Annotated in this window: 76 protein-coding genes; 37 read left to right on the forward strand and 39 right to left on the reverse strand. The window is 61.2% G+C overall.

All coding sequences use genetic code 11. The annotated features are described in order from the left end of the window. Positions 1–179: 179 nt before the first annotated feature. The 3 genes from IEX27_RS18640 to IEX27_RS18650 form a co-directional block, all read right to left on the reverse strand. Positions 180–1,679, reverse strand: coding sequence for a tripartite tricarboxylate transporter permease (locus IEX27_RS18640; protein WP_188722612.1), 1,500 nt, complete (start codon positions 1,677–1,679; stop codon positions 180–182). 3 nt (positions 1,680–1,682) lie between these two features. Further along, positions 1,683–2,144 carry a tripartite tricarboxylate transporter TctB family protein gene (locus IEX27_RS18645; protein ID WP_188722613.1) on the reverse strand — a complete coding sequence of 154 codons (462 nt, stop codon included), beginning with the start codon at positions 2,142–2,144 and terminating at the stop codon, positions 1,683–1,685. A 132-nt stretch (positions 2,145–2,276) separates the two neighbouring features. After that, the gene (locus IEX27_RS18650) at positions 2,277–3,416 is read right to left on the reverse strand and encodes a mandelate racemase/muconate lactonizing enzyme family protein (RefSeq protein WP_188722614.1); all 1,140 of its coding nucleotides are present in this window, start codon (positions 3,414–3,416) and stop codon (positions 2,277–2,279) included. 221 nt (positions 3,417–3,637) lie between these two features. Here IEX27_RS18650 and IEX27_RS18655 point away from each other — a divergent pair, with 221 nt between their 5' ends. From IEX27_RS18655 to IEX27_RS18690, 8 genes are all read left to right on the forward strand, one after another. Next, entirely contained in the window at positions 3,638–4,063 is a 426-nt protein-coding gene (locus IEX27_RS18655; protein WP_188722615.1) for a tripartite tricarboxylate transporter TctB family protein, read from the forward strand. Between the two features lie 4 nt (positions 4,064–4,067). Continuing rightward, on the forward strand, positions 4,068–5,573 hold the full coding sequence (locus IEX27_RS18660; protein ID WP_188722616.1) for a tripartite tricarboxylate transporter permease: 1,506 nt from the start codon (positions 4,068–4,070) through the stop codon (positions 5,571–5,573). A gap of 1 nt (position 5,574) precedes the next feature. After that, entirely contained in the window at positions 5,575–6,777 is a 1,203-nt protein-coding gene (locus IEX27_RS18665) for a CaiB/BaiF CoA transferase family protein (protein ID WP_244630451.1), read from the forward strand. Between the two features lie 22 nt (positions 6,778–6,799). Next, complete coding sequence (locus IEX27_RS18670) at positions 6,800–7,768, forward strand: Bug family tripartite tricarboxylate transporter substrate binding protein (RefSeq protein WP_188722617.1); 969 nt, start codon at positions 6,800–6,802, stop codon at positions 7,766–7,768. Positions 7,769–7,813: 45 nt separating this feature from the next. Next, entirely contained in the window at positions 7,814–8,872 is a 1,059-nt protein-coding gene (locus IEX27_RS18675) for an Ldh family oxidoreductase (protein ID WP_188722618.1), read from the forward strand. A 5-nt stretch (positions 8,873–8,877) separates the two neighbouring features. Further along, positions 8,878–9,747 carry a fumarate hydratase gene (locus IEX27_RS18680; protein ID WP_188722619.1) on the forward strand — a complete coding sequence of 290 codons (870 nt, stop codon included), beginning with the start codon at positions 8,878–8,880 and terminating at the stop codon, positions 9,745–9,747. Next, entirely contained in the window at positions 9,740–10,360 is a 621-nt protein-coding gene (locus IEX27_RS18685; RefSeq protein ID WP_188722620.1) for a fumarate hydratase C-terminal domain-containing protein, read from the forward strand. Before IEX27_RS18680 ends, IEX27_RS18685 begins: the two co-directional genes overlap by 8 nt. A 128-nt stretch (positions 10,361–10,488) precedes the next feature. Then, positions 10,489–11,112: a zinc metalloprotease gene (locus IEX27_RS18690; protein WP_188722621.1), complete on the forward strand. Its 624-nt coding sequence runs from the start codon at positions 10,489–10,491 to the stop codon at positions 11,110–11,112. Here the strand turns inward: IEX27_RS18690 and IEX27_RS18695 are convergent. From IEX27_RS18695 to IEX27_RS18715, 5 genes are all read right to left on the reverse strand, one after another. Next, positions 11,098–11,874 (reverse strand): substrate-binding periplasmic protein, encoded by a 777-nt coding sequence (locus IEX27_RS18695; RefSeq protein WP_188722622.1) that lies wholly within the window; start codon positions 11,872–11,874, stop codon positions 11,098–11,100. The genes IEX27_RS18690 and IEX27_RS18695 overlap by 15 nt on opposite strands. 3 nt (positions 11,875–11,877) lie before the next feature. Beyond that, positions 11,878–12,720: an ABC transporter permease gene (locus IEX27_RS18700; protein WP_244630452.1), complete on the reverse strand. Its 843-nt coding sequence runs from the start codon at positions 12,718–12,720 to the stop codon at positions 11,878–11,880. After that, complete coding sequence (locus IEX27_RS18705; protein ID WP_244630453.1) at positions 12,717–13,679, reverse strand: ABC transporter ATP-binding protein; 963 nt, start codon at positions 13,677–13,679, stop codon at positions 12,717–12,719. The genes IEX27_RS18700 and IEX27_RS18705 overlap by 4 nt, the downstream gene beginning before the upstream one ends. Further along, on the reverse strand, positions 13,676–14,500 hold the full coding sequence (locus IEX27_RS18710) for a substrate-binding periplasmic protein (RefSeq protein ID WP_188722623.1): 825 nt from the start codon (positions 14,498–14,500) through the stop codon (positions 13,676–13,678). The genes IEX27_RS18705 and IEX27_RS18710 overlap by 4 nt, the downstream gene beginning before the upstream one ends. Before the next feature lie 184 nt (positions 14,501–14,684). Beyond that, the gene (locus IEX27_RS18715) at positions 14,685–16,319 is read right to left on the reverse strand and encodes a pyrroloquinoline quinone-dependent dehydrogenase (protein ID WP_188722624.1); all 1,635 of its coding nucleotides are present in this window, start codon (positions 16,317–16,319) and stop codon (positions 14,685–14,687) included. 334 nt (positions 16,320–16,653) lie between these two features. On the opposite strand from IEX27_RS18715, the gene IEX27_RS18720 reads away from it, so the two are divergent. Next, positions 16,654–17,094, forward strand: a complete 441-nt coding sequence (locus IEX27_RS18720; RefSeq protein WP_188722625.1) for a c-type cytochrome — start codon at positions 16,654–16,656, stop codon at positions 17,092–17,094. Positions 17,095–17,185: 91 nt separating this feature from the next. Here IEX27_RS18720 and IEX27_RS18725 read toward each other — a convergent pair whose 3' ends face one another. The 6 genes from IEX27_RS18725 to IEX27_RS18750 form a co-directional block, all read right to left on the reverse strand. Further along, positions 17,186–17,527: a RidA family protein gene (locus IEX27_RS18725; RefSeq protein WP_188722626.1), complete on the reverse strand. Its 342-nt coding sequence runs from the start codon at positions 17,525–17,527 to the stop codon at positions 17,186–17,188. 23 nt (positions 17,528–17,550) lie between these two features. After that, the gene (locus IEX27_RS18730) at positions 17,551–19,149 is read right to left on the reverse strand and encodes a gamma-glutamyltransferase family protein (protein WP_188722627.1); all 1,599 of its coding nucleotides are present in this window, start codon (positions 19,147–19,149) and stop codon (positions 17,551–17,553) included. A gap of 104 nt (positions 19,150–19,253) precedes the next feature. Beyond that, on the reverse strand, positions 19,254–20,999 hold the full coding sequence (locus IEX27_RS18735) for a gamma-glutamyltransferase family protein (protein WP_210315569.1): 1,746 nt from the start codon (positions 20,997–20,999) through the stop codon (positions 19,254–19,256). A 72-nt stretch (positions 21,000–21,071) separates the two neighbouring features. Continuing rightward, a complete protein-coding gene (locus IEX27_RS18740) occupies positions 21,072–22,592 on the reverse strand; it encodes a tripartite tricarboxylate transporter permease (protein WP_188722628.1) in 1,521 nt (506 codons plus the stop codon). A 1-nt stretch (position 22,593) separates the two neighbouring features. Further along, positions 22,594–23,079, reverse strand: coding sequence for a tripartite tricarboxylate transporter TctB family protein (locus tag IEX27_RS18745; RefSeq protein ID WP_188722629.1), 486 nt, complete (start codon positions 23,077–23,079; stop codon positions 22,594–22,596). Continuing rightward, positions 23,069–24,052 (reverse strand): Bug family tripartite tricarboxylate transporter substrate binding protein, encoded by a 984-nt coding sequence (locus IEX27_RS18750; protein WP_188722630.1) that lies wholly within the window; start codon positions 24,050–24,052, stop codon positions 23,069–23,071. The genes IEX27_RS18745 and IEX27_RS18750 overlap by 11 nt, the downstream gene beginning before the upstream one ends. A gap of 481 nt (positions 24,053–24,533) precedes the next feature. On the opposite strand from IEX27_RS18750, the gene IEX27_RS18755 reads away from it, so the two are divergent. From IEX27_RS18755 to IEX27_RS18765, 3 genes are all read left to right on the forward strand, one after another. After that, the gene (locus IEX27_RS18755; protein ID WP_188722631.1) at positions 24,534–25,694 is read left to right on the forward strand and encodes an NAD(P)/FAD-dependent oxidoreductase; all 1,161 of its coding nucleotides are present in this window, start codon (positions 24,534–24,536) and stop codon (positions 25,692–25,694) included. 106 nt (positions 25,695–25,800) lie between these two features. Then, a complete protein-coding gene (locus tag IEX27_RS18760) occupies positions 25,801–26,460 on the forward strand; it encodes a GntR family transcriptional regulator (RefSeq protein ID WP_188722632.1) in 660 nt (219 codons plus the stop codon). A gap of 189 nt (positions 26,461–26,649) precedes the next feature. After that, on the forward strand, positions 26,650–27,651 hold the full coding sequence (locus tag IEX27_RS18765; protein ID WP_188722633.1) for a bile acid:sodium symporter family protein: 1,002 nt from the start codon (positions 26,650–26,652) through the stop codon (positions 27,649–27,651). Positions 27,652–27,678: 27 nt separating this feature from the next. Here the strand turns inward: IEX27_RS18765 and IEX27_RS21440 are convergent, their stop codons facing one another. Further along, positions 27,679–28,128: a hypothetical protein gene (locus IEX27_RS21440; RefSeq protein WP_373869898.1), complete on the reverse strand. Its 450-nt coding sequence runs from the start codon at positions 28,126–28,128 to the stop codon at positions 27,679–27,681. Next, positions 28,098–28,376: a thioredoxin domain-containing protein gene (locus IEX27_RS21445; RefSeq protein WP_244630455.1), complete on the reverse strand. Its 279-nt coding sequence runs from the start codon at positions 28,374–28,376 to the stop codon at positions 28,098–28,100. The genes IEX27_RS21440 and IEX27_RS21445 overlap by 31 nt, the downstream gene beginning before the upstream one ends. 237 nt (positions 28,377–28,613) lie before the next feature. Here IEX27_RS21445 and IEX27_RS18775 point away from each other — a divergent pair, with 237 nt between their 5' ends. The 10 genes from IEX27_RS18775 (at position 28,614) to IEX27_RS18820 (ending at position 38,633) form a co-directional block, all read left to right on the forward strand. Continuing rightward, a complete protein-coding gene (locus IEX27_RS18775) occupies positions 28,614–29,063 on the forward strand; it encodes a tripartite tricarboxylate transporter TctB family protein (protein ID WP_188722634.1) in 450 nt (149 codons plus the stop codon). Further along, positions 29,063–30,592, forward strand: coding sequence for a tripartite tricarboxylate transporter permease (locus IEX27_RS18780; protein ID WP_188722635.1), 1,530 nt, complete (start codon positions 29,063–29,065; stop codon positions 30,590–30,592). The genes IEX27_RS18775 and IEX27_RS18780 overlap by 1 nt, the downstream gene beginning before the upstream one ends. A 73-nt stretch (positions 30,593–30,665) precedes the next feature. After that, a complete protein-coding gene (locus IEX27_RS18785; protein ID WP_188722636.1) occupies positions 30,666–32,144 on the forward strand; it encodes an MmgE/PrpD family protein in 1,479 nt (492 codons plus the stop codon). 68 nt (positions 32,145–32,212) lie between these two features. Next, complete coding sequence (locus IEX27_RS18790) at positions 32,213–33,280, forward strand: AbrB family transcriptional regulator (protein WP_188722637.1); 1,068 nt, start codon at positions 32,213–32,215, stop codon at positions 33,278–33,280. Between the two features lie 149 nt (positions 33,281–33,429). Continuing rightward, positions 33,430–34,077: a cysteine hydrolase family protein gene (locus IEX27_RS18795; protein ID WP_188722638.1), complete on the forward strand. Its 648-nt coding sequence runs from the start codon at positions 33,430–33,432 to the stop codon at positions 34,075–34,077. Between the two features lie 14 nt (positions 34,078–34,091). After that, positions 34,092–34,880 carry an SDR family NAD(P)-dependent oxidoreductase gene (locus IEX27_RS18800; RefSeq protein ID WP_188722639.1) on the forward strand — a complete coding sequence of 263 codons (789 nt, stop codon included), beginning with the start codon at positions 34,092–34,094 and terminating at the stop codon, positions 34,878–34,880. A 103-nt stretch (positions 34,881–34,983) separates the two neighbouring features. Then, complete coding sequence (locus tag IEX27_RS18805) at positions 34,984–35,898, forward strand: polysaccharide deacetylase family protein (protein ID WP_188722640.1); 915 nt, start codon at positions 34,984–34,986, stop codon at positions 35,896–35,898. 13 nt (positions 35,899–35,911) lie between these two features. After that, the gene (locus IEX27_RS18810) at positions 35,912–36,652 is read left to right on the forward strand and encodes a maleate cis-trans isomerase family protein (protein ID WP_188722641.1); all 741 of its coding nucleotides are present in this window, start codon (positions 35,912–35,914) and stop codon (positions 36,650–36,652) included. Between the two features lie 3 nt (positions 36,653–36,655). Beyond that, entirely contained in the window at positions 36,656–37,846 is a 1,191-nt protein-coding gene (locus tag IEX27_RS18815) for an FAD-dependent monooxygenase (RefSeq protein WP_188722642.1), read from the forward strand. Between the two features lie 22 nt (positions 37,847–37,868). Further along, positions 37,869–38,633, forward strand: coding sequence for an isochorismatase family protein (locus IEX27_RS18820; protein WP_188722643.1), 765 nt, complete (start codon positions 37,869–37,871; stop codon positions 38,631–38,633). 83 nt (positions 38,634–38,716) lie between these two features. Here the strand turns inward: IEX27_RS18820 and IEX27_RS18825 are convergent, their stop codons facing one another. From IEX27_RS18825 to IEX27_RS18840, 4 genes are all read right to left on the reverse strand, one after another. Further along, entirely contained in the window at positions 38,717–39,742 is a 1,026-nt protein-coding gene (locus IEX27_RS18825; protein WP_188722644.1) for a Bug family tripartite tricarboxylate transporter substrate binding protein, read from the reverse strand. A 55-nt stretch (positions 39,743–39,797) separates the two neighbouring features. Beyond that, positions 39,798–41,600, reverse strand: coding sequence for a thiamine pyrophosphate-dependent enzyme (locus IEX27_RS18830; RefSeq protein ID WP_188722645.1), 1,803 nt, complete (start codon positions 41,598–41,600; stop codon positions 39,798–39,800). Further along, entirely contained in the window at positions 41,597–43,048 is a 1,452-nt protein-coding gene (locus tag IEX27_RS18835) for an aldehyde dehydrogenase family protein (RefSeq protein ID WP_188722646.1), read from the reverse strand. The genes IEX27_RS18830 and IEX27_RS18835 overlap by 4 nt, the downstream gene beginning before the upstream one ends. Positions 43,049–43,225: 177 nt before the next feature. Further along, on the reverse strand, positions 43,226–44,173 hold the full coding sequence (locus IEX27_RS18840; protein WP_188722647.1) for a LysR family transcriptional regulator: 948 nt from the start codon (positions 44,171–44,173) through the stop codon (positions 43,226–43,228). Between the two features lie 248 nt (positions 44,174–44,421). Between IEX27_RS18840 and IEX27_RS18845 the strand changes: the two genes are divergently transcribed. Further along, positions 44,422–45,156 (forward strand): dienelactone hydrolase family protein, encoded by a 735-nt coding sequence (locus tag IEX27_RS18845; RefSeq protein WP_188722648.1) that lies wholly within the window; start codon positions 44,422–44,424, stop codon positions 45,154–45,156. A gap of 69 nt (positions 45,157–45,225) precedes the next feature. Here the strand turns inward: IEX27_RS18845 and groL are convergent, their stop codons facing one another. Together groL and groES are read right to left on the reverse strand one after the other, a co-directional pair. Continuing rightward, on the reverse strand, positions 45,226–46,851 hold the full coding sequence (gene groL, locus IEX27_RS18850; protein ID WP_188722649.1) for a chaperonin GroEL: 1,626 nt from the start codon (positions 46,849–46,851) through the stop codon (positions 45,226–45,228). Between the two features lie 52 nt (positions 46,852–46,903). Beyond that, positions 46,904–47,218, reverse strand: coding sequence for a co-chaperone GroES (groES, locus tag IEX27_RS18855; RefSeq protein WP_188722650.1), 315 nt, complete (start codon positions 47,216–47,218; stop codon positions 46,904–46,906). Positions 47,219–47,604: 386 nt separating this feature from the next. Here groES and IEX27_RS18860 point away from each other — a divergent pair, with 386 nt between their 5' ends. The 5 genes from IEX27_RS18860 (at position 47,605) to IEX27_RS18880 (ending at position 54,006) form a co-directional block, all read left to right on the forward strand. After that, positions 47,605–48,747, forward strand: coding sequence for a hypothetical protein (locus tag IEX27_RS18860; protein WP_188722651.1), 1,143 nt, complete (start codon positions 47,605–47,607; stop codon positions 48,745–48,747). A gap of 234 nt (positions 48,748–48,981) precedes the next feature. Beyond that, the gene (locus IEX27_RS18865; RefSeq protein ID WP_188722652.1) at positions 48,982–49,797 is read left to right on the forward strand and encodes a polysaccharide pyruvyl transferase family protein; all 816 of its coding nucleotides are present in this window, start codon (positions 48,982–48,984) and stop codon (positions 49,795–49,797) included. Further along, positions 49,794–51,107: a Mur ligase family protein gene (locus IEX27_RS18870; protein WP_188722653.1), complete on the forward strand. Its 1,314-nt coding sequence runs from the start codon at positions 49,794–49,796 to the stop codon at positions 51,105–51,107. Before IEX27_RS18865 ends, IEX27_RS18870 begins: the two co-directional genes overlap by 4 nt. Before the next feature lie 147 nt (positions 51,108–51,254). After that, positions 51,255–52,379: an RHE_PE00001 family protein gene (locus IEX27_RS18875; RefSeq protein WP_188722654.1), complete on the forward strand. Its 1,125-nt coding sequence runs from the start codon at positions 51,255–51,257 to the stop codon at positions 52,377–52,379. A 61-nt stretch (positions 52,380–52,440) separates the two neighbouring features. Further along, positions 52,441–54,006, forward strand: coding sequence for an acyl-CoA dehydrogenase family protein (locus IEX27_RS18880; RefSeq protein ID WP_188722655.1), 1,566 nt, complete (start codon positions 52,441–52,443; stop codon positions 54,004–54,006). Here the strand turns inward: IEX27_RS18880 and IEX27_RS18885 are convergent, their stop codons facing one another. Then, on the reverse strand, positions 54,007–54,699 hold the full coding sequence (locus tag IEX27_RS18885) for a winged helix-turn-helix transcriptional regulator (RefSeq protein WP_188722656.1): 693 nt from the start codon (positions 54,697–54,699) through the stop codon (positions 54,007–54,009). A 142-nt stretch (positions 54,700–54,841) separates the two neighbouring features. Between IEX27_RS18885 and IEX27_RS18890 the strand changes: the two genes are divergently transcribed. Further along, complete coding sequence (locus tag IEX27_RS18890; RefSeq protein ID WP_188722657.1) at positions 54,842–55,999, forward strand: acyl-CoA dehydrogenase family protein; 1,158 nt, start codon at positions 54,842–54,844, stop codon at positions 55,997–55,999. 93 nt (positions 56,000–56,092) lie between these two features. Here the strand turns inward: IEX27_RS18890 and IEX27_RS18895 are convergent, their stop codons facing one another. From IEX27_RS18895 to IEX27_RS18940, 10 genes are all read right to left on the reverse strand, one after another. After that, positions 56,093–57,781, reverse strand: coding sequence for an ABC transporter permease subunit (locus IEX27_RS18895; protein ID WP_188722658.1), 1,689 nt, complete (start codon positions 57,779–57,781; stop codon positions 56,093–56,095). Continuing rightward, on the reverse strand, positions 57,778–58,830 hold the full coding sequence (locus IEX27_RS18900) for an ABC transporter substrate-binding protein (protein ID WP_188722659.1): 1,053 nt from the start codon (positions 58,828–58,830) through the stop codon (positions 57,778–57,780). Before IEX27_RS18900 ends, IEX27_RS18895 begins: the two co-directional genes overlap by 4 nt. A gap of 29 nt (positions 58,831–58,859) precedes the next feature. Continuing rightward, positions 58,860–59,891 (reverse strand): ABC transporter ATP-binding protein, encoded by a 1,032-nt coding sequence (locus tag IEX27_RS18905; RefSeq protein WP_188722660.1) that lies wholly within the window; start codon positions 59,889–59,891, stop codon positions 58,860–58,862. Continuing rightward, positions 59,878–61,500 carry a CocE/NonD family hydrolase gene (locus IEX27_RS18910; protein ID WP_188722661.1) on the reverse strand — a complete coding sequence of 541 codons (1,623 nt, stop codon included), beginning with the start codon at positions 61,498–61,500 and terminating at the stop codon, positions 59,878–59,880. Before IEX27_RS18910 ends, IEX27_RS18905 begins: the two co-directional genes overlap by 14 nt. Positions 61,501–61,504: 4 nt before the next feature. After that, entirely contained in the window at positions 61,505–62,323 is an 819-nt protein-coding gene (locus IEX27_RS18915) for a creatininase family protein (protein ID WP_188722662.1), read from the reverse strand. 14 nt (positions 62,324–62,337) lie between these two features. After that, positions 62,338–63,852 carry a class I adenylate-forming enzyme family protein gene (locus tag IEX27_RS18920; RefSeq protein WP_188722663.1) on the reverse strand — a complete coding sequence of 505 codons (1,515 nt, stop codon included), beginning with the start codon at positions 63,850–63,852 and terminating at the stop codon, positions 62,338–62,340. Positions 63,853–64,108: 256 nt separating this feature from the next. After that, positions 64,109–65,068, reverse strand: a complete 960-nt coding sequence (locus IEX27_RS18925; RefSeq protein ID WP_188722664.1) for a LysR family transcriptional regulator — start codon at positions 65,066–65,068, stop codon at positions 64,109–64,111. 183 nt (positions 65,069–65,251) lie between these two features. Beyond that, the gene (locus tag IEX27_RS18930) at positions 65,252–66,202 is read right to left on the reverse strand and encodes an isoaspartyl peptidase/L-asparaginase family protein (protein WP_188722665.1); all 951 of its coding nucleotides are present in this window, start codon (positions 66,200–66,202) and stop codon (positions 65,252–65,254) included. A 73-nt stretch (positions 66,203–66,275) separates the two neighbouring features. Continuing rightward, a complete protein-coding gene (locus IEX27_RS18935; RefSeq protein ID WP_188722666.1) occupies positions 66,276–67,853 on the reverse strand; it encodes an ABC transporter substrate-binding protein in 1,578 nt (525 codons plus the stop codon). A gap of 57 nt (positions 67,854–67,910) precedes the next feature. Continuing rightward, positions 67,911–68,486, reverse strand: coding sequence for a MarR family winged helix-turn-helix transcriptional regulator (locus tag IEX27_RS18940; RefSeq protein ID WP_188722667.1), 576 nt, complete (start codon positions 68,484–68,486; stop codon positions 67,911–67,913). 190 nt (positions 68,487–68,676) lie between these two features. On the opposite strand from IEX27_RS18940, the gene IEX27_RS18945 reads away from it, so the two are divergent. From IEX27_RS18945 to IEX27_RS18965, 5 genes are all read left to right on the forward strand, one after another. Then, the gene (locus IEX27_RS18945) at positions 68,677–69,378 is read left to right on the forward strand and encodes a creatininase family protein (RefSeq protein WP_188722668.1); all 702 of its coding nucleotides are present in this window, start codon (positions 68,677–68,679) and stop codon (positions 69,376–69,378) included. A gap of 58 nt (positions 69,379–69,436) precedes the next feature. Further along, positions 69,437–70,408 carry an ABC transporter permease gene (locus tag IEX27_RS18950; protein WP_188722669.1) on the forward strand — a complete coding sequence of 324 codons (972 nt, stop codon included), beginning with the start codon at positions 69,437–69,439 and terminating at the stop codon, positions 70,406–70,408. A 1-nt stretch (position 70,409) separates the two neighbouring features. Further along, positions 70,410–71,312, forward strand: a complete 903-nt coding sequence (locus IEX27_RS18955; RefSeq protein WP_188722670.1) for an ABC transporter permease — start codon at positions 70,410–70,412, stop codon at positions 71,310–71,312. After that, on the forward strand, positions 71,309–72,994 hold the full coding sequence (locus IEX27_RS18960; RefSeq protein WP_188722671.1) for a dipeptide ABC transporter ATP-binding protein: 1,686 nt from the start codon (positions 71,309–71,311) through the stop codon (positions 72,992–72,994). The genes IEX27_RS18955 and IEX27_RS18960 overlap by 4 nt, the downstream gene beginning before the upstream one ends. A 117-nt stretch (positions 72,995–73,111) precedes the next feature. Then, positions 73,112–74,245, forward strand: a complete 1,134-nt coding sequence (locus IEX27_RS18965; protein WP_188722672.1) for a DJ-1/PfpI family protein — start codon at positions 73,112–73,114, stop codon at positions 74,243–74,245. A 59-nt stretch (positions 74,246–74,304) separates the two neighbouring features. Here the strand turns inward: IEX27_RS18965 and IEX27_RS18970 are convergent, their stop codons facing one another. Beyond that, a complete protein-coding gene (locus IEX27_RS18970) occupies positions 74,305–74,586 on the reverse strand; it encodes a hypothetical protein (RefSeq protein ID WP_188722673.1) in 282 nt (93 codons plus the stop codon). Next, positions 74,583–75,797, reverse strand: coding sequence for a YeeE/YedE family protein (locus tag IEX27_RS18975; protein ID WP_188722674.1), 1,215 nt, complete (start codon positions 75,795–75,797; stop codon positions 74,583–74,585). Before IEX27_RS18975 ends, IEX27_RS18970 begins: the two co-directional genes overlap by 4 nt. Positions 75,798–75,989: 192 nt before the next feature. On the opposite strand from IEX27_RS18975, the gene IEX27_RS18980 reads away from it, so the two are divergent. From IEX27_RS18980 to IEX27_RS18990, 3 genes are all read left to right on the forward strand, one after another. Then, entirely contained in the window at positions 75,990–76,415 is a 426-nt protein-coding gene (locus tag IEX27_RS18980; RefSeq protein WP_188722675.1) for a thioredoxin family protein, read from the forward strand. Further along, positions 76,416–77,135 carry a cytochrome c biogenesis CcdA family protein gene (locus IEX27_RS18985; protein ID WP_188722676.1) on the forward strand — a complete coding sequence of 240 codons (720 nt, stop codon included), beginning with the start codon at positions 76,416–76,418 and terminating at the stop codon, positions 77,133–77,135. 129 nt (positions 77,136–77,264) lie between these two features. Continuing rightward, on the forward strand, positions 77,265–78,569 hold the full coding sequence (locus IEX27_RS18990; protein ID WP_188722677.1) for a rhodanese-like domain-containing protein: 1,305 nt from the start codon (positions 77,265–77,267) through the stop codon (positions 78,567–78,569). Positions 78,570–78,623: 54 nt separating this feature from the next. Here IEX27_RS18990 and IEX27_RS18995 read toward each other — a convergent pair whose 3' ends face one another. The 4 genes from IEX27_RS18995 to IEX27_RS21235 form a co-directional block, all read right to left on the reverse strand. Next, positions 78,624–79,472: an MBL fold metallo-hydrolase gene (locus IEX27_RS18995; protein ID WP_210315570.1), complete on the reverse strand. Its 849-nt coding sequence runs from the start codon at positions 79,470–79,472 to the stop codon at positions 78,624–78,626. 25 nt (positions 79,473–79,497) lie between these two features. Then, positions 79,498–80,583, reverse strand: a complete 1,086-nt coding sequence (locus tag IEX27_RS19000) for a YkvI family membrane protein (protein ID WP_210315571.1) — start codon at positions 80,581–80,583, stop codon at positions 79,498–79,500. Positions 80,584–80,762: 179 nt separating this feature from the next. Next, positions 80,763–81,767, reverse strand: coding sequence for a glycosyltransferase family 2 protein (locus tag IEX27_RS19005; RefSeq protein ID WP_188722678.1), 1,005 nt, complete (start codon positions 81,765–81,767; stop codon positions 80,763–80,765). A 46-nt stretch (positions 81,768–81,813) separates the two neighbouring features. Next, positions 81,814–82,046: hypothetical protein (locus IEX27_RS21235; RefSeq protein WP_210315572.1), on the reverse strand; the 233-nt coding region annotated here is incomplete at its 5' end.

Consider the following 82,046-nt stretch of genomic DNA (forward strand, 5'->3'; position numbering starts at 1 on the left):
TGAAGGGCGAAAATCAGTTGCCAATGGTCGTCGAAGGCATCAAATTCGCCGACGGCGTTGCCGTCACGACGACGCCAGATCAACACGCCGCCTGATCGGCCCCGTCACCCAGTTCCGACCATAGCTCAGTCCCAGGAGGTCGGTTCTGACGTTCCTGGAACTGCCTTGAAGTGGCTGCTTTAAGCTTCCTCAGCCTCTGCGCGACCACGGCGGACGAAGGATGTCGTCGCAAGCAGCACCACGGCAACGCCGAGCAGCACGAAGGTAAGGCTGATTGGCCGCTCAACGAAGATCCAGATATTGCCGCGTGAGATCGACATGGCCCTGCGGAAGTTTTCCTCAAACATCGGGCCAAGGATGAAGCCGAGGATGAAGAGCGCTGGGCTGAGCCCGGCGGCCTTCAACAGGTAACCGAGAATGCCGAAGAACACGAGCGTGTAGACCTGGAATGGTGACGATCCCATCGTGAAGACGCCGACACAGGCGAAGGCCAGCACGAACACGAAGAGCCAGTGGTAGGGCACCTTGAGCAGCTTCACCCAGAGGCCGATCAGCGGCAGGTTGAGGATGACGAGGAAGAAGTTGCCGATCCACATGGAGACGATCAGGCCCCAGAAGAGCGGCGCGTGTTCCGTCATCATGCGCGGGCCGGGCTGTACGCCATGGATCATGAACGCACCCAGCATCAGCGCCATCACCGGGCTGCCGGGAATGCCGAGCAGCAGGGTCGGGATGAAGCCCGTCTGCGACGCGGCGTTGTTGGCGGCTTCCGGCGATGCAACGCCTTCGATCGCACCCTGGCCAAACTGTTCAGGTGTCCGCGAAACGTTCTTCTCCAGCATGTAGGCTGTGAAGGAGCTCATTGCGACGCCGGCGCCTGGCAACACGCCGAGAAGAGAACCGATGGCGGAACCACGCAGCACAGCGGGCCAGGAGCGACGGAAATCGTTGCCCGTTGGCCAAAGTCTGCCGATCTTGCTGGTGGTGACGACGCTCTGCGAGCTCGAGGCAATGTTGCCAACGATTTCGGCAATGGCGAAGAGACCCACAGCGAGCACGGAAAAGTCGATGCCGTCGCGGAGTTCCCGAATGCCAAAGGTAAAGCGGAAGGTGCCCGTCATGACGTCGGAGCCCGCGAGGCCGAAGATGATGCCAAGGAGGGCGACGCCGATGCCCTTGATCACGCCGCCGCGCGTCATGGCGGCCACCATCAGCAGGGCAGCGAAGACGAGCGCTGCGTATTCTGCAGCGCCGAACCTCATGGCGATGCTGGCAAGCGGCGGACCGGCAAGAGCGATCAGCAATGTGCCGACGGTGCCGGCAAAGAACGAGCCCAGTGCCGCGACGGCAAGGGCGGCGCCAGCTCTGCCTTGTTTGGCCATCTGGTGGCCGTCGATGCAGGTGACGGCCGACGAGGCTTCGCCGGGCAGGTTGATCAGGATCGAGGTGGTGGAGCCGCCATAGGAGGCGCCATAGTAGATGCCGGCGAGCATGATGATCGACGCTTCTGCAGGCAGGCCGAAGCTCAGCGGCAAAAGCAGCGCGATGGTGATCACCGGGCCAACGCCAGGCAAAACGCCAATGGCAGTGCCGAGTGTGACGCCGATCAGGCAGTAGACGAGGTTGACGGGGTTGAAGGCGACCTGGAAGCCGAGGTCGAGAAGAGGCATCAGATCCATGGCTTAGAACCCCGCACCAAAGAGCCGGAGCGGCAGCCCGAGCCCGTATTTGAAGATCGCCACCATGAGGACGATCGTTGTGACCATCGCTCCGGCGATTTCCCAGCGGCGTCCGCCTTTCTGTGCAAACCACGCGATGAAGGTAAGCGCCGCAAGCGCTGGAACGAGCCCGAGGGGTACGACCATGACCGCGAAAGCAAATATGGCCAGGAGGATCAGCAGCAGCGGGCGGAATTCCCCGGAAGCAAAGGCTGCGGGAAGGATCTCTCCGCCACGGGCAGCCCTGATGGCATTCAGGAACTGCGCAATGCCTAGTAGAAATAGCGCCACACCGGCAAGCACGGGCACCGCTCCAGCCCCGGGTTGCGATAGACTGTCAAAGCCATAGGCCGAGCCAAGAAAGACAGCGACGATTCCGAAGACTATGAATAGTACTGCGGCAAGCATTTCAGAATTAATAGTCATCCTGAATGCCCGCCTTTGATGTAAAGAAGCATGAGCTTTCCTCCTGATGGCTGGTGTATCGCCGAGAAAGGGCTCAAGGACAATCGCCCACCGGTCAGGTTCCGTATGGCGGAACGCAGATTCCGAGGGGCCTCAGTTGACGTTTTTATAGAGCGGCTGGCGCTCAATGGGCTGGCCCACGGGCAGTTCGTGCGGCGCCATCGCGTCCAGATCAAGGACTACGCCATGGCCTGGCTCTGTGCCAGGAGTGTAGCGCCCGTCCTTGATTTCCAGGGGCGAGGCGGTCGCGCCGAAATCAAACAGATTGAGGCCGAAGATGTTCTCCACATGCAGCGCGTTGGGGAGAGCGGCGGCGAGATGCACGGAAATCTCGGTTGCGCCGTGGGGGGAAACGGGGATGCCGGCCGCCGCACCAAGCGCTGCGATCTTGAGGAACTCGGTAATTCCGCCGACCTTCCAGACGTCCGGCTGAAGGAAGTCGATCGCGCCGGCGCTGACATAGTTCCAGAACTCGTAACGGTTGCAGAGCTGCTCGCCCGCCGCGACTGCCACTCCGGTCGTATCCCGGAGCTTCGCATGGCCTGCGATGGTGTCGGAAAGCAGCGGCTCCTCGATGAAGAGCGGGTCGGCATCGCGCAGCTTGCGCGTGCGCAGGATTGCGTCGCCCAACGTCCATTTCTGATTGGCGTCGAGCATCAGGATGCACTCCGGACCGATAACTTCGCGCACGGCGAGGCAACGGTCCCGATCTTCATCGAGCCCCTGTCGCCCGACCTTGAGTTTGAATGACTTGTAGCCTTCCGCCCGCTGCTGGCGAACCTGGTCGACGAGCTCATCCTGGGAAAGATGGAGGTTGATCGCGCTGGCATAGACTTCCACGCTCTGCCTTGCCCCGCCCAGCATCCGGTGCAGCGGTTCACCGGCAAGCTTCGCCTTCAGGTCCCAGAGCGCGATGTCGATCGCCGAGACGGCGAGCGTCGTAATGCCCGCCGGGCCTGCCGCGTGGCACTCCATCCAGAGCCTTTGCCAGAGCTGTTCGGTATTGCGGGGGTCTGCTCCGGTCAGCATGGGAGCCAGATAGCCGACGATCAGCGCCTGCACGGATGCGGCTCCCACGCCCGCCGTTGTACACCAGCCGGTGCCGCGTTCGCCGCTCTCCGTCTCGATTTCGACGAGCACCATTTCGCGATGCGTCATCGTTACCCGCGCGGAAGAGAAAGCCTGCTTCAACGGCATTCGAAAGGCGCGGCAGGTCGTGCGGCTGATCTTCATTCGGTCCTCCCCATTACAAAGTCATGGATGATCTTCTCATGACATCACGAAGAAAGGGGCAGTGCCACCGCCTCATTCCGTCAAGCGAAATAGGGTGCAAAGCTGCGTTTCTCGCAGAAGGCCAACCTCTATGGTGACGCCATGGCAATGCTGCCTCAACGAAGACGTGGCTTCACTCTCTAATGCATCAAATAAAACTAAACGGCGACATCGCAGCCGGAATGCTGTTCATTCTCTTTGGCGGCTGGTTTTGCGGCTCCGCTATTCTTGGGCTGCCCTTTGGCAGCGCTTTCCGCATGGGTTCGGGCTTTTTCCCGACCGTGGTTGGAGGAATGCTGCTGGCGCTCGGTGCTGTTATCGTCATCAATGGTCTGGTATCACAGGCTGAGGAGATCGATCTTTCCGCAGTGCCGTGGCGTGCGGTCATCCTGTTCCCCGTCGGCCTGATCCTGTTTGGCGCGGCCATGCGGCCGCTGGGTCTGCTGATCGCGCTGCTCGCCCTCTGCTTCTGTTCCGCTATGGCGGTCAAGGGCATGACGCTTTTCCGCGCCGTCCTGCTTTCTGCAGTGATCACCGCCGTCTGCGTCGCCGTGTTCAGCTTCGCGCTCGGCCTCAACCTGCCCCTCATCGGCGATTGGCTAAGGTAGCGCCATGGATATCCTATCGAATCTCGCCCTTGGTTTCTCCGTCGCCCTTGCCTGGCAGAACCTGTTCTTCTGCTTCGTTGGCGTGCTTGCCGGAACGCTCGTTGGCGTTCTGCCGGGTGTGGGACCGCTGGCGACCATCGCCATTCTTCTGCCGATCACCTTTTCGATGCAGCCGGATGCGGCTCTGATCATGCTCGCGGGCATCTATTACGGTGCGCAATATGGCGGCTCGACGACCGCAATCCTGCTTAACCTGCCGGGCGAAGCATCATCGGCCATCACCACGCTCGACGGCTACCAGATGGCGAGGCGAGGCCGCGCCGGTCCAGCTCTCGCCGCGGCGGCGCTCTCATCCTTCTTCGCCGGTACGATTGCCACGATCATCATCGCGCTCTTTGCGGCTCCTCTCGCGCAGGTGGCGATGGCTTTCCGCCCGCCCTCCTATTTCTCGATGATGGTGCTGGGACTGATAGCTTCCGTCGTGCTGGCGCACGGCTCGATCCTCAAGGCGATCGCCATGGTGCTGCTCGGGCTGCTGCTCGGCATCATTGGCACCGACATCTACACAGGCTCGGCGCGACTCAACATGGGTACGCTGGAACTTGCGGACGGCGTGGACTTCGTGGCGCTCGCAATCGGCCTCTTTGGCATCGCGGAGATCCTGCGCAACCTCGAAACATCGGAAACACGGGAAGTGCTCACCACGAAGGTGAAGGGCCTTTGGCTTTCAGTGGCCGATCTGAAGCGTATTCTCATGCCGTCGGTTCGCGGCACGGCAATCGGCTCGGCGCTCGGCATTCTGCCCGGCGGCGGTGCGATGCTTGCTTCCTTTGCGGCCTATATCATCGAGAAGAAGATGTCGAAGAACCGCAGCGAGATGGGGCAGGGCGCGATCGAAGGTGTTGCCGCGCCTGAAAGCGCCAACAATGCCGGCTCGCAGACAGCCTTCATCCCGATGCTGACGCTAGGGCTTCCGTCCAATGCCGTGATGGCGCTGATGATCGGCGCGATGATCCTGCAGGGCATTCAGCCGGGTCCCGATATCATCGTCAAGCAGCCGGGCATGTTCTGGGGCCTGATCGTCTCCATGTGGATCGGCAACCTGATGCTGGTGCTGCTCAACCTGCCGCTGATCGGACTCTGGGTTCGGTTCCTGACGGTGCCCTATCCTATCCTCGTCGTCGCCGTCATGGCGTTCAGTGCGGTCGGCATCTATTCCGCCTCGGGCACGGTCTTCTCGATGTATGAACTAAGCTTCTTCGGGATCCTCGGCTATGTCTTCATGCGGCTGGGTTGCGAGCCTGCGCCACTGACACTGGGCTTCATTCTTGGGCCAATGATGGAGGAACAGCTCCGCCGCAGCATGCTGATGTCGCGTGGCGACCCGACCGTATTCCTCACCGAACCGATCAGCCTCGGCTTCCTTATCGTCGCGGCAGCCGCCCTTCTGCTCATCACCGCTCCTTCCATTGCCCGCAAGCGCGAAGAAGCCTTCAGCGAGGAGTCCTGATATGAGCGATCCCAACACCATGCGACCGTTCGAAGGCATCCGGGTGCTCGACATAACCCATGTTCTCGCGGCCCCTTTTGCCACCTACCAGTTGGCAGTGTTCGGCGCGGATGTGATCAAGATCGAGCATCCGACCGAGCCCGACCAGACGCGTATCGACGGCAGTGACCCGGCTCTCTCGGAAGAGAGGATCGGCACCCACTTCATCATTCAGAACGGCGGCAAGCGCTCGCTGACGCTGGATCTCAAGACCGAAGCCGGGCGCGAGGTTCTGCGCAAGCTCGTCCCGACGGCGGATGTGCTCGTCGAAAACTACCGGCCGGGAGCTATGAAGGCGCTCGGTCTCGGCTATGAGGACCTGAAGCCGCTCAACCCGCGCCTCGTCTATGCGTCCATGTCGGCCTTCGGGCAGGATGGTCCGCGTGGCGGACAGACCGGCTATGATCAGGTGATCCAGGCCGTCTCCGGCCTGATGATGGTGAACGGAACAGCCGACATGGTGCCGATGAAGGTCGGCACACCTGCCGTTGATTATTCCACCGGCGCGATGGGTGCGTTTGCGCTGGCGACGGCACTTTTCCAGCGGGAGAAGACGGGTCTCGGCCAGTACATCGATCTGTCTATGCTCGACACGACCCTGATGCTGCTTGGCGCACATCTTACCAACTACAGCCGGTCCGGCCGCGAGCCCAAGGCAGGCGGAAACCGCCACGAGTTTGCGACCGTCGGTCTCTACGACACAGCGGACGGCAAGCTGCAGCTTGCGGCCATCAACATGCGCCAGCAGAAGCGGCTCTGGACGCTGCTCGGTCACCCCGAGCTGATCAAGACGAGCAACGAGGAACGACGCGCCGACGCGACGCGCGAGCGGGAGATCCTGCTGCCGATCCTGCAAACGAAGTCTGCGAGCGAATGGGAGGAGTGGTTTCAGGCAAACCACATTCCAGCGGCCCGGGTGTGGACACTGCCCGAAACTCTGGCGCATCCGCAGCTCGAAAGCCGGGACATCCTGCACCGGTTCGTGGACGAGCCCGGCATTCCCGGATCGATCACGGTGCCGAAGGCGGCCTTCAAGCTCGCCCACGGCGGCGCACGCATAGACCGGCCGCCGCCGCACATGGGTGAGCATACGGAAACACTGCTTCAGGAACTCGGCTATTCGGCCGAGGAAATAACGGCCCTGCGCGACGCAGGCGCAATCTGATTTTTGGATGGGAGGAAAACCTATGAAACTGACGACCTTGATTGCATCCGCCTCATTAGCGTTGGGCGCTTTGGTGACAAGCGCCAGCGCACAGAGCGACTACCCGAAGGATCTTGTCCGCATCGTTGTTGGATCGTCGCCGGGCGGCACGGCAGACACCGTGTCCCGCCTGGTGGCCGAAGCGCTGACCAAGAAGTTCGGCCAGTCCTTCGTCGTGGACAATATTGCTGGCGCGGGTGGAGCTCTGGCAGCAACAACGGTCAAGGCGGCCAAGCCGGACGGCTATACGATCCAGTTCATCTTCTCGTCCTTCTCCATTCTTCCGTCGCTGAACACCGGCGTTGGCTATGATCCGGTTGCTGACTTCGAGCCAATTACGGAAGTCTCGTCCGCGCCCAATTTGCTGCTTGCCCATCCCTCGTTCGAGGTGAAGACGCTTGCCGAATGGATCGAGAAGGTGAAGGCCAACCCCGGCAAGTTCGACTATGGCAGCGGCGGCATCGGCTACAGCCAGCATCTATCCATGGAGATGCTGCTCCAGCAGATTGATGGTGACGCCGTGCACATTCCCTATGCAGGCAGCGGCGCGCTTCTGGGCGCTCTGGTCTCGGGTGAAGTTCCCTTTGCCTTTGACACGTTGACCACGGCCATCCCGCACATTCAGTCGGGCGCGGTGATCCCGCTCGCCATCACAAGCGCGGAACGGTCCGACGTGCTGCCGGAAGTGCCAGCGGTTGCCGAAGAGGTTCCGGGCTATGAGCTGACGGCGTGGAACGGCTTCGTGGCGCCAAAGGGCACGTCGCCGGAAATCATCAAGGCGCTCAATGAGGCGATCGTTGAATACCTCGGGACCGATCAGGCGAAGGAGTTCTTTGCCAAGCTCGGCACGACGGTCAGCGGCAGCTCGCCTGAAGAATTCGGTGCGCTGATCAAGGGCGACTACGAGAAGTTCGCCAAGGTGATTGAGCAGGCAGGCATCAAGCCTGAATAATAAGCTGCACATTTCCAATCTTGCTTGAGCAACATGGGGGTTGCCGTGACGGACAAGAAACTGGTTCCTGCTGATCAATTGGGTCCATTCGTTGCAGACCTGTTCATCGCCGGTGGGTTTTCGGCAAACGCCGGCCGGCGCATCGCGGATGCGCTGATCGAGGCGGATCTTTCCGGGCGGGGCTCCCATGGGGTGCTGCAGGCGGAAAACTATCTCGCCCGCCTGGTGGCGGGCGCGATGTCCACGGCTGAAAAGCCGACGATTGTCAGCCAGTCGAGAGGCGCGATTGTGCTCGATGCCGGGAGCATGGAAGGCCATCTGGCGGCGGACGAGGCGATCGCACTCGGCATCGAAGCGGCGCGCGAGCAAGGCATCGTGGCTGTCGCTGTGCGTAACAGCCAGCATACCGGCGTGACCGGACGATATGTGCGCACGGCCGCCGAGCAGGGATGCGTTGCGATTGCCATGGGCAACGCCAAGCCGGTCATGCCTGCACCTGGCGGGGCCCAGCGGCTGGTGGGCACCAATCCGCTCGCCGTCGGCATTCCGGCAACCGAAGGGCCGATCGTGCTCGACATGGCGACCACCGCGGGAACCGTCGGACGTATCCGGCAAGCCCGCGCTCAGGGGCAACAGCTTCCGGACGGCTGGGCAACCGACGCCGAAGGCAATCCCACGACCGATCCGGCGGAAGCCATGGCGGGCATGCTTCTGCCCATGGGTGGCGCCAAGGGTTTTGCCCTGTCCTTCGTCATCGACCTGCTGGTAGGCCTGCTCTCAAGCGGCGCCTGGGGCGACAAGCTCGGCCAGCTTGACGATGACAACAGCAAACCGCAGGTCACGTCCTTCCTCTTCATTGTCCTCAATGTCAGTCATTTCAGGCCCTTGCCGGAATTTCTTGCAGAGGCCGATGAAGCGGTCGCAAGGGTCCGCAACGCGCGACGCGCTCCGGGAACGGACCGCCTCTATACGCCGGGAGAGCGAAGCGCGGAGACGCTGGCAAAGAGTGGTGGTATGGTGAACCTGGCGCCCGCTGTCGCCGCATCGCTTGCCAAGCGGGCGCGGGATCTTGGCGTTGCCATCCCCGCTTTTCTAGAAGGCTGAGCCCGATGGCAGTCACCTATGAACTGATGAAGGATACTGCCCGGCGGCTCTATGAGCGGTCGCTCAAGGGTATTCCGGAAAACTCCAAGTTGGCGCTGGCGGATGCCCTGCAGACGGAGACTTCTGAGGCAGCGCAGAAAACGCTCCGCTTCATGCTGGCTAGTGCTGCCCGGGCAGAGGAACGCGACACCTATGTCTGCTCGGACGCAGGTTTTCCGGTCTATTTCGTCAAGATCGGGACAAGGGTGCAATTCAGTGGCGACCTGAAGAAGGCGATTGTCGATTCATTCGACGAATTGGTGGCGACCATCCAGCCGCCGATCCTGAAATTCGTCACCAACCCGCTGACTGGCGAACGCAGCTATCGCGGCAAGGATATGCCGCATGTAACCTGGGACCTGATCTCTGACGCGGATTACGTCGACATCACCTGCTCGCCCAAGGCGCTTGGCTCGGGTCGTTGGGCGGCGCTGGAAGTGTTCAGCTACCCGACACTCGAAGAGATCGAGCGCTACATCCTCGAGGTGTCGATCAAGGCCGGATCGCAGCATTGCCCGCCGGTGGTGATCGGTGTCGGCATCGGCGGTTCGTTTGACCATGCGGCCAAGCTCGCCAAGCTGCAGACGCTAAGGCCCTTCGGCACCAAAAATCCGGAACCGATCCTCGCGGGCATGGAAGCGCGGTTGACGGAAGCCATCAATGCAACCGGCTTCGGCCCCATGGGCACGGGCGGTGACACCACCGCGCTTGGCGTGCACATCGACTATGCTTCCGGACATGGGTTCACGCCAGTCGCCGTCTGCTTCAACTGCTGGATCAACCGACGCACGCGCGCACGGATCTACAACTCGGGGGAGGTCGAAGTCGTTGAGTGAACGTGTCCTTGATCTTCCGATCACGCCCGAAGTCGCCCGCTCGCTACAACTGGGTGACATGGTTTATCTGCGTGGCGAAGCCGTCGTGACGGCCGGCTTTCCGACGCACCAAAGGCTCGCCGCCTGCATTGACAACGGCGAGCCTCCGCCTGTCGAATTCGCGGGCAAGGCCTTCCTGCATCTTGGCGTCATGAGCGAAGAACGTGATGGCGCGCTGCAAGCGCTCTACGTCAATCCCACCACGAGCACGCGCTTCAATGCCTTCATGCCCAAGATCATTTCGCAGCTGGGGCTCACCGTCGCAGCGGGGAAGGGCGGGCTCGATGAAGCCAGTGTCGCGACGATGCGCGCGGAAGGCTGCGTCTACCTATCCATGCTGGGCGGTGGCGCCCCGCTTCTGACCGATGGCATTGCCGAAGTCGTCGAAGCCGGATGGCCGGATCTGATCGCGCAGTTCAGGCTGACGCGCCTCCGCCTCGACATGTTCGGACCGTTGAAGGTCGCGATCGATGCGCATGGCAACTCGCGCTATGCGGAACTGACCGAAAGCGCCCGCGCAAAACTTCCTGAAATCATGGAGATGCTCGCCAGACGGCGTAACGAACAGGCTTAGGAGCAATTTGGGTTTCGGTGAGTTGAGCCGGCTCACAAACTTTTCTTGAAAAGCCCGGTGCGGGATGTAGTCTGCCAGTCGTAGACGGATTGGCAGCACCATCGCACGCATCTGGATTTCAGGAGACCATGTTCGACCTCACTCTGTCCATGCTTGTGATGAGGGTGCTTGCCGCGCTGATCATCATTGGCGTCCATGGCTTCGCCTTGGCTGCCGCCGCCAAACTCCTCGGCGATGGACAGGCTGGCGATCGTCTTTCCGTCAGCCCTTTCGGTCATGTGGATCTCCTCGGGCTGCTGGCGTTTTTGCTGTTCGGGTTCGGCTGGATCCTGCCGGTCCCCATGAACTTCAAGCGCATTCGGGGCGGTGTTTGGGCGGTGCCGCTGGTTCTGGTGGCCGGACTGGCGCCCGTTCTGCTCATCGCCGCACTTGCCGTTTACCTGCTGCCCTGGGCCTCGGTTTCATTCTCCTATTCAACCGCCCCGATGGTGGTGGCGTTCTTGGGCATTCTTGCCCGTCTCAGCATCGGATTTGTGCTGTTGAACCTCCTGCCTGTGCCTCCCTTCAGTCTCGGGCAACTGCTCGTTGCCTGCCGGGAGGATTGGCGTGAAAGCGCAAAGCGCTTCCACTTCGCCTTTGCCATCATCGCTCTGCTCCTTGGTTACGCAGTGCAACCGTGGATCGCGGGGGCAGTCGACGCCGTGGCGCATACGTTCTTTGGTGACATCAGCCTGTTGTCACGAGCCCGCTGAGGCGAGCTTTTCCCGGATTTCCCCGATAGAGCCGTCGGCCTTGAGGGATTGAAGCGCATCGGCAAAGGCGCGCTTGAAGGTGAGATCCCCCTTCCAGAGGCCAAACACCAGAGGATTGGCGTCGAGCGGCGGGGGGAGCGATATGGCTGTCCAGCCGCTTTCGCTTGTCGCCGCCTCCTGCGAGGGAACGATTGCGGCATCCACGTCACCGGAACGCAGGAGCGACAGTGCCGCGTCTGCACTGTTGGCAAGGCGCACGGCGGCTTTTTCCTGGCGAAGGAAGCGGGAGAGGGCCAGACGATCTACGTCCTGCAGGTTGGCTGGTACGGAAACCTTCAGGCCCGTGATAGTCTCTTGCTCTCCCCCGGTCAGCGCCACGAGGCCACTTTCTCCGTAGGGCGGAGAGACATCGATGAAGGCTCGCGTCCATGGCGTGTCGGTCAGGCCGGCTGCCAGCACCACACACTGCGCGCGGTTGACGCCCCAGTTGCGCAGGTCAAAGTTGGTCGCCATGGCCGGCACTTCGTAGACGGCAAAGCGCAGCCCCATTCTCTCGGAGATAGCCGCAAGGAGTGCGCGTTCGAACGTGGTCTCGGTTCCACGGGCTGGCGGTACGCAGGCCGTCAGCACACCGCGCTGTTTCACCTGCTGCAGGGAGGTGTCGGGCGGCAGAAGCGTGACGCCAATAAAGAGCGCGAGCAGCAGCAACACGACACCATAGTCCCGAACCACGCGCAGCATCCGGGGCAGCAGGCTCTTCATCGACTAGCGCTTCCTGAATTCGAGCAGGGCCAGGAGGAAGAAGCCGACCGCCACGGAAGTCAGCACGATGATGCCCAGATGAGGCGCGAACTGGTGGAACCCGATGAAGTTGCCGCGCAGGGCATCGACCGCATAGGTGATCGGGTTGAACTCGATCAGCATCACCAGCCACTCGGGATAGACCACCAGCGTCTGCGCGCGCGAAAGTGCGGGGTCGAGCGGGAAGATTGAACTTGACAGGAAATAGAGCGGCAGGATCACGGCATTGGAAAAGACGCCGAAGCCCTCGAAGCTGCGGACACGGCTTGCGATGATGATGCCGAGCGACGTCAGACCGAACGCGAGCAGGAACATCAGGAAGAGGCCGTAGGCGATGCTGGAGGGCGCGATCGCGACATCGGCGAAGCGGGCGAGCACGAGGACCAGGCAGCCATGGACCATGGCAACTGTCGCGCCGCCAAGAACCTTTCCAAGCAGTACGAAGGGCCGCGGCATAGGCGAGACCAGCACCTCCCGCAGGAAGCCGAATTCCCGATCCCAGATCAGCGAGACCGCCGATTGCACGGACGTGTACATGATGTTGAGCACGATCACGGCGGGAAAGATGAACTGCAGGTAGGTGTAGGGAATGACAAAGCGGACCTGCCCGTAGACCTCGCCCCTGAAATAGGGATTGAGGCCGATACCGAGCACGATTACCCAGAGAAGCGGTCGGCTGAGGCCACCGATCAGCTGCCCCCGGTCGCGGACAGCACGTTTCACCTCGCGCAGCCAGATCGCATAGACGCCGCCGAAAAGTGCGGTGAGCGGGAGCTTTCCTTTCGGCATTGTGCGTGCCGTGGTCATCGCCGCCCTCCTTTCCCGTTCGGCGCCGGGGGGCGTCCGAGGTGCCTGCCGGTCAGGGCGAGAAAGACGGATTCAAGGCTCTGGCGGTCGAAGACAAGTTCGCTCACGGCATCGCCATATTCCGCAAGGAACGTCTTGGTGAAAGCGGGATCCGGTATGCGCAGCATCAGGCCGCGGGGCAGGGGGCTGATCAGCTCGGGGTAAGCGGCCTTGAGGGCTGCTTCCACCGACGCGTCGTTCGGCACCAGACGGATGTATTCCGAACCGTACTGGGCGCGCAGACGTTGCGGGTCATCGAGGGCGATGATCTTTCCACCGTCGAGGATGCAGACCGTATCGCAGTTTTCGACCTCCTCCACATAGTGGGTCGTGGTAACAACCGTCAGTCCGAACTCGCGGCGCAGATCCCCGATATAGTGCCAGATGGCCTGTCGGGATTCCGTGTCGAGCCCAACCGTCGGCTCATCCATTACGAGGATGCCCGCGTCATGCACCAGCGCCCGCGCAATCTCCAGCCGCCGCGCCAGACCGGCGGACAAGGTCTCGACCAGATCATTCCTGCGCGCGGTGAGATCAACCGCCTCGAGCAGTTCCTCGATCCGCTGCCGGCGCAACCTGCGCGGCACACCATGCACGAGGCCGTGGAACTCCAGATTTTCGATCACGGTGAGACGCCGGTCGAGGCTGTTCTGCTGAAAGACCACGCCGAGATTGCGCCGCGCTCGTGCGGATTCCTTTGCGGCATCCACACCAAAAATGAGGGTCTTGCCTTTGTCGGCTTCCAGAATTGTGCAGATGATGTGTAGCAGCGTAGTCTTGCCGGCGCCGTTCGGTCCAAGCAGCGCGAACATCTGGCCTGGCGCAATGTCCAGCGAGATATCATCGAGCGCCTGCGTTTCGCCGTATCGTTTGCTGACGCCCTGAAGTGAAATTGCGGGTACCACGACGTCTGTCTTCACGGCTTCGTCTGTCCTTCGAGGCCATGCTTCTTGAGGATCTCGTCGATCGTGCCGTCGGCGACCAGTTCGCCAATGGCACGGTCAATGTTGACCCGCAGATAGGTGTCTTCGGCCAGCAACACGGCACCCACCGGCACCCCGGGCAAGACGAGTGGTTGCGGGTCGATTACCTTGAGCGCTGCAAAATCGGCGTTGGCTTTCTGCAGTTGGGAGAAGGTCGGAGCCCAGACAAGAGCCGTCTCAGCCTCGCCGGAAAGCACGGCCCTGATGGCTGCTTCGTCTGTGGAGTAGGGGAAGCGTCTCCACTGTTCAGCCGAAGGGTGGCTGTTGTTGAACTGGATCAGCCGCAGGTCAGCGGTTGTGCCGAGCGTCGAGGCAACGCCCTTGCCGGCAGCTATGTCCGCCAGCTTGTCGATGGATTTGTCCTCAACCAAAAATATGTAGCCGCTTTCGTAGATCGGTCGGGTGACGGTCAGCCAGTCGGGTATCCCCTGTGCAAGCAGCTTGAAGCCGAAGTGAATGCGGCAGTCCTTCAGCAGGTAGCGGTAGAGCTGGGCGTCGTCCGTATCGATGGCCGTGCTTTCGATGACGAATGGCTTCGGCTCGAGAAGGAGAGCCCGGGCGATTGCCTCGCCGATCTCCTTGTCCACTTCCCAGGAAGGGTCTCTCGGATCGACGCAGAAGCTCAGGGAAAAGTCGTCAGCGGGGCGTCCGAACTGATTTTCGTCCCGCAGGTACGGCCGCTCACCCTCCTGGGCAAGGGCGGACGACGTCAGGCCAAATAGAACCAGGAGTAACGCGAATATCTTCCCCGCGCCCATGATTTACCTTTATCTGTTCCTGCCATAGCTTTGATCATGAGGATAGCGGTTGAACTGGCAGCATGTATAGACGCGTAGACCCCATTGGGTCGAAGCACATTTTGCTCGGGCCTTTTGGCAGAGCCCCAAGCTGGAAGAAGAGCAGGCGCCGGAGCGCCCGCTCGTTTTCGTTGAGTGCGTTGCCTCAGTTCGTATCAGGCAGAGCGAACACCCAAAGCGCCGAGCCTGCGGCCGGTACCCTGATTTCAGGCGTCAGTGTTGCCAGCGAACGTGCCTGGCTCGAGCCATTGCCGACGGCCACGGCCACATATTGCTTGCCGTCTACCTCGTAGCTGATCGGGAACGAGTTCACGACGTTGTTGGTGCGGGTCTTCCACAGCACCTCGCCGGTCTCGTCATCGAAGGCATAGAAGTAGCGGTTGAGGTCGCCACCGAACACAACGCCGCCACCGGTGGGCAGCACGGCGCTGGTGATTGGCGCGCGCTGCCTGTGGCTCCAGGCGGTCGACTGATCCGTCAGCTTGATCGCGTCGACGCGGCCGATGTTGCCATCGCTGCCTTCAACCGGAATACGGGCGAAGGTCGCGCGGCCACCACCGGTGTAGATCTGACCGGGGCTGAGCGGCTGTGGCGTGGTGTTCGAGCAGTATTCGGCCAGCGGCAGATAGAGGGTCTGCGTGCGCGGGCTGTAAGCCGTTGCAGGCCAGCCGCGGCCACCGGGATCGGCCGGGCAGTTGACGGTGGTCTCGCCGATGCGTGGAATTGCATCCTGGTTGATGGTCTTGGCGCCGGTCTCAGGGTCGATGGAGGCCACCACGTTCTGGGGCACAGTCTCCTTGGCCCACAGCCACTCGCCGCTTTCGCGATCGATGGCCTCGATGATGCCGAGCTTGCCGGTCGTCACCACCTGCTTGCGGTCAGTCCCGTCGAACGGCAGGTCGACCAGAATACGCTCGTAAACGTAGTCAAGATCCCAGGTGTCGTTCTCAAGGTACTGGTGGTACCACTTCAGCTCACCAGTCTTTGGATCGATGGCGAGCGTCGAGTCGCTGTAGAGCGCATTGTTCTTCTTGCCTTCCTGGGCCGGAAGAAGGCCGCTCATTTCGGCGATCCATGGATAGGGCTGGCCGACACCGGTAAAGACGGTCTTTGTGTCCGGATCGTAGGTACCGGCGATCCAGACAGAGGCGCCGAAGCGGCTCTCGACCGGAAGTCCGTTCCAGCTATCACCCTCTTCGCCATCGCGGGCGATGGAGTAGAGACGCCAGAGTTCTTCACCCGTCTCAGGATTATGTCCGGTGATGAAGCAACCACCCGGCTGGGCGTTACCGCAACCCGTCATGCCCTGGATGATGACGCCATCGGCAACCAGCGGGCCTGCGGAATAGCGCCAGCCCTTGGACCAGTCGGCCGGCTGCACATCCCACACCACCTGACCGCTCTTGGCATCCAGTGCGATGATATGCGTGTCTGATGTCGAGACGATCAGCTTGTCCTGATAGATCGCCATGTTGCGCTTGGTGGCGGTGTTGCCGCCTGCATCGATCACCGCCTGCGGAAGATCGCGAATGTACTCCCAGAGGAGATCGCCGGTAGCGCCATCCAGCGCCTGAACCTTGTCCAGGTTGTTGTGGATGTACAGCACTCCGTCGTGCACGATCGGGGTGGTTTCTGTCGCACCCGGCGTCAGCGACCATGTCCAGGCCACACCCAGGTTCTTGACGTTTTCCTTGTTGATCTGCTCGAGCGGGCTGTAACCCCACCCCGTATACGTCCGGCGCCAATGCAGCCAGTCACCGTCGGACGGGTTGAGCAGCATGTCGTCAGTTACAGGGGAAATTGAATTAAGGCGGGTATTTTCTTGTGAAAACGCGTTACCACTCAACAGCAATAGCGAAGCTACTGCCGTTGTTACGGCTAGCCTATACTTCCTCACGATGACCTCCCAATGAAGTAACGAACGTACGGCCAAACAAGCTTCAGCGCGAAGCAAATTTGGCCAATCCTCTCTCCTACGTGTAGATGATGAACCCAACTCCTCACCCTCGTCAATCACGTATTTACTAAATTGGTACTAGCCGTAAGACTAACTAGTAGACACGTTGATCGTTTGGGCTACAAATGATCCCATGTTCTCAGGAAGGGAGGAAGGTTTGGCCTTTGCATACTTTGATCGTAAGGGAGCGTTGAGAAGCGTTCTCGCCATCGCCTTAGGCTCAATGACTTTGATGTCGGGGACCGCAATCACGGTTGCGCAGGATGCTCCGGCCGTCTTCACCAGCGCCCAGGCGAGTCGCGGCGCAGGGCTCTATCGCCAGAACTGCCTGGATTGCCATGGCGAAAACCTTGACGACGGCGAGTTTGGCGGTGCGCCGCTGAGGGGCGTGGCATTCAAGGAAAAATGGTTTGAAAACAGCGTCGGCGCGCTCGTCGACTTCATGCATGGGACGATGCCACCAGACCGACCGGGCCGACTCAGCGACCAGAACTATGTTGATCTGGCCGCCTACATCCTGAGCCGTAACGGTATTCAGCCCGGTGCTGCGGAGCTTCCAACCGATCCCGACGCCTTGGCTAACATGATAATCAAGTAACGGGCCACAACGTCTTCGTTCCAGCTGGATCAAAGCTAACACGACAGATGATCGTCCGGAGACGATCATCTGAAGCGATATCACAAGTTGTTTACTGCGCAGCCGTAACGACGACTTCGATCAGGATGCGCGGGTCGCCGAGATCGGAAACGCCAACGGTGCAGCGGCAGGGCAGGTCATCGCCCAGCCAGTTCAGCCAGACCGCATCCATCTCCGGCTTCTTGGAAATGTCCGTCACAAAGATCTGGACGCGGATGAGCTTCGACTTGTCTGATCCTGCCTCTGCCAGCATGGCATCGATCTTGTCGCACAGCTGCTGCGTCTGGCCAGCCATGTCGGCGTCCAGATTGTCCGCGATGAGACCCGCCGTGTAGACGATGCCGTTGTGAATGGTGATCTGGTGCAGGATCCTGCCCCTTCTCATGCGTTCCATATCGAGAGATTTCCTTTTTCTGGTTAGAAACCGACGGCCATGCCGTCCTTGCGGTGATCGGAGCCAGCGACGTAACCTTCGTCGAGGCGATGAATGAGCTGAGCACCGCCGAAGCCGAAGCTAGTGTCCGGCTCTTCGCGGGTGATCTGGTGACCGCGCTCTTCCAGGCCGGAGATCGCTTCCGGAGCCATGGTGGTCTCGATCGCCACGTTGAGGCCCGACACATAGCGCCAGCGCGGCGCGTCGCTCGCAGCCTGCGGATTCTGACCATAGAGCTGGGTGCGCACCACCATCTGCAGATGGCCCTGTGCCTGCATTGGTCCGCCCATCACGCCGAAGCTCATGAGCGGCTCGTTGCCCTTCATCAGGAAGCCTGGGATGATGGTGTGGAACGGACGCTTGCGCGGGCCGACCTGATTGGGGTGGCCGGGTTCAAGCGTGAAGCCGAGGCCGCGGTTCTGGAGATGGATGCCGGTTCCCGGAACCGCCACGCCCGAGCCAAAGCCCGAGTAGTTGGACTGGATGTAGGACACCATCATGCCGCTTGCGTCGGCCACTGTCAGATAGACCGTTCCGCCAGCCGTCGGCGCACCGGCGCCGAATTCCTGCGCCCGCACCGGATCGATGAGCCTGGCGCGTGACTTCAGGTAGTCCCGGTCAAGCAGCTGCTCGACGCTGACCTTCATGTAGTCGGGGTCGGAAACGTAGCGTTCCGTATCCGCCATGGCGAGCTTGATCGCCTCGATCTGGTAGTGCAGGGACTGCGCATCGTCGGGTCCGAAGTCGCCCACCGGCAACTCGCCAAGAATGCCGAGCGCCATCAGCGCGACGATGCCCTGGCCGTTTGGAGGGATCTCGTGCAGGCTCACGTCGCCGAAGCCCATGGAGATGGTGCCGCACCAGTCATTCGTGTGAGCGGCGAGATCTTCCGCCGTCAGTGCCGCGCCATGTGCTGCGGCAAAGGCAGCGACCTTCTGTGCGATCTCACCGCGATAGAAGGCTTCACCCTTCGTCGCTGCAATAGCTTTCAAGGTTGCGGCGAGCGGCGCGTTGCGGAAAACCTCACCGGCGCGCGGCGTGCGGCCATCCCGCATGAAGGTCTCTGCAAAGCCTGGCTGCTCCTTGAGCAGCGCTGCACCCTTGGCCCAAAGCTCGGAAATGACCGGAGAAACGATGAATCCATCTTCGGCGTAGCCGATTGCCGGCTGAATGAGCGTCTCGAAATCCAGCTTGCCGAACTTGTTGGAGAGCTCAACCCAGGCCGACACCGCTCCCGGTACCGTGACGCTTTCCCAGCCCCGCGCCGGCATCTTGTCCTGACCGGCGAAGCGTTCCGGTGTCCAACCGGCGGGCGAACGGCCTGACGCGTTGAGGCCGTGAAGCTCGTTTCCGTCCCAGATGATCGCAAAGGCGTCGCTGCCAAGGCCGTTGCCGGTTGGCTCAACGACGGTCAGAACCGCTGCGGCAGCAATGGCGGCGTCGATGGCATTGCCGCCGCGCGCGAGGACGGAAAGACCTGCCTGAGCAGCGAGCGGCTGCGAGGTCGATACGACGTTGCGGGCCATGACAGGCTTGCGCGCGGCCGGGTAGGGCAACGCATAGGAAAATTGGCTGTCAGCCATAAGAGACTCCTTGAAACAGTTCCGGGGAAAGAAGGTACCGGTTTTCCGTCCGGAACTGCGAAAAAACAAACACTTGGTGAGGCGCGCTCAACGCGCGCCTGAAATCAGCATGCAAGCGCTGCTGTCGGACGACGCGGATCGCTTGCACCCTCGAGAACACCCTTGCTCTTGTCGGCAAGGATCGTACAGACGGCACCCGCAGTCCACTCCCATTCCGGCCAATCCCGAACGTCATGGCCCAGTTCCTTCAGGCGGGACGCGACGGAAGGATCGATCCGAGCCTCCAGCTTCATCATGCCGGGATCGTAGGAATGCGGTGCGGAAGAACGCGGATAGCTGAACGTCGCGAAGCGCGGTGCTTCGACAGCTTCCTGAGGCGTCATGCCGAATACATGGATGTTGAGCAGGACCTGGAGCATTGCCTGCGGCTGCACGTCGTTGCCCGGCGAGCCGATCGGCTGCACGAAGTGATCCGGATGGTGGACGATCACCGGATTTGGCGTCAGGCGCGGACGCCGTCCTGGACCCACAACAGCCGGAGCATCGGCCTCCGTCCACGACTGGACGCCGCGGCTGGACGCGACAAAGCCAAGGCCCGGAATGATCGGCGAAGTTGACGACCCATCGCTGGGCGTTGCCGAGAACGCGTTGCCGTAGCGATCGACCGCGCAGATGTAGGACGTATCGATGTGCTCGATGTCGTCTTCCGGCTTTGCCGGATCAGGCATCGGCGGAACGAAGCCACGCGGATCACCCGGCAGCGGCATGCCCGGCGCGGCACGTTCCATGGAGATGTTGCGGATGCGATCCTTGAAATACGCCGGGTCGAGCATCTGCTTGTAAGGAACGTCCACGAACTTGGGATCGCCCACATAGGCCTGGCGGTCGGCGTAGGAGAGCTTCAGCGCCTCGGTAATGAGATGGATGTATTCCGGCGAGTTGTGCCCGAGCGCCCCAAGGTCAAAATTGTCCAGCATACCCATGGTTTGGGCGAGGATTGGCCCCTGGCACCATGGACCGCAGGTGTAGACGTCCATTTCGCCGAATTTAACGGGCGAAACCTGCTCGCAATCGACGTCGTAATCTTCGAGATCCGACATGGCGAGCCAGCCGCCGTTCTCCTTGTGGTACTGGACCATCTTCGCGGCGATATCGCCACGATAGAACGCGTCGCGCGCAGCCTTCAGGCCGGCAAGGCGGTCGCCACGAGCCAGCGCCTTCTTCTCTTCGTCGATCATGTACTGGATCGAGTTGGCGAGATCGGATTGGACAAAGCGCTCGCCAACGGGCGGTACCCGGCCGCCCGGAAGGTAGATCGCGGCGTTTGTCTCATAGTTGCGATATTCATCAGCCGCATCATTGATGATGTGATGCATCAGCCCCGGCATGGGGAAGCCGTCGCGGGCAAAGCGCAGCGCCGCGCTTGCCACTTCGCCGTAGGTCATCGTGCCGAAGCGGGCGAGAGCCGCGATCCACGATGCAGGCGCTGCCGGAATGACGGTGCGCAGGATGCCACGCGGAATGCGACCCTCGTATTTGGTGCGGAACAACTCGACATCGGTTGCAGCGGGCCAATGGCCGACGCCGGCAAAGGTCCATGTCTGGCCGGTCTCGGCGATGCGCACCATGATCGGGGCGACGCCGCCGAAGCCGACATATTCGCTCTGCACCACGCCGAGCGCGATGCCGCCCGCAACGCCCGCATCGATGGCGTTGCCGCCTGCTTCCAGAACCTGGAATGCGGCCTGCGCCGCCAGATAGTGTCCAGCTGCCACCGCATGGGTGTGCCCCATGACCCTGGCGCGGAAGGGCGCGGTTGAAGGGCGATACGAACCGGTTTTCTGTTCCACCTGTTACCTCCGACGACTCGGCAGCTGTTTCTAGGGATTTGTGGGCCGGCGCGCCGGAGCGCGCCAGTCTTGTCAGTCTTCGATCTCGAAGGATGCCATCTTGCGCGACATGTCCTTCTTCACGAAGCGCATGACGAGCACGATGATCAGGACGGTGATGGTTACGCCCCAAATCGCACCGGCAATCGGGCGCTCGATGAAGTAGGTGAGATGCCCGCGAGAGAGGTAAAGTCCCTGCCGCATGTGCTTCTCGATCTCAGGTCCAAGGATCAATCCGAGGATCAGGGGCGAGAGGCTGAACCCGAGCTTGTGGAAGAAGTATCCAAAGCCCGAAGCCGCTGCCAGCACGTAGACATCCATCATGTTGCCGCGGACGCTATAGGTGCCGAGCGTCGCGATCACCAGCACGAAGGCTCCGAGCAACCATGACGGCACGCGCAGCATGGAAACCCAAACGCCGATCATCGGGATGTTCAGCACCAAGAGCATGATGTTGCCGACGAACATCGATGCAATCACGCCCCAGAAGATGTCGGGATGCTTGGTCGGGAGCAGGGGACCAGGCTGGATGCCATGGATCATCAGGGCTGCCAGGATGAGCGCCAGCGTGGCCGAGAACGGAAGTCCCAGCGCCAGGACAGGGATCATGCCGGAGGTAGCAGCGGCGTTGTTCGCCGCTTCGGGACCGGCGACGCCCTCGATGGCGCCTTTGCCCATTTCCGCGCGACCCTTCGCAACCTTCTTCTCAAGCTGGTAGGAGGTGAAGGACGAGAGAGCGGCAGACGGGCCGGGCAGTAGGCCAAACACGAAACCGACCAGCGAGCCGCGTCCCCACGGACCCCAGGAGCGTCGCCATTCGTCGCGGCTCGGCAGCATGTCACGCACGCGGATGCGCATGACCTTGGGCAGCGACTCTTTCGCTTCGATCGTCCGTAGGATTTCGGCAATGCCGAAGAGGCCGATGGCAATGGCGGTCAGCTCAAGGCCAGCGATCAGCGGAAAATAGCCGAAGGTGAAGCGCGGGACGGAGCTTACCGCTTCCTGGCCTACCGTACCGGCTATGATGCCGATCATCAGTGGAAACAGGTTGCTCACCAGATTGCCGCCGGAAACGCGCGACAGCAGGATCAGGCCGCAGGTCATGACCGCGAAAAATTCGGCCGGTCCGAACTTGAGGCCGAAGCGGGCAAGCCATGGCGAGAAGAAGATCAGGAGCACCAGCGAAATGAACGCGGCTATGGCCGAGCCTATCGCCATGATGAACAGCGTTGGAGCTGCTCTGCCTTTCTGGGCCAGCGGATAGCCGTCCAGCGTCGTGACCACGGAAGCGGTCTCTCCGGGCACATTGAGGAGGACGGACGTCGTCGATCCTCCATACATGCCGCCGTAATAGATGCCTGCGATCATGATGATCGCTGCCGTTGGTTCCATGGAGTAGGTGAAGGGGAGGATGAGCGCAGCGCCACCCAACGGCCCGAGGCCGGGAAGAACACCCACGGCGGTGCCGAGTGCGGCTCCGATCAGAGCTGCCAGGAGGTTCTGCGGAAGCAGGGCGACTTCAAATCCCTGTAGCAGGTTCCACAATAGGTCCATTTCAGCTCCATATTCCCATCGGCAGGCGGACGTTCAGGAGAACGACAAAGGCCACCCACATCAGGCACGTCGTACCCAGGCCGCACAGGATCGCCTTCAGCCACGAGATTTCACCGACGATGCGCGTGAACAGGGTCACCAGTGCGAAGGTCGCGAGCGGAAAGCCGATCACATTGAACAGGACCGCATAGAGAACGAAGCAGCCATAGATGGTGACGAGCCGCTTACGATCTTCGCCCTGCGGGAAGCTAGCCTTGCCGGCATCCTTGGTCAGGAGAGCGTCGGCGATTACGCCAGCACTCACCAGCGCAAAGATCACGCCGACGACAAGGGGGAAGATCCCCGGTCCGGGCGCGTTGAGGCGCCCGATATCCAGGTTTCTTCCCTCGATGAGGTAAAGTATCGCGAAGAGTAGCCCGAGGGCACCGGCCACTGCTCGGCCGATGCGCCACGTGCGAATGCTCTCAGAGGAAGCATTACTTCCCATAAATCTCACCGAAGTTCGCGTAATCCTTCAGAAGCTGCTGGTGGTAAGCTTCTGCGCCGGTCGGCTCGATGATGTAGCTGTCGGAAATCAGCATGTTCTTGAAGTCTTCGTCTTCCAGGATCTGGAAGTGAGCCTTCTCGAGAACGACAACGATTTCAGCAGGCATGCCCTTCGGGCCGACGATGCCTGAGGAGTCCGGCAGGAACTTCATGCCCGGGTAGCTCTGCGGATTGACGACCTCGAAGCCGTCGATCTCCTTCTCGGAAGATTCTGCGATGACAGCGAGCGGGCGCAGGTCGCCGGACTCAATCTGGCCGCGAACGCTTGATGCGTTGACGGCAACAGCGTCGGTGATGCCGCCCATGACGGATACGACAGCCTCGGCGCCACCACCGGAGAAGGGAACGATGTTGAAGTCAACGTCGGCAGCCTTCTCGAGCTGCTGGAGCTGCATGTCCTTGACGTTGCCGGCACCGCCAACCGCGATGGAGAGTTCGCCGGGCTTGGCCTTGGCATCCTCGAAGAACTCGGCAAAGTTCTGCCACTTGGCATCAGCCTTGACCGTAACCGTGGTTGCCTGGTGGCCGAAGCCGCCGATGGCGGTGAAATCTTCAACGTTCTTGAAGGGAAGCTGGGCGTTCTTGTGGGGAGCGATCGCGAGCGGCGAATTGTGGCCATAGCCGATCGTGTAGCCGTCGGGTGCCGCGCCAAAGATCTCGACCGTACCGATCGTGCCGGAGCCGCCCGGAACGTTCGAGACGACCACGGTAACGTTCAGGATCTTGCTCAGAAGGCCGACGTACTTTCTGGCCAGGAGATCGCCTGAAGCACCGGGGGCGTAAGGAACGATGAAGGTGATGTCACGGCTCGGATACTTGTCCTGTGCCGAAGCACTGCCGAACATGAGAGCTGTTGCGACCGTTGCAGAGCCGAGCGCAATGGCTGCACGCCGCGTGATGGACGAAAGGGTCATCTTTATTTCTCCCGCTTGGCCTTCGTTTCGAAGGCGTTCCCGTCTTGTGGTTGAAAAACTGAATAGCGTGAGGTCCGCCCTTTTCCGGGTTCTTGCTCCTCACAGAGAAGATTCTTGTGATCTCGTGGGCGCAACCGCGCCGATCGATACTCCTCATTAACGCTGCCATCCGGATGAACGCGCCCGCGACGCGTTTGCCGACTCGTGTTCTTCAAGCAAGAACCCTGCCATGCTCGGGCCATTGCCGCGCCTTCAGGTACTCGCTCCACGATCCCCCATCGGATGCCGTATGCTTGTCTGACAAAAAAAGAAACACAGTTTGTCGCAGCTGGCAACTACGCCTCGGTGAAAAACCGTTGGTACCGGAAAGATTTTTGATCCAGAACAAATCACAGCCTTGCAATTCCATTGTAAGACAGTCAGACTGTGGCCACGGTATAATGACACAAGCCGTTGGGAACCAAGGAATACGGAGGTTTGGATGAAAGTTGCGGTAGTGGGCGCTGGCGTCGTTGGCGCGACGATAGCAGCAAGGCTCGCCCGTCGTGGCGTGAGCGTCACCTTGATCGAACAGGGCAATCCGGGGTCGGGCACGACCAGCACGTCCTATGCCTGGATCAATTCGAACGGGAAGGAGCCGCCGGCATATTTCCGCCTGAACCTCTCCGGTCTGCGCGCGCATACGCAGCTCTCCCCTCGGGATGATAGCGGCTGGATCGGTCTTGGCGGCCATGTCGAGTTCGCCGTGGACGATCACCATTTCGAAAATCTGACTGCCCGGGTGAAACGCCTCCGTTCCTGGGGATATGGGGTTAACGAACTCACCCCTGCACAGGCGAAGGAACTGCTGCCGGACGTCAAGCTGCCGGAGAACGTTCGGCTGATCGCCCACTATACGGATGAGGGCTACGTCTATCCGGAGAAATATCTGGGCTACGTGCTGGGCGAGGCACGCGCGGCTGGCGCCGAAATTCTGACGAACACCGCTGTGGTTGGCATTCAGCAGAAGGGCGAGGGCGCTGAGCTTACGCTCTCCAACGGTGAGACGCTTGCGGTCGACAAGGTTGTTTCCGCTGCAGGCCGCTGGACGCGGTCGCTGGCGGCGCTCGCCGGCGCGAATGTGCCGGTGCTCGAATTCACCTCGCCGGGCGACATCGTTGTGGGCTACCTGGCCGTCACCAATCCGCTTCCTGTGCGTCTGTCGCGACTCATCACCAGCCCCTGGCTCAATGTTCGCCCGGCTGGCGGCGGTCGCCTGATGCTGCAGGCGCTCGATCTCGACTCGACGGCTGACCCGCGCGATGTGCCGGCTGCCGATTCCGAGCTTGGCGCTACGTTCCTGAAGCGTCTCAGCGAGGTCATGGATGGCACGGAAGGTGCTGTCATCGAGAAGATCATGGTGGGTCAGCGCGTAATGCCGGAAGACGGCCGCACGATCGCAGGTCCGGTTCCGGAAATGCCGTGGATGTATGTCGTCGCGACTCACTCCGGTGTGACTCTGGCGCCTTATCTCGGCGAAGCGGTTGCTGCCGAGATCCTCGGCGAGCAGCAGGAGGCCCTCGACGAGTTCCGGCTTGAGCGGTTCCTGGTCAACCACACCTATGGAACGCCTTACGCGCCCAGAAAGCCTGGGGAGCAATAAGCCCAGAAGCTGGATCTGTGGCGTTGGGCGTGGCAACACTGATATCGGTTAAGTCTTGCATGATTTCTGGTGTTGCCCCGTCCCATCGAAGCCGAATGGAGACCCGATGCGCGTAAAGCGTGAAACCGTCAGCGAACAGTGCACCAAGCTGCTGCGCGACGACATCTTTAACCGCAAGCTCCTGCCGGGCACCGCAGTCACCGAGGAAGCGCTGGCCCGCGACATGGGTGTGTCGCGCGCCACGGTCCGGGAGGTTCTGAGCACGCTTACGGCGGAAGGCCTCCTCACGCGCAACCCGACCACGCGCAGCCTGCACGTCACGCGGCTTGGACCGGAGAACATCCAGGAAATCTACTGCGCACGCCGTTTCCTGGAGACGGGCGGCATCACCGCCTATGCCGACAGGGACGACTCAGCACTCCAGCCATTGATCGAGGCTACAAACCGGCTGGTTGACGCCGTGCGGGCACGCGACCATCGCGACATCGTGCAGGCCGACATCGCCTGCCATATCGAAATCGTCGGGCTCATCGGATCCGCCGAGCTGGTCGACTTCTACAAGGGATTGCTGGCCAGGCTGCAGCTCGCCATGGCGGCAGTCGCCACCTCGCGGCAGTACAATCTTGAAGCCTTGCTCGAGGATCATGTGGAGTTGATTCGGCTGCTCGATCAGCGCAAGATCGATGAGGCGCGGGAACACGTCATCGACCGCATGAACCGCGCTGAAATGCATCTGCTTGCGGCCACAAAGATGCCGCAACGTTGAGCATAGAGGTTCATGACTAGGCAGAGGCTGCATCGGGAACGCCTCGTCGGGCAAAATGCGCTCGCTTGCGATGCGCTTAACGTGGATAGTTTCATTCATTTGCTCCCGCCTCATTGACAGTTATGGGAACGGCGACGATGAGGGCGCCGTTGGTCCTGTTGACCCGAGAATAAAAAGGCATTCGCGCAAATGCATAACGCACTGAAGCGTATTGGTATTGATTGGTACATGTTGGCCCTCATCGGGTGCGTCCTGCTCGCATCCTTCGTGCCGGCACGCGGTGATTTCGCGAGTGTGCTTTCCAGCGTAACCTATTGGGCGGTTGCACTTCTCTTCTTCCTCTATGGTGCGAAGCTCTCCACCGCCACCATCACGCAGGGCCTGACCAACTGGCGCCTGCAGGCGCTTTGCCTGCTTTGCACCTTTGCCCTGTTCCCGCTGCTGACGATCGTGGGAAGCCCGATCACGTCAAGCCTGGTGCCGGGCGCCGTTGCCGTGGGCTTCCTCTACATCGGTTGCCTGCCATCGACGGTTCAGAGCTCGATTGCCTTCACGTCCGTCTCGAACGGCAACGTTGCCGGCGCGATCTGCGCGGCCTCGCTTTCGAACCTGCTTGGCGTGGTGCTTTCGCCGCTGCTGCTTTCGTTGCTGATCGTCACGCATTCCGATGTTTCCATCGACCCTTCGGCCATCTGGAAGATCTGCCAGCAGATCCTGCTACCCTTCGTGGTAGGTCAGCTCTGCCGTCCGCTTCTTTCCGGCTTCCTGAACCGCCACAAGCTGCCCACGATGATCGTCGACCGTGGTTCGATCCTGCTCATCGTCTATGCCGCCTTCTCGGCCGGCGTGGTGAACGGTATCTGGCAGGTGATTTCGGTTGAGGGCCTCGCGATCATCATTGGTCTCTGTGCTGTGCTGCTGGCGATCGTCATGGGCATCTCGCTTGCCGCTGGCAAGGGAACCGGCATGCCGCGCGAAGACCGCCTGGCGCTGCTCTACGTCGGTTCGACCAAGAGCCTCGCAACCGGTCTTCCGATGGCGGGCATTCTCTTCCACGGCGAGGATATCTCGCTCATCGTTCTGCCGCTAATGGTGTTCCATCTGATGCAGCTGATGGTTTGCGCTGTGATTTCACAGCGCGCCTCGGCCGCTCAGCTGAAGGCCAAGGCTCAACCCGCTCCGGGCGAGTAACCCGGCTTGGCTCGCTGGTGAGGTGGCTCAGCTGGCCACCTTGCGCAGCGCGCGTTCGATCTGTCCGCCGCAATAGTCATCGCCGTATTCTTCGTGCGCCTTCTCGGCCAGATCGCGAAGAGAGGGAAGCGCGGCGACGCGTCTGCTGAGAGCTGCCGTGGTCGGCGCGGCTTCCTCGAGGATTGCGGCGATCTTTTCGAACCGCTCCGTCATCGTTGACCAGAGCGTTGCAGTGATCACGTCGGCGATGCCCGGCTCATCACCGCCAAGAAGGAAACCTTCTTCTGGCCCAAGCCCGTTCCGGCGGCCGATTTCTTCCCAGAACGACATCCATTTCTTCAGCCGTGGCACGAACTCGTCCCACTTCTCTTGCGTCCACATCTGCTGCCCGCCCTGAAGCGTGATCTCGTCGATGACGTCATTGGCGTCGTTGACGATCTTGATCGTCAGCGCCTTCTGTACAGGGTCATTCGGCAGAAGGTCAGCGTCTCGCCCAGATAGAGGATGATGGCGGGCATCTGCGAGATGGCCGCGTCATTGCCGTGATCGACGAGCAAGGGCGGTCCCATGAAGGGGATCGGCAGGTCCTCGACAGGACTGCTCATCAGCCTGACGATCTCATCATCGCCAGGTTCTTCCCAGCTCTTTCCAGCAAAGGCCAGTACGGCACGCACGAACTGTCCCCGGAAGGGGACGGACCAGTAGTAGAGCGTATAGTCCGACATGGGATCGGCATTCCTTCTGTCGTGTGAACATCAGCGGACAACGCCCGCGCCGGGCTCTGGTTCACATCGGTATGCCCACGGAACCGAGGCGCCATGCTGGTTCGGCGCCCAACCGCCATCGCGGTTATAGCTGCTATCGATATGGGGCTATAGCGCTGAGAGACCCCACCTATAAGATGTGCCCATACAAACAATGATCCGGAAGTGCCGCGTCGGATCGAAAAAGGGGAATGGCACATGAGTCTATGGACTTCCCGTGATTTTGTCGGGGGAGGCGCCCTGATAGGGCTTGGCCTCTTCGTCTCAGCCTACAGCTATCAAACCATGCCGCTTGGAACCATCAGCCGGATGGGACCCGGGCTGATGCCTTTCAGCCTCGGATGGTTGCTCACCGGCTTTGGCGCCATCATCGCTGCGGGCAGCATTGCAAACAGGGTACAGATCGAAAAGTTCGAGTGGCGCAACTTCCTGTGTGTCGTCGGCGCGATCATCGTCTTTTCACTCGTTGCCCGACCGCTGGGTATGGCGCCTGCCGTGGCCTGCGTGCTGGTTCTCGCGAGCCTCGCTGAACTGAAAATGACCAAGGTTCAGTTCCTTGCGTTGCTCGTCGCGCTGCCGACGCTCTGCTACCTCGCCTTCTCGGTCGGTCTCGGCGTTCCGCTTCCTCTCTTCAAGTGGCCTTTCTGATGAGCTTCGCGGATAATATTGCCCTAGGGCTCAGTGTCGCCTTCTCCGGCACTAACCTTCTCTACTGCTTCATCGGCGTGTTTCTGGGAACGCTGTTCGGAGTCATTCCGGGCATCGGCGCCTTGTCCGCCATGTCGCTCCTGTTTCCGCTGACCTTCTACCTAGAACCCACGACAGCGCTCATCATGCTGGCGGGCATCTGGTACGGCACGGCCTACGGCGGCAGCACGGCCGCAATCCTGCTGAACCTCCCGGGATCGGCTTCCAGTGCGGCAACCACGTTCGACGGCTACCCGATGTCCCGGCAGGGACGTGGCGGCATCGCGCTGATGATGGTGACGATCGGCTCCTTCGTTGGCGGCTCGGTCGGCATCATCCTGATGACGGTTTTCTCGCCGGCAATCGCCAAATTCGCGCTGTCGTTCCAGTCGCCCGAATATTTCGCGATCATCGTGCTTGGCCTGATAGCCTGTTCGGCCATCACCGAAGGCTCGGCGACCAAGAGCTTCTCCATGATCATCCTGGGCCTGCTCATCGGCACCGTCGGTCTCGACATGTACACCGCCGTGCCGCGCTTTACCTTCGGCATCGTGCACCTGGACGACGGCTTTGCGCTGACGGCGCTTGCCATGGGTCTCTTCGGCGTCTCGGAAATTCTCTACAGCATCGGCCGCGTGGACATTAAGGCCGTGGACAAGTCCGCAGCCAAGTGGAGCGCGATGCGCCCGACGCGCGAGGATTGGCGCCGCTCCTGGGGTCCCATGTTCCGCGGCAGCTGGATCGGTTCGTTCTTCGGTGCGATGCCGGGAACCGGTCCGTCGATTGCAGCCTTCGTTTCCTATGCGGTGGAGAAGCGCATTTCGCGCCATCCCGAGCAGTTCGGCAAGGGCGCGATCGAAGGTGTCGTGGCGCCTGAGACTGCCAACAATGCCGCCGACCAGACCTCGTTCATCCCCACCATGGCGCTCGGCGTGCCGGGCAGTGCCAGCATGGCGCTTATGCTGGGCGTGCTCATGATGCATGGCATCATGCCTGGGCCGCAGCTGATCACGGAACAGCCGGGCATGTTCTGGGGCCTCGTGATGAGCTTCTGGATCGGCAACGTACTGCTGGTGATCCTGAACCTGCCGATGATCGGCCTCTGGGTCCGGATGCTGCTTGTCCCCTATCACATCCTCTATCCCATCGTGCTGATCTTCATCTGCATCGGCATGTTCACCGTGAACAACAACGTGTTCGATCTCTGGATCGTGGCGGGCTTCGGTATCCTCGGCTACGTGATGAAGCTCACGGACTTCCCGGCGCCGCCACTGCTGGTCGGCTTTGTCCTCGGTCCGCTGCTGGAAGAGCATTTCCGCCGCTCCATGCTGCTCGCCCGCGGCAATCCCGAGATCTTCATCAACCGTCCGATCAGCGCCACGATCATGGTCTGCTCACTCCTCCTGTTCGTCTGGAGCGTCTATGCCAGCGTGCGTCACTCGCGAAAGTCGCGCATGTCGCAGCAGGAGGCGGCACTGGAACAGGGCTAGGCTCATAAGCGGCGGGCCGAAACGGCCCGTCACTTTCCCCAACAATTCTCCAAAATTCGGAAGGAACGAACGTATGGCTGCTCAACTTGCTGCGGCTTCAGAAAACCCATGGGCTCACCTCAGCGGCCTGACCAATGCCGCCGTGGAATTCATCACGAGCCACAAGTTTGAGGACATTTCGCCGGAACTCCTCCAACTGACCCGCCGCTGCATGCTGGACGGCGTATCCGTGATGCTGGCCGGTACGGCAGAGCCGGGCATGGTTCCACTGCTCTCCCACGTGAAGGAACAGGGCGGCACTGAGCAGGCGCGCCTGCTTGGCTATGGCGACTACAGGCTTCCGGCTCCCGCTGCCGCGCTCTGGATCGGCACGGCCGGTCACGCCATGGACTGGGATGACACGCAGTTGGCCGAGGGCCCGGGCCGCCCTTACGGTCTGCTGATGCACCCGACGGTGCCGCCGCTTGCCGCCACCATGGCTCTGACCGATATGGCAGCCCGTGCACAGGGTAGACCGGTTGACGGCAAGCAGTTCCTCACGGCCTACAGCGCTGGCTTCGAAGTCGGCTGCAAGATCGCCGAGGCGATTTCGCCTGATCATTACATGCGCGGTTTCCACACGTCCGGCACCATCGGCACCTTCGCGGCTGCCGCTGCTGCCGCTCACCTGCTCGGCCTCACCAAGGACCAGACGGCCCGGGCGCTCGGCATGGCCGGCTCCATGGCAGCAGGCATCCGCGCCAACTTCGGCACCATGACCAAGCCCATGCATGTCGGACGCGCCGCTGAAAATGGCGTCACCGCAGCATTGCTCGCCCGTCACGGCTTCACGGCCAACACGGAAGCGCTCGATGGCCGCTGGGGTTATATCGCGATCGCAGGCCCTGGCGGCGAGCCCGCCCTGGTGCGCGACCGCTTCGGTGCCCCCCATACCATGCTGAGCCCCGGCGTCAGCATCAAGCCATACCCGTCGGGCGTTCTGACCCATCCGAGCATGGACGCGCTTCTGTTCCTGATGCGCGACGAGGGCCTGAAGGCTGAAGACGTCGAGTCCGTGCGCCTGCGCGCAGGATCCAACGTACTGGGCCCGATCCGCTTCCGCATCGCCAAGACGGAGCTCGAGGGCAAGTTCTCCTTCGCCTTCCTCTTGTCTGCGATCATCCTGCGTGGCGCTGCCGGCAAGCAGGAGTTCACCGACGCCTTCGTGGCTTCGCCCGAGTGCCAGGATATGCAACAGAGGGTCGAGACCATGTTCGATCCGGAGATCGAGGCGATGGGCTGGGATCGCATCCGCTCCTGCGTCGAGGTCACCACCCGCGACGGTCGTGTTCTGACCCGCTGGGCCGACGAGAACTACCGCGGCAGCCCGCATAATCCGCTTTCGGATGAAGAGCTGGGTGGCAAGTTCAAGAACTGCGCGGCCGGGCTTCTTTCGGAGGAACGTCAGCAGGAGGTTCTGAACCGTGTCTTCGCGTTTGAGCAGGAAGCGGATGCTGCCAGCATCTTCGATCTCCTGCGGTGGAACGACGGGACAGCAACGCCCTCGCACTAAATGGCAGAGAAGCCCCGGGCGGCATCCGTGCCGCCCAATGAACTGCACTCTTGCTGGCGTATCGAACCTTGCTGCAGAAGAGCCCATCACCACCTTCCAAGATCCTGCAAGGCCTCGCTGTCTATCCGCTGGCGCTGCTGCTGGGCTTCATCCTCGACCTCATGGCAGTGCCTCTGTCCTGGATGATCGGGGCCATGTTCGCGGCAGGGTCGATGCTGGTGGCGCAGCAGCCGGTGAAGATGATGCCGGGGTCGCGCCAGTTGGCCCAGATGGTGGTTGCAGGCAGCGTCGGCTTGAGCTTCAACGAAGAGGCGCTGCTTGCTGCCCTGGCGGTCTTTGCACCGATGGTGGCTGCAACGCTGCTGGGGATCGTCTGCAGCTATATCGCGGCGCGCATCCTCGTCCGGATCACCGGCCTGCCCATCATTACCGCAATGCTTGCGGCGCTGTCGGTCGGGCCGGTTGAAAGCGCGGTGCTCGCCATGCGCCACGGCGCTTCGCCAACCCCCGTGATCTTCTCGCAGAGTCTGCGGATCATGCTGATCATCGTGATCCTCCCGCCGCTGATCGTGTGGTCCGGCTCGAACGTCGGGGATCCTTCTCTCGCGCTTCGGTCGGTTGAATGGAATGTGGTGGGCACCCTGGCGTTCCTGCTGCTCGGGACGGCGGCATCGTTTGCGAGCGTCCGGCTCCACCTGCCAAACCCGTATTTCATGGGGCCCTTGATCGCCGGTATTAGCTGCCGGCTCCTGGACGTTCCCGTCACCGCTTATCCATACTGGGCACTGACGCTCGCCCAAATGCTCCTCGGCATCTGGCTTGGCGCTTCGCTCGACCGCAATTTCCTGAAGACCACGCCACGCACGCTGTGGGGTTTGCTTGCCTCGATCTCCGTCCTCCTTTGCCTGAGCGCACTGGTCGGATTGGGTCTCTACCTCTGGGTGGGAATCCCATGGGAGGTTGCGCTCCTTGCAACGGCGCCTGGCGGCGTCGCGGAAATGGCGCTGACGGCAAAGATCCTCCAGCAGGGTGTAGCTATCGTCATCAGCTTTCACCTGACGCGGATATTCATCCTGCAGCTGATATCGCCGCTGATCGTCCGCTGGCTCTCTAAGAGGCACCCGGTCGATGCATAGATCTCTTCACAAAGGGCACGGGCGATCATGCCAAGTCGGTATAGCAGGTAGGCTAAGCCAAGGGGCAGCAGCGTCCGGATGCCTAAGCTACAAATCAACTCAGACGATCAACATCGTGTGCATTTGAAAGGTTGTTCATGGAACCCTCAATGTTCTTAACGCCCGAGGAAACGCTTGAAGCCTCACACACGGCCTTGCTGATCGTGGACATGCAGAAGGACTTCTGCACGCCAGGTTTCGGGGCCGAGAAGGCGGGGCGTGATCTCACCATGGCTCGCGGGGTTATCCCGGCAATTGCCGAGCTGCTGGAAGGCGCACGCAAGGCGGGCGTCCTGGTCGCCCATGTTGGCTTTTCCACCGCACCCGATCATCGGAGCGACTCCGGCTCCTGGCTGGCACAGCGCCGCCGCGCGACCGCCTCGTCGGACTCGCTCTGCATCACCGGCACAGAGGGCGAGGAGTTCATCGATGAACTTGCGCCATTGCCCAATGAATACATCATCCGCAAACGCCGCTACAGCGCCTTCACCGGAACCGATCTCGATCTCATTCTGCGCGCGCGTCGCATCGAGACGGTCATCGTCACCGGCGTTTCAACCAATGCCTGCGTCGAGACCACTGCACGCGCGGCCTTCGAGCTTGGCTACTATCTCGCCGTGCCGACCGATTGCTGCGGGTCGTGGAACCGCGACCTGCACGAGGCAACGCTGGCCAACGTGCGTCACCGGTTCGGCATTACGCCGACCCGCGCCGAAATCCTGAAAATCTGGCAGCCGCAAGCTGCCCTTGCTGTCTAAGAGAGGATCTGCCGATGGATCTGGGTCTTGCCGGTCGTCTCGTCTGTGTCGTCGGAGCTTCCAAGGGTATCGGAGCGGCAAGCGCCCGCGCCCTTGCCTCGGAGGGCGCGCGCGTCGTGCTGATGGCGCGTGATGCCTCGAGCCTTAATGCCTTGCGCGACGAAATCGCAACTGCAGGCGGAGAGGCGATGGCCATGCAGGTCGATGCGCTGGATAGCGCGAGTGTCGATCAAGCCTTCTCACGGCTGGAGGCGGAGTACGGCGCGCTCGACGCATGCGTGATCAGCGTCGGTGCCGCCCAGGGCGGCTTGATGTGGGAGCTTTCCGATCAGGTCTGGCAGGAGGCGCTCGACCTCAAGTTCATGGGGCTGGTGCGTGTGCTACGCGCAATAGCGCCGCGCATGCAGGCGCGCAAGCGCGGCCGTATCGTCGCCGTGGTCGGCAACAACGGCCGTCAGCCGGGCGCCCGCATGATCCCTGGTTCCGCAGCCAATGCAGCCTGTCTCGCGCTGGTGCGCGGGCTTGCTGAAGAACTGGCGCCTTCCGGCGTGTCGCTCAACGCGCTGAACCCCGGGCCAACGCGGACGGACCGCTGGGACCGGTTGATCTCCAACCTGGCCGCAGGCTCCAATACGTCGCGCGAGGAGGTCGAAGCCCGTCAGCTGAGCACGATGCCACGAGGCCGTATCGCGGAAGCAGACGAGATGGGCAAGCTTGCAGCAATTCTCTGCTCCGACCTTGTGGACATGATGACCGGATCGGCCCTGACCGCCGACGGCGGCGCCACGAAGGGCCTGCCATGAGGAGCCTCGCTACCTACGGAACTTCAGGAAATCTCAGATCAGACCGTCTATGCATTCCCTCGCTATGCGGGAACGACAGGCCTCAGAATTGCACGGGCATCCAATGACTTCAAATCCACGCATCCCGTTTGTCCTCTCCACCGATCGGCCTGCGCTGCCGGCTCCAGATGGAAAAAACATCATCGTCCATCTGGTGGTGAACGTGGAGAACTGGCGCTTCGACAGCGCCATGCCGCGCAAGCTGCTGACGGCCCCGCACGGCAAGGATTCCGTGCCGGACGTGCCGAATTTCTCTTGGGCCGAGTACGGGATGCGCTGCGGCATGCCCCGCATCATGGACCTGCTGACCGAGCTCAACCTGCCATCCAGCTGTGCGCTCAACGCCGGCGTCATTGCCAACTATCCTCGCCTCAGCGATCGTATCCTCGAAATGGGTTGGGAAATCATCGGCCACGGCCTGCACCAGAAGGCGCTTTCTGCCGAGGTCAGCGAGGAAGAAATCATTGCAGAGGCAATCGACAAGATCGAGGCCTTCACAGGCGTCGACATGAAGGGCTGGCTTGGGCCGGGTCTTCGCGAAAGCCCGGACACCCCGGACATCCTGAAGGCGCATGGCGTTCGCTACTGCTGCGACTGGGTGCTGGACGATCTTCCCGTCTGGATGGAGACCAGGCATGGCCCGCTGATTGCCATGCCCTATTCGCTGGAGATCAACGACTCCGTCCTCCACGCCGTGCAGCACAACCCGTCAGACGAGCTTTACGAACGTACGGTCGCGACACTCGCGACCTTCGAAGCGGAACGTCACCTCGGGCCCCGCATCATGGCGATCGGGCTGCACCCGCATCTGATCGGCGTGCCGCATCGCCTTGGCGCCTTCCGCAGGACGCTCGAACTCCTGTGCGACCGGTCCGACACCATCTTCATGACCGGCAACCAGATCGCTGACTGGTACGAACAGCACGAACCCAGCTCGCAGGCGGCCACGCCGCACACTCTCTCTCAAGCAATTTCCTGATAGGTGAATTGACATGGATGCACTTGGATATCGCAAGAAGATCGGCCTCGTGATCGCCTCCGTCAACACTTCGGCGCAGCCGGAGTCCGACGATCTGAGGATCCCCGGCGTGACCAACCACACTGCCCGCATTTCCATCGAGGAACGCCCGCTGAACACCGACGAAGCCTTTTTGGCGCACGTCGAATCGATGCGTTCGGGCATCCGCACCGCGATTGCCCAGGTCATGACCTGCGCGCCCGACCACATCATCATGGCGATCGCGCTGGAAGCTTTCTGGGGCGGCGTGAAGCAGTCTGAATCGCTGCGACAGGACCTCGTCGAAATGGCCGGTGTCGGCGTTTCCATGGGTTCGAACGCAACGGTTGCAGCACTGCAGGCTTACGGCGCGAAGAAGATCGGCATCCTGACACCGCATATGCCGCGCGGTGATGCGATGGTTCAGCTCTATTTCGAGGAAGCAGGCTACGACGTGGTCGCGCTGAAGGGCCTGAAGTGCCCGTCGCCCCGGCAGATCGCTCACACCACCTACGAGCAGATTCGCGATGGCCTCATGGAGATCAACTCCGACGACGTGGACGTTCTGGTCCAGGTGGGCACGAACCTTGCCGGAAAGCAGGTTGCAGCCGACGCCGAGCGCTGGCTCGGCAAGCCCGTGCTCAGCATGAATGTCGTCACCTACTGGCACGCGCTGCGCGAGCTTGGCATCAAGGACAAGATCTACGGCCAGGGCCGTATTCTGGAGGATTTCTAGTCCATGGCCGACCATCAGGTAATCATTGCCGGTGGCGGTCCGGCAGGACTGACCGCGGCCCTGGCTCTCGCCACCGGCGGAGTGCAGGTCTGCGTTCTGGAGCGCCGCAACGCCATCTACGAAGATCCGCGCGCCGCGACGTTTCATCCGCCGACACTGGAGCTATACCAGCCGAGCGGCATCACGGATGAACTGCATCGCCGTGGCATCATTGCGAACAACTGGCAGTTCCGCGACAAGGCCGAAGGCACGCTTGCCGATTTCCACCTCAAGCTGCTGTCTGATGTCACGCCGTTCCCTTATCGGCTGCAGTGCGAACAGCACAAGCTGGTCGAGATGCTGACCGACAAGCTGGCCGAGTTCCCGAACGTCCGCATCATCAACTCAATCGACGTTCTCTCCGTTTGCGAGAACGATATGGAAGTCGTTGTCGAGACGAGCCAGGGTGAGATGACGGCGCAGTATGTCGTTGGCGCCGACGGTGGCCGCAGCATTGTGCGCAAGGCTTCCGGGATTCCGTTCGAAGGCTTTACCTTTGAGGAGCGGTTCCTGGTCATCACCACCGACCACGACTTTGAGCAGGACGACTATTCCTACACCTGCTATATCTCCGATCCGGAAGACTGGTGCGCGATCTTCAAGGTCCCAGGACCTGATGACAAGGGTCGCTGGCGCATGACTTCGGCCACTGCACCGGGGGATTCCGAGGAATGGCTGCTGTCCGACGAGAATGCGCAGAACAAGCTGCAGCGCTTCTGCCCGAGCGACGCGCCCTACAACATCCTTCACACGAACCTCTACACGGTTCACCAGCGTGTAGCGCAGACCTTCCGCAAGGGCCGCGTGATGCTGGTGGGTGACGCCGCCCATATCAACAATCCGCTCGGCGGCATGGGTATGAACTTCGGCATCCACGACTCCTTCAACCTTGGCGAAAAGCTCATCAAGGTGCTGGATGGTGCGTCGCCCGACCTGCTGGATCTCTACGACCGTCAGCGAAGGCATGTCGCAAACGCCTTCCTGCAGGCAATGACCATCCGCAACAAGAAGATGCTCGAGGAGAAGGATCCGGCCATCCGCGCCCAGGTGCTCGCCGAAATGCGAAGAACCGGAAGCGATCCGGAACGGGCGCGGAAATACCTGCTCAACTCCTCGATGATCGAGAGCGTTCGGGCTGCCGCTGCCATCACCTGATGCAGTTATTCCGGGAGGAGAAATGACGGAACGGATCTGGGACCGCTATCTGAGCGACCAGGACAGAAAAGTACTCGATGCACTGAAGTTCGGTTCGCTTGCCTCATGGGGCAAGCGGCCGGCTCTTCTTGTGATTGACGTAAACTATGCCTTCTGTGGCGAGGCTTCCGTCCCGCTTTTGGAAAGCATCCAGACGTGGCGGACGTCCTGCGGAGAGATCGCCTGGAAAACTGTACCGGTGCTTCAGCAATTGATCGCTGAGTGCCGCAGCAAGGAGATCCCGGTCATATATACGACCGGCACCCGCCGCGCTGACGGATGGGATGCCGGAGCATGGGCCTTCAAAGGGAGCCCAAGTGTGCAAAGTGCGGCGGCGCAGAAGGCTGGCGCAATCCAGCCGAAGCGGGACGGCAACCAGATCCTGGAGGAGATCAGGCCGGGCAAACGCGACATCGTCATCGAGAAGCAGAAGCCGTCGGCTTTCTCCGGCACGCCGCTTTATTCGTTCCTGCAACTCTTGCAATGCGACAGCGTCATCGTAGCGGGCGGCACAACGTCAGGCTGCGTGCGGGCAACGGTTCTTGATGCTTTCTCTCACAACATGCGCTGCACGGTTGTCGAGGATGCCTGCTTCGATCGTCTTGAGGCTTCGCACGCGATCAACCTCTGCGACATGCACGCGAAATACGCGAATGTCGTCATGGGCGAGACGGTGCTTGATTACCTGCAGGGGCTTCCTCACGGCCTGTTCGACCTGCCAAGCGGCGAGGGCATGCCGGACTATTAAGTTTTGGCGTGCCATCCAGCCGGCCCAAACGAAAAACCCCGGTGTCACCGCCGGGGTTTTCCTTTGACTACAAACCGATCAGATCACTTCGGCTTCTTGGCCAGACCTGCAAGGTTGACTGCTTCCGTGTAGAAAGTCTTGTCGGCTTCGATGATCTCGAGCAGTTCCTTCTGCGTGGTGCCGAGCGGGATGATGCCGAGCTGGTTCAAACGCTCGCGGATTTCCGGATCCTTGCCCGCCTCGATCGTGGCTTCCTCGATGGCGGAAACGATCTCCTGCGGGAGACCCGCAGGGCCCATGAAACCGTTCCAGGAGCGCGCGACGAAGCCGGGGATGACTTCCGCAACCGTTTGCAGGTCCGGAGCCTGGACGAGGCGTTCGGTCGTCGTCACTGCGAGCAGGACGATGTCCGGGTTGTCCTTCAGCTTCAGCAGTTCCGATGCATTGCCGAAATAGACGTCGACTTCACCGGCCAGCAGAGCTGCCGTGGCTGGGCCACCGCCCGCGTAGGGGATCTTCTCAAGCTTGATCTCGGTCAGCGCTTCAAAACGCGCCATGGTCAGGTGCGTGTTGCCGCCGATGCCGCCCACCGCGTAGTTGATCTGGCCGGGATTTGCCTTGGCGTAAGCGATGAAGTCGCTCAGCGTTTCCTGGCCGAGGCTCTTGCGCACGGCGAGGATGTAAGGGCCGGCGCCGAGGGCGCTGATCGGCGTGATGTCGTCGCCGCTGTAGCTCAGGTCCTGCATGAGCGGCAGGATGATGATGTTGGTGGCCGCGCCGAAGAGGAGCGTGTAGCCGTCCTTTTCGGAACGGGCGACCGTTTCCGTCGCCACGATGCCGCCAGCTGTCGGCTGGTTTTCGACGACGAAGTTCTGGCCGAGCTTCTTGCTCAGGAAGTTACAGGCCAGACGCGCCATCGTGTCGGTGTTGCCGCCGGCGGCGTATGGCACCAGAACCGTGACCGGTCGCGACGGATACTTGGCCTGCGCGAAGGCGGAGCCAAGGCCGGCACCGGCCATGATCGAAGCGGCCATGCCGGCCGAGCCATACTTCAGGATGTCGCGGCGGGTGATCCCCTGCTGGGAGCGAGGTTCTTTCTGCTTGGTCATTGATGATCCCTTTTGTTACCCTCTGATGGTTGCTCAACCGTTCTTGGTGACGGCTTTAATCCAGTGCAGTCAGCACCTCGACGACAGCGATCCCGCCATCACGTACGATGCTCACAGCTTCATTCAGGTGCTTGGACAGCTCTGCAGGGTCGGAGATTGGTCCGACGGACCAGACCCCGTAGCTGCGCGCGAGGTTGGTCAGATCGATGTCCGGTCCTTCCATCCGCTGGCCGATATGGGCGTTCTCCACCGGCCGGTTGCGCTGGTGCGCGACTTCCCGCTGGTGCAATTCGTCGTTGCCCCAGGTGCGGTTGTTGAGGATGACCAGCAGGAGCGGCGCCTTGTGCGCGGCTGCAGACCAGAGCGCGCCGGAGGCCATGACGAAGTCGCCGTCGCCCAGCATGGCAACGGGGATTTTTCCGGTTCCCTTCAGAGCAAGTGCGGCACCAGCCGCCGCTGCCGGGCCATAGCCCACCCCGCCGCCGCCGTCGCCGCCGAGATACTGGCCGGCTCCGGTAAACTCGAAGATTCCATCCTGCCAGCTGCGGTGGTTGCGAACGACAAGCGTCCAGTCTTCCGCCTTGATGGCCTCGTAGACCTCGCCGGTGATGCCCGGGAGGCTGATGTGCTGGTCTTCCCAACGCTTGGCGTAGCGCGCCTGCCGTGCTTCGCGCAATGCGGCGGAGCGGTCTGCAAGCTGTTGCCTGCGGGCCTCGATCGCTTCCATGCGGTCCGGGGTGGCTGTCAGCCGTTCGGCAAGGCGATCACCCAGCGCCCGAATGGTGGCCAGAGGATCCGCGCTGACCACGAGATCCGCGCGCGCATCCGGGCCGCCGAAACGAGTCCAGCTGTTGCCGAAATAGGCGTTCATGGACACATCCACGATGGTGGCGCGATCCTCACGAGCTGCGCCGCCAGCGATGTTCGAACGCTTCGGCTGATACTGGCCGCTGAGCAGGTTCACGTCCTGGCAGTCGAAGCAGATCAGCAGGTCCGCATCCTTGGCAATGGCCTTGTCGCCATTGAGGTTCTGCGGGTGGTTCGTCGGGAAACAGACGATGTTGCGATCGTCGTGATAAGCGGCGCCGGAGAGTTCCACGAGACGCTTCAACGGTTCCGTCGTCTCCGGGTCGAGCCCCAGGCGACCGGCGAAGATCAGCGGCATCTTCGAGGAGACCAGCAGCTCGACCAGCTCGTCCAGCTGGGCAGGCGAGGGATGGGGTGCTGCCGGCGGATCAATGACGCGGCTCGACAGTTCAGGCAGATCAATGGCGTCGATCGGCACTTCCTGCAGGGCGGCATCGATAGAAAGATAGCTCGGACCCTGCGGCGCCGTCAGGCCCTTCTTCCGCGCCAGCAGGATGCCGTCAATGATCGCTTCCAGCGTCGGCGGCTCATCCGTCCACTTCACGTAGTTGCGGATCAGGTCACTCTGCGCGTTGGCACTATGTGCCCAGTCGATGAAGCGACGTTCCGCCGGATCGGCCGGACCGCTGCCGCCCAGGATGAGCAGGGGCGTCTGGTCGCAAAAGGCGTTGTAGATCGCCATCGAGCCGTTCATCAGCCCCACAAGGTTGTGGAGGATGACCAGGGCTGACTGACGCTTCGCCTTGGCATAGCCATGAGCCATGCCGACAGCAATCATCTCATGCGTGGTCAGCACCAGCTCCGGCGCGGTATTGCCGAGCACATTGACGATTGAGTCATGCAGCCCGCGAAAGCTGGAGCCCGGATTGATGAAGGCATATTCGTAGCCGAGCCCGCGCAGCAGTTCTGCCATCCGGTCGGAACCGTAGAGCGTCTGGTTCGAAGTCGCACCATCGGCGGCGACGATGTTGTTGACGGGATGCTGGGTCATGCCAGCCTCGGCACGGCGATGTTGATCGACTTCACTTCGGTATAGCTCAGCAGTTCCTCGATCCCTTCTTCGCGGCCGACGCCGCTGTTTTTCATTCCGCCATAGGGCACACCCACGTAGTGGGGCCCGACGCAGTTGATCCACACGTAGCCGACGTTAAGGCGGCGAGCGAAGGCAAGCGCCTGGTCGATGTCCTTGCCGACGATGCTTGCCGTCAGACCAAGGTCGGAGGCATCGTCCACTTCGATAATCTCGCTTGCGTCCTTCCAGCGCATGACCGTGAGAACAGGACCAAAAACTTCGGTCTTCATGAGCATGTGATCGCGGCGGTCGACTTCGAAGACCGTTGGCTCAACCCAGTAGCCCTTCTCGAATTGCGCACCTTCAGGCCGCTTGCCGCCGGCGAGTATCCGGGTGCCGCTCTCCTTCGCCTTGGCGATGAGGCCGGTCACCTTGTTGTAATGCTCTTCACTGACGAGCGGGCCCATGCCGCAGCCGGGTTCCAGCGGGTGTCCAACCTTGATCGCGGAAACCTTGGCGACAACCTTTTCCAAGAGCTCGTCGTAGACGTCATCATGGATCATCAGGCAGCTGGTCGAACCGCAGCTCTGGCCCTGCCACTGGAAGTTCATGCCTTCGAGTGCCAGCGCGGCAGCCTTGTCGAGGTCCGCATCGGGCAGAACGACCATCATGTTCTTGCCGCCCAGCTCGTGAGTGATGGCCTTGATGCCGACGGGGGCCGTGGAGGCCTGGATGCGCATTGCGGTTGGGACCGAGCCGATGAAGCCGATGCGCTTCACCCGACGATCCGTGACGAGCGGCTGGCCCGTATTCGGGCCATCGCCGCTCAGGATGCTGACGACACCGGCCGGGAGGATCTCGGAGCAGATTTCGGCAAGGATGCCGCCGGTCAGCGGAGCCTGCTCCGGCGACTTCACGATAACAGCGTTGCCGGTGACGAGCGGAGCCGTGAACCGCGACGCGGCGAAGTAGAATGGATGGTTGAAGGCAATGATGCGTGCCACAACGCCGAACGGCTCGCGCACACTGATGTGCAGATGATCGGCCGTCGCGGGGTAGGTGGCCCCCAGAACGCCGTGGGCGAGCCCGGAATAATATTCGATGCGGGAAGCCGCTCGGTCCACGTCGCCCAGCATGGGGCCATAGATGTTGCCGGAGTCGAGGCTTTCCAGACGGGCGATCTCTTCGCGGCGGGCGCGGATGGCGTTGGCCACCTTGCGCATGTAACCTATGCGGGCATCGAGGCTGAGGGCGGCCCAGGCAGGCTGGGCTGCAACGGCAGCGTCGACGGCCCGCTTCACATCTTCAGGGCCTGCTGCCGCAGCTGAACCGATCAGGGAAAGGTCAGATGGACTTCTGCGCTCAAACCTTGCACCACTTGCGGCCTCGACCAGCTCTCCGTTGATCAGAAGCTTTGCTTCGTACATATCCCGCTCCTTATTCTTATGATGGGATCATACCGGGTTTGAAGCGGGGCACAGCTGGGGGAGTCGGTATAGCTGCTATATGCCGGAATGATATACCGCGCTCCCGGACCTGCCGATTGAAGGCAGCCGGGGGCGCAACAAGACGCTCAAACTAGGCGATCGCTGAGGGGGGTCAGATCAGTTCGACGGGGTGGGCGAAGGGAATGGCGTACGCGGTATCTGCCAGTCATAAAGCGTCGAAATCTCGTTCACCGATTGCTTGATGACCTGCAGGACCATCCGCGTGCCGGAGTCGAGTGAACTTGACGAGGCTGTAGCTAGCGCAAGATTGCGGCGGAAGCACGGGTTGTCCATCGCCGCGATCTCGAACTCACCGTTGCGGACTTCGACTTCAACGGCGCCGCGTGGCAAGAGCGTGCAGAGACCTTCTTCGCGGACCAGATCCTTGATGGCGGGGATGGAGTCGATTTCATAGACGACGTTGAGCTGGCACCTGCATTCCTGCATCCGCTCCTCGATCAGCTTGCGAATACCGTGCTGCTTGCCGGGCAGAGCAAGTCCCACATTGCAAAGGTCCTCGGCAGACCGGGGCAAGGGATCCTGGCTGCCCGCGCGCCGGATGAAATAGAGGTTGTCGGCAAGCAGATGCTCCGCAATGCACCAGTTGCGGCCCATCGGTTCGTAGATGGTTGCGATATCGACCTTCTTGTTCTGCAGCCAGTCGATGAGCGTGCCGCTCATGCCTTCGCGCACATGCAGGTTCAGGTCCGGATAGCGGCTGCGCAGACGCTTGAGCAGGGGCTTCATCAGGAGCGGCGAGAGGGACGGCAGGATGCCCAGCGTCACCGAGCCGTGGATCGAACCACCCAACGTGTGGATCTGGCGGATCGCCCGGGCATTCGCCTCCAGCGCCGGCCCGGCATAGGCAAAAAGAAGTTCCCCCGCTGGCGTCAATTCTGCACCGCGCCCGGTTCGGTAGAAGAGCGCGGATTTCAACTGTTCCTCGAGAAGTCGGATCTGTCTGCTGAGGGCAGGTTGCGCGACACCAATGGCGATCGCAGCTCGCGAGAAACTGCCAGCTTCCGCAACCGACATGAAGTACTTTAACTGCCTGAATTCCATCATTATTCTGGACCCATTTCCCATCTGAGGCTTTCGTCGGACCGAGCCTGGCAAGTTTGCGCTGCTCTGTTTGTGCTCGTTCCCGAGGTCAGAGTAGACGTGCATCCCGGCAGAAACAATTCCCTTGGAGCCGCCTGCACAGGGGGATTGGTGCGTGGCAGATTTCGGAACGGCGGCAGAACTCTCTCGGTCAGAGCCATCGCCTCGGCTATAACCGCATCATCAGAGAACGTTCACGGGAGGAGAATGCAGTGGAGGAACTGAAGCGGCAGCATGATGGGGCGGAACTGAGGGCTTATCTCTTTCGCCCGGAGAAACCGGCGCCTAGCGCCCATGGCGTCATCGTCTACATGGATATCCATGGAATCCGACCGGCGCTGTTTGAAATCTGCGAGCGAATGGCATCCTTTGGCCATACCGTCCTCCTGCCGGACGTCTATTTCCGCCTTGGACCTTACGAGCCGTGCACACCGGCCGAAGCAGCGGCCAATGAAGCGCTGCGAGCCGAGCGACGGGCCATGCGCGCAAAGACGCCCGTGGACCTTACGGCTTCGGACACTGCGGTCTTCGTCGATCTGCTGACCAGCAACGGCGTCACCGGCAAGATCGCCACGGTAGGCTATTGCATGGGCGGGGCGAGGGCGATGCGCGCAGCCCATGCGGCACCGGATCGCGTGGCGCTTGTTGCGAGCTTCCACGGTGGCAATCTGGCCACCGATGATCCCTCAAGCCCGCATCTTCATCTGGATGGAGTGCGCGCCCGCTTCTATGTCGGGGCAGCCGACAAGGACGCCAGTTATCCGCCGGAGCAGGCCGCTCTTTTCATCGAAACCTTGATGAAGGCGGGCGTCGAGACGGTGCATGAGAACTTCAACGGGTGCCCGCATGGCTGGGTGTTCCATGACAATCCCAGGATCCACAACGCCGCCGGAGCAGAACGCCATTTTGCGCGTCTCGCAACGCAGTTCAGCGAGTGCCTGAACTGATCGTCGTATACGACAAGGCCCGCCCCCTGAGGGAGCGGGCCAACGTTGCGAGACTGCCGATTGTGCGACTTAGAAGTCCATGCCGCCTGCGGGCATGGCGGGGGCTGCTTCCTTCTTCGGCTTTTCGGCGATCATCGCCTCGGTGGTGATCAGAAGGCCAGCGACAGATGCGGCGTCCTGAAGAGCCGTGCGCACGACCTTGACCGGATCGATGACGCCCTGCTCGAAGAGGTCGCCATATTCATCGGTCTGGGCATTCCAGCCATAGGCGAAGTCGGGCTTTTCGCGCAGCTTGCCGACGATGATCGAGCCTTCAGCGCCTGCATTCTCGGCGATCTGGCGGACAGGCGCCTCAATCGCGCGGCGCACGATCTCGATGCCATGCTGCTGGTCGGCATTCTCGAGCTTGAGGCTGTCGAGAGCCTTCGTGGCGCGCAGCAGCGCTACGCCACCACCGGGCAGGATGCCTTCCTCAACGGCCGCGCGGGTTGCATGCAGCGCGTCGTCAACGCGGTCCTTCTTCTCCTTGACTTCGACTTCCGTCGAGCCGCCGACCCGCACGACAGCAACGCCACCGGCAAGCTTGGCCAGACGCTCCTGCAGCTTCTCGCGATCGTAGTCGGACGTGGTCTCCTCGATCTGGGCCTTGATCTGGGTGATGCGGCCGTTGATCTCGTCCTTGCTGCCGGCGCCGTCAACGATGGTGGTGTTTTCCTTCTCGATGACGACCTTCTTGGCGCGGCCGAGCATCTCAAGCGTGACGTTTTCAAGCTTGATGCCGAGATCCTCGGAGATGGCCGTACCGCCGGTGAGGATCGCGATATCCTCCAGCATCGCCTTGCGGCGGTCACCAAAGCCGGGCGCCTTGACGGCAGCAACCTTCAGGCCACCACGCAGCTTGTTGACCACGAGCGTGGCGAGCGCCTCGCCCTCGACGTCCTCGGCAATGATGAGCAGCGGCTTGCCGGACTGCACAACACCCTCAAGAACGGGGAGCATTGCCTGGAGATTGGAGAGCTTCTTTTCATGGATGAGCACGTAAGGCTCTTCCAGCTCAACGCGCATCTTCTCCTGATTGGTGACGAAATAAGGGGAGAGATAGCCTCGGTCGAACTGCATGCCTTCGACCACTTCGAGCTCGGTCTCGGCGGTCTTAGCTTCCTCGACGGTGATCACGCCTTCGTTGCCGACCTTCTGCACAGCTTCGGCAAGGAAGCGGCCGATTTCTGCGTCGCCGTTGGCGGAAATGGTGCCAACCTGCGCGATCTCGTCGTTCCTGGTGATCTTGCGGGCGTTGGACTTGAGTTCTGCGACCACGGCGTCAACCGCCTTGTCGATGCCGCGCTTCAGATCCATCGGGTTCATGCCGGAGGCAACGGCCTTGGCGCCTTCCTTGACGATGGCCTGGGCGAGCACTGTAGCGGTGGTGGTGCCGTCACCGGCCAGGTCGTTGGTCTTGGAGGCAACTTCGCGCACCATCTGTGCGCCCATGTTCTCGAACTTGTCCTCAAGCTCGATTTCCTTGGCGACCGAGACACCATCCTTGGTGATGCGCGGCGCGCCGAAGGACTTGTCGATGACGACATTGCGGCCTTTCGGGCCGAGTGTAACCTTCACTGCATTCGCAAGAATGTCGACGCCGCGCAGCATGCGTTCGCGCGCATCGGTGTTGAACTTTACTTCTTTTGCAGCCATGGGATCACTCCTTCAATAGGCAGTTTCTTTGACTGTATTCGTGGAAGAAGCCTCAAGCGGCCTTCTTCTCGGCAGCACTGACTTCGATCACGCCCATCACATCGCTCTCCTTCAGGATGAGCAGATCTTCGCCATCGAGCTTGATCTCGGTGCCGGACCACTTTCCAAACAGGATGCGGTCTCCGACCTTCACATCGAGGGCAATGTACTTGCCGTCTTCGTCCCGTACGCCGGGGCCTACGGCGATCACCTCGCCTTCGCTCGGCTTCTCCTTGGCAGTGTCGGGGATGATGATCCCGCCGGCCGTCTTTTGCTCAGCTTCGATGCGGCGGACCAGAATGCGATCATGCAGTGGACGGAACGTCATATCGTTCTCCTTGAGGACAAACAGATTTTTGAACAGTTCCTCCGCACCAGCCGGATGGCCGGTACGGGGCTTGCGCGACCCTCAGCGGCGTCGCGCGGCAACGATCTGGTTTTGCGAAAATGAAGTTTCAAGAGCGGCGTAAAAATTTTTTGGCAGTCGTATAAGCAGACTGCTAAGCAACTGGTTATCCAGCACAAACTGCCAGCCCGCTGCATCAGGCTGAGAGAGGCTATGCCCTGTGTTGCCAGGGGGTAACACAAGCCGACTAATGAATACCTGATGGGTAAAGTTATAGGTATTTATGTTATGCGGAAGATCATTGGTGTTTGATCCGACTCCAACGCTATCGGTGTTGGATCACAGTGCAGTAAGCGGCGGGAATTTTAATGAGCATACCTTTGGTGCTGGCGTTTGCACCGCAGCACGTTTCGAATGAACTTGAGATAATCGCATCTGCAGGGGATCGAGAACTTTTCAGGGCGCATTTCAGGTGCCGCACCGGTCAGGCACTGCAGCCTTCGCCGGATGCATTGTTCTGCCTCGGCCTCTATCCAGCCTCCGAGGTCGGCGCCCCGTTACACATCACCGGCGACGTTGAGCCCGGCCTGCTTTCGCGCGCCAAGCCCATATCCGACATCTTCCGTAGCTGGTGGGTCGGTTGCCGGAATGTAGATGTTACGGCTGAGCCACGGCCAGTCTCTGCCTCAGGCGAGGGAAGGGGGGTGGCGCTTTTCTTCTCCGGAGGCGTGGATTCCTGTTACTCGCTCGTCGAAGCGCAGCCGCGGCTGTCTGCGCTGATCACTCTGGTGGGCGTCGATATACCCCTATCCGACACGGTTGCGACAGCCAGACTGGAGGCCACGTCTCGTGACGTGGCGGAGCGCAAGGGTCTGGAATCCATCGTGATCGAGACCAATGTCGCCCAGGTGTTCCACCCCTATGTAAGCTGGATCGAGCACCATGGCTCCGCACTTGCCGCCATTGGCCACATGCTCTCGCATAGGATTGACAGGATCTTGATTGCCGCCTCGGACAGTGAAGCCCGCTGGAATTTACCCTGGGGCTCCCACCCGGCGCTCGATCCGCTGCTCGGCTCGTCGCATCTTGCGGTTGAGCACCACGGGCTGGTTCCCCGCTTCGACAAGATTGCGACCGTTGCGCGGGATGCTGATCTCCTGAACATCCTGCGCGTCTGCAACAAGTGCGGGCACAATTGCGGTCAGTGCTACAAGTGCGCTTTCGTCATGCGGGCGCTGGAGGTCCTTGGCCTCGACAGCGCGCCAACCTTCCCGCCATTTCTGCCTCACCGCGGTGGGTTGTGGGCCCGGAACCACTCGTCCCTGGCTGAGCTTGTACGGCTGCGCGAAGCGGCTATCGAAGCTGGCCGTAGTGACCTGGTTCGGGAAGTTGAGCAGGCGATGGCTCGTTTCCGGAAGCGCGAGCCTCTCCGAAAGCTGGGGTATGGCCGCTGGCGCAGCTGGTCTCGCGTCATGCGCCACAGGCACCGTTGGCGGAAAGCATATACATGAGCCTTGCCGCCTATGTGGTCCATCCGGAGCGTGCCGTTGCGCGCCGCTGTTCCGGCCAAAGGCGGTGGGTCTCGGAATGTTGGCCCAGACAGTCACCCGCGGTGCGGCGGAGTGCCTTCTCTAAGTGACGCAGCACGATCCACAGACGCTCGCGCATAGTCGAAAAACTGCGCCCGGAGACATTGCGTCCAGCCTACAGGCTGGCGCCTGCCCTTCAATCCCACAGGATGCCCGATGATCAATAAGGTTACCAAGCTGACCAATAAGGTCACCAAGCTGACCCGCTTTTGGCAGGGTCGGCTTCGTCCGCGTACGCTTCCGCCTCTGTTCTGGCACATCGGCGTGCCGAACTTCGGCGATGACATCAACCCGGCTCTTTACGAGGAGCTTTGTGGTAGACGCTTGCGTCTTGCCACCGACCGCCGCGTTCCGCATTTTCTGGGCATGGGCAGCATCCTTGCTGCCGCCACGGAATCCTCGATCGTACTCGGTGCCGGACTGATCAAGCCCGCAAACGTGAAGCGCCCGCTCAAGGTGGTGTCATTGCGGGGAGAGCTTACCCGGCAGCATCTCGGCATCACGGAAGACATCCCGCTGGGCGATCCTATGGTGCTCGTCTCGCAGCTGATGACGCCGGAGCGAGGGGGGGATATCGGGTATATCCCACATGTTTCGGAGCTCCGTGGCATCCGGGACCGTATTCCGCCAAACATCAAACTCATCGACGTCCGGCGGCAGCCGACCGAAGTGGTGCGTGAGATCGGGCGCTGCAGCCTGGTGCTGAGCCAGTCGCTGCACGGCCTCATCGTGGCAGACGCCTTCGACATCCCGAACCTCTGGATCGCACCAAGCAAGAAGATGATGGGGGGCGAGTTCAAGTTCCACGATTATTTTTCGACGCTCGACGCGCCCAAGGAAAAACACGAGTTTTCTTTTGAGCTCCTCGCCAATCCCACGCGCTCGCTCGCATCGGTGGGCCGCTTCAAGGGCAACAAGGCTGAATATCGGGCGATCCTGAGGGATGCCGTTCAACGAGGACTTCCTGAATGAGTGTCAAGCAATCCCTTCGCGATCTCGAGCAACGGGTCCGTCTTGCGCTCGTGCGCCCATTGCGGATCAAACTGGCCGCAAGGAAGCGGGCGCAAGCTCCCGGAGTATTCATTGGAATTACAGGAAGCTCGGGCAAGTCGAGCACCACCGATCTGATCGCTGCAGTCCTGCGCAGAAAAGGTAGTGTCACCACCCAGCTTATGAACAATACAATCAATCCGCTGATCAATACAATAAGAAATAGCGGGAAATCAGACTTTGTGGTGGTGGAGAACGGCGTTGGTGAGAAGGGTGTGATGAAGCCAATGGCCTCTCTGCTGCAGCCTGACATTGCTGTCGTAACCATGGTTGGTCTGGAGCACTACTCGGCCTTTCGGTCATCTGAGGCAATTGCGGAGGAGAAGGGCTGGCTTGTTGAGTCACTGCGGCCGGAGGGGCTTGCTGTCCTCAATGCCGACGATCCGCTGGTTATGGGTATGGCAAGACGCACCAGCGCCCGCGTCCTGACTTTCGGCTATAGCGAAGATGCGGATTGCAGGATCGTGAAGGTCGAGGGAGGTGCTCCGAGCGGCATTGTTGTGACGCTTTCATACCGTGGTCAGGAGTTGGTCATTCCAACCAAGTACGCCGGCCATCATTTTGCCGCGTCGGTAGCTGCAGCCACCATTGTCGGAATGCAGCTTGGGGTTACGGTCGAGGATCTCCGGGATGCAATCGGTTCGTGCTCACCTGTTGTGCTGCGGCTAAGCACGCACCAGATCGCGGGCGGTCCACTGATCATAGCCGACTGTGCCAAGGCTCCACTCGGGACCCTGCATCTTGCCTTTGACGCTCTGCGCCACGTCGATGCACCCAGAAAGCGTATCGTTCTTGGCCAGGTGTCGGATTATATTGGCTCTCGCATGAAGGCCTACCGCACGGCGTTCGGGGGAGCACTCGCTGTCGCCGATGAATTGATATTTGTGACCGACCGGTCGCGCCCAGAGCGGTTCCTCCCGAGAGATGATAAGGGCACTCAAAGATTCAAGCATTTCTTGAATACGCGCGAGGCGGCAGAATACCTGGCTGCGACAGCCATGGAAGGCGAGGTGATACTTCTGAAAGGATCGCAGCGTTTCCATCTTGAACGTATCCTCATCAATTTCCAGCAACCGGTTCGATGCTGGGAGGAGAGCTGTGGGCGTGGTGGCAACTGTTTCTCGTGCGGTATGGCCAGCTTTGACTTCCAGTCACATCGGCCTATCGCCAGAAAAAGGCGCCGCCGCCGCTTTCTTGGCAAGTTGTTTGGCCGAAAGATACAGGAAGCATAGTGGGCGTGATTCCGGAGGTCACGCATCAGATGGAACTCGCAGTCCGGGGACTGGACTGTTTCTTGTGCAAAGCCGCTCCGTCCTGAAACGGTGAAAAGACGAAAAGTCCCTTAGCTTGAATGAGCCAGCCATGGTATCGCTTGCTCAATGGCTTATTCGTTCGCAAATGTACCGATCGCGGATCTCATAGGTCCCGTTGTCCGTGCGTCGACAGCGCTGGCGCGGCTGGATGAGCGGCTTCGCATGAGCTCCGTGCAGGAGGGGTGGACCGAACGCACCCACTTTGCCGACGCTGCCGCCGCCCTTTGGCTGGAGGGCGAGCTGGTGCAGCTGGAAGATCTCGTTCTCCATGATGAGCGTATGGATGTTCGTCCGCCGACGCATGAACTGACGCGCGCCCATGCGGTGCTGCGCGCCCGCCGCCGCGTCCATTCCGCCAAGCCGGATTGGGCGCTTTCGCCGCCGGGTCTGCGCGAACTGGCTGGCTTCGGTGATCAGGATGAAAATGCCGGAAGGCTGAACCAATCCATACCAGCCGAAGACCTTGAGGAGCCCGAGCCCGAAGAAGATCCGTTGGCCGCCCACTTTGCGGCACTTGACGCGGTGCTGGAGCGCACCAACCAGATTCTTAAGGGAAAGAAGGTCGAGCCAAGGGCGAAGGATACGGCCGAAGAACCTTCGTCCAGCCGCGAGGAACGCCCGTCGCTCGTCTATGACCTGGATTGGGACGAGGACGCGCGGATGGCCGAATGGACATCTGTTGTTGATCAGACCACCGGTCTTCCCGCCATGTTGCGTGCGGTGATCGCGCTCGACGCCTGGGGTCAGATCGAGGTGCTGCAGCACGGCGGATGGCTTGGCGGACTGCTCGTCGCCTCGCTGCTGCGCAGGGATGGCCTCACCCTGCATCATCTGCCCTGCCTTCACCTTGGCAGCCGCAACATTGCGCGGGAACTGCGCCGGTCGCCCGATCAAACGCGTCGTCTGCTGGCGCTTCTCTCTTCGATCGAGGCTGCCGTGGAACTGGGCCTCAAGGAGCACGACAAGCTCGTACTCGCCAAGGCCCAGATGGAACGGCGGTTGGTAAACCGGCGCTCGAACTCGAAGTTGCCGGACCTGGTCGATCTCGTGCTGTCCCGGCCTGTGGTTACCACCACGATGATCCAGAAGGCGCTGAAGGTGACCCAGCAGGGCGCGATCAATCTGGTCGAAGAACTGGCGCTGCGTGAAATGACCGGCCGCAAGCGCTTCCGCGCCTGGGGCGTACTCTAGAACAAATGAGGGGTGCAATGGTCGAGAAGAAGGCTGATCGTTGGCAGCACGTGAGGCAGAAATGACAGACATTCAGGCTCCACCATTCCACGCGCCCGTCGATGACATCCTGTTCAGTCTCGAACACGTCGCGCGGGCAGACCGTCTAAGGGATTGGGACGGAGAACTCGCCCGCGAGGTGATTACCCATTTCGCCAGTTTTGCCGAAGAGCGCATCGCGCCGCTCAACGCCAGCGGCGATGTCGAGGGTTGCCGCCTCGAAAATGGCCGTGTGAAAATGCCGGAGGGTTTTGCCCAAGTCTATCGCGAGCTCGCGGAGCAGGGCTGGCACGGGATTTCTGCCCCTGAAACTCATGGCGGCCAGAACCTGAACCATGCGATTGTCGCCAGCGTCTGCGAAATCTTTGCCGGCGCAAACCACTCGCTCCAGATGGTCGCGGGGCTGGTGCCGGGAGCGATCAGCACGCTCGTGCGCTTCGGTACGGAAGAGCAGCAGCAGAGGCTTATACCGCCACTGGTCGATGGAGGCTGGCTTGCGACCATGGCGCTGACCGAGCCCGGTTCCGGCTCTGATCTATCCACCATCCGCATGCGTGCAACGCGCGACGGCGACGCCTGGCGGATCGATGGCGAAAAGATCTTCATCTCCGGCGGCGATCAGGACATTTCTGAAGGCATCCTGCATCTCGTTCTGGCCCGCACCGGAAGCATGGAGGAAGGGTCGCGGGGCCTGAGCCTTTTCGCCTGTCTTTCCCACCTGCCCAACGGCGAGCGCAACAGCGTCAGCGTCACCCGCATCGAGGAGAAGCTCGGGCTTCACGCTTCGCCCACATGCCAGCTGGCCTTTGACGGCGCCCGGGCGGAGCTGGTTGGTGAATTGGGCATGGGCCTCAAGGCCATGTTTGCGCTGATGAACCACGCGCGCCTCGACGTGGCGTTGCAGGGTGTGGCGCACGCTGCAAGGGGTGCCGATCTTGCACGGCGCTATGCGGCCGAACGTCTGCAGGGTCGCGACAGAAGCGGCCAGCCTGTTACCATCGACCAGCATGCCGATGTCGCCCGCATGATCAAGGAAGCCGATGCCTGGGCCGTGGGCGGTCGCGCGCTGGTGCATCTGACCATGGTCGAAGGGGAACTGACCGGCGGCGAGGCGCTTCTCTCGTTCATGACACCTATCTGCAAATGGCTCTGCACGGAAGGCGGCATCCGGGGGGCCGACCTCGCCATCCAGGTGATGGGGGGGTACGGCTATCTGCGCGAATTCGGCGCGGAGCAGAACTGGCGTGACGCTCGCATCTGCGCCATCTACGAAGGCGCCAACGGCATCCATGCCCTGACCAACGCTACCCGCTCGCTCAAGAGCGATGGTGGGGCAGGCGCTGCAGCTTTCGTGGCGCTTCTGCGGGAAAGCGGATCGGAGCTTCACGAACAGGCGCATCGCTGGGAGGCTGAGGCTAGGCGCATTGCATCAATGTCTGACCCGTCAGCAGAAGCGCATGATTTCATGCGACTGACGGCTACCTCCGCCTGGCTTGCAGTCTGGGCACGAATTAAAAAAGTAGCAGAAGCCACGGAAAATGCTCGCTATCTGAAGCTGGCGAAGCGTGCGTCTACCATGTCATTTTAACTACGCTACCCGGCGGGGCTCCGGTGCGAAGGGGCTGAGGCCGAGCCACTGCTGCATGGCCTTGGCGATGGCCGGATCGCCGTCCAGTTCAAGGTGACCCGCCTCGATTTCCTTGCGGACGACGGTCAGCCCCATCCAGATCGCGGTCATGCTGCGCAGCGAACTTGTGACCAGCAGATCAACCTCGAAGCCTGGGTCGAACCCACAGAGGTCGACCGTGCCGCCATCGACGACCAGCCACCAGCACTGCTTTGCCGGTGGAAGTTCGGGGTACTGAAACTGAATCGTGCAGCGTCGCGGCGGCAATGGCTCTGGATTGAGGTTACGCCGCATGTCCCACATGAGCAGTGACGGGTCCAGATTCTTCAAGGAAAGCTGGGATTCCACCCATCTCTGGCCCCAGAAGCCAAGACCCAGGATGATCGGCCGCAAGTCCTCGCCAGCTTCGGTCAGATGATATTCTACGACGCCGCTCTCATTGCGACGCGTCTGCACGACGCCAGCGCGTTCCAGTTCCTTCAGGCGCTTGGAAAGAAGGGCAGGCGACATGCGTGGCACGCCCCGGCGCAGGTCGTTGAAACGCGTCGTTCCGCATAAAAGCTCGCGCACGACAAGGGTTGTCCATCGGGAGCACACAATCTCCGACGCCATGGAAACGGGGCAGAATTGTCCGTAGCTTCCCCGGTCTTCCATCAAAGACCCTCCGTCAACATGTTTATAAATATCGCAAAACCAGAAGCTCCGCCAGAGATTGCTAGTACAGATCGTGAACTGGACGGTTTTGGCGGATTGGCGGAACCTGAACTCCTATCGTGCTGGTAGGAGGAGAAACCTGATGAACAGCGCAATTGCGGAAGCTAGTGCAGAACGACTGACGAAATTCGATGGAGGAGCTGCGGTCCGCGAGATCAGCAGCATCCTGGCCGAACGTGCCTCCCGCTTTGACGAAAGCGACACGTTCGTTGCCGAGAACTACACCCTTCTGAAAGAGGCAGGGCTCGTTGAGGCAGGTGTGCCGATGGAACTGGGTGGAGGCGGTCTGGAGGTCGCGGAGCTCGCCGACATGTTGCGTCAGATGGCGCATGCGTGCAGCTCAACGGCGCTCGCATTTTCCATGCACACGCACCAGGTGGCCGTGCCCGCGTGGCGCTGGCGCTACCAGAAAGTGGCGGTTGTCGAACCGCTGCTGAAGCGCATCGCGACGGAAAAGATCATCATCCTCTCAAGCGGCGGATCTGACTGGATCGGCGGATCTGGCAAGGCCACCAAGGTTGACGGCGGCTACAGGATCTCCGCGCGCAAGACATTTACCTCAGGTGCGCTCGCAGGCGATATCTTGATGACGGGCGCGGTGGTGGAAACCGAAACCGGGCCGACCGTCATCCACTTCGGTGCGCCGATGAAGGCGGCGGAAGTCACTGTGCAGGACACCTGGCATGCGCTCGGTATGCGTGGCACGGGTTCGCACGACGTGGTGCTGGACGAGTTGTTCGTTCCTGATGCCGCCGTGGCCTTTTCACGCAAGGCTGGCGAGTGGCACCCGGTGTTTCAGATCATCGCGACCGTCGCCTTCCCGCTGATCTACGCGGTCTATCTCGGTGTTGCGGAGCGGGCTTGCGATATCGCACTGGAACTGGCGCAGAAGAAGAGCTCCAGCCCAATTGCCCTTGATCTGGCGGGCAAGATGGAGACTACGCTTCGGGCCGCGCAGCTTGCTCACCGCTGGATGCTGGATACGGTTGAGCTCAACGCTCCGTCGGCTGCCACCGTCAACGAGGTCATGATCGGCCGCACGCTGGTTGCCCAGAATGCGATCCGCACTGTGGAGCTGGCGATGGAGCTTGCCGGAGGACCGGGCTTCTACAGGCACAATGGGCTGGAGCGGCTGTTCCGCGACATCCAGGGCGCCCGGTTCCACCCGTTGCAGGCCGGACCGCAGGCGCAATACGCTGGTGCCATGGCCTTCGGTCAGGACGTCTCGAAGATTTTCTGAACCTCCAAAAAAAGCGGTCCTGCCCGAAAGGACAGGACCGAAGTCAGGGTGAAACTTTGGCCCGGCTCTGGTGGGAGCCGGGCCTTTTCGTTGTTATCGGGCGTAGAGCCGGTCGAGGCGTACGATCTTGCCGACGACCGCAAGGGCGATGATCGTGAAGAGGATCAGCACAGCGGAGATCGCATGGGCGGTCGGTTCAAGGCTGAAGGTCGATTCAGCGTAGATGCGGACCGGAAGCGTCGTCATGCGGGCGGTGGTAAGGAAGCTCGTCACCGTGACTTCGCCGAAGCTCAGGAGGAAGCCCACGATGCCAGCCGCGAACAGTCCCGGCGCCAGACCCGGCAGGATGATCAGGAAGAACCGCTTGATGCCGTTAGCGCCGAGGCTAGCGGCTGCCTCTTCCTGCGACCTGTCGAGTGCCATGACGGAGGTCGTCAGCAGCGTGATCGCAAAGGGCAGGATCACGATGACGTGGATCGCCATCAGGCCGATGAAGGGCGGGATGATGACGTAAAGCTGCAGCAGGCGCAGCATGCCCACGCCGATCGCCACGTTCGGCAAGGTGAGCGGCAGCAGCCAGAAAGCTACCAGCATGGATCGGCCGCGGAAGGGGAAGCGCGCCAGCGCAAAGGCCGCGGGGAGTGCCAGAGCGATGGCTGCAACCATCGATGCCAGAGCAAGCTGCACCGAAATCCAGAACGCGTCCGCATAGGTGCCGGCAAAGAACACCTGCTCATACCACTTGAGCGTGAAGCCCTTGAAGCCAGCAGCCGTTGCCTGCGGTACGTCGTTGAAGCTCTGGACGAACACCAGGCCCAGCGGCAGCAGGAGCAGCAGCAGCGACATCAGCAGGAGGATCCTGGAAACGATCGGACCGAGCGCGTCGACCCAGGGAACGAGCCAGCGCGGAATGCTCAGGGGTCGGCTCGGCTTTCCCTTCAACCATGGCATGAGACGGGTGAACCCGATCGTGCAAAGGGCTGCGAAAGAAAGCCCGATGACGGTCATCGCAATCGTCAGAGCTGCGGCAAGCGGTGCATTGAGGTTCTTGATCGCCTCCTGCAGCACCAGCATGCTAGTCGTCCAGACCTTCTTGCCGCCCAGGAGGGTTGCGGAGACATAGGCGGTAGACGCCATCAGGAAGACGATGACGGAGCCAGCGCGCAAGCCGGGCAAGGAAAGCGGCAGGTCAACGGTGAGGAAGCGAACGGCAGGGGAAGCGCCAAGACTTTGAGCAGCTTCATGAACACGTGGAGATGTGTTCTGCAGGTTGTCGTAGAGCGCCAGCACCATGAAGGGCAGGAACACCTGCGTGAGGGCGACGATCACCGCGCCATGGGTGAAGAGCATGCTGCGGGCGGGCGGAATGCCGACCCAACCCGTTACGGTGTTGATCAGGCCCTCAGGAGAGAGAAGCAGCATGATGCCGAGGGATCGGACGACAACGTTCGTCAGCAGGGGAATGAGGATGACCGAAAAGGCGATCGCGCGGTATTTGACCGGCATGCGCGCCAGCCAGTAGGCAAGCGGGTAGCCGAGCACGGCCGCCACGACAGTCACCGCGAGCGACAGCAGCACGGTCTCGGAGATCACGCCGAGATAGAAAGTGTCGGAGACAATTTCCGTATATTGAGCGAGAGAGGGGGCCATGAGGATCGGCCCGAACGGGTCGGGATACTCGTGCAATGACAGCACGAGTACCACGAACATTGGTGCAGCAAAGGCGAGCAGCAACCAGAGGGTGACCGGTGCTGCAAGCACCGGTCCGATCCAACGGTTCATCCAGCAATCTCCCGGTCATATCGCGCTTGCCACTTCGGACGGCTCGCGTTGATCAGATCCCAGTCGAAGTCGACGAGCTTGGAGACGGCTTCTTCACCGAGCACCAGCTTTGGCTTCAGGTCTTCCGGAATGGTGAGATCGTTCACCGTTGGCGAGTAGTAGAGCTCGCGAGAGTAGGCCAGCATGCAGGGCTCGGAAAGGTGCAGGTTGACCCACTCTTCGGCGAGCTTCTGGTTGCGCGTGCCTTCGGTGATGCAGGCCACGTTCATGGCGAGCGCCTGGCCTTCTTCCGGCGAAGCGATCTCGATGTTCGGGTTGCGGCTTTCCGCATAGGTGCGGGTGAAGCTGCCGAACTCAACGGAGAGGTCGCAGATGTCCTGGTCGAACATTTCGAACAGCTGCGCCTGGCTCGACTGGATGGCAGCGAAGGGCTTCAGTTCCTTGACCTTCTCGACCACCAGATCGAAGTCCTTCTCGGTGCCGCCCCAGGCGCGGGCAGTCATCATCAGGGCAGAGATGCCTTCAGCGCCGAGACCATCCGGCCATGCGATGCGGCCCTTCCATTCCGGGTTCCACATGTCCTTCCAGGACGTGATCGGCTTCGATGCCTTGCGCTTGTCGTAGACGATCGTGCAGGGGTTGAAGGCAACGCCGTAGCCGCCCCTACGTGCGCTCGGGTAGAGGGCTTCAAAGCGCTCGACGTTGGGGGTCGGCTCCTGCGTCACGCCATCCTTGACGGCCTGGCGGCTCTCGTAGATGTTGAGGTAGAGCACGTCGAAGCTCGGGCGGCCGCGTTCTGCATAGGCGCGGGCGCGGCGCTCACCGGTACCGCCGAGCACGTAGCTGACCTTGCAGCCATACTTCTCGACCAGCGGCTTCTCGACGTATTCCTTGACGATCTTTTCCTGGGCACCGCCCCAGACGCCGACGACGAGCTCGTCACCCTTCTTGGGTTCAGCAACGGCCCGCTTGACGAAGTGGGCGGGAGCGGCAAGCCCAACGCCTGCGCCAGCGATCAGCCTGGTGAAATTACGACGCGTGATGTTCATTTTGCATTCCCCTCGGTTTGAGTTTTGTTTCAGATGAATGTTGCCCCGCCCGGTTGGGCTTGAATGCTGCATGAGGAACCAACTGCAGGCGGCGGAGTGAGAGAGGGCACCATCAGGCGCACCATGCCGGACGCCGTCTGTACGTCGACCTCGTAGGTGTCGCCGAGATAAGCGGTGCGAACGAGCGTTCCGCTAAGATCGAGCGGGCCACCAGGCTTGTTGCCAAGTTCCAGGCGTGAGGCGCGCAGCACGAGGCGGGTTGCGCCTGCCGGTGCGCCGTCGCAGACGAGGCCATTGGCGAGAAAGACGCCATTTTCCGTGCGGCCCTCGATGACGGTTCGGTCACCCAGGAAGGAGGCAGTGAACGCGGAGCTCGGTGCATCGCACAGCGCCTCTGGCGAACCGATTTCCATCAGCAGGCCCTTGCTCATGACAGCCACGCGGTCGGACATGGCGAGAGCTTCCTGCTGGTCGTGGGTCACGAAAATGGTGGTGATGCCAAGACGCTGCTGCAGCGAGCGGATTTCGCTGCGCATTTCGGCGCGCAGGTGGGCGTCAAGGTTCGACAGCGGCTCGTCGAGCAGCAGGACGTCCGGCTCAATCACAAGAGCGCGGGCGAGCGCCACGCGCTGCTGCTGGCCGCCCGACATCTGGGTCGGGTAACGGTCAAGAAACGCGCCGAGACCCACGGTGGCAAGCGCTGCTGCGGCGCGTTCGCGGATTTCGTTCTTGCTGACCTGGCGCATGCGCAGGCCGAAGCCCACGTTGTCGAGCGCCGTCAGATGCGGGAACAGCGCGTAAGACTGGAACACCACGCCGATATTGCGGGTGTGCACCGGCTTCTGGCTTATGTCCTGACCGCCAAGGATGATGCGGCCGCTCGTGGGCTTGATGAAGCCGGCGATCATGCGCAGCGTCGTCGTCTTGCCACAGCCTGATGGGCCGAGCAGCGATACAAGCTCGCCCTTTGCGACTTCGATCGTCAGCTCGCTGACGGCAATGGAGTCACCGTATGTGGCGGTGACAGCATCCAGGGTAAGGTAATGCTTATCTGCAGACATTTTGAACCTGTGGCATGATCAGGCGGGAACGGAAGGCGCCGCCATGGTGAATGGAAATCGGGATGGGTTTGCGGAGCATGTCCGGAACAGGAGCGAAGGCATCGCTGCCCGGATGAACCTCGAATACGGGTGCGGCAGCTCCCTGAAGTGACAGCCTGACCGCATATCCGGCAGGGATCGTGACGCAGATCGGCCGGAGCGCGATTGTTGCCGAGGCCTGAGGGCCATTCAGCCGGACATGTCCGGTGGAAATGACGCGTGCGGAGCCGTCTGGGGACACAAGCGAGAGCGCTGCCGACACATCGAAGATCTGGGAAGGGGAGCTCAGTTCGAGCGTCGCGGAAGCCTCGCCGATGAAGGTGGTGTCTGCAACGAACGGCTCGCTCGTGTAGACGGCGACGTCCGCGCGGTTGTCGATCATCGAACGGTCAGCAAAGCCAGCCGGCGAACCGAAGTGGCCGCCAACGAGAGGAGTCGGACGGAACGGGTCGCTGACGAATGTGTCCACTGCGCGCGCCGGAACGTCAGAGACCAGACGACCGTTGGTCAGCGCGGCCGCAGCAAGTCCGCAGGAAGTCAGAAAGTACTCCTGCCGCGTGACTTCGGGCAGCGACGGCAGTACATGCCACTCCCGAATTCCGATATCGAAAAGACACACGTAATCAGGACGTTCACCGGCAGCCTTCAGATAAAAATCAAAGAATCTGACAATGGCTCGATCCACGGAGATTTCCGCGTCCGTTCCCATGTCGGCGCTGCCGCCCGCGCGGTTCCACGGTGCGTGCGTCCAAGGGCCGATCAGCAGGTGCGAGGTCTCGGGGCTCCTTGCGCGGAAGGCGCTGTCAGCCGCCCAGGTACCCTGCAGCAGGAAGTCGTACCAGCCGCCGATGTGAAGAGCCGGGATGTTGAGCTTGTCGTCGCGGAGCAGAACGCCCGGTGAAACCGATTCCCAATAGGCCGCATCGTCTTGCAGCCACTTGGAAAGGTGGGAAAGATCAGGCCGTGCCGCGAGGAAGGAACGCAGCTCGGCGGGCTTCATGGATGAAAGTGCGGAGTAGGCCTCGGCATCGCCGCGCTTGGCGGCAGAGAGCATCGCCATCTGGGTTGCCCAGCCGACATTGAGGCCGAGGCGGAAGGCGTTACCTTCATAGGCCCAGTCCGTTCGGGGCATCCAGGAACCCATCGCCGGAACAATCGCATCGGGCCTGCGGCCTCCACCGGCAATGGCGAGATACTGCGCCATGGCATGGTAGCTGAAGCCATAGAGGCCGATCCTGCCGTTGCTGCCGGGAAGGTTTGCAGCCCATTCGAGCGTTGCAGCACCGTCGGCAGCTTCGTTCACGAAGGCTTCGAAGATGCCGCCAGACTCCCCAGTTCCACGGACGTCCTGGATCACGACCATGTAGCCGTGGGCGGCGTACCAGGACGGGTGCGCGAGCACGACCGTCGAGGCGATCGTGCGGCCATAGGGCTGGCGCATCAGGAGCACGGGCCAGGGGCCGTTGCCCTCTGGCCGATAGATGTCCGCCACCAGGATTACTCCATCCTGCAGCAGCAGTTCGGCCCTTTCCGGCGCGATCACACTATGGAGTGCCTGGTGGTAGGTCACGGTGTCAGTCCTTGAACATCGTCTTGCTGGTAATGCGGTCGAGCGGATACTCGAGCACTTCCTTGAGCAGCTTCAGCAGATTGACGGCGCTGCGCTCGACGCGCTCACGGCCGCGTTCTGCATCGGCAGCAGCAGCGTTTCCGCAAGCGCCCGAAGGATGGATGTCCTGGGTCTGCCAGCCGAAGCCGATCTTGCCTTCCGGCGTCAGCAGTCCGCCCTTTTCCTCGATCTCGACCGAGAGGGGCACGAAGTCGTCGGCGTACTGCATGTCGATGAGGTCGCCGTGCAGATGCAGCATGACGCTGGTCTCGTCTTCGCCGCCGTGGATGCCGTGCTTCAGCTCGGAGGCGCTGAAGAGGTCGGACATGTCAGCGCCGGCACGGGCCGAGGTGTGGACGGCAAACATGCCGAGCTTGATGCGCAGTTCGCGGCAAATGATGTCGATGACGTGCGGGTTGCCGCCGTGAGAGTTGACGAACACGATCTTGCGGCAGCCGGCGCGGTAGACGCTTTCGCCGAGTTCGAAGAGCACCTTCGCAAGCGTTTCGTAGGAGAAGGTCAAGGTGCCGGGGAATTCCAGGTGCTCGACCGACTTGCCAACCGGCATCATCGGCAGAACCAGAACCGGAAGGTCGTCTTCCATCAGCTCGACGCAGCGGGCGATGGTGCCCGCGTTGATCGCCGCGTCCACGCGCACCGGCAGGTGCGGACCGTGCTGCTCGACGGCTGCGATCGGCAGGACCGCAACAAAGTTCTCCATGTCGAACTCGGTGAAATCCTTCGTGGTGTGATCCCACCACCAATGTGACTTGAGCTTTGCCATTTTCTTTTTTCCTCTTAAGCAGCGGCTGCCTGGGCAGCGAGTTCAGCCTTGGCGATCTTGCCGGTAGGCGTCATTGGGAGTTCCTTGAGCGACACCACGGCCATGACGGAGAGGTCGTAGGGAAGCTTGTCGGCGATCTGCGCCTTGACGGCGGCCCCATCGAGCGGGGTATCCGTCTGGACATAGGCAATGGGGCGGGTCTTGAGGGCGGCATCCGGTACGCCAACCACAGCGGCCTGGATGACGCCGGGGATGGTTGCGAGCGCTTCTTCGATGTCACGCGGGTACCAGGTCTTTGTGCCGACCTGCAGAAGCTCGGAACGGCGGCCAAGCATGGTCACGTAACCATCGCTGTCCATCGTGCCGATGTCGCCGGTCCACAGCCAGCCGTCGCGCAGTGCCTCAGCGGTCTTTTCCGGCTTGCCCCAGTAGCCCCACATGAAGCCACCGCGGATGGCGATCTCGCCCACGGAACCAAGCGGCACTTCCGTTGCGTCCGGGTTGAGGATGCGGACTTCCTTGTCCGGGAGAGGCTGGCCCGCGCGGCGGGTCTCGATGTCCTTAGGGTCAAGCTTCGGGTAACCGAGGGCGACGAAGCCGCCAAGTTCGGACTGGCCGTAGCTTTCTACCAGCGGCAGGCCGAGATCCTTGTACCAGCCCGTCTTGAGCACTGGCGGAACAGGGCCGCCGCCGGACATGCTCATGCGCAGCTTGCCCGGAGCACGGCCACGGATGGCGGCTTCTGCAAGCACGTCGGTGAGGATCGGCGGGTTGGCGATCAGCATGGTCGCGCCGCGTGCATCCAGAGCATCGAAGCCCGTCGTCTGCGTCCACTTGCCCATGACGTTGATGGCGGCACCCTTGGAGAGCTGCGGCAGCAGGTTACCGACGAGCTGGTAGGAGCTCGACAGAGCGCTCGGGCCGAAAGAGACGTCGTCAGCGGTAATCTGCAGACGCTCCGCAATGCAGCGGGAGGCGCGGACGGTTGGCTCGTGCCGTAGCACGGCGCCCTTGGGCTTGCCGGTTGTGCCCGAGGTGTAGGAGAGGTGCGCGAGTGCGTCTTCGTCGTAAGGATCGACCGGCACCGGCAACTTGGCGGCCAGTAGGTCCGGCAGCGAGTGTGCGCCTTCCTGCGGACCGTCCATGCAGATCAGCGCGCGGATCGTCGGACAGTTGGCGGCGGCAGCCTTGACCGGTACGACCATGTCGTGGGTGTAGACGACGACAGTCGGCTCATGGTCGGCAAAGTAGTAGGGGAGTTCCGCGGCGAACTTGACGTTGACAAGGGCTGCAATTGCACCGATGCGCCAGCAGCCGAACATCACTGTCAGATAATCCATGCCGTTGTGGGCAAAGATCGTGACGCGGTCGCCGGGCTTTACGCCGAAGTGCGCAAGAGCACCTGCTGCGCGTTCCATGGCTTCAACTGCGCCAGCATAGGTGAGGCTCTTGTCGCGGTCGACCCAATGAAAACAGTCGTGATCAGGGGATCGGTTTGCGCCGTCGAGGAGAAGGGTATGCATCAACATGAAAGGAAGTTCCCCGGCTTGTGCCTAATTTTTTAGCACGATTGTTTGTAGCTCAATTAATGAGCAATTCGGCCGGTTAGGGAATGGGGCTGGCGTCTATAGTCGGTATAGAAGAACGTCTATAGTGACCGAATGACCGGGCTATTGCGCTGAACACAACGCAAAAACGACGCCTGCAGCGCAGGCATCACTTGATCGCATAGCTGACTGGTGAAATTGGAGGGACTGGTTTTGTGTGCCCGAATAGCTGGCCCGGTTATGCACAAAGCTCGGCGTGGATTTCCTGGTCAAAGCGCCGGGTAACGCTACGAACCACACTGCGCAGCCACTGATTCAGGCTGCTGGAGTGAGCGCGCTCATGCCAGAGCATGTAGAGGTTCATCTGGTTGAACTCAAACGGCGCTTCCACCAGCTGGAGCCGGTCCGGATAGTGCTCAACGATGTGCTCCGCATAGGGGCGTGCGGTCGTGAAGATCAAGTCCGTATCGGCAATTACGCTCGGGATTAGCGCATATTCCGGAATCGACATGGAGATGTGACGCTTGAGCCCCAACTGCGACAGACGGCCGTCAATCGGGCTATAGAAGGCGTTGGACCCCGGCGTGGGCGAGACGTGGTGGGCATCGAGATAGTTCTCGAGCGACAGGCGACCTTCCTGCGCATGCGGATGCTCTTTCTGCATGACGCAGGCAATGTCGGAATGGAGCAGCACAGCTGACTTGAGGCTTTGCTGCGTCATCGGCCAGTTGCCAATCACGAGGTCCACGTGCCCGGCTCCGAGCTCCTCGAAGAGGTCAAGTCCCTCTGAGGGCGCAAAGAAATCCACAGAGATGCCGGGTGCCTGGTTCCGGATGCTGCTTGCGATACGCGGGATGAGGAATGCACCAAAGCAGTTCACCGCAGCGACACGCATACGGCAATTCACACCGCCGGGATCGAACTGCTGCCGCTTGTTGAGCGTCGTCCTTAGTGTGTCGAGCACCGCACCGATGGAGGCCATGACCTCTTCGCCGCGCTCGGTCAGCACCAGCTTCTGCCCGGAACGCACGAGCAGGGGGTCTGCAAACACTTCGCGCGCCTTCTTGAGGCAGGCGCTCACGCTGGGCTGGGTAAGGCCGAGTACTACAGCGACCTTGGAAACATTCTTCTCGGTGAGGAGCAGGTACGTTGTCCGCAGCATCCGCACGTCGATGGAAGAGTTGAGACTGGTGTACATGCATACTTCCTTGTCACCCACCCAAGATAACAAAGCAATTTACATGCCATCAGCCCTGCTTTTTCAGGCAGTCTGGCGGGAGTGCCGGAAGTCATGCGCCTCTCAAAACAGAATGTCCGGCTGAGACGATGCCTTAGCCGGACATTCCAAGCTATTCAGATCATTATCGAGTTCAGTGCCGCATCAGGGCTCGTAGCGGAAGACCTCGTCGTGCGAGGCGACGAAGAACTCGCCGTCGTTTGTTACCCAGCCGCGGAACATGCCGTCGGTGTTGTAGGGAGCCGCGACGGAGCCATCAGCACCGACCGCGACAAGGCCTGCACCGATATTGTGCGGCTTCAGGTCTTCCATGATGACTTTTGTGGCGGCCGCCTTCACGTCTTCGCCAAGATAGGCGATGCGTGCAGCAATCTCGTGGCCAACCACGTGACGAATGAAGAACTCACCCTTGCCGGTGCCGGATACCGCACACACGCCGTCACGGGCGTAGGTGCCTGCGCCGATGATCGGGCTGTCGCCGACGCGGCCGTCAGGCTTGTTGGTGTAGCCGCCGGTGGAGGTTGCAGCGGCAAGATGCCCGTGCTGGTCGAGTGCAACGGCGCCAACGGTGCCGTGCTTTTCTGATTCGCGGGCTGCGGCGAGCGTGCCAGCTTCGGCATGCGCCTTCATGGAGGCGAGGGCCTGCTTGCGGCGTTCGGTGGTGAAGTAGCTCTGTTCTTCGACGGCAAGACCCTTCGCCTCGGCGAATCGGTCGGCGGCTGCTCCTGCCAGAAGCACGGCGTCGTTATGCTCGAGGACGGCGCGGGCGGCCTTGATGGGATTACGGATATGCTGCGCAGCGCAGACGGCGCCAGCGGCGAGCGTCGTGCCGTCCATGATGGAAGCGTCGAGCTCGTGGATACCGTTCTCGTTCATGGCTGCGCCATGCCCAGCGTTGAAATGGGGGCTGTCCTCCATGACCACGACTGCTGCCTGCACTGCGTCAATCGCCTTGCCGCCGGCCTTGAGGACTGCATAGCCCGCTTCAAGCGCTCGGCCGAGGTCGCGGCGCGCCGCCTTCCATTCCTCGTCGGTGAGATCCAGCTTGGCCATCACACCGCATCCGCCATGGATGGCGAGGGCAAAATTTGTCATGCGGAAAACTCCGTTCTGAAACTGAAACGGGGATACCGGCGAACCGGTATCCCCTCTGTGGAAAGCTTGCAGCTTACTGCTTCGGCTTCACGTCCATGGCCAGCGTGTCCTCGTCGGAACGCGGGGTGTAGGTGACCGTGTCAGCCTTCAGGCCCCATGCCGACAGGTTGATTGCCAGCGGCAGGTCCGGACGGTCGGTTGCGGAGAGCATGTTTGCCTCTTCGAGCAGGGCGCGGCGCTTGGCCTCGTCCATCTCCTCGCCTGCAGCCTGGATCAGCTCGTCCATCTTCGGGTTGGAGTAGCCGCGGACGTTGAAGGCGCCGAGCGACTTCTCTGCATCGTTGGTGTGCATCAGCGAGGAGAGCATGTAGTTCGCTTCACCCGTCAGCGTGCCCCAGGAAGCCATGTAGAGCGAGTATTCGCCACGGGTCTTGGCAGGATTGAACACGGCAGCCGGAACGCCCTGAACTTCCGCCGTCACGTCGATCGAAGCAAGCATCTGCGCGATTGTCGGTCCGAGCTCCGTCGGCATACGGTCGTTCGCGTAGGAAAGCGTGATCTTGAAGCCGTCCGGGTAACCGGCTTCGGCCATCAGCTGCTTCGCCTTCTCCACGTTGTACTCGGGAGCAGGGACGTCCTTGTTGTAGCCGAAGATGTTCGGGGTCACGAGCTGGGTCGAAACGACGCCCATGCCTTCCAGTGCGAATTCTACGATCGTCTCGCGGTCGATCACGAGGTCGAAGGCTTCACGCACGCGCGGGTCGAGAAGCGGGTTCTTCTCCAGCTTGTTGCCGGCGTTGTCCCAGATCAGCGGCGAATTTTCGCGGAAGTCGAACTCCAGGTACGGGATGTACACGGACTCGTACTTGATGACTTCGAGCTTCGGGTCGGACTCGATGCTGGCGAGGTCCGTGGACGGAACCTTGGAGATCACGTCAACCTGACCGGCCTTGAGCTGTGCAACGCGGGCAGCGTCGTTCGGGATCTCCTTGCGGATCACCTTGTCCCATGGCTCTGCGCCACCCCAGTAGCCGTCGAACTTCTCGAGGACGAGATCCTGGGTCGGAGCCCAGCTGACGAACTTGTATGGGCCGGTGCCGATCGTTGCCTTGCCGGTGTTGAAGCCTTCGGCAGCCGTGTCCTGCGTGGAGTAGTCGGCAGCAGCCTTGTGCGAAACGATGAACAGACGCACGAAGTCGTTCGGCAGTGTCGGAGCCGGGCCGTGGGTCTTCACGCGGACGGTGTAGTCGTCAACCACTTCCACGGAAGCCACGCGGCGGACGTAGATGGTGGACGGGTTCGGGCCGGTCACGTTCGGGATACGCTCGATCGAGAACTTGACGTCTTCAGCCGTGAAGTCGGAACCGTCGTGGAACTTCACGCCTTCGCGCAGCTTGAATTCCCACGTGGTGTCGTCGATCGTTTCCCAGCTCGTGGCGAGCGAAGGAAGGATCTCCAGATCGTTGCCGGAGCGCAGCAGCGTGTCGAAGACGTGCTTGGTGGCTTCAGCATTGGCGGACGTAGCCGTGAAGTGGGGGTCCATGGAAGCCGGACCCGACTTGGTAGCGATCACCAGGTCGGCGGCAAGTGCAGCAACCGGCGACGCAAGCATCGTTGCGACGAGGGCAGTGCGGAGCATCGTTTTCAGCATTTTTGTTCCTCTTCTAGATGTTATGCCTCGGACTCGGGCGTTATGCTGTGGCTCTGGTCATTCGCTCTCGCATTCGGGACCGTCGGCGCTAATTGCCTGCGGCCATTGATCGGATGCGGAAACGAGCTTGGTCAGAATTTCGGACAGGCTGAGCCGTTCTGCTGGGCTGAGACACTCCAGCATGCGGCGTTCATGTTCGATCATCATGCCCTCGGCGAACTGCACGGCTTCGAGGCCCTTGCCGGTCAGATCCAGCATCACCCGGCGTTGATCACCCTGATCCGTCTCACGCTCGATCATGCCAAGCCGAAACAGCTTGTTGGTTGCACGACTGAGTGTGTTCTTGGGAAATCCGGAGGTGCGCACGACGTCCGAGAGCGTCGAGCGCCCGCCCAGATGGAGAGACCAGAGCACCACAAATTCCGGACGCAGGAGACCCAGCTGCTGCTGGATGTAGCCGTAGACCGGATTGTTGAAGTGGAGCGCCAGGTAGTTCAGCCGGAAAGAGAACCAGCAGGGATTATTCCACAGCTTGGCATGCATCAAAGCTTCTGCGTCTGAGCCGGCGAAAGACTCCGGAACAACACGTCCCGCGCGCCCCTCAAACAACGCCTGCCGCACCGCATCACTCATTTGCATGTCCCGCATGAAGGTGATAATTAATCCCAAATGGAACTTTATTGCTCCATACCATCTTGCGTCAATGGCAATTTTTGATCCATAAAGAACTAATTCTAGATTAGACCGCTTTTCGAGCGGGGCCATTGAAAGGACGGATGCTGTCTGAAAACACCGGGCATCCGCAGGTTGAGAAGGACAGAACATGCGCATTCAGGACATGCATTGGGGCCAGGTTGAAAAACATGTTAAGGAAGACGACAGGTGTGTTCTTCCGATCGGTTCCATAGAGCAGCATGCCTATCTCAGTCTCGCCACGGACATGATTCTCGCCGAGCGCGTTTCGGTCGAAGCTGCCGAGCCTCTCGGTGTTCCGGTTTTCCCGTGCCTGCCTTATGGCATGGCTTCGGGCTTTGCCGATTTCCCTGGTACGGTGACGCTTTCACTGCGCACCTATATCGGCATCATTGAAGATATTCTAGACAGCCTCTACCACACGGGCTTCCGCCGCATCCTCATCGTCAACGGCCATGGCGGCAACACGCCGGTCAATCCGGTGATCGGTGAGTGGCTGAACCGCAACCGCGACGCTTCAGTGAAGCTGCACGACTGGTGGCGGGCGCCGAAGACGATGGCCAAGGTTCTGGAAATCGATCCGGCTGCGTCGCACGCGAGCTGGATGGAAAACTTCCCCTGGACCCGCCTCGAGGGCGCTCCGATCCCGAACTTCCAGAAGGAACGCATCGATTTCGCCGCAACCGCGCGCGTCGATGCCGGTCGCAAGCGCGAGCGCATTGCCGAGGGCAACTACCATGGCGTCTTCCAGCGTCCCGACGAGGACATGCTGGCGATCTGGAAAGTGGGCGTCGAGGAAACTCGCTACGAAATAGAAAACGGCTGGCACTGATGAAGGGGACGCGCCAGGCGTCCTCCATCAACCCCATAACAATAAAAGAGGGGCAGGCATGGCATCCTTCATATTACGCAGGTTGGGACAGGCGGTGATCGTGCTCCTGGTCATGTCCCTGCTCGTCTTCATGGGCGTCTATGTCATCGGCAATCCGGTGGACGTCCTGATTTCGCCGGACGTGACGCAGGAAATGCGTCTTCAGGTGATCCGGCAGTACGGCTTCGACCTGCCGCTGTGGCAGCAATATCTGCAGTTCCTGCAGCGGCTTCTGACCGGTGATCTCGGCAAGTCCTTCGTCTTCAACATGCCCGTCATGACGCTGATCGGCCAGCGGCTGCCGGCCACGCTGGAACTGACGCTGATCGCGGTGTTCTTCGCCTCGGCAGTCGGTATTCCGCTCGGCATCTACGCGGGCTACAAGCCGGACAGTTTCATCGCCAAGTCGATCATGGCCGTGACCATCCTCGGCTTCTCCGTCCCGACCTTCTGGATCGGCCTGATGCTGATCATGGTCTTCGCCGTCCAGCTGGGCGTTCTGCCCGCCGGCGGACGCGGACAGACGGCGGAACTCTTCGGCATTCCGTTTTCCTTCCTCACGGCCGACGGCTGGTCGCACCTCATCCTTCCGGCGGTGAACCTGTCGCTCTTCAAGCTGTCGATGATGTGCCGTCTTGCGGCATCCGGCACCCGTGAAGTCATGCTCACCGACACGATTAAGTTCGCCCGCGCTGCAGGCATCTCGGAGGGTACGATTCTCCGCCGCCACGTGCTGAAGCTGATCTCTATTCCGCTGGTGACGGTCTTTGGCCTCGAACTTGGCTCCACGCTGGCATTCGCGCTGGTGACCGAGACGATCTTCAACTGGCCGGGCCTCGGCAAGCTGATCGTCGACTCCATCACCTCGCTCGACCGTCCGGTGATGGTCGCCTACCTCATGCTGGTCTCAGCCCTGTTTGTTGTCATCAATCTTTGCGTCGATCTTGCCTATGCGGCAATCGATCCGCGCCTGCGTCAGGGGAGGAGCTGATATGTCGTCGACTAACGTTCAGGCCGCACGTTCCGTTTCTCCGGCGGCCGAATTCTGGCGCACCTTCCGCCGCAACAAGGTGGCGGTTGCCGCACTCGCGGTGGTGCTGCTGATCACAATCGTGGCGGTGTTCGCTCCGTTCATCGTGCCGCAGGATCCTTTCGACCTCAAATCGCTTGTGCTGCGCGATGCGCGTCGGCCCCCGGGCTACGTCGGCACCACGGGCATCGTGCATCTGCTCGGAACCGACAGCCAGGGCCGCGATCTTCTGTCGGCCATTGTCTATGGCCTGCGCATCTCGTTGCAGATGGGCCTTGTGGCCGGAGCCATTGCCTTCACGATCGGCGCCGTCGTCGGTTGCTTTGCGGCTTACGTGGGCGGACGCACCGAGTCGCTCTTGATGCGTATCGTAGATATCCAGCTTTCGTTTCCGGCGATCCTGCTGGCCTTCGTCGTGGCCGCCATTTTGGGGCAGGGCAAGTCGCAGCTGATCCTGGCTCTCGTCTTCGCGCAATACGCCTACTTCGTGCGCACCGCGCATGGCGCGGCGGCTGCCGAACGTCAGAAGGATTACGTGCAGGCGGCATTGTCGGTGCCGATGAGCGGCTGGTTCGTCATCACCCGCCACATCATACCGAATTCGCTGCCGCCGCTGATCGTGGTTGCGACGGTGCAGATCGCTTCGGCCATCTCGCTGGAAGCAACGCTCTCCTTCCTTGGTGTTGGTCTGCCGCCCACCGAACCGTCACTCGGCATGCTGATCGCCAATGGCTTTCAGTACCTGATGTCGGGACGCTACTGGATCGCGATCTATCCCGGCGTCGCGCTTATCATTCTCATCATGGCGATCAATCTGGTCGGCGACCAGATCCGTGACCAGCTCAATCCGAGGCTGCGCAAATGACCCATCTTCTGGAAGTCAAGAATCTCAGGACCTACTTCCAAACGGACAAGGGCGTGATCAAGTCCGTCGACGACATCTCGTTCACGATCAAACGCGGCGAGGTCATGGGACTTGTGGGCGAATCCGGCTCGGGCAAGTCGATCACCGGGTTCTCGCTGATCGGGCTGCTCGACAGCAACGGCCGCATCCAGCCGGGCAGCTCCATCAAGTTCAACGGGCGCGAGCTCGTGGGCTTGAGCGAAAAGGAACTGCGCAAGATCCGCGGCAGGGACATCTCCATGGTGTTCCAGGACCCGATGATGACGCTGAATCCTGTCGTAAAAATCATCGATCAGATCGGCATGGCGATCCGCGCCCATGAGCAGGTGTCAGATGCGGAGGTCCGCCGTCGCGCCGTCGACGTGCTGCGCAAGGTCCAGATCGTCGATCCCGAGAGCAAGGTTGATCAGTATCCGCACGAGTTCTCGGGCGGCATGCGCCAGCGCGTGGCGATTGCCATTGCGCTTCTGCACAGGCCGCAGTTGGTCATTGCCGACGAGCCGACGACGGCGCTCGACGTTTCGGTGCAGGCCGAAATCCTCAAGGTCGTGAAGGCGCTGGTGGCCGAAATGGGCACTTCGCTCATCTGGGTCAGCCACGATCTGGCGACGGTTTCCTCCATCGCCGACACCATCGCGGTGATGCGCTATGGCAAGATCGTTGAAGCAGGTCCTGCGCGTGAAGTGCTGCACAACCCGCAGCACCCCTATACGAAGGGGCTGCTGGACGCGCTTCCATCCCGCTCGACGCCGGGCCAGCCGCTCGCCTCCGCAGCAACGGAAGCGGCAGGGGCCATGGATTTCACGGGCCTTGGCGGCTCGGCTATTGGAGCCAATGCGGACGACCAGTTTGTGCGCGCCCATGGTGTGGAGAAGATCTTCGCACCCCGCATCGGCTTCCTGCGCAAGCTTGGCATGCGGATGGGCATTGCCAAGGAGCCTAAGCCTGTCCATGCGGTGAAGTCCGCCAACGTCACGATCGCGCGCGGCGAGATCCTCGGATTGGTGGGCGAATCCGGTTCGGGCAAATCGACGCTCGGGCGCATCCTCTGCGGCATCTACCCGGCTGACGCGGGCGAGGTCAGCGTCGGCGGCAAGCCGGTGCGTTCGGCCTCCGGCAAGCTCGGCACGCAGGTGCAGATGATCTTCCAGGATCCGTTTGCATCTCTCGATCCCCGGCGGACGATCTTCCAGTCCGTCGCTGAAGGCCCGATCGCGCACGGCTTCTGCACCCGCGCCAACGCACGCGAATACGTGAACCGGTGGCTGCGCGCCGTCGCCTTCGATCCGGCCATGGCGGACCGCTATCCGCACCAGTTCTCTGGCGGTCAGCGTCAGCGCATCGCCATCGCGCGGGCACTCGCCATGCAGCCCGAGGTGATCATCTGCGATGAACCGGTTGCCTCGCTCGACGTGTCGATCCAGGCGCAGGTCATCAATCTGCTGATGGAACTGCGCCGCAACCTGAACATCACGCTCCTGTTCATCAGCCACGATCTCTCGGTTGTGAACCACCTTTGTGACCGCGTAATCGTCATGCGTCATGGTGAGATCGTGGAGCAGGGACTGGCAGGACAGGTGTTCTCCACGCCGCGGCACCCCTACACGAAGATGCTGCTGGACGCAGTTCCGCGCCTCGCTTGAGGCGGTAAGACTTGAGGCGAGGTCGTCAGCCGACACCTCGCCTCAGCCTTTTTGACTTGTGCTGTCGGTGGACGCACGGGATTATCGTCATATCTCCAGAGCCTCTGGGAGGAGCGCATGACGAAATCCATGGTCCTCAAGGGCGTTGCTACCCTCTTGATCCTCGGCCTGATTGGCTTTGCTGGCTGGATCTACACCTTGCCATCTGCCGTCGCTTCTCCTGAAGCGCCACCCGTGCCGCGGGAAGAGGTTGAGGCGTTGCTTTCCGCCCTTACGCCGAAGAATACGGATCGTCCGACCATAGCGGTCATCGGGATCAATGATGATGCCACCGAGACAACCGACTACCTGATGCCAACCGGCATCCTTCGCCGTGCGGACGTGGCCGACGTGGTGCTGCTCTCCACTGCAAAAGGACCCGTCCAGCTCTATCCGGCGCTGAAGGTGGAGCCCGACGCGACGATCGCGGAGTTCGACGCCGGCAACCCGGGCGGAGCCGACTTTGTAATCGTTCCGGCCATGAGTCGCGATGACCACCCGGCCGTCATGGCATGGCTGCAATCGCAGGCGCAGAAGGGTGCTACGATCATCGGCGTTTGCGCGGGCGCCAAGGTTGTAGCTGCCGCCGGCCTCCTCAAGGATCACCGGGCGACGACGCACTGGTGGTATCTGAGCAAGTTTCTGAAGATCGATCCCAGCATCGACTATGTCCGCGACCGGCGAATAGTTGCCGACGATCGTGTCGTGACAACGACAGGAATCTCAGCCTCGATGCCGGTGGCGCTGATGCTGATCGAGGCAATTGCGGGCAGGGCGAAGGCGGAAAAGGTCGCGCAGGGTCTCGGCGTCGAGCATTGGGGCGCGGAACATGCCAGCGATGCCTTCCGATTGACCCGCGGTTTCGCCACGACCGTGCTTGGCAACGTGATGGCCTTCTGGCGGCGCGACACCTGGCAGATCGAAGTGGAGCAAGGGGTGGATGAAGTCTCGCTGGCACTCGTCACCGACGCCTGGTCGCGGACCTATCGCTCCGGCGTGCAAACCTTCAATCCATCGGAAACAATGATCGAGACTGCCAATGGCATCCGGATCTTGCCGGACATTACCGGTACGCCGGATGGTAAGCTTGAGAGTTGGGGAAACTTGCCGCCAGCAGACGTGCTGGACGAAACGCTTGCTAAGATCGGGCAAGTCTATGGTGAGCGCACCGAAACTATCGTCGCCATGCAACTCGAATATCCGCGCCAGTAGTAGGACATGAACAGCCGAGCCCGCAAAAGGCTCGGCTGATCATCTACGATTCTGGCCGCCTATATGGCTCCTGCTGAGCATGGATTTAGGGCCGCCGGTGCAGCAGCTGGCGCCGGTGCAGGGGCAGGCGCTGCCGCACCTCTGCTGTAAGTGTCGGCAAGGCTATCGTAGTTCCGTTGACCCGGGCGCGAGGGCACAGCCGCTGCGCAGGGGTTGAAGCTTTCCTCCTGGCTGGCAACCTTCGGCGCCGGGGCAGCCGACGTCAGGTGATCGGCCGACACGGCACCTACTGCTGCAAGCAGCGAAGCGCCGAAGAGGATCGTGTTCCGGTTGCTGCTCATGCCCGCTTGAACCCGTCGAGACCAAAGAGCGGGCGGATAAAGATGCCGAGCAGGCTGCCGAGATAGGCCATCACGAACCACACCCAGCCGTGCAGGCTGCCCGAAGCAATGCCGGAGAACAGCGCACCGATGTTGCAGCCGAAGGAAAGGCGTGCACCGTAGCCCATCAGCAGGCCGCCGACGATTGCAGCAACCCAGGAGAGGAACGGCACGGCAGCCTTCGGTGCAAACTTGCCGGCGAGCGAGGCGGCGAGGGCAGCACCAAGGATCACGCCGAAGTTCATGACTGAGGTCACGTCGAACAGCACGCTGTTCTGAAGTGCGCGGGCCTGCGCCGGGTTCTGCCAGAACTGCCAGCTGGAAACCTCGATGCCGACAGCTTCGAAGATCTTCGCACCCCAGAGGCCGAAGCCATAGGTCACCGACCAGGGGTGGCCTGCCAGAAGCAGGGTGAAGACGTTGCCGAGCGCCAGCACGACGGCTGCGAGGATCAGCGGCCAGGGGCCATGCAGGAAGCTCGAAGGCGTCAGGTCCTTGAGGCCCGAGAAGATGGACTCAACGTTTCCGTGCTTGCGCTTCTCGATATAGGCGAGCAGGCCGATGATGGCGGCAAGGCCGACCAGCGTCAGGAGAGTGCCGCCCAGTGCGCCGAAGGACTCGCCGAAACGGATGACCGGAAGCGAGGGCAGCTGGAGCCAGAAGGGCAGGTGCAGGGTGCCGACCGTCGCGCCGATGATGAAGCCCACCAGCGTCACCAGCATCCGGGCACTGCCGCCACCGACTGTGAAGAGCGTACCCGAGCCGCATCCGCCGCCAAGCTGCATGCCTGCGCCGAACATGAATGCGCCGAGGATCACCGAGACGCCGACCGGCGCCCATGCGCCGACGACGGAGCGGCCGAGGTCAAAGGCGCCGCTCATCAGCGGAATGAAGACGATCGCTGTTATTGCAATCATGAAGAACTGGGCGCGCATTGAGCGGCTGCGGCCTTCGGTGGCAAAGCGCTTCCAGCCGCCGGTGAAACCGAAGGAGGCCTGGTAGAGCGCAAGCCCGAGCAGCCCGCCCGTCAGGAAAAGCAGCGCCTGCGTGACGCTCACCGCGCTCGACAGCACGAGAACGCCGGCAGCGAGAGCCAGCACGATGACCAGGAGGGGAGGGATATCCACTCGCACGCCCCCGGCAAGCTTCGCATTGAAAGTGGTAGTGGTCATGGAGCCTCTGCCTGAAACGAATTGTGGGCTCTTTATCTCACCCGCCCGTCACGAACTGAAACAAAGTTCTTCTGCCAAAACCTTCCGGGGTAAAATTTGTCGGCGCGTTCCGGGCATTCTTGGGAATTGCATTCCTTCTTCGGGTGCAGGGCGCGCTGTAGGCTCCTGTCACGATTGTACTGGAACCTGATCATGACCCTTGCGAACCTTCGAGGCGCCCTTGTCGCGCTCGCCACGCTTACGGCGGCTGTAGCCCCCGCTTTTCCGACGATTGCCGTGGCTGCAGGCGAGCAGGTCGAGCGTGCCAAACTCATTCAATACGAGCCGGGAAAGACGGATCTCGCGGCGGTCGCTGCAGAGAACGAGAAGACGGTGGTCTTCTTCTTCGCCTCCTGGTGCCCAAACTGCATCCTGACGCTGACGGAACTGTCGGAGAAATGGTCGGACGTCGAGCCGGACATCACGCTCGTCATTGCCGACTATGACACCGAGACCGAGCTTAAGGCGAAGTACGGCGTCACATATCAGGACACATTCGTGCTGCTCGACTCCAAGGCGGAGAGCGTCAAACTCTGGAACGCCGGTGGCGTCGCAGGCCTGAACAAGAACAGCCGCTAAATGACCATCTTCTTTGCGTTCGTTGCCGGGCTGGTCACCGTGCTCTCGCCGTGCGTGCTGCCGTTGCTGCCGGTGATCCTTGCCAATTCGGCAATCGGCGGACGCATGCGGCCGCTGGGCATCATCATCGGCTTTGCGGTCTTCTTCAGCGGGATCACGCTTGTCCTGAGCCTGCTCGTGCGCAACATCGGCCTTTCGCCGGAGATTCATCGTACTGCTGCAGCGCTCATCTTCATCGTTATGGGACTGGTGCTCGCTGTACCCTTCTTCAAGAACACCTTCGAACGCTTCACCTCACCTGTGATGGGATCCGTCGGGTTTCGCAGAAGCAATGGATCAGGCTTCGGCGGCGGTCTGCTCGCCGGCGCCGGTCTGGGGCTTGCCTGGACCCCTTGCGTCGGGCCCATCATGGCTTCCGTCATCACGCTTGCGCTCAATCAGGAGACCACGCTCAACTCGGCCCTGACGGCGCTCGCATTCAGCCTGGGCACGGCGATCCCCATGGCCCTTGCTGTACTCTTCGGCAACCGCCTCTACAGCCGCATCGGCTTCCTGAAGCGCAACAGCGCGCGCATCCAGCAGGCGATGGGTGTTGTCATCCTCGCGGTCGGGCTCTTCATCTGGTTCGGCATCGACCGGTCGATCCAGATTGCTCTCTTCAAGGCATTCCCCGGTTGGGAAGCAGTGCTTACCGGCTGGGAAAGCGCCGTAGTCGAATAATTTCCGTAGTTTCCACTTCAGACGAAAAACAATTCCGGCTCATCACTCACCTTTGGTAGCCCGTTGATTGTCCGGAACCGTGCCGTCTGAGAACATCCGCCCAACTTAATTCCTCGGGAGTTCATCCACATGCGTCGTTCCTCCACCCGCGCTCTTCTCGCTGCCAGTGCGCTCTCCATACTGGCGCTCACCGCGTCCGCCCCGTCCTTTGGCAACGCTGCCCTGAGCTCCATCTTCAGCATCGAAGCCGCTGCTGCTGAAGAAGCCGGTTTTCCGATCATCGTGAATGCCGACCAGTTCGCGGAACTCGCCGCCAGTGGCGCGAAGATCGTTGACGTCCGCCCGCAGGCTGCCTTCGAGAAGGGCCATGTGCCGGGCGCTGTGAACGTGCCCTGGGCCGCGCTCAATGTTTCCGAGCGTGATGGTATCCGCAACGAGTTCCAGTCGGACGAAGTGATCGAGAAGGTCATTGCCGCAGCTGGCCTCGAGAATGGCGACACGCTCGTCATCTATGACAACAACTCGTTGCCCGGTCGTGCCTTCATCGCGCTCGAGTACGCGGGCTTCAAGACCATCCACGTGCTGGATGGCGGTGTAGACGCCTTCAAGGGCGAGCTTGAGACCGGACCGGTTCAGGTTGCCGCCAGCGACTTCAAGATCACCGACAAGTTCGACATGCGCGTGGACAAGGCCTATGTGGCTTCCCGCATCAACGCGCCTGACGCGGTCGTGATCGACGGACGTGGTTCGGATGCCTATGTAGACGGCCACATCCCCGGCGCGAAGTCGCTCGTTGCATCCCAACTGCTGACGGAAAAGCGCACGGTTCTGCCGGAAGACATCATCAACAACCTGCTGGCTTCGCGCGGCATCGACAAGGAAAAGGAAATCCTGTCCTACTGCGGTTCGGGCGTCGCTGCTGCCAACAATTACATTGCACTGCGCAACCTCGGCTACAAGAACGTCCGCATCTATGACGAGAGCTGGGACGAGTGGAGCCGCGATCCGGCCGCTGGCCAGTCGCTCGCGCTTGGCAACTACACCTTCCCGGGCCAGGACATTGCGCCTGCATCGAGCGAAGGCCCGCACTTCCTGACGGCCGATCAGGTCAAGGAACTATCGCAGGATCCGAAGGTCGTCGTTCTCGACGTGCGCTCACCGTCTGATTACGGCGCCGGCCAGATCCCCGGTTCCGTCAACGTGTTCTGGGACGCGACGCTCGATGATAACCGCGTGCTGAAGGACGTGGCTGAGCTGAAGAAGCTCTACGAGGAAGCTGGCGTGACGCCCGACAAGCAGGTGATCCTGTTCACCCGCGGCGGCGTGCAGCTCACCCACTCCTACACGGTGCTCTCGCTGCTGGGCTTCAAGAACGTTAACTTCTTCACCGGCAAGTTTGAAGGCTGGGAAAACGGCGCGATGCGCCGCGGCTAACACTTCTCCCTTGGACTAACTGGCTGGCCGGCTCTGTCCGGCCAGTTTTTTTTGTCACACGCTGCGCCAGTTGTCGCCGTTCTGGCGGACCTTACCTTCATCCCGCAGCTTGTGCAGATGCGCCTCTACATTCGCTTCCGCCGCCCAGACCAGATAGGGATCGCTCTTGTTGTAGAGCACCCGCGCGATCTCCTGGATCGTCGTCTCACCTACGCGTTGCAGCATTGCGAAGATGTCGTTCTCGCGCCGGACGCGGTTGCCAAGCAGCCGCTCCACGTAAGGATGCGGATCGGGCAGGGCAGGCCCGTGACCGGGAAGGTAGAGCGGCTCGCTGCGGGCCAGAAGGCGGCTGAGCGAATCCACATAGGCCTTCATGTTGCCGTCCGGTCCGCGCACGATCGAACTGTTCCAGGCCATGACGTGGTCGCCTGAGAACAGGACGTCTCCGCGCGAGAAGCAGATGTGGTCGCTCGCGTGTCCTGGCGTGAACACCACCTCGAGGCCTGCGACCACGTCGCCTTCCTTCAAGAGCTTGTCCGCAATGAGAATGTCACCGGCATAGTGCTCGGAGGCGTAGACCGGCAGGCCGGATCGCTTCTTCAGCAGTCCCAGCAGTCCCGAATGGTCGATGTGATGATGGGTAATCAGAATGCCCGCGCCGCGCGGGGCAATTGCCTCGCAGAGCAGTTCTAGATGTGCCTCATCTTCCACGGGGCCGGGATCAAGCAGGAAGTCTCCGTCCGCCGTCTCGATCAGATAGGTGTTGGTGCCGTGATACGTCATAAGCGACGCATTGTTGGCAACGGCGCGGGAGATGCCGGGAGCCACTGGAGAGAACGTCAGGCGCTGCGGTGCGTCTTCAGTCAGAAAGCGCGTTGAGGAATTCTTCTGGACTTCGGTCACTGCAACTCCTTCATGTCTTGCGTGATTATTTCACCGCAAATGCCTGAGGCGTCAACTTCCCGCTTTTCAGCCGCAACCATCCGATGAGCGTTGAGGCCATCAGCACGAACCCCAGATAACCGAAGAAGGGATAGACCGTGCCGATCAGCTGGGTAAAGCCGAACATGCTTCCGGCAAAGGCGAGCAGTCCGCCAGCCGCGCTGCCGATCCGAAAGCGGTTGGTTCCGGGCTCGAACAGGCGCGCCGCGAAGGAATAGAGTACGCCCACGGCCGTATTCAGGATCGTGGCAAAGATCGCAATTGCCATCAGGATCGACAAGAGGCGCGATGACTGGGCGGAAAGATGGAGCGTCGGGATTGCAACGCCGGCAAGCTCGTCTGCCCGTGTGAACATGCTGCCTGCGAGCAGCAGCATCAACGCGCCGAGCAGTACGCCGCCGAATATCCCGCCCCACATGGCGGCCTTCTGGTTCGAAGTCTGGCCGCCCATGATGATCAGGAAGGGTGCGCCGGCAATGATATTGTACGAGACGTAGAGCAGGGCAGCGAGCAGCCAGTGGCCTGACGCGCCAGGAAGATTCTCCGCTGCCACTGAGAGCGTCGCCATGTCGGCCGAGCTTCCCGCGACTGCGAGTGCTGCAACGATGACCACCATGATCGCCAGCAGGGGCGTAACGGCGCAAACGAGATTGATGACCTTGCGCAGGTCGAGCCACACGATCAGAATCGTGCTGACAGCAACTGCAATGCAGCCCCAGATGGAGGGAATGCCCGTCAGCTGTTCGAGGAGAGCACCGCCGCCCGCGATCATCACGACAGCCATTACCAGCATGAAGATGGTCACCAGGGCATCAACCAGCGGGCCGAGATAGCGGCCGCAGATGGCGTGAATGACATCCTTGTGGCTTTCCGCTGCCTGCTTTTGCCCAAGCGCTGAAAGCGCCATCGCCAGAAAGATGAAGAGCGCGGAACTCAGCACGGCTCCCGCCAATCCCGCCAGTCCAAAGCTGGTGAAGAACTGCAGGATCTCCTGTCCCGATGCAAAGCCGGCACCGACGACAACGCCGACAAAAGCGCCGGCCACCTGAACCGATTCCTTCAGAAAATTCATGGTGAAAAACCTTAAGTGCTTGCTGGCAACCTGATGAAGTCGCGAACGAGGTGCGGCTTGCGACAATTTACATGTTAATCAAATCGGTGTGACGCCTCTTAGTCGCACGCGTCGTCGCTGTCGACCTTTCAGTCGATGCTCAGATGATCGTACCCGCGCCATTCCGCGGGTGGCCGTGATTAGTGCCCGTGCGTGGTGAGATAGTGTTTCGATCTGAACCCCAGCCATCCCTTGGTGTAACCGACGAGCGATGCGACCAGGAAGGTGATCTTCCAGAGAGCATGGTGACGGTGGAATGGGATTGTCAGAATTGTCAGCACGGTCTTGTAGATGCGCGACAGGACTGAGCCTAAGAGGCGGAGAGTGGCCCTCGATGGGCTCTCCCCAAACCGTTCCTTGAAATCCTCGCAGGCCTGACCCCGAATACGCCTGTATCGGTAGCGGAACGATAGCCGAGTGGCCGGAACCGTCTCGTAGACGATCGCCTTGGGTGCCCATCCGGTGCGCGCGCCAAGCGCTTTTGCCTGTAGGTAGAGACGCGTATCTTCACCGCCGGCAAAGCCGAGGGAGGCATCGAAGCGTAAGCCGGTGCGACGGAAGAAATCGAGTCTGCCCATCCAGCTCCATGTCGCCAGTTTGATGCTGTCTCCGTGACCCTGCGCACAAATATTTGCATTGCGGCGTTCGAGGTTCAGAAGTGCTTCCTTCGCGGCATCCCACACCAGCTTCTGCCAGAAGGTGCAGGAGTCATCCACCGGAGCCAGCCGGGCAGGGGAGCCCAGCAGGTCAAGGTCCTGTGCCCTCTGCACCCGCAACAGCTCCACCAGCCAGTGTTGATCGACCTGCTCGTCGTCGTCGGCAAAGGTCAGCAGGTCATAGCCCTGTTCGATCGCGCATTCGAGCACCCGGTTGCGCGCACTTGCTATCCCCAGAACCGGTTCGACGAGATAGGTGACCCTGTGACCGTGGACCTGCAACCGGAAGTCTTCAACCACGCCCGCGAGCGTTGCTTCAGCGTTGTTTTCGACGATGATGAAATCGACCTCCGCATCGTCCGGCAGATGCATTTCCGCATAGGATCGCAGCAGGTTTTCAAGCATGCGCGGACGATTGCGTGTAATCGTTCCGACAGCAATCTTCGTTTTTACCGGCGCGCCACTCGTGCCCGACAGTACAAGCACCATGTCATGTCCCCCACCCCAGGTGAACCCACGAAGGAACTATCCTGTTTCACCATCGGAAGGAAGTATTATCCAGTACATGGACGGTGCCCAGACAGGGATTTTCTGGCGTCTTGCTGCAGCCCATAAACAAATAGCGGCCCTTACGGGCCGCCCAGACTGCTGACAAACCTCTGGCGTTAGCTGGAGGTTTTTGATTCACTGGGGCATGTTGAAGAAACCTGCTCCAGTTCAGACGGCGATCGAGATGGTGACGCTCGAGAGCCTTGTTCCAGCAGATCA

The organism is Nitratireductor aestuarii, assembly GCF_014641695.1.
GTDB lineage: Bacteria > Pseudomonadota > Alphaproteobacteria > Rhizobiales > Rhizobiaceae > Chelativorans > Chelativorans aestuarii.

Excerpts from the sequence above, each read along its gene's own strand:
- IEX27_RS18640 (WP_188722612.1), bottom strand. The coding sequence starts at position 1,679 with ATGGATCTGATGCCTCTTCTCGACCTCGGCTTCCAGGTCGCCTTCAAC.
- IEX27_RS18645 (WP_188722613.1), bottom strand. The coding sequence starts at position 2,144 with ATGACTATTAATTCTGAAATGCTTGCCGCAGTACTATTCATAGTCTTC.
- IEX27_RS18650 (WP_188722614.1), bottom strand. The coding sequence starts at position 3,416 with ATGAAGATCAGCCGCACGACCTGCCGCGCCTTTCGAATGCCGTTGAAG.
- IEX27_RS18655 (WP_188722615.1), top strand. The coding sequence starts at position 3,638 with ATGCTGTTCATTCTCTTTGGCGGCTGGTTTTGCGGCTCCGCTATTCTT.
- IEX27_RS18660 (WP_188722616.1), top strand. The coding sequence starts at position 4,068 with ATGGATATCCTATCGAATCTCGCCCTTGGTTTCTCCGTCGCCCTTGCC.
- IEX27_RS18665 (WP_244630451.1), top strand. The coding sequence starts at position 5,575 with ATGAGCGATCCCAACACCATGCGACCGTTCGAAGGCATCCGGGTGCTC.
- IEX27_RS18670 (WP_188722617.1), top strand. The coding sequence starts at position 6,800 with ATGAAACTGACGACCTTGATTGCATCCGCCTCATTAGCGTTGGGCGCT.
- IEX27_RS18680 (WP_188722619.1), top strand. The coding sequence starts at position 8,878 with ATGGCAGTCACCTATGAACTGATGAAGGATACTGCCCGGCGGCTCTAT.
- IEX27_RS18690 (WP_188722621.1), top strand. The coding sequence starts at position 10,489 with ATGTTCGACCTCACTCTGTCCATGCTTGTGATGAGGGTGCTTGCCGCG.
- IEX27_RS18695 (WP_188722622.1), bottom strand. The coding sequence starts at position 11,874 with ATGAAGAGCCTGCTGCCCCGGATGCTGCGCGTGGTTCGGGACTATGGT.
- IEX27_RS18700 (WP_244630452.1), bottom strand. The coding sequence starts at position 12,720 with ATGACCACGGCACGCACAATGCCGAAAGGAAAGCTCCCGCTCACCGCA.
- IEX27_RS18710 (WP_188722623.1), bottom strand. The coding sequence starts at position 14,500 with ATGGGCGCGGGGAAGATATTCGCGTTACTCCTGGTTCTATTTGGCCTG.
- IEX27_RS18715 (WP_188722624.1), bottom strand. The coding sequence starts at position 16,319 with ATGCTGCTCAACCCGTCCGACGGTGACTGGCTGCATTGGCGCCGGACG.
- IEX27_RS18725 (WP_188722626.1), bottom strand. The coding sequence starts at position 17,527 with ATGGAACGCATGAGAAGGGGCAGGATCCTGCACCAGATCACCATTCAC.
- IEX27_RS18730 (WP_188722627.1), bottom strand. The coding sequence starts at position 19,149 with ATGGCTGACAGCCAATTTTCCTATGCGTTGCCCTACCCGGCCGCGCGC.
- IEX27_RS18740 (WP_188722628.1), bottom strand. The coding sequence starts at position 22,592 with ATGGACCTATTGTGGAACCTGCTACAGGGATTTGAAGTCGCCCTGCTT.
- IEX27_RS18745 (WP_188722629.1), bottom strand. The coding sequence starts at position 23,079 with ATGGGAAGTAATGCTTCCTCTGAGAGCATTCGCACGTGGCGCATCGGC.
- IEX27_RS18750 (WP_188722630.1), bottom strand. The coding sequence starts at position 24,052 with ATGACCCTTTCGTCCATCACGCGGCGTGCAGCCATTGCGCTCGGCTCT.
- IEX27_RS18755 (WP_188722631.1), top strand. The coding sequence starts at position 24,534 with ATGAAAGTTGCGGTAGTGGGCGCTGGCGTCGTTGGCGCGACGATAGCA.
- IEX27_RS18760 (WP_188722632.1), top strand. The coding sequence starts at position 25,801 with ATGCGCGTAAAGCGTGAAACCGTCAGCGAACAGTGCACCAAGCTGCTG.
- IEX27_RS18765 (WP_188722633.1), top strand. The coding sequence starts at position 26,650 with ATGCATAACGCACTGAAGCGTATTGGTATTGATTGGTACATGTTGGCC.
- IEX27_RS21445 (WP_244630455.1), bottom strand. The coding sequence starts at position 28,376 with ATGTCGGACTATACGCTCTACTACTGGTCCGTCCCCTTCCGGGGACAG.
- IEX27_RS18775 (WP_188722634.1), top strand. The coding sequence starts at position 28,614 with ATGAGTCTATGGACTTCCCGTGATTTTGTCGGGGGAGGCGCCCTGATA.
- IEX27_RS18780 (WP_188722635.1), top strand. The coding sequence starts at position 29,063 with ATGAGCTTCGCGGATAATATTGCCCTAGGGCTCAGTGTCGCCTTCTCC.
- IEX27_RS18785 (WP_188722636.1), top strand. The coding sequence starts at position 30,666 with ATGGCTGCTCAACTTGCTGCGGCTTCAGAAAACCCATGGGCTCACCTC.
- IEX27_RS18795 (WP_188722638.1), top strand. The coding sequence starts at position 33,430 with ATGTTCTTAACGCCCGAGGAAACGCTTGAAGCCTCACACACGGCCTTG.
- IEX27_RS18800 (WP_188722639.1), top strand. The coding sequence starts at position 34,092 with ATGGATCTGGGTCTTGCCGGTCGTCTCGTCTGTGTCGTCGGAGCTTCC.
- IEX27_RS18805 (WP_188722640.1), top strand. The coding sequence starts at position 34,984 with ATGACTTCAAATCCACGCATCCCGTTTGTCCTCTCCACCGATCGGCCT.
- IEX27_RS18810 (WP_188722641.1), top strand. The coding sequence starts at position 35,912 with ATGGATGCACTTGGATATCGCAAGAAGATCGGCCTCGTGATCGCCTCC.
- IEX27_RS18815 (WP_188722642.1), top strand. The coding sequence starts at position 36,656 with ATGGCCGACCATCAGGTAATCATTGCCGGTGGCGGTCCGGCAGGACTG.
- IEX27_RS18820 (WP_188722643.1), top strand. The coding sequence starts at position 37,869 with ATGACGGAACGGATCTGGGACCGCTATCTGAGCGACCAGGACAGAAAA.
- IEX27_RS18825 (WP_188722644.1), bottom strand. The coding sequence starts at position 39,742 with ATGACCAAGCAGAAAGAACCTCGCTCCCAGCAGGGGATCACCCGCCGC.
- IEX27_RS18830 (WP_188722645.1), bottom strand. The coding sequence starts at position 41,600 with ATGACCCAGCATCCCGTCAACAACATCGTCGCCGCCGATGGTGCGACT.
- IEX27_RS18835 (WP_188722646.1), bottom strand. The coding sequence starts at position 43,048 with ATGTACGAAGCAAAGCTTCTGATCAACGGAGAGCTGGTCGAGGCCGCA.
- IEX27_RS18840 (WP_188722647.1), bottom strand. The coding sequence starts at position 44,173 with ATGATGGAATTCAGGCAGTTAAAGTACTTCATGTCGGTTGCGGAAGCT.
- groL (WP_188722649.1), bottom strand. The coding sequence starts at position 46,851 with ATGGCTGCAAAAGAAGTAAAGTTCAACACCGATGCGCGCGAACGCATG.
- groES (WP_188722650.1), bottom strand. The coding sequence starts at position 47,218 with ATGACGTTCCGTCCACTGCATGATCGCATTCTGGTCCGCCGCATCGAA.
- IEX27_RS18860 (WP_188722651.1), top strand. The coding sequence starts at position 47,605 with ATGAGCATACCTTTGGTGCTGGCGTTTGCACCGCAGCACGTTTCGAAT.
- IEX27_RS18865 (WP_188722652.1), top strand. The coding sequence starts at position 48,982 with ATGATCAATAAGGTTACCAAGCTGACCAATAAGGTCACCAAGCTGACC.
- IEX27_RS18870 (WP_188722653.1), top strand. The coding sequence starts at position 49,794 with ATGAGTGTCAAGCAATCCCTTCGCGATCTCGAGCAACGGGTCCGTCTT.
- IEX27_RS18875 (WP_188722654.1), top strand. The coding sequence starts at position 51,255 with ATGGCTTATTCGTTCGCAAATGTACCGATCGCGGATCTCATAGGTCCC.
- IEX27_RS18880 (WP_188722655.1), top strand. The coding sequence starts at position 52,441 with ATGACAGACATTCAGGCTCCACCATTCCACGCGCCCGTCGATGACATC.
- IEX27_RS18885 (WP_188722656.1), bottom strand. The coding sequence starts at position 54,699 with ATGGAAGACCGGGGAAGCTACGGACAATTCTGCCCCGTTTCCATGGCG.
- IEX27_RS18890 (WP_188722657.1), top strand. The coding sequence starts at position 54,842 with ATGAACAGCGCAATTGCGGAAGCTAGTGCAGAACGACTGACGAAATTC.
- IEX27_RS18895 (WP_188722658.1), bottom strand. The coding sequence starts at position 57,781 with ATGAACCGTTGGATCGGACCGGTGCTTGCAGCACCGGTCACCCTCTGG.
- IEX27_RS18900 (WP_188722659.1), bottom strand. The coding sequence starts at position 58,830 with ATGAACATCACGCGTCGTAATTTCACCAGGCTGATCGCTGGCGCAGGC.
- IEX27_RS18905 (WP_188722660.1), bottom strand. The coding sequence starts at position 59,891 with ATGTCTGCAGATAAGCATTACCTTACCCTGGATGCTGTCACCGCCACA.
- IEX27_RS18915 (WP_188722662.1), bottom strand. The coding sequence starts at position 62,323 with ATGGCAAAGCTCAAGTCACATTGGTGGTGGGATCACACCACGAAGGAT.
- IEX27_RS18920 (WP_188722663.1), bottom strand. The coding sequence starts at position 63,852 with ATGTTGATGCATACCCTTCTCCTCGACGGCGCAAACCGATCCCCTGAT.
- IEX27_RS18925 (WP_188722664.1), bottom strand. The coding sequence starts at position 65,068 with ATGTACACCAGTCTCAACTCTTCCATCGACGTGCGGATGCTGCGGACA.
- IEX27_RS18930 (WP_188722665.1), bottom strand. The coding sequence starts at position 66,202 with ATGACAAATTTTGCCCTCGCCATCCATGGCGGATGCGGTGTGATGGCC.
- IEX27_RS18935 (WP_188722666.1), bottom strand. The coding sequence starts at position 67,853 with ATGCTGAAAACGATGCTCCGCACTGCCCTCGTCGCAACGATGCTTGCG.
- IEX27_RS18940 (WP_188722667.1), bottom strand. The coding sequence starts at position 68,486 with ATGAGTGATGCGGTGCGGCAGGCGTTGTTTGAGGGGCGCGCGGGACGT.
- IEX27_RS18945 (WP_188722668.1), top strand. The coding sequence starts at position 68,677 with ATGCGCATTCAGGACATGCATTGGGGCCAGGTTGAAAAACATGTTAAG.
- IEX27_RS18950 (WP_188722669.1), top strand. The coding sequence starts at position 69,437 with ATGGCATCCTTCATATTACGCAGGTTGGGACAGGCGGTGATCGTGCTC.
- IEX27_RS18955 (WP_188722670.1), top strand. The coding sequence starts at position 70,410 with ATGTCGTCGACTAACGTTCAGGCCGCACGTTCCGTTTCTCCGGCGGCC.
- IEX27_RS18960 (WP_188722671.1), top strand. The coding sequence starts at position 71,309 with ATGACCCATCTTCTGGAAGTCAAGAATCTCAGGACCTACTTCCAAACG.
- IEX27_RS18965 (WP_188722672.1), top strand. The coding sequence starts at position 73,112 with ATGACGAAATCCATGGTCCTCAAGGGCGTTGCTACCCTCTTGATCCTC.
- IEX27_RS18970 (WP_188722673.1), bottom strand. The coding sequence starts at position 74,586 with ATGAGCAGCAACCGGAACACGATCCTCTTCGGCGCTTCGCTGCTTGCA.
- IEX27_RS18975 (WP_188722674.1), bottom strand. The coding sequence starts at position 75,797 with ATGACCACTACCACTTTCAATGCGAAGCTTGCCGGGGGCGTGCGAGTG.
- IEX27_RS18980 (WP_188722675.1), top strand. The coding sequence starts at position 75,990 with ATGACCCTTGCGAACCTTCGAGGCGCCCTTGTCGCGCTCGCCACGCTT.
- IEX27_RS18985 (WP_188722676.1), top strand. The coding sequence starts at position 76,416 with ATGACCATCTTCTTTGCGTTCGTTGCCGGGCTGGTCACCGTGCTCTCG.
- IEX27_RS18990 (WP_188722677.1), top strand. The coding sequence starts at position 77,265 with ATGCGTCGTTCCTCCACCCGCGCTCTTCTCGCTGCCAGTGCGCTCTCC.
- IEX27_RS19000 (WP_210315571.1), bottom strand. The coding sequence starts at position 80,583 with ATGAATTTTCTGAAGGAATCGGTTCAGGTGGCCGGCGCTTTTGTCGGC.
- IEX27_RS19005 (WP_188722678.1), bottom strand. The coding sequence starts at position 81,767 with ATGGTGCTTGTACTGTCGGGCACGAGTGGCGCGCCGGTAAAAACGAAG.